This is a genomic window from Paraburkholderia sp. J41 (assembly GCF_905220235.1).
Classification (GTDB): domain Bacteria; phylum Pseudomonadota; class Gammaproteobacteria; order Burkholderiales; family Burkholderiaceae; genus Paraburkholderia.
The window spans coordinates 228,222-343,564 of the sequence record NZ_CAJMZE010000002.1 but is presented as its reverse complement, the minus strand read 5'-3'; the positions used below and the strand labels follow the sequence as shown (position 1 = coordinate 343,564).

The following is a 115,343-nucleotide window of genomic DNA, read 5'->3' as shown; positions in this document are numbered from 1 at the left end:
GCTTCGGCGTGACGCCGCGCGAGGACCGGCGCAACTGGATCGAGCGCCAGCAGCCGGACGCGCCCGGCCGTGGCTGAATACGCCGAACGACGTTTGCGCCGTGTTCGATGCGGCGCAGCATGCGCGCCCCACGGTCGTGCAAACTGCGCGCCAACCCCGCGCCGACCCCGCGCCGACCCCGCGCCGACCCCATCGCGCGGACGACAAAACGTGTCGCACCTGCGCAAGAAGTTTGCGGCGAGCTTGCCTACACTGCACAGGTTATCGGCGCGCACGCGACGCGCGCGCCGGCCCGACCACGCTGAAAGGAACCGCCATGAACGACACGACCGTGAGCCGCAAGACCTTCGACGAAGTCATGGTGCCGGTGTTCGCGCCCGCGCCGTTCGTGCCCGATCGAGGCGAAGGCTCGCGCGTCTGGGACACCGAAGGCCGCGATTACATCGACTTCGCGGGCGGTATCGCCGTCACGGCGCTCGGTCATGCGCATCCCGCGTTGCTGCGCGTGCTGCACGAGCAGGCGGCCAGGCTCTGGCACATCGGCAACGGCTACACCAACGCGCCGGTGCTGCGCCTCGCGAAGCAACTCGCGGCGCTCACGTTCGCCGATCGCGCGTTCTTCGCCAATTCGGGCGCCGAAGCCAACGAGGCCGCGCTCAAGCTCGCGCGCCGCGTCGCGTTCGACCGCCACGGCGCGCAAAAGGCCGAAATTGTTTCCTTCACGCAGTCGTTTCACGGCCGCACGTTCTTCACCGTGAGCGTGGGCGGCCAGCCCAAATATTCCGAAGGCTTCGGCCCGCGCCCCGAAGGCATCGTGCATCTGCCGTACAACGACATCGCGGCGGCAAGGCGGGCGATCGGCGCGCAAACCTGCGCCGTGATCGTCGAGCCGGTGCAGGGCGAGGGCGGCGTGATTCCGGCCGATCCGGCGTTCCTGCGCGCGCTGCGCGAAGCCTGCGACGCGCACGGCGCGCTGTTGATCTTCGACGAAGTGCAAACCGGCGTCGGCCGCACGGGCCACTTCTACGCGTATCAGGACACCGGCGTGACGCCCGACATCCTCACCACGGCCAAGGCGCTCGGCAACGGTTTCCCGATCGGCGCGATGCTCACGACCGAGGCCATCGCCGCGCACTTCTCCGTGGGCGTGCATGGCACGACCTACGGCGGCAACCCGCTGGGCGCGGCCATCGCGAGCAAGGTCGTCGAACTCGTGAGCGATCCCGCGCTGCTGGCCGGCGTGCGCGAGCGCGGCGAGAGGATTCGCGCGAAGCTCGCGCAGTTGAACGCGCGTTTCGACGTGATCGGCGAAGTGCGCGGCAAGGGCTTGCTGATCGGCGCGCAACTCAACGCGCGCCATGCGGGCCGCGCGAAGGACTTTCACACGGCGGCCGCGAATCGCGGCGTGATGATGCTGATCGCGGGCCCCGACGTGCTGCGCTTCGCGCCTTCGCTCATCATTCCCGAAGCCGATCTGGACGAAGGTTTCGCGCGGCTCGCGCAGGCATTCGAAGACGTATGCGGGCGCGCGCCCGGCGCGTCGCGCTAACCCAGACCCCCAGGACCGACGATGCTATTCGTTCGCCCCGCAAGGCTCGCCGACCTCGACGCGATCGCGCAAATGGCGCGCACCGCGCAGCCGGTGCTGCATTCGCTGCCGCACGACCGCGCGGCGCTCGAAGCGCGCATCGCGCTTTCGGAGGATTCGTTTCGCAGCGAGGTCGATTATCCCGGCGAGGAGTTCTATCTGTTCGTGCTGGAGGATACGGCGACGGGCAGGCTCGTCGGCACGTCCAGCCTCGTCGCGGCGGCCGGTTACGCGGAGCCGTTCTACGCGTTTCGCAACGACGCGCTGATCCACGCCTCGCGCGAGCTGCACGTCAATCGCAAGATCCACGCGCTCACCATGTCGCACGAACTCACGGGCAAGAGCCGGCTCGCGGGCTTCTACATCGAGCCCGCGCTGCGCGGCGAAGCGGCGGCGCATCTGATGTCGCGCGCGCGCATGATGTACGTCGCGATGAACCGGCGGCGCTTCACGCCCGAAGTGTTTTCGCTGCTGCTCGGCGTGACCGATCAGGCGGGCGTCTCGCCGTTCTGGGAAGCGGTGGGGCGCAAGTTTTTCGGGCGCGATTTCAAGGACATCGAAATGGCCTCGGGCGGGCGCAGCCGCACCTTCATCGCCGAAGTGATGCCCGCGTATCCGCTCTACGTGCCGCTCTTGCCCGAAGCGGCGCAACGCGTGCTGGGCGAGCCGGACCCGAGCGCGCTGCTGGCATATGAAATCCACCTCGAAGAAGGCTTCGAACCCGACCGTTACGTCGATATCTTCGATGCCGGCCCGGTGCTCACGGCGCAGGTCGACCGCACGGCTTCGGTGGCGGGCAACGAGACGCGCAAGGTGCGCACGGCCGCGCCGGCGAGCGGCGAGCCGGGAGTGGCGTATCTGATCGCGAGCCAGCGCGCGGGCGCGTTCCGCTGCGCGCTGGCCACGCTGCCTGAAATCGGCGCCGAAACCGGCGCTGAAGCCGCGCTCGATGCGGCGGTGTGCACGGCGCTGGGCGTGTCGGACGGCGACGCGGTGCGCTGCGCGCCGCTGTATCGCGCGAACCGGCAAGCCGAACCCCTGAACGACGCAGCCGGAGAAACGCCATGATCGTCGTACGCGTCGTGCAAACCGGCGATGTGGATGCGCTCGTTGCGCTCGCCGGGGAAACCGGCCCCGGCCTCACCACCTTCAAGCCCGACCGCGAGGCGCTCAAGGCGCGCGTCGCGCGTTCGCGCCGCACGCTCGACGGCCACGCCGCGCCGCGCGAAGCCGGCTATTTCTTCGTCATGGAAGACACGGCCACGGGCGACGTGGCGGGCGTATGCGGCATCGAAGCGCAAGTCGGCCTCGAACAGCCGTTCTACAACTATCGCGTGAGCACGGTCGTACACGCGAGCCAGGAACTCGGCATCTGGACGCGCATGCGCGCGCTCAACATCTCGCACGACCTCACGGGTTACGCCGAAGTCTGCTCGCTGTTTCTCTCGCCGCGCTATCGCACGGGCGGCATGGGCGGCTTGCTGTCGCGCTCGCGCTTCATGTTCATCGCGCAGTTTCGCGAGCGTTTCCCCGAACGCATCTGCGCCGAATTGCGCGGCCATTTCGACGCGCAAGGCAGCTCGCCGTTCTGGCGCGCGGTGGGCTCGCACTTCTATCAGATCGACTTCAACGCCGCCGATTACCTCAGCTCGCACGGCCGCAAGTCGTTTCTCGCGGAGCTGATGCCGCGCTATCCCGTCTACGTCGAATTGCTGCCCGAGGAGGCGCAGGCGTGCGTCGGCCTCACGCACGCCGACACGATTCCGGCGCGCCGCATGCTCGAAGCGGAAGGGCTGCGCTACGAGAATCACGTCGATATCTTCGACGCGGGGCCAGTGCTCGAATGCCACACGAGCGATTTGCGCACGGTGCGCGAGAGCGTGCTGGCGCCGGTCGAGATTGGCGAAGCGCGCGCCGCGGACGGCGTGCGCTCGCTCGTGTCGAACACGTCGCTCGGCGACTTTCGCGTGGGCTTCGCGCCTGGCGTCGTGCGCTACGGCGCGTTCGTGCTCGGCGCCGCGGAGGCGGCGGCGCTCGGCGTGACGGCGGGCGACCTGGTGCGCGTGCTCGGCCCCGCGCCGAGGCAGAAACCGTAATGAACCGGATGTAGGCGAAGCGGGCGCCCGGCGCTCGCTTCGGCTCGACACAGGCACAACCATGAACGAACTCTTTATCGACGGACAATGGAGCGCGGCTTCGGGCGCCGCGTTCGCCTCGCGCAATCCCGGCACGGGCGAAACCGTGTGGAGCGGCCACGCCGCCAGCCCGGCCGACGTCGATCGCGCCGTGGCGGCGGCGCGGCGCGCCTTCGTCGCGTGGTCGCAAACGCCGCTCGCGGCGCGCTGCGAAATCGTGCGCCGCTTCGCCGCGCTCGTGACCGGGCGCAAGGAAACGCTCGCGCAGGCGATCGGCCGCGAAACCGGCAAGCCGCTCTGGGAAGCGCGCACCGAAGCCGCGTCGATGGCCGCGAAGGTCGCCATTTCGATTGCGGCCTACGAAGAACGCACCGGCGAAAAGCGCACGCCGATGCCCGACGGCGTCGCGGTGCTGCGGCATCGCCCGCATGGCGTCGTGGCCGTGTTCGGGCCGTACAACTTTCCCGGCCACCTGCCCAACGGCCATATCGTGCCCGCGCTGATCGCGGGCAATGCCGTCGTGTTCAAGCCCTCGGAACTCGCGCCCGAGGTGGCGCGCGTGACCGTCGAGCTATGGCGCGAAGCGGGCCTGCCCGCGGGCGTGCTCAATCTCGTGCAAGGCGAGCGCGACACGGGCGTGGCGCTCGCGAATCACCGGCAGATCGACGGGCTCTTTTTCACGGGCAGCTCGGACACCGGCACGCTGCTGCATCGCCAGTTCGGCGGGCGGCCCGAGATCGTGCTCGCGCTGGAAATGGGCGGCAACAATCCGCTCGTGGTGGCCGAAGTCGCGGACCTCGACGCCGCCGTGCATCACGCAATCCAGTCGGCGTTTCTTTCGGCGGGGCAGCGCTGCACCTGCGCGCGCCGCATTCTCGTGCCGGCCGGCGATTTCGGCGAGCGCTTTCTCGCGCGTTTCGCCGAGGTCGCGGCGCGCATCGCCGTGGGCCAGTACGATGCCGATCCGCAGCCGTTCATGGGCGCGGTGATCTCGGCGCGCGCGGCGGCCAGGCTGGTGCGGGCGCAAGCGCAACTGCTCGAACGCGGCGCGCGCGCCTTGCTGCCGATGACCCAGCGCGACCCGGCGCTCGGCTTCGTGAGCCCGGCGATTCTCGACGTGACCGGCGTGGCCGACCTGCCCGACGAGGAATATTTCGGGCCGCTCGCGCAGGTGATCAGCTACGCCGGTTTCGACGACGCCGTGGCCCAGGCCAACAACACCGCCTATGGTCTCTCGGCCGGTTTGCTCGCCGACGACGAGGCGCTCTGGCAGCGCTTCGCGCGCGAGATTCGCGCGGGCATCGTGAACTGGAACCGCCCGACCAACGGCGCGTCGAGCGGCGCGCCGTTCGGCGGCACGGGGCGCTCGGGCAACCAGCGGCCAGGCGCGTACTACGCCGCCGATTACTGCGCCTACCCGATGGCTTCGGTGGAAAGCGCGCAATTGCAGATGCCGGCGAGCCTGTCGCCCGGCCTTCATTTCTGAGCTTGAGGAACGACGATGCAAACTCCTGTTTCGGCCCTGGAGGCGAACTTCGACGGACTCGTCGGCCCCACGCACAACTACGCCGGGCTGTCGTTCGGCAACGTCGCTTCGCAGAACAACGAGCGGTCGGTGGCGAATCCGCGCGCGGCCGCGCAGCAGGGCTTGCGCAAGATGAAGCGGCTCGCCGACCTCGGCTTTGCGCAAGGCGTGCTGCCGCCGCAGGAGCGGCCGTCGATCCGCTTGCTGCGCGAACTGGGTTTCGGCGGTAAGGATGCCGAAGCAATCGCGAAAGCCGCGAAAGACGCGCCCGAGCTGCTCGCGGCGGCGAGTTCGGCTTCGGCGATGTGGACCGCGAACGCGGCGACCGTGAGCCCTTCGGCGGACACGCCCGACCGGCGCGTGCATTTCTCGCCGGCCAATCTCACGAGCAAGCTGCATCGCGCGATCGAGCACGAAGCCACGCGCCGCACGCTCGCCACGATCTTTGCCGACCGCGAGCATTTCGCGGTGCATGAAGCGCTGCCCGGTACGCCCGCGCTCGGCGACGAGGGCGCGGCAAATCACACGCGTTTTTGCGCGCAGTACGGCGCGCGCGGCGTGGAGTTCTTCGTGTACGGGCGCAGCGAATACCGGCGCGGGCCGGAGCCCAAGCGCTTTCCCGCGCGCCAGACGTTCGAGGCGAGCCGCGCGATTGCGCAGCGTCACGGCTTGAGCGACGCGAGCGTGGTGTTCGCGCAGCAAAATCCCGAGGTGATCGACGCGGGCGTGTTCCATAACGACGTGATCGCCGTCGGCAATCGCAGCACGCTTTTTTGCCACGAGCGCGCGTTCGTCGCGCAATCGGCGGTCTACGACGAGTTGCGCGCGAAACTGGCCGCGCACGACGCGCCGTTTCACCTGATCGAGGTGCCCGAGTCGCGCGTGAGCGTGGCCGACGCGGTGAAGTCGTATCTCTTCAACAGCCAGTTGCTGAGCCGCGCGGACGGCACGCAGCTTCTCGTCGTGCCGCAGGAATGCCGCGAGAATCCGCAGGTGGCGGTTTATCTCGACGAGCTGGCCGAAAGCAGCGGCCCGATCGACGAGGTGCTCGTGTTCGATCTGCGCGAAAGCATGAAGAACGGCGGCGGCCCCGCGTGCCTGCGGTTGCGCGTGGCGCTCACCGAAGCGCAGCGCGCGGCCACGGCAAGCGGCGTGTGGATGAACGACGCGCTGTTCGCGCGGCTCGACGCATGGATTGCCGCGCATTATCGCGACCGCCTCGCGCCGCAGGACCTCGCCGATCCGAAGCTGCTCGACGAATCGCGCACGGCGCTCGACGAACTCACGCAAATTCTCGGCTTGGGCTCGCTTTATGACTTCCAGCGCTGAGATGCTCGACGACTTTCTGGCCTATACGCTCGCGGGCTCGCGCCCGGCCGCGCCCGAGGCCGCGCGCGGCGCGTGCGCGAACGGCGTGCGCTGGACCTGGCTCGACGAAGGCGTGCTGTCGCTCGACCCCGCGCGCGTGACGGAAGCGACGCCCGGCGTGCTGCTTTCGGCGGGCGTTCACGGCGACGAAACCGCGCCCGTCGAAATGCTGTCGCGGCTGATCGCGGACGTGGCCGCCGGGCGCGCGGCGCTCGCTTGCCGCGTGCTGGCGGTGCTGGGCAATATCGCGGCGATGCGCGCCGGCAAGCGTTATCTCGACGACGATCTCAATCGCCTGTTCGGCGGCGAGGCCGTACGGGCTTCGCGCGCCCAAAGCCGCGAGGCGCCGCGTGCGGCCGCGCTCGAAACGGCGGCCGAGCGCTTTTTCGCCGCCGGGCCCGCCGCGACCGCATCGCGCGCGGCGCCGCCCGCGCGCTGGCATCTCGACATGCACACGGCCATTCGCGCTTCGGCGTTCGAGCAATTCGCGCTGCTGCCTTACACGGCCGGCGCCGACGCCGGCAAGACCGCGCCCGCGCGCGCGATGTTCGACTGGCTCGCCGGAGCGCGCATCGCGGCCGTGCTGATCCACACGGAAACGGGCGTCACCTTTTCTTCGTTCACGGCCGCGCATTGCGGTGCGCTCGCCTGCACGCTCGAACTGGGCAAGGTGCGGCCTTTCGGCGAAAACGACCTCACGCGTTTCGCCGATACGGACGCCGCCGTGCGCCGCCTGATCGCGGGTAAGACGGGCGACGCTTTTGAGGCGGGGGAGACGTGCAAGGCGCCCGAGGTGGCCGGCAACGGCGCCGCCGCGCCGCCCAATTTCGCGCCGATGCCGCGCGTTTTCACCGTGATCGGCCAGATCACGAAGCAAAGCGACGCGCTCAAGCTCAACGTCGCCGCCGACGTGCCCAACTTCACGCCGTTCGCGCGCGGCACCGTGCTGGCCGAGGACGGTGCGTATCGCTACGTCGTGCAGCGCGACGAGGAGCGCATCGTGTTTCCCAATCCAGGCGTGAAGCCGGGTTTGCGAGCGGGCCTTCTTGTCGTCGATACCACGCGCGAGACGCTCGCCGCGTTGCGCTGAGTCTGGCGTTCGCTGCGGCCTCGCGGCGGGCCAATTTTCCGCTCACGGTACAATTGCGGCCCTCGCGGTTGCCGCGGCGCGCCGCCACGCGTGCGCGCGCACGAGCCGCGATCCGGGCGCAGCGATCCTGCGCCGGCGCGCTTCGCATCAGGTGAGTCGCGCCCAATCTGACTGGAACGGGACATTGATGAAGATGAAGTGGAACAAGCTGACGGCGCTCGCGTGCTGCGCGGCGGCCCTGGCGTGCAGCGCGCATGCGGCCGACCTCAAGGAAATCCGTTTTGGCGTGGAAGCGTCGTACGCGCCGTTCGAATCGAAAACGCCGGCGGGCGAGTTGCAAGGCTTCGATATCGACGTGGGCAACGCGGTGTGCGCGAAGCTCAAGGCGAAATGCGTGTGGGTCGAGAATTCGTTCGATGGCCTGATTCCGGCGTTGCAGGCACGCAAGTTCAACGCGATCAACTCGGACATGACGATCACGGACCAGCGCCGCCAGGCCATCGACTTCACCGACCCCATCTACGCGATCCCGAACCAGATGATCGCGAAGAAGGGCAGTGCGCTCCAACCCACGGCCGCGTCGCTCAAGGGCAAGCACGTGGGCGTGCTTCAGGGCACGATCCAGGAAAGTTACGCGAAGGCGAAGTGGGCGCCCGCGGGCGTGGATGTCGTGCCGTATCAGACGCAGGACCAGATTTACGCCGATCTCGTTTCAGGCCGTCTGGACGCCGCGTTCCAGGACGCCGAAGCCGCCTCCAAGGGTTTTCTCAACAAGCCGCAAGGCGCGGGCTTCGCGTTCGCGGGACCGCAGGTCGTCGACGCGAAGCTGTTGGGCGAAGGCGTGGGCTACGGCGTGCGCAAGGGCGACGCGTCGCTCAAGAGCGCCCTGAACGGCGCGCTCAAGGACTTGAAGGCGGACGGCACGATCGACCGCATCGCCGCGAAGTATTTCGACGTGAAGGTGGTGCTCAAGTAAGCGCGCCGCCGCAACCCGAGCCGTCGGACGAAGCCGGCCGGGCCTCACGCCCGGCCGGTCGTTTTTGCCGAAAAATACTTCGGTATCCGAAGCAATGGCCAGTTCTGACGCGTACGAAAATAGTGGCGCATTCGATTGTGAGCAAGCGAACGAATGGCGCGAGAAATCCGCGCAACGGGCGGCCATTTCCATGCATTCGTCATAGGCGTCGCGTACGCGCCAGGATAAAATCCGACAATAACGGGAGAGGCTGCGAGTGCTTGCGCAAACGGTTGCGACCCGCGAAAAGAAAGATACACGAGAAAAGACCAAGGGTGCCGGATCGAGTCCGGCGCCGCCTCGGGGGACCTCATGAGCACCAACGCCGTCGAACCAGAAGTCGCGGGCGAGGCCGCATCGTCCAGCCACACCAGCTTGCCCATCGACGTGTATTTTGCCCGCCAGCCGTTGCTGGACCGCGACGGTTTGCTCAGCGCGTTCGAAACGCTGCCGCGCGTGGTGGACCGGCGCGAAGCGGCCGCGATCGACGCCGAAGCGCAGGCGCGCGCGAAAGACCTTGCCACCGGCTTGCCGCCGCGGCCGGGCGCGTGCGCCACCGCGCTCGTGGCGGCATTCGCCGCGCCCGCCGTGCGCGCTTCGCTCGCCGGCCACGCGGGCTGGCTCGACGTGACGCGCGAGGTGCTTTTTCACGACGACCTGCTGCGCATTCCCGCCGACCGCGTGATCTTCGAGCTGCCCACCGATATCGGCGCCGACGCCGAACTCATCGCGCGGCTCGTCGCGCTGCATCGCAAGCGCTACCGGTTTGCGCTCGACAACGTCTCGAAGGCCGACGAATCGCTCGCGAAACTCCTGCCTTATGTCGAAGCCATCAAGATCGACGTGCGCGAAGTGTCGCCCGCCGTGCTGCCGAAGTTCGCGAGCGTCATGAAGGCGGCCGGCAAGATTCTGGTGGCAATGGGCATCGAAACGAAGGACGAATACGAGCGCGCGCTCGGCCTCGGCTTCGACCGCTTTCAGGGTTTCTTCTTCGCGAAGCCGAACGGCGGCGCGCGGCGGGCGAGCGCGCCGCGCCAGGCGCTGCTGAACCTGCTGCATCTGCTCGCCGCCGAGCCGACCGTCTCGCAGCTCGAAGCCGAACTCAAGCTCAATCCCGTGCTCGTCATGCACCTGATGCGGCTCGCGAACTCGGGCAGCATGAATATCGGCCGCAAGGTCACGACGCTGCGCGAGGCGATCAACGCGACGGGCACCAACCGCATCGCGCGCTGGACCCAATTGCTGCTTTATGCCGACGGCCGCAAGCTGGCCGCCGAGGACGATCCGCTGCTGCAACTCGTCGCCACGCGCGCGCGCTTCATGGAAATCGCCGTGGCGCAATTGACGCACGCGCATCTCGAAGACGAGGATGCGGCGTTTCTCGTCGGCGTGTTTTCGTTCGTCGATGCGGTGTTCGGCGGCTCGCTCGAAAGCACGCTCGAAGTGCTCACGCTCGCCAAGCCGGTGCGCACGGCCATCATCGAGCGCGAGGGCGTGCTCGGGCGTCTGCTCGATCTATCGGAAGCGTTCGAGCGCGCCGACTGGGCGGGCGTGGACGCGCTGTGCGCGCAACTCGCGCCGCTCGACGCGGCCACGGTGGCGGCCATGCATCTGAGCGCCGCCGAATGGGCGGGCATGTCCGATCGCAACGCCGAAGACAAAGGGCTCGAGCGGCTCGAGGACTGAGCAGGAAGCGAGAGATGGAAGCCGGAGCGCGAACCGGCGCGGCAGGACGTGCCGCACGCGGCGCGCCCCGCCATGGCAAGACGTCAGATCGCCCGTGCGGGTTGCGGCGCGTGCAGGAAAAAGCGGGCGAGCTGCTGCGCGAGGTCGTTGAGCGCGCCCATTTCCTTCTGCGAGATGCGGCGCGGTTCCTGGCTCAGGAGCCAGTCGCCGTACATGAGCGCCATGGGCGCTTCGCCGGGCGAGCCCACGGGCAGCAGCACGAAGGCGCGGGCGTCGTCGAAACTGGAGCGATACCAGCCGGGCAGGCGCGCCAGCATTTTCGCGTCGCGCGCGTTCTCGATGAAGATACCGACCTTGTTGGCAATGGCCAGGTGAAACACGTCGGGCTGGAACGCCGCCGAAAACGAGAGCTTGGGCAGCACGTCGCCCATGTGCGGGCCGAAACCGTGCCGCGCTTCGAACATGTTCTCGCCGTGCCGCACGAACACCACCGTGCGCGCGAAACCGAGGCCCGCGAGCACGGTTTCGGTGGCCAGCGTGAGCGCGGTGTTGAGCGGGCTGTCGGCGGGCAGGCCGCGCAGGTCTTCCACGCCCGCCGCGATGCGCGCCTCGGGATCGAGCGCCTCGCGCGCGATGGCGTCGGCGTTGGCGCGCAGTTCCACGATTTCCGCCATCACGCCGTCCTCGGCTTCCTCGCGCGCCAGCGCAAGGCTCATCTGCACGAGCACGTCGGGGTCGGTGGAGAGCGCGCGGCCGTAGTGCTGCGCGAGTTCCGCGATGTGCGTCTCGCGCATTTCCTCGCTCAAGCCCGGCGTGGTGAGCACGCGCGCGACGTCGGTCGAGTAGTTCGTGATGGCGCGCAGCCATTGCACGTTGCGCGGTCCGTTCGTGTCGGCGGGATCGTACTGGCGCATGCCTTCGCGTATGGCCACCGGCATGCGCCAGCGCGTGGCCGCTTCCATGCCGATTTCCTCGAACGTCACGCCCAGCACGTCGAGGCAGGCTTCGTCGTCGCTGGCGCCTTCCTCGATCTCGCGGCGAATCTGGTCCCACTCGGCTTCGAGATAGAACACGACGAGCAGCTTGCCGACCTGGCGCATCAGCGTGCAGACGACGGCTTCCTCGCCCGCGCGCAAATCGCCGCGCTCGGTGAGCTTGCGCGCGACCACGCCCGAGAGCATGGTGCGGTTGAGTTCGAGCTTGGCGTCGATGCGGCGCGGCGCGCTGTGATGAAAGTGATCGACGATCTTCAGGCCCACCACGAGATGCCCGACCGCGTCCATGCCGAGCACCATCAACGCGCGCGTGACCGTGGTGATGTTGCCGCCGAACGCCATGTACATGGCCGAGTTCGCGAGACGCAGCACCTTCTGCGTGAGCGCGAAGTCCGACAGCACGACCTTTACGAGCGCGCTGAAGTCATAGTCGTCGTTCGTCATCGCCGCGACCGTGGTGCGCAGCGCCTGGGACAGCAGCGGGAAATCCCCGCGCTCGTTCATGCGGGCCCACAAGCGGTCGAGCAGGACGGCCTTTACCATCTGAACCATGTCAATATCACGAAAGCCCTGCTGATAGCTGTGCCGGGCATCAGTGTACCTCGTGCAAGTGCAACGCGCGCGAGACGAAACGCTTTTGCAGTTCTTCGGACGGCAGCGCCTTGCAGACGAGCCAGCCTTGAATGTGGTCGCAGCCCATCTTCGTGAGCAGTTCGCGCTGCGCCTCCGTTTCCACGCCTTCGGCCACGAGTTCCAGCTCGAGCGTGCGCGCGAGGCCCACGACCGCGTTGACGATCGCCTGATCGTTGCGCGACGTGATCAGGTTCTCGACGAAACTGCGGTCGATCTTGAGCTTGGAGAGCGGGAAGCGCTGCAAATACGCGAGACTCGAATAGCCCGTGCCGAAGTCGTCCACGGCAAAGCGGATGCCGATCGACGTCAGCTCCTCGAGCAAGGTCGTCGCGTGTTGCGGATCGTGCATCAGCAGGCTTTCGGTGATTTCGAACACGAGCCGGTTCGGCGCGATGCCCGTGAGCTCGATGGCTTCTTCGACGCTTTCGCGAAAACGCGGATTGCGGAATTGCTGCGGCGACACGTTGACCGCGATGTACTGGAGCACGATGCCTTGCTCGTCCCATTGCGTCAACTGCATGCAAGCGGCCTTCAAAACCCAGTTGCCGAGATAATTAATCAGGCCCACCGATTCCGCAAGCGGAATAAATGTCGACGGCGGCACGAGGCCGTGCAGTGGATGTTGCCAGCGGATCAGCGCTTCCACGCCCACCACGCCGCCCGTGGCGCTGCTCGTGATGGGCTGGAAGTGCAGCGAGAACTCGCCGTTGCGCACGCCGTCGTACAGGTCCGATTCGAGCTTCAGGCGCAGGGCGTCGGTCGGGTCGTCGTCGGGGACGTGCAGCGTGAGCGTGTTGCCGCCCGTCGCCTTCGCCTGTTGCAATGCCTGGTCGGCGCGGCGGATCAGCGGCGCGATGTCGGTCGCGAGCGCGCCATTCTCGCTTTTCTCGCCGTTGGCTTCGGCGCTCTCGGCCTGCGCGGCGGAACGCTGGTCCGGGTGGAACGCGATGCCGATGCTCGCCGAAAGATGCACCGGCTGGTTGCGAAACGAATACGGTTGCAGGATGGACGTGAGCAGGCGGCGGCCGAGCGCTTCGGCGGCCGTGCGCACTTCGCCGGGCGGCGAATGCAGTTGCGGCGTGATGAGAATCGCGAATTCGTCGCTGCCGGTGCGCGCGATCATTTCGCCCTGCAACGCGAGGTGCGTGAGGCGGCGCGCGGTCTCGCGCAGCAGTTCGTCGCCGGCGTCGTAGCCGAGCGCGCGGTTCACGCGCTGATAGTCGTCGAGATCGAGCAGCAGCAGCGCGGCCGGCACGCCGAAGCGGTCGGCGTCGGCCTGCGCGCGTTCGAGCGCCGGCGCGAGCGCGGTCTGGTTCGGCAGGCCCGTGAGCGGATCGTGGTGAAGCGCATGCGTGAGCCGCGCTTCGGTGCCTTGCCAGGCGGAGACGTCGAAGCCGGCCACGGCGAAGCCTTCGGTCTCGCCATACCGCGTGCGCTGCACGCGCAGTTCGACGGCGAGCGGGTAGGTGAGCGCCTTGACGAGATCGACAGTGCCTTTTTCGGTCGCGCCCGAGAGTTCGGCGCGCGCGAACAGCGCTTCGAGACGCGCATGATGCTCGGGCGCGACGATGTCGCCGAGCGTCGCGCCGAGCAGGAATTCGCGGTGATAGCCGGCAAAGCGCAGGCTGGCGTCGGAAACGTAAAGAAAGCGCAGATGGCTGTCGACGTGAACGAGGAAGTCGACGGCGGAGGCGGTGCTTTCGAACGAGAGCGAGACGGCGTCGGCATATGACGCGGCGGCGGGTTCGGGCGTCGCGGCGTGCGTCGCGGCACAACGGGTGGATGCCGGATGCGTAGTTGCCGAATGCGTGGTCGCCGGAGGCATCGCTGCGTGCGCCGTCGCGGGTTGCGCAAGGGCAATCGCCGGGCCGGGCGAGGCCGGTGCGGGCGCGGACATGGCCGGGTCGCCGGGTTCGCCTTGGGGCTGGGCGAGCGCGCGTAGCCGGCCGATGACCGTGCGCAACCAGCCTTGGCGGGGCGCGGTGATCCTGTTTGCTTCCATGTGTGTCGCTGGCAACCCTTCGTTTGTCTTCGCGTGTGTCCTGCCTGCGCCGCGCCGCCCGTGACCCTCGGGCAGGCTCGGCGGCCGGCGTTTTATCTCCGGCTATGGACGCCCATCAGAGCAGGTTATCGACCTCTGGAGGGAAATCTTTAGTGCGGTGGCGAAAAAACAGCACCGGCGCAAAACGCGGCCGGACAAGCGGTGCGGCGGCGAGCAGATTCGGTTAAAGTTGCGCCGGTCGAGACGCCGTTTTTCCGCGCGTCGCCGGCCAGCCGATCCGTACGAAGTTCACCCGCCAGGTCCGTGTCGCCGCTTGCGCCTTTACGCCGGCGCCGCACGCGAGACGGTCCGGGCGTCCCTAACCTCGCGCCTTTTATGCCGTCAGCATCACAGCCCGGGTCGCCCGCCGGAGCGCCGCCCGGCTCACCGTCCACGCCCTCGTCCGGGCCTCAGTCCGTCGCGTCTTCGCGGCCCGCCGAAGGCGCGCCCGACGCCGCCGCGCAGCCGCAGGCCGCGCAACCGTTCGTCTATCTCGGCCGCCAGCCCATCATCGATCGCCACGGCGCGCTCAACGCCTACGAACTGCTGTTTCGCGGCGGCGCCCACAACCGCGCCGACATCGACGACGACAAGCTCGCCACGGCCCAGGTGATGACGCGCACGATCGGCCAGTTGGGCGTGCCGGCCGTGCTCGGGCGCCACTACGGTTATGTGAACATCAGCCGCGAGCTGCTGTTCGACGACATCGTGCATCTGCTGCCGCCCAGCCGCTTCGTGCTTGAAGTGCTCGAGCACGTGAAGTTCGACGCGGCCGTGCTCGAGCGCCTCGCGCAACTGCGCCGCGCGGGCTACCGCATCGCGTTCGACGACGTGAGCGCGCTCGACGAGAACCTGCTGCGCGCGCTGCCTTGCGCCGACATCGTCAAGGTCGATTTGATGCAGACGCCGCGCGCCGCGCTGCCCGAGCTGGTTCGGGCGCTGGCCGCGCACGGCAAGACGCTGATCGCCGAAAAAGTGGAAACCAGCGAGGACTTCGAGCTGGCGTCGTCGCTCGGCTTCGAACTGTTCCAGGGCTATTTCTTCGCGCGGCCGCAGGTGCTGCGCGCGCCGCGCGTGCGCGCTTCGCGTCTCGCGCTCGTGCGGCTGCTCGCGCTCGTCGCTCACGACGTGGGCACGGCCGAACTCGAACGCGAACTGCGCAGTCACCCCGGCGTCGTCGTGCAGTTGCTGCGCCTCGTCAATTCGAGCGCCTACGCGCCGGGGCGGCCCATTTCGTCGCTGCGCGAGGCGGTGCTCGCGGCGGGCACGCGCCAGATCGCGCGCTGGGCGCAACTGCTGCTCTACGCGAGCGGCCGCGACCTGCCGTGGGGCTCGGACCCGCTCGTGCAGCTCGCGGGCACGCGCTCGCACTTCATGGAACTCGCGGCGCGCAGCCTCAATCCGCATAACCCCGATTTCGCCGATGCCGCGTTCATGACCGGCATCTTCTCGCTCGTACACGTGTTGGTCGGCTCGACGCCCGCGCATACGCTCGACGGCCTCGGCCTCGCGCGCGAGATCAGCGCGGCGGTCGACGGCAATCGCGGCGAACTGGGCACGCTGCTGCGCATCGCGATGGCGGCCGAGCGCGGCGACCACGACGGCGCGCAACAGCTCGCGCACGAGGCGGGCGGCATTTTCGACGGACTCACGCCCATGGTGCTCGCCGAGTTGAACCTGTGGGCCGGCGCGTGGTTCACGGCCTATGCGGAAGGCTGAAAGCGGCGCTTGAGTGGGGTGCCTGGGTCGGGCGTCTGAGTCGGACGTCTGAGTCGGGCGCCGGCGGGACGGTGCGCCGATGCCGGGGCGCCGCCGATGCGGATCGCCGATGTGTGATTCAATAGCGCATGGTCGGGCGGCCCGCCACGAGGCGCGCGGGTCCGGCGATCCAACCCGAGGACATCCGAAATGAAACCGAGGTTCTTTGCGGCGGGCGCCGCGGCGGCCGTGGGCATCGCGTTCGCGGCCTTCACCCTGAGTGCGCAGGCGACGCTCAAGCCGGGCGACCCGGCCCCGGACTTCACGACCCAAGCGTCGCTGGGCGGCAAGACCTATACGTACTCGCTCGCTTCGCAGCTCAAGAAGGGCCCGGTGGTGGTCTACTTCTATCCGGCCGCGTTCACGCAGGGCTGCACGATCGAGGCGCACGAATTCGCCGATGCCGTCGACGAATACAAGAAGTACGGCGCCACCGTGATCGGCGTGTCGCACGACAACATCGACACGCTCGCGAAGTTTTCCGTGAGCGAATGCCGCAGCAAATTCCCGGTGGCCGCCGACGAAGATTCGAAGATCATCCAGTCGTACGACGCCTCCATGCCGATGCACGCGTCGATGGCCAATCGCGTTTCCTACGTGATCGCGCCGGACGGCAAGGTCATTTATGAATACACGAGCCTCTCGCCGGATCAGCATGTGCAGAACACCTTGCGCGCCGTGAAGGAATGGGCCGCGCAGCATCCGCAGCAGTAAATCGGCGCCGGCGAATTCGCGCCGCCGGATTTTCCCGGCGGCTTGCGCGCTCGCCGGACGCCCGGCCGCCCGGCCGTGACACCCGCTGCGCGCGGGCTTCGTTCTTTTCGCTCCCGCCGCTGAAGGCTCGACAAGCGCCACCGTCCCGCATGCCGATTCTCGTTCTTCTCCTTGCTTTCGCCGCGCTCGTGTATGGCGCGATCCGGGCGTTCGACGCCATCGCCGCGTGGTTCGGCACGGCCGTGGCCCTGGGCGCGGCCGTCGCGGCAATCGCGCTTCTCGTCGCGCTCGCGGCGTGGTGGTGGCGGCGCCGCCGCGAGGTGGCGCCGAACCTCGGCGGCCAAGGCGACTGGACTCATCGCGTCGCGGGCGAATGGGGCGAGGCGCGGCTCGCGGCGGGCAAGCGGCTCGTCGACATGACCGTGAACGGCGCGCACGGCGCCTACATCTTCGCGGATTTGCGCGGCGCGCGGGCCGACAGCGCGGGCGGCTGGCACGTCGCGTTGAGCGTGGCCGATGCGAAGCACCCGCAATGGCGTCTGCCGATGCCGAACGAGCGCGAAGCGAAACGCTGGGCGCGCATCTTCTCGCTCGCCGTCGCTCAACGTTTGTGACAGTCGCGGCGCGACGGCCACGCGCCGTGCTTGCGCGCGCACAAGCTTTGCGCGGACCCGGCGCGTAATTGCGTTTCGGGGCCGGAACCGGGCGCCGGAATCGCGTTGGGACGGTGGCATACTCGCGGCTCGATCTGCGGCTAAGTGCTTGTTTTTGCGATGGCCGCATCCATTTATCGTTTTATGCCCCGCCTATCCATGTCACGAAATTTTTGTCTCGCGCTCGTGCTCGCCGCCGCGAGCGCCGCGCTGCTCGGCGCCTGCGACCAGCAGAAGGTTGCCGATGCCGTGAACGCCATCAAGCCCGATTCGATGGCCTTCGGCGGCCTGAAAGTGGGCGAGTCGACCGTCGAGGACGTGCGCCGTCAGGCGGGCAAGCCCGAGATGGTCTGGGAGGACGACGACGGCGCGCAGCGTCTCGAATATCCGCGCGGCCCGAACGGCCTCACCACGTGGATGCTCGACTTCGACGCCGACGGCAAGCTTGTCGCCATGACGCAGGCGCTCACGGCGCAGAATATCGCGCAGGTGGTGCCCGGCATGGCGCAGGACGACGTGCGGCGCCTGCTCGGCAAGCCCGCCACGGTGGCGCGTTATGCGCTGAGCCACGAGGAAGTCTGGAGCTGGCATTGGGCCGAGGGCGGCGTGGCGGGCGACGGCATGTTCAACGCCCATTTTTCGCCGGAAGGGCTCGTGATCCGCACCTCGCGCTCCGACGCGCCGGGGCACGAGCAGCACTGAGGGGCGTGAACGCCCAGGGAGCATCGACATGAAGCGAATCGCATTGCTGTGGAACATCGTGAAGGGCGACGCGCGCGTGCTCTGGCGCGCGCTGCGCGCGCCCGAACGACCGGTGTGGCTCGTGCCCGCCACGGCGCTGGTCGCGCTCTATGCGCTCGATCCGTTCAATATCGCGATGCCGCTGGCCGGGATCGTCGACGACGGCATCATCGTGCCGCTGGTCATGCATCTGATGGTGCGCTGCCTGCCGGCGCATTTGCGCGAAGCGCCGCTTCGGCGCGCGTGAGATTCCGGCGCGCGGGCCGCTCATGGGAGCGCGCCATGAGCGGCCCGCGCGCGCATGAAAAAAACGGCTGAGCGCGTGGGCGCCTCAGCCGTTTTCGTTTGCCCTGACGCGAAACCTATTCCGCCGCCGGAGCCGGCGCGGCGCGCCCGCGCTTCGCGTCCCACCACACGCGCAGGCGGTCCATGTAGAGATACACGACCGGTGTCGTATAAAGCGTGAGCATCTGGCTCACGATCAGCCCGCCCACGATCGAAATGCCGAGCGGCGCGCGCAGCTCCGCGCCTTCGCCGCGCCCGAACGCGAGCGGCAGCGCGCCCAGCAGCGCCGCGCAGGTCGTCATCATGATCGGCCGGAAACGCAGCAGGCACGCCTGATAGATCGCGTCACGCGAACTGAGCCCCTCGCGCGAAGCCTGGATCGCGAAGTCCACCATCATGATCGCGTTCTTCTTCACGATGCCGATCAGCAGGATCACGCCGATCAGCGCGATGATGCTGAACTCGGTCTTGAACAGCAGCAGCGCGAGCAGCGCGCCCACGCCGGCCGAAGGCAGCGTCGAGAGAATCGTGAGCGGGTGGATGTAGCTCTCGTACAGAATGCCGAGCACGATGTACACCGCTGCGAGCGCCGCGAGAATCAGGATCGGCTGGTTGTCGAGCGATTGCTGGAACGCCTGTGCCGTGCCCTGGAAGCTGCCGTGGATGGTGGCCGGCATGCCGATCTCGCCCATCGTTTCGTAGATGGCGGCCGTGGCGTCGGAGAGCGACTTGCCGGGCGGCAGGTTGAACGAGATCGTCGAGGCGACGAACTGGCTCTGGTGGTTCACCGAAAGCGGCGTGGTGCCCGGACCGAACGACGCGATGGCGGACAGCGGCACCATGGTTTCCTTCGAGGTGGACACCGCCGCGCCCGACGACGCGCTCGACTTGCCGCTTGCCGCGATCGCGTTGTTCGCGAGGTTGCGCGCGGAGTCGGCGGCCAGCGTGGCCGCGCTCGACGCCGTGGTGGCCGCGGTGCCGCCCGTGGCGGCGCTGGCCGTGCCGGTGGCGGCGCTCGTGACCGTGCCCGCCGTGGCGTTGGTGCTTTGCGCGCCGCTCGCCGTGCCGCCCGAGGTGCTGACCCAGATCTGCTTGAGCATGTCGGGGCTTTGCCAATACTTCGGCGCGACTTCCATGACCACGTGATACTGGTTCAGCGGGTTGTAGATCGTCGAGACCTGGCGCTGGCCGAATGCGTCGTAAAGCGTGTTGTCGATCTGCGAGGGCGTGATGGAAAGGCGCGCGGCGGTGGCGCGGTCGATGGTGATCATCGACTCCAGACCGCCTTGCTGCTGGTCGGAGTTCACGTCGGCGAGCTCGGGGCGCGCCTGGAGCGCCTCGGTGAGTTTGGGCGCCCACTTGTAGAGATCGGCGGTGTTGTCGGCGAGCAGCGTGAACTGGTATTGCGCGTTCGACTGCCGGCCGCCCACGCGAATGTCCTGCACCGCTTGCAGGAAAGTGCGCGCGCCCGCGACGTTCGACAGCGGCCCGCGCAGTTGCGCGATCACCTGATCGGCGGAAAGCTTGCGCTCGCCCTTGGGCTTGAGCGAGACGAACATGAAGCCCGAGTTGGTCGCGCGGCCGCCCGAAAAGCCCGCCACCGAATCCACGGCCGGGTTCGCCTGGACGATGCGCATCATCTCCGAGAACTTCACCTTCATCGCCTGGAACGAGGTGGACTGGTCCGCCTGAATGCCGCCGATGAGCCGCCCCGTGTCCTGCTGCGGAAAAAAGCCCTTGGGCACGATCACGTAGAGCACGACGTTCAGGCCGATGGTGGCGATGAGGATCAGCAGGATCAGCAGCGGGCGCGCGAGCGCCCAGCCGAGCGTGCGTTCGTAGCCGTTCTGCATGCGCATGAAGCCGCGTTCGAGCCACTGCGCGAAGCGGCCTTCCTGCTTCTTCTCGTGCGCTTGCTCGAGCAGGCGCGAGCACATCATCGGCGTGAGCGTGAGCGAGACCACGAGCGAGACGGCGATGGCGAGCGAGAGCGTGAGCGCGAACTCGCGAAAGAGCCGCCCGACGATGCCGCCCATCAGCAGAATGGGCAGGAACACGGCCACGAGCGAAACGCTGATCGAGAGCACCGTGAAGCCCACTTCGCGCGCGCCGAGCAGCGACGCCTGCATGCGCGACATGCCGTTTTCGATATGGCGCGAGATGTTTTCGAGCACGACGATGGCGTCGTCCACCACGAAGCCGGTCGCGATGGTGAGCGCCATCAGCGAAAGATTGTCGAGCGAGAAGCCCATCAGATACATGGCCGCGAAGGTGCCGATGATGGAGATGGGCACGGCGACCGTGGGAATGAGCGTCGCGCGCCAGTTGCGCAGGAACAGGAACACGACCATGACGACGAGCGCCACCGCGATCATCAGCGTGCGCTCGGTGTCCTTGAGCGAGGCGCGGATCGTGACCGAGCGGTCGGAGGTGGGAATGATCTCGACGTTGGCGGGCAGCGACGCCTTCAGTTGCGGCAGCATCGCGATCACGCGGTCGACCGTTTCGATGATGTTCGCGCCGGGCTGGCGGTAGAGGATCACGAGCACCGAGCGCTTGCCGTTGGTGAGGCCGATGTTGCGCAGGTCCTCGACCGAATCGACCACTTCGCCGAGGTCGGACAGCTTCACGCCCGCGCTGTTGCGGTACGCGACCACGAGGTCCTTGTACTGCGCGGCCTTGCTCGCCTGGTCGTTGGTGTAGAGCTGGTAGCGCTGCGTGCCGAACGAGATGTCGCCCTTGGGGCTGTTTGCGTTGGCCGAGGCGAGCGCCGCGCGCACGTCCTCCAGGCCGATGCCGTAATGGAACAGCGCGTGCGGCTCCAGTTCGATGCGCACGGCGGGGTTGGCCGAGCCGTTGACGTCCACTTCGCCGACGCCGTCCACCTGCGAGAGCGACTGTTGCAGCACGGTGGCCGCCGAATCGTAGAGCTGGCCCGCCGTGAGCGTGGGCGAGGTGAGCGCGAGAATCAGAATGGGCGCGTCGGCGGGGTTGACCTTGTGGTAGGTCGGGTTCGAGCGCAGGCTCGTGGGCAGGTCGGCGCGCGCGGCGTTGATGGCGGCCTGGACGTCGCGCGCGGCGCCGTCGATGTCGCGGTTCAGGCCGAACTGCAAGGTGATGCGCGTGCTGCCCACCGAGCTTTGCGACGTCATTTCGGTGACGTCGGCGATCGAGCCCAGGTGGCGCTCCAGCGGGCTCGCCACGCTGGTCGCCACGGTTTCCGGGCTCGCGCCCGGCAGCGTGGCCTGCACCGAAATGGTCGGGAAATCCACCTGCGGCAACGGCGCCACCGGCAGCTTCGTGAAGGCGAAGAGACCGGCGAGCGCGATGCCGAGCGAAAGCAGCGTGGTCGCGACGGGGCGCGAGATGAACGGGCGCGAGAGATTCATCGCGTCAGTGCTCCGGGCCTGAGGTGGGCGCGGGCGCGGAAGGCGAACCCGGCGTGCCGCGCGAGCCGAAGCGCCTGCGCAGGCGCTGCGCGAGCGCGTCGAACGCGAGATAGATCACGGGCGTGGTGAAGAGCGTGAGCGCCTGGCTCACGATCAGGCCGCCCGCGATGGCGATGCCGAGCGGCCGGCGCAGCTCGCTGCCCGCGCCGCTGCCGAGAATGAGCGGCAGGGCGCCGAGCAGCGCCGCCATCGTCGTCATCATGATCGGCCGAAAGCGCAGCAGGCTCGCCTGATAGATCGCCTCGCGCGGCGGCTTGCCTTCGTTGCGCTCGGCGTCCAGCGCGAAGTCGATCATCATGATCGCGTTCTTCTTCACGATGCCGATCAACAGCACGATGCCGATGATGCCGATGATGTCGAGATCGTGGCCCGTGAGCATGAGCGCGAGCAGCGCGCCGATGCCGGCCGAAGGCAGCGTGGAGAGAATCGTGATCGGATGCACGAAGCTCTCGTAGAGCACGCCGAGCACGATGTACATCGTGACGATGGCCGCGAGGATCAGGAACAGCTCGTTCGAAAGCGACGCCTGGAACGCGAGCGCCGCGCCCTGGAAGCGCGTCTGGAACGAGCCCGGCAGGCCGACGTCCTTTTCCGCCTGCTGAATTGCCTTCACGGCCGCGCCGAGCGACGCGCCGGGCGCGAGGTTGAACGAAACGGTCGTGGCCGGGAATTGCGAAAGATGCGTGACGAGCAGCGGCGCGGGGCGTTCGTGGAACTTCGCGATGGCCGACAGCGGCACCTGGCCGCTGGTCGAGGTGGACGAGGGCAGATAGATCGAATTCAGCGCGTCGGTGTAGTGCTGGAGAACGGGGTCGGCTTCCAGGATCACGCGGTACTGGTTCGACTGCGTGAAGATCGTGGAAATGATGCGCTGGCCGAACGCGTCGTACAGCGCGTTGTCGACGGTGGCGGGCGTGATGCCGTAGCGCGAGGCGCTCGCGCGGTCGATTTCCACGTACACCGACTGCCCCTGATCCTGGAGATCCGTGGCCACGTCGGCGAGTTCGGGCAGTTGCTGGAGCCGCGCCACGAGCTTCGGCACCCAGGTCGTGAAGTCCTGGATGTTGGGCGTGGTGAGCATGAACTGGTACTGCGTGGGGCTCACCGTCGAGTCGATCGTCAGATCCTGCACGGGCTGCATGTAGAGCGTCGCGCCCGGAATGTGCGAGGTGCTGCGTTGCAGGTCGCGGATGATCTCGCTCGCCGTTTCGCTGCGGTCGTCGCGCGGTTTCAGGTTGATGAGCATTCGCCCGCTGTTGAGCGTGATGTTGCTGCCGTCCACGCCGATGAACGAGGTCAGGCTGTCGACGTCGCCGTTCTTGAGAATTTCCGCCGCGAGCGCCTGTTGCCTTTCCGCCATCGACTGATACGAGACCGACTGCGGCATTTGCGTGATCGCCTGGATCACGCCCGTGTCCTGCACCGGGAAGAAGCCCTTGGGCACGACCACGTAGAGAATGCCGGTGAGCACGAGCGTGACGAGAAACACCAGCATCGTGAGGCGCTGGCGCGCGAGCACCCATTCGAGCGCAACGCCGTAGCGCCCGATCACGTAGTCGAAGAACGCGTGTACGCGCGCCTCGAAGCGGCGCGTTTCGGTGGGCGGCGTGTGGCGCAGCATCTTCGCGCACATCATCGGCACGAGCGTGAGCGAAACGATCGCCGAAATGACGATGGTGACCGCGAGCGTGATGGCGAACTCGTGGAACAGGCGCCCGACCACGTCTCCCATGAAAAGCAGCGGAATCAGCACCGCGATGAGCGACACCGTGAGCGAGATGATCGTGAAGCCGATCTGCTTCGAGCCCTTCAACGCGGCTTCGAGCGGCGTGTCGCCTTCCTCCACGAAGCGCGCGATGTTCTCGATCATGACGATGGCGTCGTCCACCACGAAGCCGGTCGCGATGGTGAGCGCCATCAGCGAAAGATTGTCGAGCGAGAAGCCGCACAGATACATGACCGCGAGCGTGCCGATCAGCGAAAGCGGCACCGAAAGGCTCGGAATGATGGTCGCGTAGATATTGGCGAGGAACAGGTACATCACGAGCACGACCAGCACGACCGACATCAGCAGTTCGAACTGCACGTCGCGCACCGAGGCGCGGATCGTGGTGGTGCGGTCGGTGACGATCCGCACGTCGAGCGCGGAGGGCAGCGATTCCTGCAACTGCGGCAGCAGCGCCTTGATGCTGTTGACCACCTGGATCACGTTCGCGCCGGGCTGGCGCTGCACGTTCACGATGATCGCGGGCGTGCCGTCCACCCACGCGCCGAGTTTGGTGTTTTCCGCGCCCTGCACGATATTGGCCACGTCGGTGAGCATGACGGGGCGGCCGTTGCGATAGGCGATCACGGCGCTCTGGTACGCGCTGGCGTCGGTGAGCTGGTCGTTCGCGTTGATCGTGTAGGCGCGCGTGGGGCCGTCGAAGTTGCCCTTCGGCGTGTTGACGTTGAGGTTCGAGATGCTCGTGCGCAGGTCGTCGAGATTGAGGCCGTAGGCCGCGAGCGCGCGCGGATTCGCCTGAATGCGCACGGCAGGGCGCTGGCCGCCCGAAAGACTCACGAGACCCACGCCCGCGACCTGCGAAATCTTCTGCGCGAGACGCGTGTCGGCGAGATCCTGGATCTGCGTGAGCGGCAGCGTTTTCGAGGTGATGGCGAGCGTGAGGATCGGCGCGTCGGCGGGGTTGACCTTGGCGTAGATCGGCGGCGCGGGCAAGTCGGAGGGCAGCAGGTTGCCCGCCGCGTTGATGGCGGCCTGCACTTCCTGTTCGGCGATGTCGAGCGGCAGGTCGAGGCTGAACTGCAACGTGATGACCGAAGCGCCCGCGGAGCTTTGCGACGACATCTGGTTGAGCGACGGCATCTGCCCGAACTGGCGCTCGAGCGGCGCCGTAACCGACGACGTCATGACTTCCGGGCTCGCGCCCGGATAGAAGGTTTGCACCTGAATGGTCGGGTAATCGACTTCGGGCAGCGCCGAAAGCGGCAGGAAATGCAGCGAAACGAGGCCGACCAGCATGATCGCCGCCATGAGCAGCGCCGTGCCGACCGGCCGCAGGATAAAAGCGCGGGATGGATTCATGCTGGCTTACTGGCCTTCCGTCTGCGAAGCGTGACGGCGGCGGCCATGATGCGCGCCCGAGGCCGCCGAAGCGCCCGCGGCCCAGGCGCCCGAGCCGGCGTGCGCGCCGCTCGCGCCTTTGGCGCCTTTCGCGCGCTCGGCCGGAATCGTGATCTTCGCGCCTTCCTTGAGGCGGTCCGAACCGTCGATCACCACGCGCTCGCCCACGGCGAGGCCCGAGGCGATGCTGGTGCGCTCGGCGTCCACGGGGCCGGGTTTCACGAGCCGCACCGTCACGGTGTTGTCGGGTTTGACGACGTACACATAGGCGCCTTGCGAGCCGTTGAGCACCGCCGAAGTGGGCACGATCACGGCGTTGTGGATCGTGTCGACGAGCAGGCGCGCGTTCACGAACTGGTTCGGGAACAGCAGTTGGTTGGGGTTCTGGAAGCTCGCGCGCAGCTTGACCGTGCCCGTCGTGGTGTCGATCTGGTTGTCGACGGTTTGCAGGTAGCCGCTTTCGAGCACCGTGGTGTTGCTGCGGTCGTAAGCCGTGACCGACATTTTCGTGCCCGCGCGCAACTGCTTGAGGATCGCGGGCAGATTGTCCTCGGAGGTCGTGAAGATCACGCTGATCGGGTCGATCTGCGTGAGCACGACAATGCCGTTGGTGTCGCCGGAAGTCACGTAGTTGCCCGGATCGACCTGGCGCAGGCCCACGCGGCCCGACACCGGCGCCGTGATGCGCGCGTAATTGAGGTCGAGCTTGTAGGTGTCGATGTTGGCCTGATCGGACTTGACGGTGCCTTCGTACTGCTTGACGAGCGAGGCCTGCGTGTCGACCTGCTGGCTCGCGATGGAGTCTTGCGCGAGCAGTGTTTGATAGCGCTTCAGGTCGAGGCGCGCGGTGGCGAGCAGCGCCTGGTCGCGCGCGAGCTGGCCCTGGGCGTTGTCGAGCGAAATCTGGTAGGGGCGCGGGTCGACCTGCGCGAGCACGTCGCCTTTTTTCACCATCTGCCCTTCGGTGAAGTTGACGGCTTGCAGCACGCCCGAAAGCTGCGTGCGCACGGTGACGTTGGCGAGCGGCGTGACGGTGCCGAGCGCCGTGATGACGATGGGCATGTCGCCCGCGCTGGCCGTCGCCACGCTCACCGGCTGGGGCAGGTTCGCCATGCCGCCGGGACCGCCGCGATGCCGGCCGCCGCTTGCCGCCGGCGCGCCGTTGCCGCCCGCCGGCGCCTTGTTCCAGGGCTGCCAGCGCCACAGCACGATGGCCGCGATCAGCAGCACGACGCCGAACGCGATCAGCTTGCCGTTACGGCCGCGTTTGGGTGCGACGGGGGAAGCGGAAGACGGCGTGTCTCGGCGGGAGGAATCCGGGCGCTTTTCTTGTTGATCCATCGGTCAGGTCGGTAACGGGTTCTCGAAAGTCTCGGGTAAGCGACTTTTAGTGATATGAACGGCGCGGCCGATGCTACACGCGCCGCGCGCCGGCTTGATGTCAGCGGCGACGCCGCACCGGCGAGCGGCGGCGGACAACGGGCCGGCTCGGGCCGCGCCGCCGGTCTTACAACCGGCGCGCCGCGCGCCGGCGGGCGCACTGCGCAAACGCAGGGAATCAGCGGCGCGTGGCGCTGCCGGCCCATTATCAGCGTGCGTGGGCCGCCATCCTCGCGCACCGGCCTGCTCACCCGCGCGCTTGCGAACCGGCGCCGCGCCGGGCGGCAACGGCAAGCAAGATGCGAACCCGGCCCGCCGCCGCCTTGCGAAATTCGCGCGGGCCGCAAGCGAGGCGCAAGCGGGGCGCGGCTCACGCGTCGTCCGGCGGCTCTGGGCGATAGCCCGCACCGGTCGGCCTGCGCCGTCAAAAAGCATGATGCTACGTCGCCGCCTTCGTAACCGTCCAGCACCGTTTCTTTCGGGACGTTACGGCCGTTACAGGTGATGTCGGTGTTTTGTAAGAGACGGGGCCGGGGCGTGCCGGTCAAAGCCGCACGGAGCCGCCGATTTCCTCGACGATGCGCGCCACGCATTCGCGCAGCAGCGGCGCGACGTGCGCGATGAGCCATTCGCGCGGGCACTGTTGCGAGGCGCCGCCGCAGTTGATCGCATAGAGTTCGCCGTTGGGTCCGGCAAAGGCGGTGGCGATGGCGTTGAGTCCTTCGTACCATTCGCCGACCGCGAGCCCGTAGCCTTGGGCGGCGGTTTCGGCGATGGCGGCGTCGAGGCGGCTGCCGACGAAGCCCCAGTCGTTGCCCGCCGAAGCTTGCAGCGCCGCGGTGACTTCGGCGCGGGCGTCGGGGTCGAGCGAGGCGAGATAGGCGCGGCCCACGGCGGTGCGGCCCATGTCGATGCGCGAGCCGACTTCGAGGCGTGTGACGAGCACGGCGGTGCGCGGCCGGATCGCGTCGATCACGACCATATCCAGGCGGTCGCGCACGGTCAGGTGAACGGAAAGCGCGGTACGTTCGGCCAGACGAACCAGAAACGGGCGCGCGCGGCTGCGAATGTCGGAGTTGCGCAGGAAGCCGTTCGAGAGTTCGAGCACGGAAGACGTGAGCACGAAGCGCTCGCTGTCGGGCAGCCGGGCGAGAAAGCCGGTGCTGACGAGCGTGCCGGTGAGGCGGGAGAGCGTGGGCTTGGGAATGCCGGTGAGTTCGGTGAGTTCGCGGTTGCTGAGCGGCGCGTCCGCGGCGGCGATGCAGCGCAGCACGGCCAGGCCGCGCGCGAGCGCGGTGACTTCGTCGGTTGCACCGTCTTTGTCGCGGTGCGCTTCAGTGCGGTTGCGCGGGTCGGGGGCGGAAATCATGGGGACGATTTTTCCGAAACTGGATTTCAGATTTAAGGTCTTGGCCGTCTGCACCGTTATCAAGCACAGGCAGGCGGCGAAGCGCAGTTTTTATGCGTCCGATCAGTACCACATTCCATGCGCAACGGTGCGTATCGGCTGAAGATTGCATGCCTGCGCAATCGTTGACCGTTCGCGTAATTTGGCGAGATTTTGCTTGACTTAGTCAGCATCCAGGTAAAAAATGGAACCGAATTTCGGCAAGTCGCTGCGGCCTCGCTTAAGTCGCGAAAACATCGCAACCTGGCGGGGTTTTAATCCAACCGTTGCTATGCATATCGCATAATTCTGGTACCCGCGCGTAACCGAATACCGTCTCTCAGGTTCTAGCACGGCCCTCGGAATGGCTAGAACTTTTCAAAGCGCCACGCTAAAACGTGGCGCTTTTTTTTACCTGCGTTTTTTTACCTGCGATAGGGTTCGCCGCACTGCGGGCTACCGCACATACCGTGGCGAAAAACCATGGGCCGCCATCGCGCCAGCCCTCGTTCTTCCAGCATCGCCGTTTTTTTATCTTCGATCCCCAATTGTCGGGCGCTTCTTCGGCGTACGATCGACGAGACTCGTTCGAAGAGGTGGCACATGCTGTCCGAAGAAGAACTCGCGCTACTCGACGCGATCCGCGAAACCGGCAGTCTTTCGCGCGCCGCCGCGCGGTTGAACAAGGCGCCTTCGACGGTTTCGCATGCGGCTCGCCAGCTCGAGGCGCGCTTCGACGCGCTGCTGTTCGACCGCCGCCGCTATCGCCTGCAACTTACGCCCGCCGGGCATCTGCTCGCGCAGGAAGCGGGGCGTCTGATGCAGGACGTCGCGCGCATGACGCAGCGCGTGCGCCAGATCGCGAACGGCTGGGAAGACCGCCTGTGGATCGTCACCGACGAAATCATCGAATTCGAATTGTTGATGCCGTCGATCCGCGACTTCGACGCGCTCGGCGCCGGCGTGAAACTGCGCTTCACGCACGAAGTGCTGTCGGGAACCTGGGAGGCGCTGCGCGACGGCCGCGCCGATCTCATTATCGGCGCCACCAACGAGCCGCCCGCCATCGATGGCTTGCAGTGGTTCGAACTGGGCGTGATGGCGTGGACTTTCGCGGTTTCGCCGCGCCATGCGCTCGCGCGCGAGCCCGAGCCGTTGCCGCGCGAGCGCATTCTGGCCGAGCGCGGCGTGGCCGTGGCCGATTCGGCGCGCGGCTCGCCGGGCCGCGCGTACGGTTTGCTCGGCGGGCAGCGAGTGCTCTCGGTGCCGACGATGTGCGCGAAGATCGAAGCACAGCGTGCGGGGCTGGGCGTCGGCTGGCTGCCGAAGCGGCGCGTGGCGAAGCTCGTGGAGCGCGGCGAACTCGTGGAAAAGGCGACGGCGAGTCCGCGTGAGCCCAACGTGCTCTACGTCGCGTGGCGCGGCGAGCAGGCCGGGCGCGCGCTGCAATGGTGGATCGAGCGCCTGCGCGAACCGCGTCTTGCGCAAGCGCTCGTGGACGGCATCGCGCGCTAGCGTTGGGAAAAACGTTCGAAAAAATCGAACGTTTGCGCCAACGAAGTCGTACGGCAAAGTGCCCGGCGAGGACGAAGATGACGTCACGGTCGATGCAGACACGCATCGGCGACCATCCTCAGGAGAACGTCATGAATCGCTTCGCCAATCAAACTGTCCTCGTCACCGGCGGTAGCAGCGGCATCGGCCTCGCGGCCGCGCAAGCCTACGCGGCCGAAGGCGCACGCGTCATCGTCACGGGCCGCGACCCGGCGGGCCTCGAAGCCGCGCGCCAGTCGCTCGGCGAAGGCGCGCTCGCGTGGCGCAACGACGCCGGTTCCGTCGAGTCCGCGCGGGCGCTGGCCGCCGCCGTGCGCGACGCGGGCGTGAAGCTCGACGCCGTGTTCGTCAACGCGGGGGTGGCGAAGCTCGCGCCGTTCGAGCAGGTGGACGAAGCGCTTTGGGACCAGACCTTCGACATCAACGTGAAGGGCGCGTACTTCCAGATCCAGTCGCTCCTGCCCGTGCTCAACGACGGCGCGGCCATCGTGCTCAACGGCTCGATCAACGCGCATATCGGCATGCCGGCTTCGTCGGTGTATGCGGCCAGCAAGGCCGCGCTGATTTCCTTCGCGAAAACGCTGTCGGCCGAACTGCTGCCGCGCGCGATTCGCGTGAACGTGGTGAGCCCCGGGCCGGTCGCGACGCCGCTCTACGACAAGTTCGGCATGGACGCCGCGCAACGCGAGGCGACGGCCGCCGCGATCCGCGAACTCGTGCCGCTCAAGCGGTTTGCGACGCCGGAGGAAATCGCCTCGACGGTGCTGCATCTGAGCGCGAAGGAGTCGGCGTTCATCATCGGCACCGAAGTGATTGCCGCGGGCGGCATGGGCCAGCTTTGAGGCGAGGCCTGACGGCGACGGCGCTTTCGGGGCGATGACGTTTTTGGGGCGATGACGCTTCCGGGCAATGAGGCGCGACGGCCGCCGCGGCGGCAAGCGCGCCTCAAGCCGGCGTTAGCATCAGGCGACGGTTTCGCGCTCGGGCGTGGCCGAAATCTTGTGGATGGAGAGATCGGCGCCGTTGTATTCGTCCTCCTGGTCGATGCGCAGGCCCACGGTCATGCGCAACGCGCCGTACACGACGAAACCGCCGAGCGAGGCGACGACGATGCCCGCGAGCGTGCCGACGATCTGCGCGCCGAGCGACACGCCGCCGATGCCGCCCAGCCAGCGCGCGCCGAAAATGCCCGCCGCGATGCCGCCCCACGCGCCGCACAGGCCGTGCAGCGGCCACACGCCGAGCACGTCGTCGATGCGCCAGCGGTTCTGCACGCAGGTGAACATGTAGACGAACAGCACGCCCGCAACCGCGCCCGTGACCAGCGCGCCGAGCGGATGCATGATGTCCGAGCCCGCGCACACGGCCACGAGCCCCGCAAGCGGCCCGTTGTAGGTGAAGCCCGGGTCGTTGCGGCCCGCGAACCACGCGGCGAGCGTGCCGCCCACCATCGCCATCAGCGAATTCACGGCGACCAGACCGCTGATCTTGTCGACGGTCTGCGCGCTCATCACGTTGAAGCCGAACCAGCCCACGGCGAGCACCCACGCGCCCAGCGCGAGAAACGGAATGCTCGAAGGCGGATGCGCGGCGATGCGGCCGTCGCGCGTATAGCGCCCGTGGCGCGCGCCGAGCAGCAGCACCGCCGGCAGCGCGACCCAGCCGCCGAACGCATGCACGACCACCGAACCCGCGAAATCGTGAAACGGCACGCCGAACACGTGCGTCATCGCGTCTTCGAAATGCAGGCGATTGTTCCACACCATGCCTTCGAAAAACGGATAGATGAAGCCGACGATCACGAAGGTCGCGAAGAGTTGCGGATTGAATTTCGAACGCTCGGCAATGCCGCCCGAGACGATGGCCGGAATGGCCGCCGCGAAGGTCAGCAGGAAGAAGAAGCGCACGAGCTGGTAGCCGTTGTGCCGGGCGAGGATGTCGGCGTGCGAGAAGAACTGCACGCCGTAGGCGAGCGTGTAGCCGATGAAGAAGTAGGCGATCGTCGAAACGGAAAAGTCGACGAGAATCTTCACGAGCGCGTTGACCTGATTCTTCTTGCGCACGGTGCCGAGTTCGAGAAACGCGAACCCCGCGTGCATCGCGAGCACCATGGCGGCGCCCAGCAGCAGAAAGAGCGTGTCGGTGCCGGTCTTGAGAGTGTCCATCTGGCTTCCTGCGTAAGCCCAAGGCTGGGCGCTGAAAAGGTCGGCATTAGGAGCAAGAGTTGGGCCAGAAAGCGCCAAAGTGGTGAATATTGCGATTGGAAGGCGCGTCAGGTCGGTGCGTCAATGCACCGAAGCGGGTTTTCGATTATTTTGCTTGCGAATGTCCGGTGCGCGAGATTGGTGCGTACCTCATTCATCGGCACAAATTCGGGGCGTACGCGCAAAGATGGTGATGTAAAGCGCAAAATCTGGGCGATATATTCCAAATACCTTTCTGTCGATGATCTGTCCGTATGCGGAAAGTCGTTGCTATCGCGCTGAAGGTGTCGCGGAGTAACCTCGCTCCGCCAAGCGAGCGAAAACCGCTACCCACGCGGCGCGCAAACGCCGACATAATGGCCGGATCGCCACCTTCCGCGCGTTCGGCTTCCGAACCGCCATTCGATGCGCCTCACCACCAAAGGGCTTTTGCTGATCGCGATTCCGGCGTTGTTCGAACTGAGCCTGCTCGCGGCCATCGTCAAGGCGCAAGCCGACGCCGAAACCGCCGAGCGCGCCGGCCAGCACAGTCAGGCCGTGCTGGCGCAGGCGGCGCGCGTGCTCGAACCGGTGCTGGTCGAGTCGGTGCAGTTGCGCGGCGCAGTGGCCGCCGGCGACGCGCATTACGCGACGCCCGTGGCGATGTGGATGGACGTGGACCGCCGCATCGATCGGCTCGTGGAGCTGGTCTCGGACAACCCCGCGCAAGTCGAGCGCGCCGTGCAGATCCGCCAGGCCATCCAGAACTATCGGCAATGGTCGGACCGCGTGCAGGATCTGCTGCACTCGGCGCGCCGCGCCGATCTCATCGAGCGTTTTCGCACGCTCACGCGCGCCGACGTGCTCGATCGCGTGCGCGGTCAGATCACGTCGTTTCAGACCGAGGAGCGGCGACTGGACATGAGGCGCGTTGCCACGGCGGTCGCTGCGCGCGCGCAGCAGCAGTCGCTCGTGATGACCGCGGTGATCGGCTCGATCGTGCTGGTCGCGCTCGCCGTGGGCGTGTTCGCGCGCGGCGCGCGCTGGCGGCTCAACGCGCTCTCGGACAATGCGAACCGGCTGGCGGCGGGCGAACCGCTTGCGCCGCTCGCGGACGGCGGCGACGAAATCGCGCAGCTCGACTTCACGCTGCATCAGATCGGTCAGCGGCTGATCGAAGCCGAGCGGTTGCGGCTCGGTTTTCAGGCCGATCTCGCGCGGCGCGCGGACCAGCTTGCGCGCATCAACGAAAACCTGCGCCAGCAGACCCAGGAAAACGAGATGTTCATCCACGGCGTGTCGCACGATCTGCGCGCGCCGCTCGTCAACCTGCAAGGCTTTTCGCGCGAACTGAACCACGCGTGCAACGACCTGCGCGAGCGCGTGGCGGCGTCGGCGGCGCTGACACCGCAGGCGCGCGAACGCATCGAGCGCGTCATCAACGAGGACATCGGCGAGGCGCTGCGTTATTTGCAAAGCGCCGTGCTGCGCGCCTCGCACATCATCGACGCGCTGCTGCGGCTCGCGCGCGTGGGCCGCGTGGAGTACCGGCGTCAGCGCGTGGGCGTGCAGGAGATGGTGCAGCGCGTGGTCGAGTCGATGCACGGCTCGATCCGCACGCGCGGCGCGCAGGTGAGCGTGCGTGCGCTGCCCGACGTATGGGGCGACCCGACGGCGCTCGAGCAGGTGTTCGCGAATCTGATCGGCAATGCGTTGAATTATCTCGATCCGGTGCGCGAAGGGCGCGTCGAGATCGGTGCGGCGAGTGCGCCGCCGGGCGTGGAGTCGCTACAGATTTTCTATGTGAGCGACAACGGGCTGGGCATTCCCGAAGTCGGCTTGCCGCGTCTTTTTCAGGCGTTTCAACGCATGCACGGCGACGTGGCGCCCGGCGAAGGCATCGGCCTCGCGCTCGTGCGCCGCGTCGTGGAACGGCACGGCGGGCGCGTGTGGGTGGAATCGACGGAAGGCGAGGGCACGACGTTTTATCTTTCGTTGCCCGATGCGCTGGCTTGCGCGCCGCCCGCGCCCGGCGACGCCGATCAGTTGATCAGCGCGCTGGAGCGCGCGGATGCGAACGGCGCGAGCGGTGCGCTGTCTGCTGGCGGACGATCCGATGCGCCGCTCGTGGCTTCGGTGATGGTGCGCCCGCCTGCCGGCGCGTCGCGCGGCGGTGCGGCGACCTAGCAGCGGCGGTGCGCGTAGCGGGCGCGGATAAGGTAGCAGGCGCGGATAAGGCAGCGGGCGCGGCGTTCAGCAAGTGCCGAAAATGCGCCGTGCCCGAAACAGACGGCTGGCGCGAAACGACCAGACGAGGCCCACGACGGCCAGTGCGAGCGCGGCGCCCAGCGCAACGGGCGGGCGCAGCGCGAAACCGAACGGCCCGCCGGCCGGCTCCACGAAGCAGCGTTCCAGAGTGAGCAGCGCGGCCCAGAGCGCGATGGCGGCCTGCATGAGCAGGCGCGTGCCCTGAGCGCGGCGCGCGCGGTCCACGTAGCTTCGTGAGCGCCGTCTGCGGCCGTTGCACGAACAAAGAAAGACGATCGCCGAAAGGACGATAGCGAGGATCAGCACCCAGTCTGTCAGATTCATCTACGCGCACTCCGAAACAGTGCCGAAGATTCTGGCAAGCGTTTGTGCGCGATGAAATCAGACCAGTCCGAATCGGCGGACCGTGCGCGCTGCGCCGCGTTCCGGGCGGCGGCGCGTAAGCGATTGACGCGAAAGGCTCAGAACGTGCTCAAGGATCGATGCGCGTGCCGAGCAGCGCGAGAAATTGCCGCAGCCATTCGGGGTGCGCGGGCCACGCGGGCGCGGTGACGAACGGCGCATCGGTGACGGCGCCGTCGATCGCGATATCGGCGTATTCGCCACCCGCGAGCCGCACTTCGGGCGCGCACGCCGGGTAGGCGGAAATGCGCTTACCGCGAATGACCTCGGCGGCGGCGAGCAGTTGCGCGGCGTGGCAGATCGCGGCAATCGGCTTGTTCGCGCCCGCGAAGTGGCGCACGAGTTCGATGACCTTGGGATTCAGGCGCAGATACTCGGGCGCGCGGCCGCCCGCGATGGCGAGCGCGTCGTAGCCGGCGGCGTCGATCTCGTCGAAGGTGGCGTTGAGCGCGAACTGATGGCCGGGCTTTTCGGTATAGGTCTGGTCGCCCTCGAAGTCGTGGATGGCGGTCTTGATGCGCTCGCCGGCCTTCTTGCCCGGGCACACGGCGTCGACGCGATGGCCCACGGCCTGGAGCGCCTGGAACGGCACCATCGTTTCGTAGTCTTCGGCGAAGTCGCCGGTGAGAAAAAGGATCTTCTTGACGGCCATCGTGAGTCTCCGAAAAGGGAGTGGAACAGATCGCGTGCGAAAGCAGTCTACTCCATCATGCTGGATGACTTTACACACGCATGACGCAAGGTGCGCCTGTGAATCCGTCGTCTTTTAATCCACCGTTTTCGAGTCCGCTATTGGCGCTGCCCGACCCGATCGTTTGCGAGCGCTATGTGCCGCGGCGCGACGCCGCCGAACTGGCCGCGCTCTTTCGCGCGTCCATCGCCACGCTCGCGGTCTCGCGCTACGACGCGGCGCAACGCGCGGCGTGGGTTTCCAGCGCCGACGACCTGGCTTCTTTCGACGCGCGTCTGTCGCGCGGCGTGACGCTCGTCGCGCGCCGCGGCGGCGCGGCGGTCGCGTTCGCGCAGTTGGCGCCGGTCGATCATATCGAGATGCTGTACGTCGCGCCCGAGTGGTCGCGGCGCGGCGTGGGCGGCGCCTTGATCGCGCAACTGGAGCAGCTTGCGCGCGCATCGAAGGCGAGCGTGTTGAGCGTCGATGCAAGCGCGCTCGCGCGGCCCGTGTTCGAGCGTGCGGGTTTTTCGTTGATTGCGGCGCAAGCGGTTTTCCGCGACGGCGTATCATTGCCGCGTTTTCATCTGTGCAAGCCGCTCCGTGCGGCGAATCTTTCGGGATGACCATGTTTTCGAAGCAATCCAATCAATGGCTGGCCCTCGCGCCGCTCGTCGTTTGCGCGGCGGCGCTCGTGTCCGGCTGCGACAAGCAGAACGCGCCCGACGTCAGCAAGCAGTCCACCGAAGCCATGAAGCAGGCCACGCAGGACGCCGCGCAGCAGGCGGCGCAGCAAGCGAAGCAAACGCTCGACAAGGCGGCGAGCTACGTGAACCAGCAGGTCGATGCGGCGCAGCAGAAGCTCGACGCTTCGGCGTCGGCTTCGCAGGCGCAAGATCAAGCTCAAGCGGCAAGCGACGGCACGGCAGCGAGCGCGACGCCCAGCAACGCCGAGCTGGCGTCCAGCGCGCACGCGCAGTTGCGCGATGCGGCGGGCGCGGCGCAATCCATGCTCGGTCATGCGGCGGCGGCCACGGGGACGGGCTTGACCATCGCCGGGCACTCGCTGCAACGCTGGGCCAGCAGCGCAGCGTCGGCTTCGGCGCCGATGTCGGCCTCGGATGGCTCGCAATGAGCGTGGCGCGGTTCGGTTGACGCGGGCCGCTTCGCGCGCGAGCGCAATGCGCGCAATTCGCCTGATCGGATGATGTCGTGACGGCTGCTTTTTTCGATTCTCGCGGCGCGGCGGCATTTTTCGCGGGATCGCCTGAACGCGCGCGGCCAATTTGCGTTGGCCGTCCACGCTTGCCTTGTCCGCGTGTCTGCAAGCGATGCAATCCTCAAGTGCAACCGTCCTGGTGGCATCATCAAGCCGCTCCCGGCCGGAGGCTGCGCGGTCGCATTCGTCGGCGCTGGAGCGCGGTGCGGAAAGCCGCCCTAACGCACCCGGTTGACACACCGCATTGACAACTTGTTACGCATGCGCAGGACGCGTGCAGGCGGAGTGCGGCTACACTGATGCCTCCCGTTTCTCCCCCTTTTTGCCATGAATTCCAGCATCGGACGCGACGGCGCGGGCGCCGGTCCGTCGTGCGGATGCCGCGGTGCGGCGCAGCCCGCGCCGCGCCGCGCGATGGCGTTATGTCGGTGGTTTGCCGCGTGTCTTTCGTTGATTCTCGCGATGGGCGCGCCGTTCGCCGCGTTCGCGCAGAGCGCCTCGGCGCCCGCGCCTGCACCTGTGCCCGTGCCCATCCTGCCCGCGCTCAAGAGCGTCATCACCGGCGCGCCCGCGAGCGCTTCGGCGGCATCGGCTGCGCAGGCCGCTTCGGCGCCGTCGCCCGCGAGCCAGGCCGAATTCGCGCGCTCGCTCGACAGCGTGATCGCCACGCTCGACAACGAACGCCAGCGCACCGCGCTGCTCAATCAGCTCAAGAAGTTGCGTGACGTTTCGCAGAACGCCGCGCCCGCGCCGGCTTCGGGCGCGGCGGCGACTTCGGGCCTGCTCGGCGCGATCGCCTCGGGGCTGGCTTCGGTCGAAGCCGATGCGCGCCGCGGCCGCAGTCCGCTGCATTACTGGGCCGGGCGGTTCCGCTCGGCGGCCTACGAGCTTTACACGATCGCGGCGGGCGGCGAGGGCGAAACGCCCGGCCGCATCGTGTTCGACCTCTTTGCCATGCTGGTGGGCTGGGGCGCGTGCGCGGCCATCCTGCGCTGGCTCGAGCGGCGCCTGTTGCGGCGCTTCGAAGTGGCGGTGGGCTTGCGGCCCAATCCGCGCACGATCGAACTGCTGATCTTCGTCTCGCATCGCGCGGCGCCCTGGATCGTCGCGTTCGTCGGCGCGCTGGTCGTCGAGCGCGCGTTGCCGCAAGCGCTTGGGCGCACGCTTGGCGTGGTGATCGCCTACGCGATCGTCGCCGGCGCCCTGTTTTCGTCGATCTGTCTCATCATGTTTTCGCTGTTCGGCTCGGGGCACCGGCGCGCGGCGGTGCGCGAACTGATCGGGCAGTCGCGCCGCCTGCTGTTCGCCATCGGCGTGCTGGCCGCGCTCGGCGACGCCGCGCAGAACGTCGACGTCGCGCATCAGCTCGGCCCGAATCTCGCGGCGCTCGTGAGCACGTTCGCGAACATGTCCGCGGCCGTGCTCACCGGCTACTTCGCGATCGCGTTCCGGCGGCCCGTCGCGCATCTGATCCGCAATCGCAGCTACTCGCTGCGCCACGGCCACAAGGCGCTCACCGAGGTGCTCGACGTGCTGGCCTCGCTCTGGCAACTGCCGATGCTGCTGCTCGCGGCGGCGTCGATCGCGGCAACGGTGGGCGGCATCGGCGCGCGCGAAAACGTGTTGCAGATTTCGGTGGTCACGGCGCTGCTGCTCGTGCTCGCGTTCTTCCTTTCGGCGGTCGTGTTCCGCATCACGCGGCCCGACCCCACGCGCGTGCGGCGCCGCTCGCCGTATCTGCGCCGCCTGCTGCGCTTTGCGGGCACGCTGCTCGTGCTGTTCGTCTGGCTCGCGTATTTCGAGTTCTGCGCGCGCCTCTGGGACATTTCGCTCGCGGCGATCATCGAGGCGAGCGTGGCGGCGCGCGGCATCGCGCACGCGATCTTCGCGATCTTCGCCACTGTTTTTCTCGCGTGGCTCGTGTGGATCGTGGTCGATACGGCCATTCTCGAAGCGCTCAATCCGAGCGGCCCGCGCACCAAGGGCCGCGCGCCCAGCACGCGCGCGCGCACCATGCTGCCGCTCGTGCGCAACGCCGTGCTCGTGTCGATTCTCACCGTCGCGGGCATCGTCACGGCGGCCAATCTCGGCATCAACGTGACGCCGCTGCTCGCGGGCGCCGGCGTGATCGGCCTCGCGATCGGGTTCGGCGCGCAGTCGCTCGTAACCGACCTCATCACGGGGCTGTTCATCATCATCGAAGAGACGATTTCAGTGGGCGACTGGATCGATCTGGACAACGGCCACGCCGGCACCGTCGAGCATTTGTCGATACGCACGGTGCGGCTGCGCGACGGACAGGGCGCGATTCACGCAATTCCGTTTTCGCAGATCAAGATCGTGAAGAATCTCTCGCGCGATTTCGCGTTCGCGGTGTTCGAGGTGCGCGTGCCGTTCCACGTCGATCTCGACACGGTCACGCGCATGATTCGCGAAACCGGCGCCGAACTGGTTGCCGATTTTCGTTACCGGCGCGAGATTCTCGGGCCGGTGGAAGTGTGGGGCCTCGATCGTTTCGATCCGAACTGGATGGTCGTGAAAGGGCAGATCAAGACCCGGCCGCTTCAGCAGTGGAGCGTGGCGCGCGCGTTCAATGCGCGCCTGAAGCGTCATATGGACGAAGCGGGCATCGAGATTCCGGTGCCGCAGATGCGCGTGCATATGTCGGCGCCGCGCGGCGAGGGCGACGAAGCGCCGCACGCCGCGCACGAAGCGGACGAGCGGCACGAGCCGCGGGCATCACGCGAATCGCATGAATCGCACGAATTCGACGAGCGCGACGGTCGCGGCGAGGCGCTCGCTGCCACGCACGAGTACGAACCCGCGCCTGCGCCCGTGCGCGACGATCGGCAAACGCGGGCCGTCACGCGCGACGCCTCGCACGCGCCGCGTCCCGCGCCGCCGCCCACCGCCGGGCCCGAAGGCGCGCCGCCGCAGATTCCCACGGCGGGCGGCAAAACCTGAGCCGCGCACGACGCCTCAGACCGTCGCAAGCGATCTTGCGAGCGGCAGGATGTCGTTGACGCGGGTCGCGATGCCGTCCGCCGCCACGCCGTACACATGCAGCGAAATCGCGGGTTGGCCGCTGTCGTTCGAGAGCCGGTGGATGTTGGCGCGTCCGCGTCCACCGAAGGCCACGTCGCCGCTTGCGCGCCGCTGCGTGCGCACGGCGCGGGCGCCCTCGTGCGCGCTGTCCCATGCGTAGAGCGTTTCGTTGAGCGTGCCTTCGTGTACGGCGTAGCCGCACCAGGTGTGGTGCGCGTGAACCGGGCTCGCGTGCCCCGGCTGCCAGACCAGCGCGGCGACCGCGTAGTGGCCGCAAGGGCATGCCGCGAGCAGATGCCGGCGATAGCTTTGCGCGCCGCCCTCGCGGTGCGCGGCCTCGATGAGCGCCGGCTCGGCGATTGCGCGGGCCAGAGCGGCGCGCACGTCGCGTGCGAAGCTTGGGCAGCGCGACGGGTCGCCGGGTGTCGTGCAGGCTGTCAAGGCGGCGTCGACGGCGGCGCACAGGCGTGCGAGGACGCGCGCGTGGGCGCTGTCGCCGTGGCGGGAGCAGTAGTTGTCGCCGCCGTTGTCGCCGTGGTTGTCGCTGGCGTCGTGGCTGTCGTTACGGCTATCGGTTGTGGCGGCGCGCAGCAGCGCGGCTTCGGCAAGGGCGTTCATGATCGCGTTTCTCTCGTTCGGCAGACTAAAGTTATACCGCTTCGACGCAAGAAATCGCTTTCAAATTATTCTCTCAAAGTCCCTATCGTATAGAATAAATTTCTATGAATCGGGAGGGATGAAAATGGATCTCATCGACAGGAAGCTCGTCGAGTTGCTTCAGCAGGACGCCACCACGCCGGTCGCCGAACTCGCGCAGCGCGTGAACCTTTCGCAAACGCCGTGCTGGAAACGCGTCCAGCGCCTGAAGGAAACGGGGGTGATTCGCGCGCAGGTGGCGTTGTGCGATCCGCGCAAGCTGGGCGTCGGCACCACGGTGTTCGTCGCGGTGCGCACCAACGAGCACACGGAAGCCTGGGCGCAGAATTTCACGCGCGCCGTGCGCGAGATTCCCGAGATTGTCGAGGCTTACCGCATGAGCGGCGAGACCGATTACCTGCTGCGCATCGTCGTCACCGATATCGACGATTACGACCGCGTCTACAAGCAGTTGATCCGCAGCGTGCCGCTTTTCGACGTGAGTTCGAGCTTCGCCATGGAGCAGATCAAGTATTCGACGGCGCTCCCGGTGCGCAGCGGCGCATAAATGCGCCGACCGCGCGAAGCGGACCGAGGGCGCGCGGCGCAAGCCGTCTGCAAGGCGGGGCGGCGTAGAATGCGCGTTCCTCTCACCGTTCGCCTGCGGGCCGGGCACGACCGATGAACGAATCGCCCAGAAAAGCGCGCAGGAAAAATCCCGTCTTTGGCGTGGGCGTGTTGATCGTGGTCGTGGTGCTGGTCGTGATCGGCACCGTGCTGTTCAACGCACTGCGCAGCAAGCGCGAATACGACGAAACCGTGGGCGCGGCGCGCGCCGGTTCCACGTCCGCCACGGCCAGCGCGCCGGCTTCGCAGGCCGGCAGCGCCACGCAATAACGCGTTCCGCGCGCGGCGCCGCGCTTCATGCCTCCGGCAGCCGGATCAGGCTCGCGTCCTTGCGAATGAGCCACGACGCCGCAATCATCTGCTTGCACTGATGCGCGAGCAGTTTCAGTTCTTGCACGAGGTCGCTCGCGGTGCCGGTCGCGCGCTCGGCCTGCACGACCATGGCGTCGAGGTCGCGCGTGAGCTGCTTCGTGATGTCGGCCTGCTCGGCGGGAGCGGGCGTGCCCGCTTCGGCGGCCACCAGGTTCTCGCGCACGCAGGAAAGCGCGCGTTCGAGCGCGTCGAGATTCGGCGCGCTTTCGCCGGCTTGCTTCGTGCTGCGCAGTAGCGGCGCGGTGGCCGTGATCTGCGAAGCGAGCACGTGGCTGCGCACGAGCAGGTCGTTGAGTTCGGGCACGAACTTCTGCGCCGCCTTCGGTTCGAGCATCATGCGCTGGAACGCCTGGCCGAGGTTCGCGAACGCCACGTGTACGTTCTTGCGCGCGAGCCGATAGCGGAAGTCGCGCGCGAGCGACGGCACGGCGGCGCTCGCGCCCGCCGTGGCGGCGGCTTGCGCGGCGGCTTTCGAACCGACGGCCGCGACGCCGGGCGCGCTCGGCGCGACGTGCGGATGCTGCGAAGGCGCTGCCTGCGCCGCGGCGATTTCGCTCGCGACGCTCGCGGCGTCGGCGGAGGCGCTCGCCATCGTGGCCGGGGCGGCTGAGGCGGCCGGGGCGGCTGAGGCGGCCGGGACGTCGGAGTCCGGTGCCGCCGCCTCGGTGCGCGTATTGGCATGGGCAGGGGCGTGGGCTGGCGTGTTGACGGGGGCATCGGCGCGTGCATTCGCCGTGGCATGCGCGCTCACCCGCGCGCCGGCTTCGGTGAGCGTCGCGATGTCGGGCGGCGCGCCGGCTTCGGGGCGCGCGCCGCCGCCCGCGAACGCCGGCTGCGGCGCGTTCGTGCGGCCGCTCCACCACCAGCTGGCTTCCAGATAACCGCGCGTGGCCGCGATCATGTCGTGTACGAGCTTGCCCATCAGCCGGTATTCCCAGTACGGGAACAGATGGCTTGCGCCGATGGCGATCATGCAGCCGATCACGGTGTCGATGGCGCGCTCGCCGATGATGCGCATGCTGCCCGGCGCGAGCAGATGGAACATCAGCAGCACATAGGACGACGTGAACACCACGCTTGCCGTGTAGTTGAACAGCAGCAGGCTGTAGCTCATCACCATCGCCGCGAACATCGACACGAGCAGCACGAGCGGCTCTTTCACGAGCAGGATGAGCGCGATGCTCGCCACGCAGCCGATCAGCGTGCCGACGATACGCTGCGCGTTGCGCTGGCGCGTGAGCGAGTAGCCGGGCTTGAGAATGATGATGCTCGTCATCACGATCCAGTACGCGTTCGTGAGCGGCAGCAGGCGGCCGAGCCAGAAGCCCACGGCCACCGCGATCGTCACGCGCAGCGCGTGGCGAAAGCTCGGCGAGGCCATCGTGAGATTCGAGAAGATTTGCAGAAAGGGCACGCGGCGGCTCGTGACGAAACGCGTGAGGGCTTCGTCGATGCGCAGCTCGGTTTCCGTCGTCGGCATTTCGCTCGTGAGGCTGCGGCGCATGCGGTCGATCAGGCGCGTCGCGCTCCAGATGCGCCGGAACGACGCCGAAATCGCCGCATACGCTTCGGGATCGCTGGCGGCGAGATCGCGTTTGCGCAACTGTTCGAGTTCGTATTCGATCGCGCGCAGTTCGGCCTTCACGTTCACGCTCGCGCGCGGCGCTTCGTTTTGCAGCACGGCAAGGCCGATGTCCTCGAGATCGGCGGCGGCCTTGCGGATCAGGTCGCGATAGAACACGAGCAGGTCGGAGCCGCCGAACGTGTTGCGCACGAGCGGGTAATCGGTATGCGCGCCCACGAACAGCTCGTGCAGGTCGACCGTGTTGATGAAGAGGTTGAAGTGCATCGCGCGGCGCGCGTCCACGCGGCCGCTTTTCAGTTGCGGCAGATTGCGCAGCACGATATCGCGCGCGGCGTCCTGGCGCTCGACCGCCGCGATCTGTTTCGCGACGAGATTGCGGTAGCACTCGTCGAGATCGTTGTCGAGATCGAAGAACTGCGCGCGCGCGAGCAGGTAGTCGGCGCAGGCGAACACGCTTTCGGCGAGCGCCTGCTGCTCGATGCGATCGAGCATGAGCCGGCTCACGAGCGTGGACCACGCCGTGTACCAGAGGCCGCCCAGCAGAATCCACAACGCATTGACGAGCGCCTGATGCGGCGTGAAATGCTCCTCGAGCGTCATCACCATCATGAACAGCGTGGCGAAGCTGATTTGCGGCCAGCGATTGCCGTAGACGACGATCAGCGAGAGCACGAAGGTGAGCGGCACGACCGTCGCCCAGAGCGCGACCGGATTGACCGTGGCGAGCCCGGTCGCGTAAGCGGATAAAAACCCGATCACGCTGCACGCGAGCATTTCGTTGCGCTTGTACTTGAGCGGGCCTGGCATGTCGACGACGCACGCGCCGAGCGCGCCGGTGGCGATCGTGAAGCCCAGATCGCTCTTGTCCAGCACGAAGAGGCAGAGCACAGCCGGAAGCGAGATGCCGACTGCGATGCGCAGACCGCCGTAGAAGTACTGGCTATAGAGGAATTTCCTGATTTCTACCGAATAGCGCATCGACTGACGGGAGGTTCGAGAGCGGACCCAACGCCGCGGAATGTGGCGGTGAGTCTAACTGATTTCGGGCGCGATCTGACCGTACCGGCATTGCGGAGTTTCCCGTGCGCGCCGGCGCGGCGCGCGCCTCAATCCACGCTGAGCGTCGAAGCGTCGCCGAGCAGCCCGTGCGTGCCGTCGATGCGCCGCATGCGCGTGCGATACCAGAAGGTCCATGCCATCAGCGCGCCGAACACGCCGTAGCCGAGCAGGGGCGAGACGACGAGAAAGCGCTCGATCGGCCAGGTGGCGGCGAGATACGTGCGCAGCGCCGCATCGGCGACGAGACCCGTGCCCCAGACCAGCGTGAGCAACCGCATCGCCGCGCCGAAACTGCGGTTTTCGCTCCACAGTAGTTCGAGCCGTGCCACGCCTTCGCGCGTCTCGCGCGCGACCGTTGCGCGTGTCAGATAAAACACGATGGGCCGCCTGGCGAACAGCGAGCCGAGAAACACCACGCCGATCGCGCCCGAAGCGAGGCTTTCGCGCATCAGCAACGCGCGCGTGCCGCCGCCGAACGCCATGGCGAGCAGCGAGAGCACGATGCCGAGCAGGATGACGGCGGAAAGCGCGTCGATGCGCCGAAAGCGCACGAGTTCGACGATGCTCCACGCGAGCGGCGGAATGGCGGAGGCGATCAGGCCGCCGATCTCGCCCCAATGCGGTTGAGCGAGACGATAGGCGACCCAGGGCAGCAGCAGATTGACCGCCAGTTCGGCGACGAATGCTGGACGCAGCTTCATGGGATGCGAACTCCAACGAACGGGTTGTGAAAATTATGGTTCAAGCGCGGCGTCCCGGCAAACGGGCCGCGGGCGCGGCCGCATCGAAGCGCGGGAAATCGCATTTCGCGTGCCCGCGCAGTGTGAGAACAGGAAGCGGCATGCGATGCGCCGCGCGCGATGTGCGACACTCTGGCGTTGTTGCGTGGCCTGGCAGCCATTTTCTTTCATGCGGCTTTACGAGGTCGCTTCAGCCCGTTTTCTTCGCCGATATGACACACCGCGCGCCTATCGCTTTGCACGAAGTCGAACTCGTCGCCGTCCGCGCGCAAGGCGCGGGCGGGCAAAACGTCAACAAGGTGTCGAGCGCGATTCATCTGCGTTTCGACATTCGCGCGTCGTCGCTGCCCGAGGTGCTCAAGATGCGTCTGCTCGCGCTTTCGGACCGGCGCATCACGAGCGAAGGCGTCGTCGTCATCAAGGCGCAGGAATATCGCACCCAGGAGCAGAACCGCGTCGCGGCGCTTGCGCGGCTGGAGGAACTCGTCGATAGCGTGAGCGTGACGCGCAAGGCGCGCGTGGCGACGCGCCCCACGCGCGCTTCGCGATTGCGGCGGCTCGACACGAAGGCGCGCAACAGCGAGACGAAGGCGGGGCGCCGGCGCGTGACCGAATAGGGCGAGCCCGTTTCCGAATAAGGCGAGCCCGTTTCGCTGCGGGACGCGCATGGCATTGCGCCAGCTTCGCGGCGCCGGGTCAGTCCTCGGTGCGGCGGCGCGGCCGCTCGCGCGGGCCGTGCTCGGGCGGAAAGTCGGCGCAGAGGACGTGCGTGGCGCCGCCGAAGTCGAGCGCGATGGCGGCGGTGTAGCACAGTTCGCCGTCGTTGAGCGAGTAGTGCGGACCCATGACCGCGACGCGCCCGGGCGCCGCCAGTGCGCGGCGAAAGTATTCGCGGCGCGACCAGTTGCTGTCGGTGTCGGGATAAAACGGCGCGAGGCGCGCGGGCGGTCCGACTCCGGGCGCGGCGATCGACGGCGCGTGCTGCTCGCCTTGCTCGTTCGCGCCGAACACGCGCAAGGCGCGGGTGTCGCGAAAAATCGCCGCGGCCGCCGCTTCGAGCGTGCCGCCTTGCGTGAGCACGCGCGCGCCGCGCAACATCGCGTGCGAGAGCGAGCCGAAGTTGATCCGCTCGAGCACTTCGCTGCGCCGCCGATACTCGGCGAAGCGCCGCCACATCGTCTGCGCGAGCGCCGGGGCGTTCGCGCTCGCCACGCGCACCGAAGCGTCGGGTTCGCCGAACCAGAAACCTTGCACGAGGTCGACGTCGGCCTGCATCAGTTCCATCAGTTGCGCCTCGGTTTCGACGCCCTCGGCGAGCACCATCGTGCCCGCGTGATGCAGGATCGAGACGAGTTCGGCGATGAAGGCCACGTTGCTTTCGTCGGTGGCCGCGCGCGCGACGAGCGAGCGGTCGAGCTTGACGATATCGGGCCGGTAGCGCCAGACGCGGTCGAAATTGGAGAAGCCCGCGCCGAAGTCGTCGAGCGCGACGAGAAAATCGCGCGCGCCCGCGGGCGGACGTTCGTCGACGAACGAGCCGGGCTCGTCGCCGCCGCGCTGCTCCAGCACTTCGATCACGACGCGTTCGTGCGGAAAGTCGAAATGCCGGCACAGGCCGTCGATGGCGGCCTGCGCGGGATCGGCGGCGCGCGCGCTGCGCGGCAGCGTGTTCAGGAACAGCCAGCCGGTTTGCACGTTTTGCGCGACGAAATTCGCCAGATGCAGGCAGCGCGCGAGTTCGTCGAGTTGCTGCGCGTCCTCGCCCTGGGTGGCGGCGAACAAGGCGTCGGGCGCGACCGGTCTGCCCGCCGCATCGGTCACGCGCAACAGCGCCTCGTAGCCGACCACGCGCTGATGCGTGATCGACAGCACCGGCTGAAAAGCGCTTTCGAGCGTATGGCCGCGCCACGCTGCGCGAAAGCCGCCGTCGCGCGGCTCCAGCCGGTCGGGCAGGCTCGCGGGCGCCGTGGGCTCGGGATCGCTCTCGCTCTCGCTGGCCTTCGCGGTGGAATTCGGCATGGCTCGGTGCGCGGTGAAGGGGGTCTTCCAGTGTAGGCAACCCGGGTGCAAGCCGGGCGTGGCCGAGGCCACACAACGCGACGCCACGCCCCGACTCGACGACGCTCACGCACGCGATATACCCGCCGCGCGCCCTATCGTCGGCGAAAGAAGCGTGCGGGATGGCGGAAGCCGCTGCGTGGCGATGGTGGCGGCGAAGCCGGCCAGCTCGAAACTTGCGTTGCGCGCACGCCCGGCGTTCGCACGGCGCGGCGATACCGAGCGGCGCGAACCGCATCGCGATGCGAGCGAAGCGCGGCGCTTCGCGTTCATCAAGCGCCGGGAGCGCGAGGCGGCGCGGGCCGCGCGCGGTGAGCGCGTAACGCGGCTCACAAAGCGGATCGCGCCGAAACGCACGGAGCGCACGGAGTGAAAACGATCAAGTGAGATCGGCCGTTCGGCAACGGTCGGATGACGCAGCGGGCGCGGCGCGCGCCCGCCAGGTCAACAGCGCGGAAGGCGCCGTGCGGCGCTCAATGACGCGTGTCGGGTACGTCGAGGATCAGGATGATGGTCCAGTCGGCGTCGCCTTCGTGATGGTACTGGCGTTCCGCGACGATGAACGGCTGCTGCTTGCCGGCCGGCCCGAGAAACAGCACGTCGCCTTCCATCGGCAGGCATTCGATGGGCGGCAGCGCGAGATACGCGTCCTGATTGCCGCCGCGCGGCATCAGTTTTTCGATCTTGCGGGAAGCCGCTTCGGTCCATTCGATATCGAGCTGGATATTGCTCATGGGGATTCTCCGCGCGAGGCGCGCTCAAGGTGGGTACGCGACGCCGAGTCACTTCACTGCGTCATTTCGAGGTGCGCGACTTTAGCATACCGCGCCTGAGCCGCAGCAAGGCGTCCCGCGCGTCGCTCGCCGTAGCGGGTGGTTGATGCGGCGGCTAAACCGGCAGCTTCGGGCCAATAAAAAAAGCCGACGCCGGTGTGATCCGGCATCGGCTTTCCATGACGACGCGAGGCGGCGGTGCAGGGCGGCATGCCGCGCCCATTCTCGCCGCCTCGCGCGAGGCCCGCAAACTTATTGCGCGGCCTTCTTGTGATGGGGATGGCCCGACTTGTGATGCTTCATGGGCATTTCCTGCTGCGTCGACATGGACGCCTGCTGACGCTGCTGCAAGTCCTGCGCGCGTTGCTCGACGTCGGCGGCTTTCGCCGGATCGGTGCTCATGGTGACGCCGTTGTCCGACTGCGCGTAGGCCGCGCCCGTCAATGCGGAAAGTGAAATCAGGACTGCGAGGGACACTTTTTTCATCTCTACCTCCGAAGGAGCGGTTTATGGACCCAGCCTGTACCTGTCCAAGCAGGATGGACACGTCATTCTAACGATCAAATAGTCGCGCCAGATGACATCGCGTAAGGTGCGCGGCCGCCTGTTACACACCGTTACATCTGCTGTCGCGTATCTGTCACGCTAAAACCATCCAATCATTCGATAGACATAAAACTGAGCGATGCCGATCAACTCATGCAGCGCCGTCTCGGCCGCGACGAGATTGCGCCAGCGCGGCAGCAAGCCGCGCTTTACGTGGCGCACATTCGATACCGCGGGCAGCGGGGCCATCTCGAAGCGGTGAAAATCGAGCATGGCGCGCGGCATGTGATAGGCCGAGGTCACGAGCACGAGGGCTTCGTCGTGCCGGCGATGCACGAGCGCCGCCACGTTACGCGCGTTCTGCCAGGTGGTGAGGCTTTCGTTTTCGAGAACGAGCGCGTCGCGCGGCACGCCCGCGGCGAGCAGCCACGGCGCATAGGTGTCGGCTTCGGCGCGTTCATGGTGCTGCGGATTGCCGCCGCTCACGATCACGCGACACGCGCCGCCCGCCTGCGCGCATTGCGCATAAAGCCGGGAAGCGAGCGCGATGCGCGCGTAGACGTCGTCTTTCGGCACGAGCTTGCCGTCGACATAGTCGGTGCCGCCGCCGAGCATCACAATCGCCGTATGAGCGCTGAACGGCAAGGCGGGAAGTGCGGCCCGACCGCGATCGTACGGAGTGCGATAGATGGGCGGCTGGGCCAGGTCGAGCAGCGCGCCGCTCAGCCAGCCGGCCGCGAGCAGCCAGAACAAGGCCGCCGCGCCGCCTGCGACACGCCAGCGCGCGCTGCGCCACAGCACGCCCAGCGCAATAAATAGCGCAAACAAAACGATTAGAATCAATTTGAATGAGGTAACGTATTGTTTTCGGGAGAAAGCGCGTCCGACCGCCTTTGCGCCGCGAGCGTGGCGTTGCGGTGGCCGCGCGGGAAGCGGAGATTGCGCTTCTCACGGGGCCCGGATTTCACCTGCCGCTTCAGCGCCGCGCATTGCGAGCGCCGAACGTGCAGGCCCGCCGTGTTGGAGGCTTAGCGGCACATGCCTGTGCTGCGTCTGCGAGTGCGCAGGCGCAACAATAGCAGGTCTGCATTTTAAGAAAGAAGTGAGATGACCACGTATTCCAACGAAGCAGTACTCGAAGCGCTTCGGCGCGTGCAGTATCGTCAGGTGCCGTGGGCGCGCGTTCCGAAAGTGTTCCAGTATTTGCGCAATCTCGGCCTCATGGACATCGTGAGGCAGCGCACGGTCGCGCCCGCACCGGGTTTTCACGCGCCCGTGGACATTGCCGTGCTTACCGACCGCGGGCGTGCCGAATTCAACCGGCTCGCGCGCGAGGAGCGCGCCTTGCAGCAGTGGAGCACGCAGCGCATCGCCGATTATGTGGCCGAACCGGCCGCGCAAGCGGGTCTCGAGGCGAATTAGCCGTCACGCGCGCCGTTTCCGCAAAAAAAAGCCCGTATCGAAATACGGGCTTACCGGATTTACTGCTGCCACGCTGTGCTTGATGGCGAATAGATAGACCGCCGATATCGCGCAGTGGTTCCCCAAGGCAGGGTATGTGCCAGGCAGCGCGCCTGGCGGCATCGTTCGGTACGACTTAACAATGACGTTTCGGTCGATGTTTTGGTCACCTTATTTCGCACCTTCTTATTCAGCGCTTACCAAACGGACGGTCGAAGACGACCGGGACGGCGGCCCCCTCGCGGATTGATGGCCGCGTGTCAGCGGCGCTGTGTCGGTTCGGGGCGCGCAGGTGCGCTGCGTCGCGCATTGTCGGCGATATCGCCGCGCAGATCGCCGCGCGGCACGGGCGGATTTCCCGCGTCGGCGGACTGCGTGGCCGGCGGCCAGTCGCGGCCCGCGCGGGACATGGCTGTCGGGGACATCGACCAGCTCGGCACGCTTGCGTGCGGCGGTTGGGCCGCAGCGCTAAAGGAGACGAACGACGCCGTCGGCGCGAAAAAAAGAAGGGCTGACAGCGAAACCATGACGCCCCGAATGAGCAGATTCATGGATTTCATGGCGGCTTCCCGTCAATACCGAATATTGACGTTAATGGACATGGTTCTAAGCTAAGCGTCCGAACGAAAGCGCGCTGTAAATTTTCGTAAAGAGATGTATCGCCGCTGGCTAAAACACGTTGCGTGCGCACTTAAATGACGACCGGCATGCACCGGAATGGTCCGTCGAAAGCGGGCGGAAATACAAGGCGAGAACGAGGCGAATACCAGGCGAATACCAGGCGGGAGACGCGCACAGGCGCGGAAGACGCGCCGCGAAGGCCGCAGAGGCGGCGAGTTCGCCGCGAGGTGCGGCTTGGGCGGGTTGCCGCGCCGGGCGCGCACGGCGCCCGGCAGGCAGGGTCAGTCAGGATAGATTGCGAGACAGAACGAACGCTCAGGCCATCTTGACCGGCGCGCGCCACGATTCCGGGTTGGTCCAGAATGCGCCGCGCAGACGGTCGCGGCTCGGCGGCGCGGGCGGCTTGGTCGCCGTCGCGCCGATGCGGCCGCGCAGCGAAATTTCGCGCCCGTTCGAGCCCAGTCGCTTGACGATCTCGGCGAGCGTGCCGTCCGCCTGCCATTCGTCGAAACGGCGGCGGCAGGTCGGCGGCGACGGATAGCGGCCCGGCAGCTTGGACCAGCCTTCACCCGTCGAAAGCACCCAGAGCACCGCGTTGACCACAGCACGCGCTTCGACGCGAGGCCGTCCGCGCCGCTCGCTCCGTGCCGGTTCGGCACAGAACAAAGCCTCGACCAGCGCCCATTCGTTGTCTCTCAAATCGTCGAACAGCATCATGTTTCACCTCAGCGAAGCTATCTCCGGTGCGCTGCCCCGCGCTGCGCACTCTTCATGAACTCGTGGCCGGATGCCAAAGTCCAGGCGGGATCGGAAGGTCTAACCGGATTTCCTGCTTCCGGGGCGTCCACCGAACCTGTGCAGGCTGTAATGCGAGAACCATGCCAGCTTGCACGTCGTCGTCTTGAAGCCGCGTGGCGCCAAGCCCGCGCGGGAGATTGCCAGGGGCGTATAAGACTCGAAAACTGTTGTCGAGAAAATCGGGAGAATCACCAATCTTGTGCAAAGAGGCCCGCCAGCCGTGCGTTTGCGCCTTATTGCTGCATTGCGGCGAACAATTGCGCGGACGATTCACATTGCTGTAACACTTGAAATAGCGCATTCGGAAAGCCCCAAATCGCATAAAATTGCGCATGAAATTGATTGATTCATGAGGGATTCGGATGAATGTAACGCTGCGGCAGCTACGGGTGTTCATCGAAGTCGCGCGATTGCAGAGCTTCAGCCGCGCCGGCGACGAGATCGGACTCACGCAGTCGGCGGTAAGCCGCTGCGTGCGCGAACTGGAGACGGAAATCGGCGTAAAGCTCGTCGATCGCACGACGCGCGAGGTCCAACTCACCGACGTGGGCGCGAACCTGATCGCGAGCATTCCGCGGCTCATCAGCGATCTCGACGACGCGCTGCGCGAGATTCGCGAGATCGGCGAACAGCGGCGCGGGCGCGTCGTGGTGGCGGCGAGCCCGACCGTGGCGTGCCGCCTCATGCCCGAGGTCGTGGCGGCGAGCGGGCGGCAGTTTCCCTACATCACGCTCGGCCTGCGCGACGACGTGCAGAGCGACGTGGTGCGCAAGATCCGTCTCGGCGAAGTGGATTTCGGCGTCATCATCGGGCCCTTTGCTGCCGAGGATCTCGAAACGGAATGCCTGACCACCGATTCGTTTTGCGTGGTGACGCGCGACGATCATCCGCTGGCGGCGCGCGAGCAGGTGGAATGGAAGGCGCTCGATGGCGAACGGCTCGTGATGCTCGATCACGCGTCGGGCAGCCGGCCGCTCATCGACGCGGTGATGGCGGAGCAGGGCGTGCGCGCGCGGGTCGTGCAGGAGTTGGGCCATCCGGCGACGGTGTTCGGGCTCGTCGAGGCGGGCGTCGGCATCAGCGTGCTGCCCTGGCTCGCGCTGCCGGTGCCGGCGGGCGCGTCGCTGCTGGCGCGTCCGCTCGTGCCGCGCGCCGAGCGCACCGTCGAACTCGTGCGCCGGCGCGACCGCTCGCTTTCGCCGGCGGCGGAAGCCGTCTGGTCGCTGATCCGCCAGCTCGCCGGGCGGCCCGAGGCGGGGCGCTAGCGCGTTTGCGCGCGCTTACCCGCATTGGCCGGCGGCCCTTGCCCCGAGCGCGCCGGGCCGCGCGCCGCGCTTCACGGCTACAGCTTCACGGCCACAGCTTCACGGCTACACTTTGCGTTTTCCCACACTTTGCGCCGTCCGCGAAATTCGATGAACGATCTCGATCCGTCGTCCCCCGTTTCCGTGTCGTCCGAATGGCCGATAGAACCGCGCGGCGAAGCCGCAGCCGGCGCGCGTGCGGCCGTGCGCGCGCTGCGCGCCTCGCAGATCCGCGAAGTGGCCAACGCGGGCTTCGGCGTGCCCGACGTGCTGCCGTTCTGGTTCGGCGAGTCGGACCGGGTGACGCCGCCGTTCATTCGCGAGGCCGCCGCCGAGGCGCTCGGGCGCGGCGACACGTTCTACACGCACAACCTCGGCATCGCGCCGCTGCGCGAGTCGCTCGCACGCTACGTGAGCGAGTTGCACGGCGCGACGCCGATGGAACACATCGCGGTGACGAGCGCCGGCGTGAACGCGCTGATGCTGGCGGCGCAACTCGTGGTGGGCGCGGGCGACCGCGCGGTGGCGGTGACGCCGCTATGGCCCAATCTCGTCGAGATTCCGAAGATTCTGGGCGCGACGGTCGAAACGGTGGCGCTCGAATACGGCGAACGCGGCTGGGCGCTCGATCTCGACCGTCTGCTGGCGGCGCTCGTGCCGGGCACGAAACTGCTGATGATCAATTCGCCGAACAACCCGACCGGCTGGGTGATGACGCGCGACGAGCAGCGCGCGGTGCTCGCGCATTGCCGCCGCCACGGCATCTGGATCGTCGCCGACGAAGTGTACGAGCGCCTTTACTACGGTGCGGCGGGCGAGCGCAGCGCGCCTTCGTTCCTCGATCTGGCCGCGCGCGACGAACGCCTGATCTGCGTGAATTCGTTCTCGAAGGCGTGGCTCATGACGGGCTGGCGGCTCGGCTGGATGGTCGTGCCGCGCGCGCTCACCGACGATCTCGGCAAGCTGGTGGAGTACAACACGTCGTGCGCGCCGTCGTTCGTGCAGCAGGCGGGCATCGCGGCCGTGGAGCAGGGCGAGCCGTTCACGCGCGCGCTGGTCGCCGACCTGCGCGCGTCGCGCGACCATCTTGCGGCGGCGCTCGCGAAGCTGCCGGGCGTCGACGTCAAGGCGCCGCCCGGCGCCATGTATCTCTTTTTCCGGCTGCCGGGCGCGGCGCGCAGCCTCGACCTGTGCAAGGCGCTGGTGCGCGACGCGGGTCTGGGTCTCGCGCCGGGCAGCGCTTTCGGCGCCGAGGGCGAGGGCTTCGTGCGCTGGTGCTATGCGTGCGATCCGGCGCGGCTCGACGCGGGCGTGGCGCGGCTCGCGCGCTATCTCGAGGCAAACGGCGCGCGTTGAGGGCGTTTTGCCCCGCCGCGGTGCGGGCTGCGCCCGTTGAGGTGAAGCCCGGACATGCTGCTTTACGCACCCCGCGTTTTTGCGTAATATGGCGCTCAGTCACGCGAATCCCTACGGGATCTTTCGCTGCTCCGTCCGGCTGGGTCTGGCTCTTGCCTGCGCATGTGTTGTCTAGCGGCCCCCCGGTGCGTGCTCCCATCAATATGACCGATCAGAATCGGGCGAGCGCGTCTCCAGTTCCATATCGTCTTTCGTCTGTCTGATCCGGTTCCTTGAACCTGATTTACCTTAACTAGGTCTGACCTGGCTGCATGAATACCCTAGAGGCGAAGATCGTCCTCGAGACTGCATTGATCTGCACGCAGGAGCCGCTGAAGATCGGTGATCTGCGCAAGCTGTTTGCCGACGATATATCGGCCGATACGGTTCGCAACCTGCTCGAAGACCTGCGGCACGAGTGGTCGGGGCGCGGCGTCGAACTGGTCGGGCTGGCGTCCGGCTGGCGCTTCCAGAGCAAACCGGCAATGCGGACCTACCTCGACCGCCTGCACCCCGAAAAGCCGCCGCGTTATTCGCGCGCGGTGCTCGAAACGCTCGCCATCATCGCGTACCGGCAGCCGGTCACGCGCGGCGACATCGAGGAAATTCGCGGCGTCACGGTCAACACGCAGGTGGTCAAGCAGCTCGAGGACCGCAACTGGATCGAAGTGATCGGTCATCGGGACGTGCCGGGCCGCCCGGCGTTGTACGCGACCACGCGTCAATTTCTCGACGACCTGGGTCTGAAGTCGCTCGACGAATTGCCGCCGCTCGACGATCCGTCGAACCAGTTGGGCGAGCAGTTGCTGGCGCAGCACGCGATCGAATTCCCGGACAGCGACGCGGCGCAGTTCGCCGCGCAGGGCGAATCGAGCGAAGCGGTGGAATCGGCGGGACCGGTGGAATCGGTGGAATCGGCAGGAGCGGGCGAGGCCGACGATCCGCAGGCGCCGGATGCGGCACCCGACGCGGGCGTGACGCCGCAACTGGCCGAAGATGTCGCGTCGAGCGCGACGGCACCGGACGAAGCCGCGCAGGACGCGGATCTGGCGAACGACGTTGCGGGCGCGCGGGTTGCGAATACGGCCGATGCCGATCTTGACGCGGCGCTGCCTCAAGCCGTGGAAGCGCACGACGAAGCACCCCACGAGGACGCCGCGGCGCGGAGCCCTCACGCCGAAACGCACTCCGCCGCGCACGCGGTCGAGGCCGCCGGCGCAGAACACGAAGACCGCCGCGACGCGGCGCAGGACGACCCCGTCTCGACGACGGACGACGAAGCCGCCCCGCGCGGCATCTGACGCAACACGCACTTTTGACGCGCCCCGCAAGCGGGCGCGCAACCTGACATTTTGAGGTTGTTTTGACAGATATCCACGATACCGATTCGGCCGACGCGTCCGAATCCTCGCGCCGCCCGTCAGCCGCGCGCGACGACGAACCGCGCGTGTCGCAGGTCGAAGGCGGCGCGCCGGGCGGAGATTCCCAGGGCGGCGAAGGCGAAGATCGTCCGCGCCGCGGTTTGCGCCGCGGTCCGCGCAGCCTGATCGCGCGCCGCCGCGCGGGGGCGAAAGCGAAAGCCGAAGGCACGGACGGCGCGGACGCCCCGGCTGCGTCGGCGACCACGGAAATGCCGCCGGACGGCGTGATCGCCGCGCAGGTGCGCACGCCGCGCAAGGATGCCGGCGCGCGCAAGGGCCGCCGCCAGAATGCAGCGGAAGGCGAATCGCAGGCCGAGGGGCGCAGTGAGGCTCGCAGCGAGGGACGCAATGAAGCGCGTCGTGAGCCGCGCGGCGACCGTCAAGGCGAATCGACGGGCGAGCGTCGCGGCGCGCGTCAGCAGGGCGCGAGCAAGCGCCAGAAAAATCAGCCCGGCCAGCAAGGCCAGAATCGCGGCGATGCGCGTGGCGACGCGTCGGCCGCCGGCGGCGATTCGACGCAAGACGATCTGTTCCTTTATGTCACCTCGCCCGCGTTCGACGCCGATAACGGCACGGGTTCGGGCGTGCGCGCGCCGATGCTGCGCCGCGGCCGGCCGCAGCAGCCCAAGCGCGTGCTGAGCCCGGACGACGACGCGCCGAAGCTGCACAAGGTGCTCGCCGACGCGGGCATGGGCTCGCGCCGCGACATGGAGGAGCTCATCATCGCCGGACGCGTTTCGGTGAACGGCGAGCCGGCCCATATCGGCCAGCGCATCCTGCCGACCGACCAGGTGCGCATCAACGGCAAGCCGATCAAGCGCAAGCTGGCCAGCAAGCCGCCGCGCGTGCTGCTCTATCACAAGCCGACCGGCGAGATCGTGAGCCACGCCGACCCGGAAGGCCGCGCGTCGGTGTTCGACCGGCTGCCGAGCATGAAGACGGCGAAATGGCTCGCGGTCGGCCGTCTCGACTTCAACACCGAAGGTCTGCTCATGCTGACCACTTCGGGCGATCTCGCGAACCGTTTCATGCACCCGCGCTACAGCGTGGAGCGCGAATACGCGGTGCGCGTCGTCGGCGAGCTGACTGAGGGCAATCGCCAGAAGCTGCTCAAGGGCATCGAGCTGGACGACGGTCCCGCGAACTTCCTGCGTATCCGTGACGGCGGCGGCGAAGGCACGAATCACTGGTATCACGTCGCGCTCGCCGAAGGGCGCAACCGCGAAGTGCGCCGTATGTTCGAGGCGGTCGGCCTGATGGTGAGCCGCCTGATCCGCACGCGCCACGGCCCGATCGCGCTGCCGAAGGGCCTCAAGCGCGGCCGCTGGGAAGAACTGGAGGACAACCAGGTGCGCAGCCTCATGGCGGCGGTCGGCCTGAAGGCGCCGGCCGAAGAGAAGGGCGGTCGCGGCGGCAAGGAGCAGGAGCGCCGTCAGCCGGACCCGATGCAAACGTCGATGGGCTTCATCAACCGCGAGCCGGTGCTCAGCTCGCACGGCGCGATGGGGCAGCCGCGCCAGGGCGGCCGTCGCGGTGCGGCGACGGGTTTCGGCGCGGGCAGCGGCGCGGGCAGCGGCGCGGGCGGCTTCGGTTCGGGCTTCGGCGGCGGCCGTGGCGGCAATCGCCCGACGAATCGTCCGGCCGGCGGCCGCGATGTCGACGGCAATCGCGCACCGGCCGCGGGCAAGCGCCCCGGCGGCGGCGCCAACGCCAACGCGAACGGCAACCGGCGCGGTCCGGGCGGCAAGAACACGGGCGGCAACGCCGGCGGCAATCGCGCGGGCGGCGGCAATGCCGGTGGCAACCGCAGCGGCGGTCAGCGCGGCGCGCCGCGCAACCGCACGCGCGGCCACTGAGCCGGCGGCGCAACGACGCAACGCTTCGCCACGGATAAGCGGCGTCTGGCGGCCTCGCGAAGAGGCCGCCAGACGCCGTTTTCTTTCGCGCGCTTTTTCCGGCGCGGGTCGATTGGCGAATGCGCGCGGAGAAAATTTGCGCGAATCGCCGCGAAAAAGCTTGAATTCCAGCCCGGAGCGTCATAAATGCGCGAACGGGCGCACAAGGCCGCAAGGCCGTGCCCGCGCGGGCCTTGATTTGCGTTAATGTCCAAAAAAGGCTAGAATCTCGGAGTCGCTGGGCGTGCGGCTTTTACGCGCCCCAGATGCGACCACCCGGTGAGAATGGGCAAGATGGGCGTCTAGCCCATTTTTTTTTGGTTCGGCCACTTGTCGTTGCCACTTGCTGCTGCCATTGGCCGCTCGTGAGCTTGTCGGCGGTTGCCAGCGCGCAATCCGCGTCGAACCGGTTTTTCACCGCAAGTGGTGCGTCATCGTGGGGCCGAGTGCAAGGTATTGGCAGGGTGAAAGCGCGCGCGCTCACCTGGCGCGCGGCCCGCGAAACCCATGGAATGGGGAGTTGCCGGCCCGCTGCGTAAATTTTGGAGTGGGCATTGTGCAACTGACGGAACTGATTGAAACCACGGTCACCGGGCTCGGTTACGAGCTGGTCGACCTCGAGCGCACCGGGCGCGGCATGCTGACCATCTTCATCGATCAGCCTGCGGGGATCGCAATCGAGGACTGCGAGAAGGTCACGCGTCAGCTGCAGCACGTTCTGACGGTCGAGAACATCGACTACGAGCGGCTCGAAGTCTCGTCGCCCGGCCTCGACCGTCCGCTGAAGAAACTGGCGGACTTCGAACGCTTCGCAGGCTGCGAGGCGGTCATCACGTTGAAAAAGCCATTGGACGGACGGAAATCGTACCGGGGTATCGTGCATGCTCCCGAAGGCGAAACCATCGGTCTGGAATTCGAAGGGAAGACGGGGCCCGCGATGCTCGATTTCACGCTCGCGGACATCGATAAAGCACGTCTTATCCCCAAAGTTGACTTTAGGAGCCGCAAACAATGAGTCGCGAAGTGTTGATGCTGGTGGACGCGCTGGCACGCGAGAAAAATGTCGACAAGGACGTGGTGTTCGCCGCCCTTGAAGCGGCGCTTGCATCGGCGTCCAAGAAACTCTTCGACGAGGATGCGGACATTCGCGTGCATATCGACCGCGAAAGTGGCGAACACGAAACGTTCCGCCGCTGGCGCGTGGTGCCGGACGAAGCGGGCCTCCAGGAGCCGGACCAGGAAATCCTGCTGTTCGAGGCGCGCGAGCAGGACCCGCAAGCGCAGATCGACAGCTTCATCGAGCAGCCGGTGCCTTCGGTCGAGTTCGGCCGTATCGGCGCGCAGGCCGCCAAGCAGGTCATCCTGCAAAAGGTGCGCGACGCCGAACGCGAGCAGATCCTCAACGACTTCCTCGAGCGCGGCGAAAGCATCATGACCGGCACGGTCAAGCGCATGGACAAGGGTAATTTCATCGTCGAGTCGGGCCGTGTCGAAGCGCTCCTGCGCCGCGACCAGTTGATTCCGAAGGAAAACCTGCGCGTGGGCGACCGCGTGCGCGCCTGGATCGCCAAGGTCGACCGCACCGCGCGCGGCCCGCAGATCGAACTCTCGCGCACGGCGCCCGAGTTCCTGATGAAGCTGTTCGAGATGGAAGTGCCGGAAATCGAGCAGGGTCTGCTCGAAATCAAGGCAGCGGCGCGCGATCCGGGCGTGCGCGCCAAGATCGGCGTGATCGCCTACGACAAGCGCATCGACCCGATCGGCACCTGCGTCGGCATTCGCGGCTCGCGCGTGCAGGCCGTGCGCAACGAACTCGGTGGCGAGAACGTCGACATCGTGCTATGGTCGGAAGATCCCGCCCAGTTCGTGATCGGCGCGCTCGCGCCGGCTGCCGTCCAGTCGATCGTCGTCGACGAAGAAAAGCATTCGATGGACGTGGTGGTCGACGAAAGCGAGCTCGCAGTCGCGATCGGCCGCAGCGGTCAGAACGTTCGCCTCGCCGGCGAACTGACCGGCTGGCAGATCAACATCATGACGCCGGACGAATCCGCGCAGAAGCAGAATCAGGAGCGCACCGTGCTGCGCGACCTGTTCATGGCGCGTCTCGACGTGGACGAAGAAGTCGCCGACATCCTGATCGACGAAGGCTTCACGAGCCTCGAAGAGATCGCCTACGTGCCGCTCAACGAAATGCTGGAAATCGAGGCGTTCGACGAGGACACCGTGCACGAGCTGCGCAACCGCGCGCGCGACGCGCTGCTCACGCAGGCGATCGCGAACGAGGAAAAGGTGGAAAGCGCCGCGCTTGACCTCAAGAGTCTCGACGGCATCGACCCGGACCTGCTCGCGAAACTGGCGCAGCACGAGGTGCATACCCGCGACGAGCTTGCCGAGCTGGCCGTGGACGAGCTGGTCGAAATGACGGGAATGGAAGAGGACGCCGCCAAGGCGTTGATCATGAAGGCACGTGAGCACTGGTTCGAATAAGCCTTTCGAGGCGCGAATCGGGGCGCGACGAGCAGGAAGCGACCATGACCCACTGAACTGATCGCGGCGGGGCCGGGCAGAAAGCCTGGCACCCACGGCCGCATGAACCGATGTCAACCGCAAGGAATCGGTCCTTGCATTAAGAGGAATGAATGGCGAGTAACAACGTAGCCCAATTTGCCGCGGAACTGAAAATGCCTGCAGGCGTGCTGCTCGAGCAGTTGCAGGCGGCGGGCGTCACCAAAGCGAGCGAAGCCGACTCCTTGTCCGAAACGGACAAGGCGCGTCTGCTCGACCACTTGCGCAAGTCTCACGGCTCGACGGATGCAGACAAGCGCAAGATCACGCTGACGAAACGGCATACGTCGGAAATCAAGCAGTCCGATGCGACGGGCAAAGCTCGCACCATTCAGGTCGAGGTGCGCAAGAAGCGCACTTTCGTCCGCCGCGACGAAAATGCCGACGAGGCACAGGCACCGGATCATGCAGTCGACGCAGCCGCGGCCGCCGAAGAGGCGGAATTGCAGCGTCGCGAGGAAGAAGCGCGCCGTGAGGCGGAGCTGCTCGAGCGTCAGGCTCTGGAGCTGAAGGAGCGTCAGGAGCGCCTAGCGCGCGAGGAATCCGAGCGCCGCGCGCGCGAAGAGGCTGCCGAAGCCGAGCGCCGCCGCGCCGAGGAAGAAGTCGCCAAAAAGAAGGCGGCGGCGGACACCGCCGCTCGCGAGCTGGCCGCGCAGGCCGTGGCCGCGCAGCGCAACGCCGAAGCGGAAGCGAAAGAAGTGAAGCAACAGCAGGACCAGCAGGACGAACAGCGCGCCGCCGCCGAGCGCGCCGCGCAGCGCGAAGCAGCCCAGAAGGCCGAAGCCGCCGCGCGCGAAGCCGCCGAAAAGGCACAGAAGGAACAAGACGAAATCGCGCGCCGCCGTGCGGCTGCCGAGGCCGAAGCACGCGCGATTCGCGAAATGATGAACACGCCGCGCAAGGCGCAGGTGAAGGCGCCCGAGCCGCCCAAGCCGGCCGAAGCGCCGAAGCCCGCGGAAGCGAAGGGCACGCTGCACAAGCCCGCGCGCCCGGAAGGCGCACCCGCGCGTCCCGCTGCCGGCGGCGCCGGCGCGGCCGCGAAGAAGCCCGCCACGGCGGCGGCGCCCTCGGCGCCGGGCGCCGGTGCGGGCGCGGGCGACCGCAACAAGAAGCCGGGCGCAGGCAAGGGCGGCTGGCAGGACGACGCGTCCAAGCGTCGCGGCATCAAAACGCGCGGCGATTCGTCGGGCGGCGTGGACCGCGGCTGGCGCGGCGGGCCGAAGGGCCGTGGCCGCCATCAGGACGCTTCGACGTTCCAGGCGCCGACCGAGCCGATCGTGCGTGAAGTTCACGTGCCGGAAACCATCACGGTGGCCGACCTCGCGCACAAGATGTCCGTGAAGGCGTCGGAAGTCATCAAGGTGATGATGAAGATGGGCCAGATGGTCACCATCAACCAGATGCTCGACCAGGAAACGGCGATGATCATCGTCGAGGAACTCGGCCACCGTGCGGTTGCCGCGAAGCTCGACGACCCGGAAGCGCTGCTGGTCGAAGGTCAGGCCACGGTGACGGACGCCGAGCAACTGCCGCGTCCGCCGGTCGTCACGGTCATGGGTCACGTCGACCACGGCAAGACGTCGCTGCTCGACTACATCCGCCGCGCCAAGGTCGCAGCGGGCGAAGCGGGCGGCATCACGCAGCACATCGGCGCTTATCACGTCGAAACGCCGCGCGGCGTCATCACGTTCCTCGACACGCCGGGTCACGAGGCCTTCACGGCCATGCGTGCCCGCGGCGCGAAGGCTACCGACATCGTCATTCTGGTGGTGGCGGCCGACGACGGCGTGATGCCGCAGACGAAGGAAGCCATCTCGCACGCGAAGGCGGCGGGTGTGCCGCTCGTCGTGGCGATCAACAAGATCGACAAGCCGGATGCGAATCCCGAGCGAGTCAAGCAGGAACTGGTCGCGGAAGGCGTCGTGCCGGAAGAATACGGCGGCGACTCGCCGTTCGTGCCGGTGTCGGCGAAAACCGGCGCGGGTATCGACGACCTGCTCGAAAACGTGCTGCTGCAAGCCGAAGTGCTGGAACTGAAGGCGCCGGTGGAAGCGCCGGCCAAGGGCCTCGTGATCGAAGCGAAGCTCGACAAGGGCAAGGGTCCGGTGGCAACGATCCTCGTCCAGTCGGGCACGCTCAATCGCGGCGACGTCGTGCTGGCAGGCAGCGCCTACGGCCGCGTGCGCGCGATGCTCGACGAAACCGGCAAGCCGACCAAGGAAGCCGGCCCGTCGATCCCGGTCGAAATCCAGGGTCTTTCGGAAGTGCCGGGCGCGGGCGAGGAAGTCATCGTGCTGCCGGACGAGCGCAAGGCGCGTGAAATCGCCATGTTCCGTCAAGGCAAGTTCCGCGACGTGAAGCTCGCGAAGCAGCAGGCCGCGAAGCTCGAAAACATGCTCGAGCAAATGGGCGAAGGCGAAGTGCAAAACCTGCCGCTCATCGTCAAGGCCGACGTGCAGGGCTCGCAGGAAGCGCTGGTTCACGCGCTCCTCAAGCTCTCGACGAGCGAAGTGCGCGTGCAGATCGTGCATGCCGCCGTGGGTGGCATCAGCGAAAGCGACGTCAACCTGGCAACGGCTTCGAAGGCGGTCATCATCGGCTTCAACACGCGTGCCGATGCACTCGCGCGCAAGCTGGCCGAGACCAACGGCGTGGACATCCGCTACTACAACATCATCTATGACGCTGTGGATGAGGTGAAGGCGGCGATGTCGGGCATGCTGGCGCCGGAAAAGCGCGAAGTCATCACGGGCATGGTCGAAGTGCGCCAGGTCTTCAAGGTGCCGAAGGTGGGCACGGTGGCCGGCTGTATGGTCACGGACGGTATCGTCAAGCGGTCGTCGTCGGTGCGCGTGCTGCGCAACAACGTCGTCATCCATACGGGCGAGCTGGATTCGCTCAAGCGCTTCAAGGACGACGTCAAGGAAGTCAAGCAAGGCTTCGAGTGCGGTATGTCGATCAAGAACTTCAACGACATCGTCGAAGGCGATCAGTTCGAAGTGTTCGAGATCACCGAAGTCGCGCGTACGCTGTAAGTTTCCAGCGCATACGCAGGACGGGCGGGGCGGGCGCTGGCCAGCCCCGCCCGTTTGTTTTTATGCGGCCGCTTTCGTTCGTGGCGATGATCGCCCCGGCGAGGCGTGCCGCCCTGAATGCCGCCGCAACAGGTGGAACCATCATGCCGAAAAAACGTTCTTCTCCGAATCGCAACGTGCAGATTGCCGATCAGATCCAGCGCGATCTCTCCGAGCTGATGCGCGAAGTGAAGGACCCGCGCGTGGGTCTCGTGACGATCCAGAGCGTCGAGCTCACGCCCGACTACGCCCACGCGAAGGTCTATTTCACGACGCTCACGGGCGACCCCCAGGCCACGCAGGAAGCGCTCAATCACGCCGCGGGCCATCTGCACAACCAGCTTTTCAAGCGCCTGCACATTCATACGGTGCCGACGCTGCATTTCCACTACGACGTATCGGTCGAAAAGGGCGTGGCGATGTCGCGTCTGATCGACGAGGCCAACGCCTCGCGCGCGAAAGACGACTGACACCGCTCGCATGACCGATTCCTCACGCAATTCCCAGGGCGCGCGGCCGAAGATCCCGCGCCGCCTGCTCGACGGTGTGCTGCTGCTGGACAAGCCGCTCGGCCTTTCCAGCAACGACGCGCTGATTCGCGCCAAGCGCCTTTATCGCGCGAAAAAGGCGGGTCATACGGGCACGCTCGATCCGCTCGCGACCGGTTTGCTGCCGCTGTGTTTCGGCGAGGCGACCAAGTTCTCGCAGGATTTGCTCGACGCGGACAAGACCTACGAGGCGACGATGCGCCTCGGCATTCGCACGGCAACGGGCGACGCCGAAGGCGAAGCCGTCGAGACGCGCGCGGTGACGTGCGACGAAGCCGCGGTGCGCGAAGTCATGACGCGCTTTGTCGGCGACATCGTGCAGGTGCCGCCGATGTATTCGGCGCTCAAGCGCGACGGCAAGCCGCTCTACGAATACGCGCGCGCGGGCCGGACGGTCGAGCGCGAAGGGCGCGCCGTGAGGATTCTCGCGCTGGAATGGATCGACGCCGCGTTGCCCGACGTGACGTTTCGCGTGACGTGCAGCAAGGGCACGTATGTGCGCACGCTCGCGGAAGATATCGGCGAGGCGCTCGGCTGCGGTGCGCATCTCGTGATGCTGCGGCGCACGGGCGTGGGCGCGCTCACGCTCGAACACGCGGTGACGCTCGACACGTTGAACGGCGCCGACGAGCCCGCGCGCGACGCCTGGCTGCAACCCGTCGACGCGCTGCTTTCGACGTTTCCCGCCGTGACGCTCGATGCCGAAGCCGCGCGCCGCTTCGCGCACGGCCAGCGCTTGCCGCTCAACGCGCTCGCTCTCGATCGTTCGGCGTGCGAAGCGGCCGAGCGCGTGCGCGTCTACGATGCGGCGGGGCGCTTGCTAGGTGTCGCGAAAGCAGCGAGCGGCGTGCTCGCGCCCGAACGGCTCGTGGTGAGCGCACAGGGCTGAAGGCCGCGGCATTCCACGCGCGCTCGGTGCGGGGTCGATGCACACCGCGGCGCGCGTGATTCGAATCGACATAAAAAAATGGCACGCCGGTGACGAACCGGACGTGCCATTTTTCATGGCGCGGCGCGCGCCGTATCAGTGTGCCGCCGAGGCGGCCGCGCCTGCATCGGCGCTGCCCGCGCGCTCCGGACGCGTGATCCAGATCAGCGCGATCAGCACGATGAAGATCGCCGACGAGATGAAGAACAGGTCGTTCACGCCGAGCTGCGCGGCCTGCTGCGAGAGCATGCGGTCGAACAGGCCGTGCGCCTGCGCGGGATCGAGGCCGGCGGCGTTCTGCATCTGCTGGATCGACTGGTTGAACACCGGGTTGGTCGGCGTGGCCACTTCGGTCAGGCGCGCGTGGTGATACGTCGTGCGGTGATCCCACGCCGTTTCGAAGATCGACGTGCCGATGCCGCCGCACATGATCCGCACGAAATTCGACAGGCCCGACGCCGCCGGAATGCGGTGCCCCGGCAAGCCGGAAAGCGTGATCGACACGAGCGGAATGAAGAGGCCCGCCATGCCGATGCCCTGGATCAGCGTGGGCAGCGTGAGCGACCAGGTATCCACGCCGGTGGTGTAGCGCGAGCGCATCCAGAAGCACAGCGCGAACACCACGAACGCCATGGTGGCGATATAGCGCGGGTCGGTGCGCGGCAGGATCTTGCCGGTGATCGGCGAGAGCAGGACCGCGAAGAAGCCGACGGGCGCCATCACCAGCCCGGCGTCCGTGGCCGTATAGCCGATGTCGGTTTGCAGCCACAGCGGCAGCAGCACGAGATTGCCGAAATACAGCCCGTAGCCGATCGAAAGCGCGATCGTGCCGCCCGTGAAATTGCGCCGCGCGAACAGCGAAAGGTCGACGACGGGGTGTGCGGCGGTCAGTTCCCAGACCACGAAGAACGCGAACGCGATGATGGCCGTGAGCGCGAGCACGACGATCGTGGTGGACGAAAACCAGTCGAGGTCCTTGCCCTTGTCGAGCATGACCTGGAGCGAGCCGACCCAGACGATCAGGAGTGCCAGGCCCACGCCGTCGATCGGCGCCTTGCGCACGGCCGAGTCGCGGTTGCGGAAGATCGCCCACGTGGCGCCGGCCGCGATGATGCCGACCGGAATGTTCACGTAGAAGATCCACGGCCACGAGATGTTGTCGGAGATCCAGCCGCCGAGAATCGGCCCCGCGACCGGTGCGATCAGCGTGGTCATCGACCACATCGAAAGCGCCATGGGCGCCTTCGCGCGCGGGTAGCTCGCGAGCAGCAGCGTTTGTGAAAGCGGGATCATCGGGCCGGCCACGGCGCCTTGCAGCACGCGCGAGGCGAGCAGGAAGGGCAGCGTGGGCGCGAGGCCGCACATCCACGACGAGATCACGAACAGGATGATCGACGCCATGAAAAGGCGCACCTGGCCGATGCGCTCGGTGAGCCAGCCGGTGAGCGGCACGGAGATCGCGTTCGCCACGGCGAACGAGGTGATGACCCACGTGCCCTGGTCCGACGACACGCCGAGGTCGCCCGAGATCGACGGGATCGAGACGTTCGCGATGGACGTGTCGAGCACGTTCATGAACACCGCGAGCGACACCGCAATGGTGCCGATCACGAGTTGCGCGCCCTGTAGCGGTGGATGGACGACGGGTTGTTGTGCTGCTGCCATTTGCCGTGCCTGACTTACCTTTTATGTGCCGGGTGTTGCGTCGCTCGCGCCTGCGTGCGCGGCATCAGCTCTTGGCGCCGGTCCGGGCCGGCGAGACCTGCGCCGCGTTGCTTGCCGCGCGGTTCGTATTCGGGCCCGCGTTTTCGGCGATGATGCGCGCGATTTCGGCGTTGGCTTCGTCGCCGTACTTTGCGAATACGTCGGTCTGATAGACGGTGTTCTGCGCGTTGCCGAGCTGGCTGCCGCCGTCGTCCTTGATGTTCACGTCGACCTGCATCGACAGGCCGATGCGCAGCGGATGCTGTTGCAGTTCGTTCGGATCGAGCGAGATACGCACCGGCAGACGCTGCACTACCTTGATCCAGTTGCCCGTGGCATTCTGCGCGGGCAGAAGCGAGAACGCCGAACCCGTACCGGCCGAGAAGCCGATGACCTTGCCGTGATACGTCACCGCCGAGCCGTACACGTCGGCCGTCATTTCCACCGGCTGGCCGATGCGCATGTGCTTCAGTTGCACTTCCTTGAAGTTCGCGTCGACCCACACGGCATTCAGCGGCACCACCGACATGAGCGGCGTGCCCGGCGAGACGCGCTGGCCGACCTGCACCGAACGCTTCGCCACGTAACCGGTGACCGGCGCGGGCAGCGTGTTGCGCGCGTTGGCGAGATACGCGTCGCGCACCTTGGCGGCGGCGGCTTCGACGTTCGGATGATTCGCGATCGTCGTGTTGGCCGTGAGCGCGCGGTTCGCGGCGAGTTGCTGCTGGGCGGCGTCGAGCGCGGCTTCGGCGCTTCGCACCGTGTCGCGGGCGTGCGAGATTTCTTCCTGCGAGACGGCGCCCGTCTGCGCGACCTGCACGCGGCGGCGCAGATCGTCCTGCGCGCGCGAGAGGTCGGCCTGACGCACGGCCACCTGCGCCTGGTACTGGCTGTCGTCGGCGAACAGGCCGCGCACCTGGCGCACCGTCTGCGCGAGGTTCGCTTCGGCCTGCTCCAGCGCGACGCGCGCGTCCGCCGGGTCGAGCAGCACGAGCGGGTCGCCGATATTGACGGTTTGCGTGTCGTCGGCTTTCACGGCGATCACGGTGCCCGTGACCTGCGGCGTGATCTGCACGACGTTGCCGTTCACGTAGGCGTCGTCGGTGCCTTCGGTGAAGCGCGCGACGAGGAAGTAGTAGAGGCCGTAAGCGATGGCTGCAATCACGATCACGAGGACGAGCAGCGTCATCATGCGCTTGCGCTTGCCGCTGTTCGCGTTCGGCTGCGGATTGGCGGCCGGCTGCTGGGGGGTGCTCATGGAAGGATCTCCGGGTTCTTGCGTGTTTGGCGGTGCTTTATTAATGGCTTAGTTCGATGCGGCTTGCGCGGTCCTGGCGTCCTTCACATAGGCGCCGCGCCACGGCGCGCCGTTCACGTCGCTCTGGCCTTGCGGGGCGTTCGGCGCCGCGCCCGCGCCATCGGCGCCTTGCGCGGCTTCGCTGCCGACCTGCGCCGGCGGCGCGAGGCCCGCGCCTTGCGCGTCGAAACCGCCGCCGAGCGCCTTGATCAGCGCCATCTGCTGATCGGTGCGCTGCGACTTGAGGTTCGTCACCGTCTGTTCGGCGGCGAGGCGGTTCTGGTCGGCGCTGAGCACCTGAAGCTGCGGCGAAAGCCCCGCCCGGTAGCGGATCACGGCGAGCTGATACGCCTTCGCCGAAGCGTCGAGCGCGTTCTGCGCATCGACCATCTGCCTGTCGGACGAGCGGATCGCGGAGACCTGCGTGGCCACGTCCTGGAACGCGCCGATCAGCGTCTGGTTGTACGACGCGACGTCGCCTTCGAAATCGGCATAGCGGCCTTTGAGCTGCGCGCGCAACGCCCCCGCGTCGAAGATCGGCAGATGCACGGCCGGCCCGATGTTCATCTGGCGGCTCGTGAAATTGAGGAATTTGCCCCAGCCGAACGCATCGAAACCGATCCCGGCCGCGAGGTTCACGTCGGGATAGAACTCGGCCTTCGCTTCCTTCACGTCGTGCATCGAAGCCTCGACCTGCCAGCGCGCGGCGACGATATCGGGGCGGCGCGCGACGAGATCGGCGGGCAGATTGTCGGGCAGCGCCACCTTGGCGTTCGGGTTGATCACCGGATTCGCGATCTGCAAGCCGCGGTCCGGTCCCTTGCCGAGCAGCGCGCCCAACTGATAGCGCACGCTTTCGATCTGGCCGTCGATCTGCGAGAGATTCGCCTGGCTCGTCGCGATATTGCCGTTGGCGGTCTGGCGCTCGACGTTGGTGTCGAGACCGGCCACCACGCGGCCGTTCGTGATGGTGCCGATCGTCTGGCGATTCTGGATTTCGCGCGCGGCGATGTCGCGCAGCGCGTAGAGCTGCGCGAGCTGGTTGTAGGTGCGCGCGACCGAGGCGGCGAGCGTGATGCGCGCCTGCTGCATGTCGGCTTCGGCGGCGCGCTGCTGCGAGACCGCCTGCGCGAGACGCTGGCGATTCTTGCCCCAGAGGTCGAGATCCCACGAGGCGCTCGCGAGCACGTTGTTCTCGCTATACCAGCTGCCGCCGTACGGGGGCGGGAACAAGCCGTTCGCGGAGTACAGCTCGCGCGTCCACGAATAGCTGGCGTTGACCTTCGGCGCGAGCGCCGACTTCGAGGTTTCGATATACGACGACGCGCGGGCGATGCGCGCCTGCGCCTGCGCGATGGTCGGATTGCCGTCGAGCGCCTCGTCGATCAGCTTCGGCAGTTGCGGGTCGCCGAACTGCGCGGCCCAGTCGAGCGTGGGCCACTGGCCGCCTTGCGAGGGCACGCTTTGCGAAGTTTCGAATTGCTGCGGCTGCGCGATGGTCTTGTCGCTATGAATGCCGACGTAGTTCGCGCAACCCGACAGGGCAAGCGCCGCGACCGCGGCCGCCAACGCCGCCCGGCCGGACAGCGCCCGCGCCGCCGGCGCGAACTCGGTTTGGGATGTCATTGCTCGTCTCGTTGCTTGAGAAGGTGATGTGATGCTGGACGATGCAGCTATTTTTCTGTCCGACAAATTCAAATTTGCTTGCCCCGTCACGAATTGGCCGGCGGATTCTGGCTCGCGTTTTGCACAGCTTCGCAGCTATTGGCGAGAACCCGCCGCAACATGTTCTTCAGAAAGCCCACTTCCTCGGGCGAGAGGCCGTTGCACATCTGTTCCGTGACGTTCTGGAAGATCCCCGGCATGCGCGCCGCGATGCCCGAGCCTTCCGGCGTGAGCGCGAGGCGCACCGCGCGGCGGTCCTCGGAACTGCGCACGCGTTCGAGCAGCCCGCGCTTTTCCAGCCGGTCCACGAGCCGCGTGACGGCGCTCGCGTCGATGCCGTATTCGCGCGCCAGTTCCGCGGCGAGCAGGCACTTGCCGCTGCCCACCATGAAAAGCACGCTGGCTTGCTGGCTCGTCACGCCCAGTTCCGCGACCGTGCGCTGGGTAATCATGTTCGACAGCGTCGATTTCACCCGGGAAATCAGGTAGCCGACGCTTTCGCCGAAGTCGTAGTCGAGCACTTCGGGAGGCAGCGAGGGAGTCGGATCCGTCATGATTCAGCTGCGACTGCAATGGTTGACCAGGCAGGGAGTATAGGGTGCGGTAGTTGCCGCGACAAGGGTTTTATTCTGCCTTTGCCGAGAAACCTTTGCAGCGTAGGGTCTTAATTCATATCGAATAAGCATGAGAAAATCCGCGGCGACAGGCGCGTCGGCGCGGTGTTTTCTGACAATTCGGATGCGGGGACGGGACGGCGTCCCTCGTGCGACGCGGCGTTATCGACGGGAAGCCGGTCCTCAAAGCGGGCTGCCAGCGCGCTGCCAATGCAAGGCCATTTAGTTCCAGTGCGCGCGTCGAACGGCTTGCGCAGGATCATTTCACTTGCGCGTGCTATAATTTCAGGTTCCCAAAAGTGCGTCATCGAAGCCCGCCCGCGTGACGCGTCCGAAATGGACCGAAACGCCCGTCCGGCGGCGCACTCAACTGTACCCAGGTTCCTATGTCCCGCGCCCTTCGCAACATCGCCATCATCGCCCACGTCGACCACGGCAAGACCACGCTCGTCGACCAACTGCTGCGCCAGTCCGGCACGTTCCGCGACAACCAGCAGATCGCCGAACGCGTCATGGATTCGAACGACATCGAAAAAGAGCGCGGGATCACGATTCTCTCGAAGAACTGCGCGGTCGAGTACGAAGGCACGCACATCAATATCGTCGACACCCCGGGCCACGCCGACTTCGGCGGCGAAGTGGAGCGCGTGCTCTCGATGGTCGACTCGGTGCTGCTGCTCGTCGACGCCGTGGAAGGCCCGATGCCGCAAACGCGCTTCGTCACGAAGAAGGCGCTCGCGCTCGGCCTGAAGCCGATCGTGGTCGTCAACAAGATCGACCGCCCGGGCGCGCGCATCGACTGGGTGATCAACCAGACCTTCGACCTGTTCGACAAGCTCGGCGCGACCGAAGACCAGCTCGACTTCCCGGTGGTGTACGCCTCGGGCCTGAACGGCTACGCCTCGCTTTCGCCGGACGCGCGCGAAGGCGACATGCGCCCGCTGTTCGATGCCGTGCTCGAACACGTGCCCGTGCGCGACGCCGACCCGGAAGGTTCGCTGCAACTGCAAATCACCTCGCTCGACTATTCGGCGTATGTGGGCCGTATCGGCGTGGGCCGCATCAAGCGCGGCCGCATCAAGCCGGGCCAGCCGGTGGCGCTGCGCTTCGGCCCCGAAGGTCAGGTCATGAACCGCAAGATCAACCAGGTGCTGGCATTCAGCGGCCTGGAGCGCGTGCAGGTCGAATCGGCCGAAGCCGGCGACATCGTGCTGATCAACGGTATCGAAGACATCGGTATCGGCGCGACCATCTGCGCGGTGGACAACCCCGAAGCGCTGCCGATGATCACGGTGGACGAGCCCACGCTCACGATGAACTTCCTCGTGAACTCCTCGCCGCTCGCCGGCAAGGAAGGCAAGTTCGTGACGAGCCGCCAGATTCGCGACCGTCTCACGAAGGAGCTGAACCACAACGTCGCGCTGCGGGTGAAGGACACCGGCGACGAAACCACGTTCGAAGTGTCGGGCCGCGGCGAGCTGCACCTGACCATCCTGATCGAAAACATGCGCCGCGAAGGCTACGAGCTGGCCGTGTCGCGTCCGCGCGTGGTGCTGCACGAAGTCGACGGCGTGAAGCAGGAGCCGTACGAATTGCTGACCGTGGACGTCGAGGACGGCCACCAGGGCGGCGTGATGGAAGAACTGGGCCGCCGCAAGGGCGAAATGCTCGACATGGCGTCGGACGGCCGCGGCCGCACGCGTCTCGAATACCGCATTCCGGCGCGCGGCCTGATCGGCTTCCAGGGCGAATTCATGACGCTCACGCGCGGCACCGGCCTGATGAGCCACGTGTTCGACGCTTACGGCCCGGTCAAGGAAGGCTCGCTCGGCGAGCGCCGCAACGGCGTGCTGATCTCGCAGGACGACGGCGCGGCCGTCGCCTATGCGCTGTGGAAGCTGCAAGATCGCGGCCGCATGTTCGTGAAGCCGGGCGACGCGCTGTACGAAGGCATGATCATCGGCATTCACAGCCGCGACAACGACCTCGTCGTGAACCCGATCAAGGGCAAGCAGCTCACCAACGTGCGCGCCTCGGGCACCGACGAAGCCGTGCGTCTGGTTCCGCCGATCCAGATGTCGCTCGAATACGCCGTGGAATTCATCGACGACGACGAACTCGTGGAAGTCACGCCGCAGTCGATCCGCCTGCGCAAGCGTCATCTGAAAGAGCACGAGCGCCGCCGCGCGAGCCGCGAAGCGGGCGCCGAGTAATTTGGCTTTTGCTCTTTTTTGCGCGTTGCAATGCAAACAGGCAATCAGGAAAGCCGCCGCTCCATGGGCGGCTTTTTTGCGTCCGGCGGGGATTGCATCGCAGTGCGGGAAGAGAGTGTTGCGAACGCCGCAAAGGCCCGATTTGAAAGGCTTTCATGCGATGTTCGGTCACATTGCGTCCTATGGGGACTTGCGCATATGCGCTATACTCCGCGGATGCATGATTTAGGTCCTTCCAAGCAGACTTGATTCGCAATCCGCTAAACGGTCAGGCCGTGGCGCGGAAGGTTGAGTAACCCGCTATTTCTCGCGAAGCGCGAAGAAAGGTGAGCGTAAATGTCGGAAACAATGAAGCAATTCCAGCTGAACTCGTATCTGTTCGGCGGCAATGCTCCGTATGTCGAAGAGCTATACGAAGCATATCTTGACAACCCCGCGTCGGTCCCGGACACCTGGCGCGAATACTTCGACGCACTGCAAAACGTGCCGTCGTCGAGCGGCACGGCCGACAACGACATCGCCCACGGGCCGATCGTCGAGTCGTTCGCCCAGCGCGCCAAGGCCAATGCCTTCGTGCCGAAGGGCGGCGGCGAGGATCTCGCCACGGCACGCAAGCAGGTCTACGTTCAGTCCCTGATTGGCGCCTACCGCTTTCTCGGCTCGCAATGGGCCAACCTCGATCCGCTGAAGCGTCGCGAGCGTCCGGCCATCCCCGAACTCGAACCTGGTTTCTACGACTTCACCGAAGCCGACATGGACCAGACGTTCAGCGCCACGAACCTCTATTTCGGTTTCGAGCGCGCCACGCTGCGCGAGATCGTCAAGGCGCTGCGCGACACGTATTGCGGCACGCTCGGCGCCGAATACATGTACATCAGCGATCCGGAACAGAAGCGCTGGTGGAAGGAGCGTCTCGAGTCGATCCGCTCGACGCCCAACTTCTCGAACGACAAGAAGAAGCACATCCTTCAGCGCCTGACGGCAGCCGAAGGCCTCGAGCGCTTCCTGCACACCAAGTACGTCGGCCAGAAGCGCTTCTCGCTCGAAGGCGGCGAAAGCTTCATCGCGGCCATGGACGAAGTCGTTCGTCACGGCGGCGCAAAGGGCGTGCAGGAAATCGTCATCGGCATGGCCCACCGCGGCCGCCTGAACGTGCTGGTCAATACGCTCGGCAAGATGCCGGCGGACCTTTTCGCCGAATTCGAAGGCAAGCACGTCGACGACCTGCCGGCAGGCGACGTGAAGTATCACAAGGGCTTCTCGTCGGACGTCGCCACCGAAGGCGGCCCGGTCCACCTGTCGCTCGCGTTCAACCCGTCGCATCTCGAAATCGTCAACCCGGTCGTCGAAGGGTCGGCCAAGGCCCGTATGGACCGCCGCGGCGACGAGCAAGGTCTCCAGGTTCTGCCGGTGCAGATCCACGGCGACGCGGCCTTCGCGGGCCAGGGCGTCGTGATGGAAACGCTGAACCTCGCGCAAACGCGCGGTTACGGCACGCACGGCACGCTGCATATCGTCATCAACAACCAGATCGGCTTCACGACGTCGGACCCGCGCGATGCGCGCTCGACGCTGTATTGCACGGACGTGGTCAAGATGATCGAAGCGCCGGTGCTGCACGTGAACGGCGACGACCCCGAAGCGGTCGTGCTGGCCGTTCAGCTCGCGGTCGAATTCCGCATGCAGTTCCACAAGGATGTCGTCGTCGACATCATCTGCTTCCGCAAGCTCGGCCACAACGAGCAGGACACGCCGGCGGTCACGCAGCCGCTGATGTACAAGACCATTGCGAAGCACCCCGGCACGCGCGCGCTGTACGCTGAAAAGCTCGTGCAGCAGGGCGTGATCACGGCGGAAGACGGCGACAACTACGTGAAGGCGTACCGCGCCGCGATGGACGAAGGCCACCACACGGTCGACCCGGTGCTCTCGAACTACAAGAGCAAGTACGCGGTGGACTGGGTGCCGTTCCTGAACCGCAAATGGACCGACGCCGCCGATACGGCCGTGCCGCTCGCGGAACTCAAGCGCCTCGCCGAACGCATCACCACGATCCCCGAGAACTTCAAGGTTCACCCGCTCGTCGAGCGCGTCATCAACGACCGCCGCGCGATGGGCAAGGGCGAAGCGAAGCTCGACTGGGGCATGGGCGAGCATCTCGCGTACGCTTCGCTGGTCGCTTCGGGCTACGCCGTGCGTCTGACCGGCCAGGACTCGGGCCGCGGCACGTTCACGCACCGTCACGCCGTTCTGCACGATCAGAACCGCGAACGCTGGAACGACGGCACGTACATTCCGTTGCAGAACATCGGCGAGAACCAGGCGCAGTTCACGGTGATCGACTCGGTGCTGTCGGAAGAAGCGGTGCTGGGCTTCGAGTACGGCTATTCGACCGCCGAGCCGAACACGCTCGTCGCGTGGGAAGGCCAGTTCGGCGACTTCGTGAACGGCGCGCAAGTCGTGATCGACCAGTTCATCTCGTCGGGCGAAGTGAAGTGGGGCCGCGTTTCGGGTCTCACGATGCTCCTGCCGCACGGCTACGAAGGTCAGGGCCCGGAGCACTCGTCGGCGCGCATCGAACGTTTCCTGCAACTGTGCGCGGAGCACAACATGCAGGTCGTTCAGCCGACCACGCCGGCGCAGATCTTCCATCTGCTGCGCCGCCAGATGATCCGCCTGTTCCGCAAGCCGCTCATCGTCTTCACGCCGAAGTCGCTGCTGCGTCACAAGGAAGCCGTGTCGGATCTGTCGGAACTCGCGAAGGGTTCGTTCCAGCCGGTGCTCGGCGAAGTGGACGAAACCATCGACGCGAAGAAGGTCAAGCGCGTGGTGGCCTGCTCGGGCCGCGTGTACTTCGACCTCGTCGCGCATCGCCGCGAGACCAAGGCGAACGACGTTGCGATCGTGCGTATCGAACAGCTCTATCCGTTCGCGCACAAGCAGTTCGAAGCGGAGCTGAAGAAGTACGACAACGCGACCGAAGTGGTCTGGGTGCAGGACGAGCCGCAGAATCAAGGCCCGTGGTTCTACATCGAGCACCATCTGCGTGAAGGCATGAAGGAAGGCCAGAAGCTCGCGTACAGCGGCCGTCCGGCTTCGGCTTCGCCGGCAGTCGGCTACTACGCGAAGCACTACGAGCAGCAGAAGGCGCTGATCGAAGGTGCGTTCGGCCGCCTGAAGGGCGCGCAGGTCGCCAAGTAAGCACAACGAGCAAATCGAACCGGGAAAGCGCGCCCCCTATTGCGCGCGCTTTCCCGCGCTCACGTGCGCGACCCGGTTCGTCATAGATACGTATTCAGGAAAATCACATGGCTATTGTTGAAGTCAAGGTCCCCCAGCTTTCGGAGTCGGTTTCGGAAGCCACGATGCTCCAGTGGAAGAAGAAGCCGGGCGAAGCCGTCGCGGTTGACGAAATCCTCATCGAACTGGAAACGGACAAGGTGGTCCTCGAAGTGCCCGCGCCGGCCGCTGGCGTGCTCGCCGAGATCGTGGCGAACGACGGCGACACCGTCGTGGCCGATCAAGTGATCGCGAAGATCGACACGGAAGCCAAGGCTGGCGCCGCCGCGGCTCCGGCCGCCGCCGCTGCCCCGGCTGCCGCGCCCGCAGCCGCTCCGGCCGCTGCCCCGGCCGCTGCCGCTGCCGCTGCCGCGTCGACGTCGAGCAGCAACGTTGCCTCGCCCGCCGCCACCAAGCTGATGGCCGAAAAGGGCCTGTCGGGCGGCGACGTCGCCGGCACGGGCCGCGACGGCCGCATCACGAAGCAGGACGTGCTGGGCGCGGGCGCGCCCAAGGCCGCTCCGGCCGCCGCGCCGGCTGGCAAGCCTGCCGCCGCCAAGCCGTCGCTGCCGCAAGTCAGCGCGCCGGCATCGGCCGCGAACTGGCTCAACGACCGTCCGGAACAGCGCGTGCCGATGTCGCGCCTGCGCGCGCGTATCGCCGAGCGTCTGCTCGAGTCGCAGCAAACCAACGCCATTCTCACGACGTTCAACGAAGTGAACATGGCGCCGGTCATGGACCTGCGCAACAAATACAAGGACAAGTTCGAGAAGGAACACGGCGTGAAGCTCGGCTTCATGTCGTTCTTCGTGAAGGCCGCGGTCCACGCCCTCAAGAAGTTCCCGCTCGTGAACGCGTCGATCGACGGCAACGACATCGTCTACCACGGCTACTTCGACATCGGTATCGCGGTCGGTTCGCCGCGCGGCCTGGTGGTGCCCATCCTGCGTAACGCAGACCAGATGAGCCTCGCCGACATCGAGAAGAAGATCGCCGAATTCGGCCAGAAGGCCAAGGACGGCAAGCTTTCGATCGAGGAAATGACGGGCGGCACGTTCTCGATCTCCAACGGCGGCGTGTTCGGCTCGATGCTTTCGACGCCGATCATCAACCCGCCGCAGTCGGCGATCCTCGGCGTTCACGCGACCAAGGAACGCGCCGTGGTGGAGAACGGCCAGATCGTGATCCGTCCGATGAACTACCTCGCGATGTCCTACGACCACCGCATCATCGACGGCCGCGAAGCCGTGCTGTCGCTGGTCGCGATGAAGGACGCGCTGGAAGATCCGGCCCGCCTGCTGCTCGACCTGTAATCGCCCGTGCGCGACGGCGCGCGTGGCTTGAAAGCACGCCCGCCGTCGCGATATAGGCAATGACGCCTGGCAGTATGTCAGGCAGCCAGTCTCTCGCATTTGCGCAGTACTGAAGCCACGCGCGCCGCGAAGCGCGGCCGCGTCGCTTAGCCATCAAAAGGATAGTCATGTCCAAAGAATTCGACGTCGTCGTGATCGGCGCCGGCCCCGGCGGCTATATCGCGGCAATCCGCGCCGCCCAGCTCGGCAAGTCGGTTGCCTGTATCGAAAAGTGGAAGAACCCGGCCGGCGCGCTCAAGCTCGGCGGCACCTGCCTGAACGTGGGCTGCATTCCGTCGAAGGCGCTGCTCGCTTCGTCGGAAGAGTTCGAGAATGCCTCGCATCATCTGGCCGACCACGGCATCAGCGTGGGCGACGTCAAGATCGACGTCGCGAAGATGCTCGCCCGCAAGGAGAGCATCGTCGAGAAGATGACGAAGGGAATCGAATTCCTGTTCCGCAAGAACAAGATCACGTGGCTCAAGGGTCACGGCAAGTTCACCGGCAAGAACGAAGCCGGCGTGCAGATCGAAGTCTCGGGCGAAGGCGAAACGGAAACCGTCACGGCGAAGAACGTCATCATCGCGACGGGTTCGAAGGCGCGCCACCTGCCGGGCATTCCGGTCGACAACAAGATTGTCGCCGACAACGAAGGCGCGCTCTCGTTCGACACGGTGCCGAAGAAGCTGGCCGTGATCGGCGCCGGCGTGATCGGCCTGGAACTGGGTTCGGTGTGGCGCCGCCTCGGCGCGGACGTGACCGTGCTCGAAGCGCTGCCGGAATTCCTCGGCGCGGCCGACCAGGCGCTCGCGAAGGAAGCCGCCAAGCTTTTCAAGAAGCAGGGTCTCGACATTCACGTGGGCGTGAAGGTCGGCGAAGTGAAGGCCACGGACAAGAGCGTCGCGATCAACTACACGGACAAGGACGGCAACGCGCAAGTGCTCGAAGCCGACCGCCTGATCGTGTCGGTCGGCCGCGTGCCGAACACCGACAACCTCGGTCTCGAAGCGATCGGCCTGAAGGCCAACGAGCGCGGTTTCATCGACGTGAACGAGCATTGCGCGACGAGCGTGCCGAACGTCTATGCGATCGGCGACGTGGTGCGCGGCCCGATGCTCGCGCACAAGGCCGAGGACGAAGGCGTGCTGGTGGCCGAGATCATCGACGGCCAGAAGCCGCATATCGACTACAACTGCATTCCGTGGGTGATCTACACCGAGCCGGAAATCGCATGGGTCGGCAAGACGGAGCAGGCGCTCAAGGCCGAAGGCCGCGAGATCAAGACCGGCCAGTTCCCGATGATGGCCAACGGCCGCGCGCTCGGCATCAACAAGGCCGACGGCTTCGTGAAGATGATCGCCGACGCCAGGACCGACGAACTGCTCGGCGTACACATCATCTCGGCGAACGCATCGGACCTGATCGCGGAAGCCGTGGTGGCGATGGAATTCAAGGCGGCCGCCGAAGACATCGGCCGCATCTGCCATCCGCACCCGTCGCTCTCCGAAGTCATGCGCGAAGCCGCGCTCGCAACCGACAAGCGCGCGCTGAACATGTAAGCGCGCGCGGGCAGGGCGCAGGACCGTTGCGGTTTGCGCCCGGCTCCGCTTGACTTGGCATCACCGAGAGGCGGTTGGGTTCGATCCCACCCGCCTTTCTTTTTTTCGCTCGCATCGACCGCCCGGCGGCCCACGAAATGAACGTCACCGAATACTACGAAAAAGAACTGCAGAATCGCGGATACAAGCCCGATGCGGCGCAGCGCGTCGCGATCGAGCGGCTGCAACGGTGCTACGACGAATGGGTCGAATACAAGTCGCGCCGCTCGAACGCGTTCTGGAAGCTCATCAACCGGCCCGAATTGCCGCGCGGCGTGTACATGTGGGGCGGCGTGGGGCGCGGCAAGAGTTTTCTGATGGACAGCTTCTACGCGGTCGTGCCGGTGCAGCGCAAAACGCGTTTGCACTTCCACGAATTCATGCGCGAGGTGCATCGCGAACTCGAAGAATTGAAAGGGCAGGCCGATCCGCTCGACGAACTCGCGCGCCGCATCGCGAAGCGCTACCGCCTGATCTGCTTCGACGAATTCCACGTTTCGGACATCGCCGACGCGATGATCCTGTACCGGCTGCTGGACGGCCTCTTCAAGAACGGCGTGCAGTTCGTGATGACGTCGAATTACGATCCCGATCTGCTGTATCCCGACGGCTTGCACCGCGACCGCATGCTGCCCGCCATCGAGCTCATCAAGAGCAAGCTCGACGTGCTGAACGTGGACGCCGGCATCGACTATCGTCAGCGCACGCTGGCCCAGGTCGAGGTCTATCACACGCCGCTCGGCGCGGCGGCCGACAAGGCGCTGCGCCACTCGTTCGCGCAACTCGCCGCCGTGCCCGACGAAAGCCCGATCCTGCATATCGAAAAGCGCGAGCTGAAGGCGCTGCGCAAGGCCGACGGCGTGGTCTGGTTCGATTTCGCGACGCTGTGCGGCGGCCCGCGCTCGCAAAACGACTATCTCGAACTGGCGAGCCGCTTTCACGCCGTGGTTCTCTCCGACGTGCCGCAGATGACGCCGCGCATGCAGTCGGAAGCGCGCCGCTTCACCTGGCTCATCGACGTGTTCTACGACCACAAGGTCAAGCTGCTGATGTCGGCCGCGGTGCCGCCCGAGCAGCTTTATGTCGAAGGACCGATGGCCAGCGAGTTCACGCGCACGGTGTCGCGCATCGTCGAAATGCAGTCGAAGGAGTATCTCGAAACGCCGCGCCGGATCGTCGATACGGCGCTGACCTGAGCCTCGCCGGGCGCCGCCGGTTATCGTAAAAATGTGGCGCATTGCCTTTTTCAAGATTCGGAGTCGTCTGATATGGGCGGCCGGGGCAAGGGGATATCGTTTGTCAGCACACGCTCTGATAAAGGAAAACCCCATGACTCCTCATCGCGATATTACCGACGAAGAATGGCAGCGCGTGATGCTGCTGCTGCCCGAATTGCGTCCTCGTTCCGAATTGCGCGGCCGGCCGCTCGCCAATACGCGTTCGGTGCTCAACGGCGTGCTGTGGGTCATGTATAGCGGCGCGACGTGGTCGGCCATGCCGCGCCGCTACCCGTCGTACCAAACCTGCCACCGCCGTTTCAAGACCTGGCACGACAACGGCGTGCTCAAGCGCATCATGGCCGAGCTGTTCGGCGAAGAAGGCGTGTCGCTGTGCGACACCATCGAAGCGCGCATGCGCAAGCACGCTACGCGTGCGGAAAAGGCCGCGCGCCGTCAGGACGCCCCGCGCAGCGTGCCGCGCAATTCGCCGTTCGTGCCGCAAACCACGACGCCCAGCGCCGCACAGCCGTTTAACTATCCGGTGTTCCGTCACACGGCCTGAACCGGCTAGGGTGCTTGCCGGTGGGTTGCCCCATACGGTGAACGCCGGCATCAAGCTCGTATCGGCTTGACGCAGTGGTCGTAAAAGCATCGGCGTAAAAAAACCGCCGGCCGAAGCGTATCGCTCGCTTCGGCCGGCTATCGCTTCCGCGTACTACTCTGGTGCTGCCTCCAGTACTGCCTCTCAGGTTCGCGCTTTTATCCCGCTTATATCCTTCGGTCTGCAAAACGTTCCGGCGCCAGTGCCGGGATTTACTGCTGGCGTACCCACGTCTGCGAGCGGCCGAGCAAGGCAATGCCCAGATAGCCGCGCACTTCGAGCTTCTGGCCGCCGTCTTCCAGGTGCATCTTGCAGCGGTACACCTTGCCGTTTTCCGGGTCGAGAATGTGCCCGTCGTCCCAGCCGTCGCCGGTCTTTTTCATGCCGTCGATGATCGTCATGCCGAGTATCAACTGATCCTTGCGCGAATCCGTGCAAGCCGTGCAGCGCCGGTCGGGCTGATCGTTGGCGCCAAGCCCCTTGATGACCTTGCCGTCCAGATTGCCGCTGCCGTCGTCGCTGATTTTCACGAGCGCCTTGGGCTGGCCCGTATGATCGTCGACCGTTTGCCACACGCCTACTGGCGAATCCGTTTGCGCGTGCGCCGCAACCGTGCCCGCGAGCAGCACGCTCGCGAGCGCCGCGCGGCACGCGGCCCGGCTCAGGAAACCGTTCATGTCGTCCTCCACTGATGTTGTTTGTGATGGCGATGCAGCCCATGCGATGCGACGCGCGTCGTGGCGCGCGGCGTCGCACGGTCAGGGCAGGATACTGGAAAGCACCGCGCGCGTTTGAGAGGAGGGCCTCTAGTCGGGCGAACGAGCGAGCGCGGGCACGTCAATTGAGCTGATACGAGAATGTGGCGTTCACGCGCGGGCTGCGCGACGGACTTTCGACGGGCGCATCGGCGAGCGCTTTCGCGACCGAGAGATCGAGGCTGTAGTACTTGCCGTCCGAAATCCGCAAGCCGATCGACGCCGAGGACAGGCGCGAAGGCGAGGGCGTGCCCGCATGGAGGTACACGCGCGCCATGTCGAACGAAACGTAAGGCGTGAGCGTTTGCAGCCACGCATGACCGAGCGCGAACGGATGATTGAGTTCGATCGACGCGCCCCAGCCCGAATCGCCCGACGCCTCGCCGGGCTGATAGCCGTTTGCAAAGCGCTGCGCGCCGAAGGCGATCTGCTCCGAAGTCGGCAGCGAGACTGCGCTGAACTGGCCCGTCACGGCAAACGCCGTGCCGAAGCCGAGCGGCCAGTCGTTGGTCTGCGAGAACGACGCGTTGGTGCGCACGAAATTCAGCGAGACCGGATTCGCGAGCGTCAGTCCCGCGATATTCGTATCCGCGCCTTTCGACGCGCCGAGAATATTGAATGCCTTGGCGATCGCAACGCTCGCCTTGCGCACCTGGCCCGGCTTGACTTCGGCGTAATCGGCCTGTAACTGCAAGACGCGCACCTGCGATGTCTCGCCATACTGAAGCCCGTTGATGGTGTTGCGGTAGCGGTCCTCGTCGTGCGCCGCGTATGCGCTCACGGTGCCCACCACGCTGCGCGTGTTGCTGAGCAGCAGCGGGTACGAAAGCGCGCCCGTGATCTTGTCGCTGATGACGGTGCGCTCGACGTACGAGGGCAGCCCCGGGTTGTCGACGGGATTGCCGCGATAGTGCGTGGCGTCGACCTTGGCCGTAAGCCCGTCGCTCGCGATCGGCACTGCCGCGTGCGCCGCCAGATACGTGATGTTGTCGCGGCCCTTCGGCAGCAACGCCGAAAAGCTCAGTTGCTCGCCGAACGGCGTGAGGCCGTTCTCGGTGAGCGTGAGCAGGCCCTGCACGCCCGGATGATTGAAGTCGATGCCGGTGCTCACGTCGAATGCCTTGTGCTGCGCGTCGAGTTCGAGCGTGGTCGCGCCGTCGGTGCTCGTGGGCGGCGGCACGTTCGCCGATACTTTCAGCCCCGGCAGCAGCCCCAGCACGTTGATATCGCGCTGGAACGTGGCCGTGCGCAGCGGCCGGTCCGCGACGATGTGCGCGGCGATCGCGCGTATCTTGTCCTCGAGCGCGCCGGGCTTGCCCGTGATCTTCACGTTCGACACATAGCCTTCGACGACCGTGATGCGCACGACGCCATCGGCGAAATCCTGCGCGGGCACGAACGCGAACGACAGCGCGTAACCGCGTTCCTGATACAGCCTGGTCACGCCGTTCGCGGTCTCGATCAGCTCGCCGATGGTGATGTCGCGATGCGCGAGCGGCGCGAAGCGTTTCGCCACCTCGTCGAACGGAATCGACTTCACGCCTTCCACCTTGAACGTCGACGGCGTGATGTGCGTGGCGAGCAGTTGCTGAAGCTGCGGCGCCTGCGGTTGCACCTGCACGCTCACGCTCGGCGCTTTTTGCGGCGCATTGATCTGCGGCAGCGCGTCGAGCGGATTGCCGCCCAGCGGATTGCCGCCCACCGTGTTGCTGCCTGTTACCGGCCGGTTCTGCGCGAAAGCCGTCCCCGTCAATTCCGCGCTCACGACAATCCCCGTCGCAGCGAGCGCGACCCAACCTGCATATCGGCGTTTCATCGTACTGCCCTCGGACTCTTGGGCGATGCGCGCCAGCGCTCTCTCATGCGCCGGCGCGACCACCTCTTTTGCCGCCTTTCCGGCGGTCTGTGGGCTCCCTGATTGCCCGTCGTTTCAATGCTGCGTACTGCGAACGATCTACCGCTACGCCGTCGCGCGGGCGCCGAACCTGGCCGTCGCGATGCGCGACTCTCGCGCTTTGCTGCCTTCTGCCTTTTGCCTTCTGCTTGCTGCGTGCTTCCCTGCCTGCGGATGCCGCCTGTTTGCGCGCTGCCGCCGCACCAGGGTTACTTGCGCAACAGGCCGCTTAGCAGTCCTCCCGAGGTGGTCGTGTTTCCGGTCGCGCCCGAGGTTGCGCTCGAAGTTGCGCCCAGCGCGCCCGTCACCGAGCCGACCAGACCCGTGACCGGTTGCAGAAGGCCCGTCGCGCCGCTCGTGAGCGGCGTGGCCGAAGCCGTCGTGGTGGCGGCGCCGTTCGCGGCGAGGGATGCGGCCGGCGTCGGTTTGCCGATCGCAACGGTACCCGAAAGCAGCACGCCGACCACCGGTACGCCCGTGAGCGTGCCGCCGGACGATGCGCCCGAGCCGCCCGTCACCGCGCCGAGCCCGAGACCTGGAAGCGCGGACGTGAGCGGCGCGAGCGGGCTGGCCGAGCCGCTCGGCGGACCGTTCGCGACCGCGACGTTGTTGCTGCCGACGAGACTCGTGATCAAGCCGGCAATGGGCGCGGCGCCGTTCGGACCGTTCGGGTTCACGAGTCCGCCCGCGTTCGTCACCGTGTTGCCGAGCGCACCCGCGAGCGTGCCGACGTCGGCGCCGAGCGGGGCCAGCGCCGTCGTCGCGCCGCCAAGGCCGCTCGTGCCCGGCACCGAGACCGGCAGCAGCGAGGCGAGGCCGCCGGGCGCGCTGGCCGTGCCGCCGCCCGCCGCCGTGGCGACTTGCGCGCCCGCCGACTTCAATGCGCCGCCGACTTGCGAAAGCAGTCCGGAAACCGGCGTGCCCAAGCCCGTCGCGGTGCCCACTTGCTGCGTGAGCAGCCCGGCGGACGTGACGATCGGCGTGATCGCGCTGCTTACGGGCTGCGTGATCTGCTGCACGGGTGCCGAGGCGAGCGCGTTGCCCAGCGTCTGGCCGCCCGCGTCGACGGCTTGGGCGGTCTGGCCGAGCAGCGAGGCGACCGGCGTCGTGACCGGCGACAAAGCCGAAAGCTGGCCGGTGCCGAGGCCGCCCACCGTGGTCGACAATCCGCCGACGACGCCGCTCGTCGCGCTCACGACGTTGCCCAGCCCGGCCACCGTCGTGCCGACCGGATTCGCCGTGGTGCCGGTCTGGCCGAGGCCGCTTGCGACCGCGTTCGAGAGCGCGCCGACGACGCCGCCCGTGCTCGACACCGTGGCGCCGAGTCCCTTCGTGACCTGGCCGTCGACGCCCGGCAGCGAAGCCGAGCCGATCGCGTTGCCGAGGTCGGTCGCGGCTTTCGCCACCGTGCCGACGACGCCCGTCGTGCCCGTCGCGGTCGTGCTGCCGGTGCCGCCGGTGCTGCCGTTGCCGCCGCCGTTGTCGCCCGTGGTCGCGGTGCCGCCGCCATCGCCGCCCGTCGTACCCGTGGTGCCGCTGGTGCCGGTGCTGCCGCCCATCGAGGCCGTCGGCGGCGTGTAGCTGCTGCCGCCGCAGGCGGCGAGGGTGCAGGCGACGGCGCCCGCGAGCGCCGTGAAGCGCAGTCCGCGCATGAGCGCGCCCGATCGGTCCTGAATCGCCGTGCTGGATTGGCTGGACATGGTTAGGTCTCCTCGAGATGGGATCGCAGGGTTATTTCTTCAGGCCGCCCAGCAGGCCGCCGACGAGCGAGGTGACGCCCGCGAGCGGACCCGCCGCGCCGCTGCCGGCGCCGCCGCTCGACGAGACGAGGGCGATGCCGGGCGTGGCCGTGCCGCCCGGATTCGACGCGCTGCCGCCGGGCGCCGAGGTCTTGCCGGCCGTGACAGTTGCGCCCGCACCGACCGAAGCGCCGATGCCGCCCGCGCCGCCCGGGCCGCTCACGCCGCCCACGGCGTTGGCCGCGCCGTTGACCACGCTCGCGACGAGCCCTGTGACGGGGGCGAGCGGCCCGGTGCTGCCCCCGGTTGCGGCGGTGAGCGCGCTGGTCGCCGAGGTGAGGGCGGTGGTGACGGGCGCGAGCGGGCTCTTGCCGCTCGCCGTGCCGGTCGTGCCGGTCGTGCCCGCGCTCAGGCCGAGGCCGGCGACGAGTCCGACACCGCCCGGCGTGCCGGTGGCGCCGGTGCTGCCCGTTATGCCGCCGAGAATGCCGGTGACCGGTGCAAGCGGATTCGCGCCGCCGGCGTTGCCGCCCGTCAGCAGGTTGCCGGCGGTGGCGACGGTCGTGCCCGTATCGCTGACGAGGTTGCCCACGCCCGACGTGACCGGGTTGTTGCCGCCGCTTTGCGCGACGAGTGCGCCGCCTTTCTGGAGGCCGCCGCCGAGCGTCTGGAGCAGACCCGCCACAGGCGTGCCGACGCCGGTTGTGTTGCCGATCGTTTGCGTGGTGGCTGCGAGCGTCGACGTGATCGGCGTGATGGCCGTGCTCAGTTGCTGCGTGACTTGCTGAACCGGGCCGGTGGAAAGCGCGGTGGTGAGCGAATTGCCCGCGTTGGATACCGCGCCGCCGACCGTGCCGACGGTCGAGCCGAGCGGCGAAGTGAGCGCGGCGAGCGGCGCGAGCGGGCCGCTGCCGAGGCTCGTCACGAGCTGGCCGGTGCTGGTCACCGCCTTGCCCGCGTCGCTCACGACGCCGCCCGTGCTCGACAGCGTGGTGCCGACCGGGTCGCTGCTGGCGCCCAGTTGGCCGAGGCCTTGCGAGACGCCGGTGCCGAGCGTGGAGACCGCCGCGCCGAGGTTTTGCACGATGCCGCCGGCGGCTTGCGTCGTCTGCGTGCTCACACCGGGCAGCGACTGACCCGCGACCACGCTGCCGATGCCGGAAACCGCCGCGCCCGCGTCGTTCACCACGGTTCCCGCCGCGTGGGCGACCTGGCCGACCGCGTTCGCCGCGACGGTCGAGCCGCCGCCGTTGCCCGAGCCGTTGCCGTTGCCGCTGCCGTTGCCGCCGCCGTTGCCGTTATCGCCGGTGGTCGTTCCGCTTCCCGTGCCAGTGCCGCTGCCGCTGCCCGTACCCGTGCCCGTGCCGTCGCCGGTGGAGCCGGTGGTCGTGCCGCCGCTGCCGCCCGAACCGGTGTCGCCCGAGGCGCCGCTGCCCGAACCCGTGGTGCCGCCGCTCGTTTGCAGCGCGCCGCCGCTGCCCGTGCCGCTGCTGAGCGATCCCGAGCCGCCGCAAGCGCTCAGGGCGAGCGCGGTGGCGACGCCGGCGGTGATCAGCGTGAGTCGTGTTACGTCCTTGAATTGCGGATGCTTCATGATGCCCTCGTCTCGTATGCGTGTTATGTGTTGTGGTCGACCTGCGCATGCCTATCTGCAACAGATGTGCCAATTCGAAACGAGGAGGGTGGCCGCGAGCGGCCCGAATCGCGGCAACAGTGCGCCGCCCAAGCGTTAGCAAGCGTTTCGCAGTGCCGTTCATCAAACGGTGCCCGACGCGAATTCGCGAGCGTTGCATCGCGAGGTGCGTGACGTCACGTAACGCGATGCGCGTGACGTTACGCCGGCTCGCGTAACGACCATCATGCGCAATGAATCGCGACGAAGCCGCGCCGCTGAAAAGCGTGCGAGGACAACGAAAAATCATGGTTTGCCCGGATAAACTGCGAGAGCGAGATGCCGATAATTCACGTACAGATGCGGCGATTGCGTAAAAAGTTTGTTACGCTATCGACCACACACCAATGAGCCGGGCGTATGCATCGCGAGGGGATCGCATACGACTCGGCCAGTTCGTAGGCGGGCTGTCATGGCAGCTCCCGCGCGGATGGACCGGATACGTTAGCGATCGTGCGTGCAGCATGGGCGCATGAAGAGAGCCGGCGTAGATCAGCGTTAATGCGAAATAAGAGAGAGAGGGCCGTAAAATGAAAAAGATTTTCCTTCACTTCGTGAAGTCGGAAGACGGTGTCACCGCACTCGAATACGGGCTTATTGCGGGCGTCATCGCACTCGCCATCGGGTCGACGGTGGTCACGTTGGGTAGCAATCTCACCAACGTGTTTTCAAGTATTTCCAGCACCGTTTCGCAGACCATTCCTGCGAAGGCGGCAACTCCAGCCAATTAATAACGATTAAGCGGCTTCCCGCTTCATTCGCCATTTAGGATCGCGAAGCAATCCGTCACCGACGCCGGCCGCGCAAACGGCCCGCGCGGGGAGCGCTCGCGCCTGACGCGATGACTACCTACCTTCTTGGCTGCCTCGCGTTCGCCGCGTGGGCGGCGGCCGTTGCCGTGTGCGACGTCCGTTCGCGTCGCGTGCCCAACGCGCTCGTGCTGGCGGGCTTCGTCGCCGCGCTGGCCGCGGCGTGCGCACGCGCGGGCCCGTTGCACATCGACACCGGTGCGGCGCTGCTTGCGGCCGCGCTGGGCTTCGTCGCGCTGCTGCCGTTTTATCTGCTGCGCGTGATGGGCGCCGCCGACGTGAAGGTGTTCGCCGTGCTCGGCGCCTGGTGCGGAAAGGAGGCGCTGGTCGCGCTGTGGCTCGTGGCCAGCATCGCCGCGCTCGTGCATGTGCTGGCCCTGCTGATCGCGACGCACGCGCGACGCCCGCGTAGCGGCGACGGCCGGCGCGCGCGCGTGATCACCGTGGGTGCGCGGCGCGCCACGCCGTACGCAACCTGCCTCACCGCGCCGGCGCTCGCATGGCTCATATTGCAACTTGTCGCCGGAGGCATGCGGTGAACGGCCGATCCAACCGAACGCGCCGGCAGCGGCAACGCGGCAACGCGGCGATCGAATTCGCCCTTGTGTTTCCGATCTTCTTCCTGATTCTTTACGCGATCGTCACGTACAGCATGGTGTTTCTGGTCCAGCAAAGTTTGACCGCCGCGGCGGGCGAGGGCGCGCGCGCCGCGCTTGCCTACAGCAGCGGCACCGACGCCACGGCCGCGCTCGGCGCGCGCGCCGCGCAGGCATGCCAGCGTGCGCTTGCCGTGGTGAACTGGCTGCCCGGCGCGGCCGCCACGGCGCCTGGCAGTCCTACGAGTTGCACGCATGAAGTGAACATGGCGCCCGCCGGTTGCACCGACAACCCGAACATGGACTGCATTCAGGTCACGCTGACCTACGCGTACGGCATGAAGCCGCTCGTCCCCGATCTGCCTTTGCTCGATCTCGTGATTCCCGCGTCGCTGACCGGCCAGGCCACGGTGCAGATCGACCCGGAGAATCTGTTGTGACACGCATGAACGTTTCTTCTCCCGCCATGATGCCGATGGCGTATTGCGCAAAGGATTGCCGATGGCCAACCTGACGAAGGTATTCGCAGGACTCCTGATCGCCGCGGCGCTCGTGCTTGGCGTGCTCGCGTGGATGCTCGCGCGCCGCGAGCCGCCCGCGCCCGCCGTGGCGCAACCGGTGGCGGGCGCGACCCAGGCGCTCACGCCCGTCGTCGTCGCGGTCCGCACGCTCACGGCAGGCGAGCCGATTCCCGCCGACGCGCTGCGCGTCAAGCCGCTGCCCATTCGTCCGCCGGGCTCGTTCAGCGACGCGGGCCTGATCGTCGGGCGCGTGCCGCTCGCGAGCGTCGCCGCCGACACGCCCGTGCTCGATTCGCAACTCACTTCGAGTCTTGCCGCGAGCCTCGCGCCGGGCGAGCGCGCGGTGGCCGTGCGCGTCGACGAAACCAATGCCGTGGGCAACCAGTTGCGGCCCGGCAATTTCGTCGACGTGTTCTTCACGCTGCGCCGTGACGGCGCGGGCGCGGTGGCGGGCGGCGAGATCGCGCGCACGCAAACCCGCTTGCTGGTTTCGAAGGCACGCGTGCTGATATTCGGCAATCCTGACGATGACGGCAAGACGCGCACGGCGCAGCGCACGAGCAGCTTCGGCACGCAAAATCCCGCGCCGCGCACGGCCGTGCTCGCGGTGCCGCTCGCCGACATCGACACGCTCACGCTCGCGCAAAGCCAGGGGCAGTTGCTGCTCGCGCTGCGCAATCCGACCGATCCCGACGCGCTCGATGCGTCGGCGTTCGGACCGCCGCCCGGCGTGCTGAAAGTGGTCGCGCGCGGCGGGGCGCAACCATCCGCCTCGACCCAGGCGGCCGCGGGCGTCGCGCTGGAGCAGCTCGCGGGCGGCAATGCGCATGCGCCGGTGCAGCGCGTCGCGAACGCGTCGGCGGGCGCGTCGCGCGGCAACGCGGGCGGCAGCCTGGAAGTGATACGGGGCGGCCGGGCCGAGCGCGTGGCGTGGTGATCCCTCCGGCGGCGTGCGGCGCGCCGCCCCGCAAGCGCCGCAACGTGGGATTCGATCGGGCAATGACATAACAGCAAGCATGCAAAACAACATGACGATAACGAGGATGGCGGCCTGCGCCGTCGCCGCGGCGATATGCGCGGGCGTGCCGGGAACCGCCGCCGTGCGCGGCGCGTGGGCCGCGCCGCCGGTGCAGAAAGCGCCAACGGGGATTAGCGATGCGGCGGCCATGCCGTCCACCATCGACATCACGGTGGGCGAGCAGCGCACGCTGCCCGTACCCGGTTCGCTCGCGCGCGTGGCGGTGGGCGACCCCGGCGTGGCCGACGTGCTGGTGGTGCGCGGCGACCGGCGCGGCGGCCTGCTGCTCGTCGGCAAGGGCGCGGGCACGACCAGCGTGATGCTGTGGGAAGGCGCCGGCGAGCCGCGCACGCTCACCGTCAACGTGACGACGCCCGCCGCGCGCGCCTTGCTGGGAAGCGACACGCCGGGCGTCAAGGTGCTCGGCGATACCGCGCTCGTGACCGGCAGCACGCCGACGATGGAACGCCATCAGCGCGCCGTCGCGGCCGCGCGCGGCTCGCTCGGCGCGGGCGGCAAGAACGCGAACGGCGCCGCCGTGCTCGACACCTCGACGATCGCCACGCGTTCCGTGGTGCAGGTGGACGTGCGCGTGGTGGAGTTCAGCCGCTCGGTGCTCAAGCAGATCGGTTTCAACTTCTTTCGCCAGAACAACGGTTTTTCGTTCGGCTCGTTCGGGCCCACGTCGCTCGCGCCGGGCGCGAACAACACGGCGGCTTCGACGGCGCTCAACGGCATCACGCCGATTTCCTCGGCGTTCAACCTGGTGTTCTCGTCGGTGTCGCACGGCTTGTTCGCCGATCTGAGCCTCATGGAATCCAACAATCTCGCGCGCGTGCTTGCGGAGCCCACGCTGGTCGCGCTCTCGGGGCAAAGCGCGAGCTTTCTCGCGGGCGGCGAGATTCCCGTGCCGGTGCCCGAAGGGCTCGGCACCACGTCGATCGAATACAAGCCGTACGGCATCGGCCTGTCGCTCACGCCGACGGTGCTCTCGCCGCAGCGCATCGCGCTGAAGGTCGCGCCCGAGGCGAGCCAGCTCGACTTCGCCAACGCGGTGACGATCAGCGGCGTTTCGGTGCCCGGCATCACGACGCGCCGCGCCGAAACGACCGTCGAACTGGGCGACGGCGAAAGCTTCGTGATCGGCGGCCTGATCGACCGCGAGACCGCCGCGAACGTCAGCAAGGTGCCGCTGCTCGGCGACCTGCCCGTGATCGGCGCGTTCTTCAAGCAGATGAACTATCAGCAGAACGACCGCGAGCTCGTGATCATCGTCACGCCGCATCTGGTTTCGCCGCTTGCGAAGGACGCGAAGCTGCCGTCCACGCCCGGCGAGCAGTCCGAGCAGCGCAACGCGCCCGTGTGGCGTTCGTTGCTGGGCGGCGCGGCGTCGGGCGACGCGGTGCCGGGGTTTTCGCAGTGAGCGCGCGCACGGCCATGCGGGCGACATCAGCGCAGCAGAAGGGGAGGCAGGATGAACGCGAGAACGCACACGCCGCCGCAAGCGACGGCCATGCCCGCTGAGCGCGCCGCCGCGCCCGCCGCGGGCGCCGATTCGTTCGTGTTCGCCTCGGCGAGCGAGGCCAACGCGCGCTGGCTCGCGCGCGCGCTCGCGCCGGCGGGGCAGGTGGAAACGGTGGGCCTCGAAGCGCCGCTGGCCGCGCAGCGCATCGCCGCGAACATCGCCCAGCAGATGCCGCCGCTCTTGCTCGTCGATTTTTCGCAAGGGCGCGCGGCCGCCGCGAGCGCCGTGGCCGCCGCGGCGCACACGAGCTTCGCGGGCTTGCAGGTGATTGCCGTGGGCACGCTGGCCGAACCGGAAAGCGCGCTCGCGGCCTTGCGCGCGGGCGTGCGCGATTTCGTCGATACCGCGGGCGACGCCGCCGACGCGCTGCGCATCGTGCGCCAGGTGCTCGACAACCGCATCGAGCCGGTGAGCCGCTACGGCGGCCTGACCGTGCTGCTCGGCGCACGCGCGGGCGTGGGCGTGACGACGCTCGCGGTGCATCTGGGCGCGCTGCTCGCGCGCAAGGGCGCGGCCGGCAAGCGTCAGACGGCGCTGCTCGATCTCGGTCTGCCCGCGGGCGATGGCGCGCTCATGCTCAACACGCCCGAAGGCTTCGGCTTCGTCGAGGCCGTGCGCAACCTGCGCCGCTTCGACCAGACCTTCGTGCATACCGCGCTCGGGCGCCACGCGAGCGGGCTTGCGCTCACCACGCTGCCCGCCGATCTCGGGGCGCTGCGCGAAGTCTCGTATCAGGGTGCGGTGGCGCTGCTCGCGCGGCTGCGCGCTTTTTTCGACCAGCAGATCGCCGATCTTGGCGGCTTCACGAACGCCGAATTCGTCGCGCAGATCGTGCAGTCCGCCGACGAAGCGTGGCTCGTGTGCGACCAGAACGTGGCGTCCATCGTGGCGGCGGCGCGTCAGATCGAGGCGTTGCGCGAAGGCGGCGTGGATCTCGCGAACCTGCGGCTCGTGCTCAACCAGCACGAAGCCGGGCTCGATCCCGCGCCCGCGCAAATCGCCGCGCGCCTCGGCGTCGAACTCGCGGCCGTGCTGCCCGCGCGCCGCGTCGCGCTGTGCCAAGCCGTGAACCGCGCCGAACTGCTGATCGACACCGCGCCGCGCGACCCGTACGTGCGCGCGCTCGAAACGCTGGTTGCGCGGCTCGAAGGCGCGCACGCGGACACGCGCGCGCCGGACGACGCCCGAGGGCCGAAGGGTCCGCGCGGGCTCGACGCGCTCAAGCGCTTTTTCCCACCTTCATCGAAGCGTTCGTAGATCATGGCCGATAACATCGAGTTTGCCGACGACGCGCCGCTGTTCGCGCATAGCCAGCAATTCCAGGACATCAAGAACGCGGCGCACGAACATCTGCTCACGCGCATCGAGGAACTGGGCGCCGAATTCGGCCGCTGGTCGCGCCACGCGATCAACCAGTTCGTCGATCTGGAGATGGACAGTTTCGTGCGGCTGCGCCACATCCCGATCAACGAGCGCGAGGTGCGCGCGATCGCCGAGGCGCTCACCAAGGAACTCGCGGGCTTCGGGCCGATCGAGGATCTGCTCGGCGACCCGGCGGTGGAGGACATTCTCATCAACGGCTATAGCGACGTGTACGTGTCGCGCCACGGCATTCTCGCGAAGATTCCCGTGCGCTTCTCCGACAACGGGCACCTGCTGCGCATCGTGCGCCGCATTCTCGCGCCGATCGGCCGTCGTCTCGACGAATCGAATCCGATGGTCGACGCGCGCCTGCCCGACGGCGGCCGCATCAACGTGGTGATCGAGCCGCTTTCGCTCGCGGGCCCGATCGTCTCGATCCGCAAGTTCCGCAAGGACCCGCTGCGCCCCGACGACCTGATCGGCAACGGCACGTTCGGCGCGGAGATCGGCGCGCTGTTCGAGGCGGCCGTGCAGGCGCGCTGCAATATTCTCGTTTCGGGCGGCACGAGTTCGGGCAAGACGTCGCTCCTCAACGCGCTCGCGTTCCATATTCCCGAAGTGGAGCGCGTGGTGACGATCGAGGACACGGCGGAACTGTCGCTCAATCATCCGCACGTGGTGCGGCTCGAAAGCCGTCCGGGCGGCTTCGACGGTTCCGGCGTGGTGACGATTCGCGATCTGTTGCGCAATACGCTGCGCATGCGGCCCGACCGCATCATCGTGGGCGAAGTGCGCGGCGGCGAAGTGCTCGAAATGCTCCAGGCGATGAACACGGGCCACGACGGCTCGATGGCGACGGTGCATGCGAGTTCGCCGCGCGAGTGTTTGTACCGGCTCGAAATGCTCGCGGGCTTCGCGGGGTTTCAGGGCACCGAAAACAGCTTGCGCCGCCAGATCGCCAATGCCGTCGATTTCATCGTGCAGATCGGGCGGTTGTCCAACGGCCGTCGCCGGATCATTTCGGTGACCGAAGTGACCGGGCTCTCGGACAACATCATCGCGACGCAGGAACTCTATCGCTACGAGCCGGTGACGACGCCCGAAGGCGAGGAACTGGACCGCTGGGAATCGCTCGGCATTCATCCGCATTCGCCGAAGCTCGCGCGGTTTCGCCAGGCGCTGGCCGGGTCGATGAACGCCTCGGCGAACTTCGGCTTTCGCGGCGGGCGTGACGGAGGGTTCAATGTCTAGCGTGATCGCGCTGTTCGCGGCGTTCGCGTTGCTGCTGGCGGCCGCGGGGCTGCTGCTGTGGCGGCGCGCGCAGTTGCGGGTGGCGCGCGAGCGCGTGACGCGCGTCGTCGATCAGCGCGTGGCGGCGGGCGCGGGCGCCGTGGCGGCGCAACCGTCGGCCGCGATGGCGGCGGCGTTGCGCGGCGGCGCGGCCATGCCGGCTCCGGGGCGCGGGCCGGCCGGATCGGCGTCGATGGGGGCTACGGGCGCGGCATTTTCCTCGCCGATGTCGACATCGACAGCATCGGCATCGGCAAACCGCGCCGCCGGCCGCTTGCGCGCGCGCCTCACGCTCGCCGTGCAGCACGCGATGAGCCGCGCCGGCATCGCGGACGCGCGCAAGCCCGCGCTCGTGATCGGCCTGTTCGCGTGCGTGGCGGCGCTTTGGGCCTGGCGCTTCGGCGGCGCGCCGGCGGTGCTGGTCGTGCTCGCGGCGCTCGCCTGCGCCGTCGCGTTCGCGCTTTCGTTGCGCGCGCAACGACGCCGCGCGCGGCTCGTCGTGCAACTGCCTTCGTTTCTCGACGGCATCGTGCGGCTCATCGTGCTCGGCAACAGCGTGCCCGCCGCGTTTCAGGCCGCGCTGCTCACGACCGAGGCGCCGCTGCGCGAATGCCTCGATCACGTTTCGCACATGCTGCGCTCGGGCGTGGAAATCGACCGCGCGCTGCATCAGGTGTCGCTCGTGTACCGCGCGCGCGAACTCGAACTCGTGGGCGCCGTGCTGCGGCTTTCGGTGCGCTACGGCGGCCGCGCGGACGTGATGCTCGAACGCATGGCCACGTTCATGCGCGACCTCGAGCAGGCGCAGCGCGAACTGTCGGCGATGTCGGCGGAAACGCGGCTTTCCGCCTGGGTGCTCGCGCTGCTGCCGTTTTTGATCGGCGGCTTTCTCATCGTGGCGAATCCCGCTTATTTCGCGTCGATGTGGAACGACCGGTCGGGCCGCGAACTCGTCTGGGCCGCGCTCGGCTTGCAGGCGACGGGCGCGTTGCTGCTGTACCGGCTCACGCGCTTGCGAGGCGTGCTGTGAGCCCCGCGCAACTCGGCGCGCTCGCGCTCGTATTGGCCGCGCTCGGCGTTGCGCTGTTCGCCGCGCTCGCGTGCCTGCGTCTTGCGGCGGCGCGGCGCACCACGCGCACGCTCGAGGACGCGTTGCTGGCGCAGGCCGCCGCGAGCGACGCGCGCGCGGCGGCCATGCGCGCGGTCATGGCTTGCGCGGCGCCGGCTTCGGCTGGATCGGCTTCGGTTGGATCGGCGGCCGGCGGTGCGGACTCGCCCGCGCGCGCATCCGGGGCACCCAGGGCGCCGGGCGCGCCGGGTGTGCTCGAGCGCCTCGCGCGCGTGGGCGCGCGCTGGCTCGAAACGCCGTTCGGCAAGCTGGCCGTGGCCGAGGAGGACCGGCGACTGCTCGACCGCTGCGGATACACGGACGCGCGCTCGCGCAGCCTCTTTCTGGTCGCGCGGCTCGTCACGGCGATCCTGTTTGCCGCCGCGCTCGCGGGGTTCGTGAATGCGCGTGCGAGCCAGCATCCGCTGGTATGGACAGGCGCGGGGCTCCTCGCCGGTTTTCTCGCGCCGAAGCTGTTGCTGCGTCGGCGCGCGGCCGCGCGCCTCGACGACGTTGCCGACGAATTGCCGATGCTCGTCGATTTGCTGCGGCTGCTGCAAGGCGTCGGCTTGTCGCTCGATCAAAGCGTGCAGGTGCTGCTTAACGAATTCCGCAACGTCCTGCCCGTGCTCGGCCAGGAACTGGAGATCGCGCAACGCCAGTTCGTGGCGGGGCGCACGCGCGAGCAGTCGCTGCAACGCATGGCGACGATCTACGAGAACGAGGACCTGCGCGCCGTGATCCGCCTGCTCGTGCAGGTCGACCGGCACGGCGGCGCGGTGCAGGAGCCGCTGCGGCAATTCGGCGACCGCTTGCGCGAACTGCGGCGCGCGACGCTGCGCGAGCGCGTGGGCCGCGTGACGGTCAAGATGACGGGTGTGATGGTGCTGACGCTGCTGCCCGCGCTGCTGATCGCCACCGCGGGGCCAGGCATCATCGCCGTGATGCATTCGCTTTCCTCGATTCCCATACGACACTGAATCTGGCACTGAACCCGGCATTGAACTTGGCACTGAACCCGGCACTGAACCTGGCTACGACGATGCATTCACGACATCTCCCCGACACTCGACCTCGCGCGCGCGGCCTTGCGCCCGCGCTCACGAACGCGGTGCTGCTTGCCGCGTTTGCCGCGCTGTTGCCGCTGGGCGCTTGCGCGACCAGGAACGGCTACGGCGTCGGCGAGCAGGCGCAGGCCGAGCAGCAGATGCGCGCCGCCGCGCAGGAACCCGCGCCCGACACGCCCGGCATGTATCTCGGGCTGATCGAGCGCATGCAAGGCGAGGGGCTTTATTACGCGTCGCTCGCGCATATCGACGCCTACGAGCGCCAGTACGGCGCGAGCCCGCAATCGATCCTGCTGCGCGCCGACGCGTTGCGCGCGACCGGACAGAGCGCCGCGAGCGCGGCGGCTTACGCGCAACTCGCGGGCACGCCGCTCGAAGGGCGCGGCCATCGCGGGCTCGGGCTGCTCGCGGGCGGCGCGGGCGATTTCCGCAAAGCGGCGCAGGAACTCGCGGCGGCGTCCGCGCTCGCGCCCACCGACGCGGCCACGCTCTCCGATCTCGGCTACGCACTGCTGCGCGACGGCGAGGTGCCCGCCGCGCGCGTGCCGCTTCTGAAGGCGATCGAACTCGACGCGCATAACCCGCGCATCGTGGCGAACGTCGCGCTGTATCTCGTCGCGAGCGGCGACGCGGGCGGCGCGCGCAGTCTGATGACGCAACAGAATTTGCCCGCCGAAACGCGCGCGGCCGTCGAACGCGACGCGCGCAAGATCGCGCAGGCAAGGCGCACGCGCGAGGTGTCGGAGTTGCCGCCGCCGGAGGCGCCCGCGTTGCCGCATGCATCGGCGAAAGTCGTCGATGCGAACGGGATCGGCGGCTGGAGCGGCGTGGGGCAAGGGCGTCTCGTCGCGCGCCTGACGCAGTGACGCGAAAAAAAACCGACATGCAGAAGGGGAACGACGTGAGGGGAACGACATGAAACCGCAGATGCGCGATATTGCGCGCCGCATGAATCGCGCACGCTGGCATGCGCCGCTTGCCGCAGCGCTTGCCGCCATGGGCGCCGCGCTGTTCGCGGGCGCCGCCTGCGCGCAACAGGAAGCCCAACAGAGCGCGCAGCAGAACGTCCAACAGAGCGCGCAGCAGAGCGCCCAGCAGAACGCCCAACAGAGCGCGCAGCAGAACGCCCAACAGAACGCCCAACAGAACGCCCAACAGAACGCCCAACAGAACGCCAGGCAGGAAGCTCCGCGCGAACCCGCTGCGACGGCGAGCGAAGTCGGCCATTCGGCGCGCGCGTGGCTCGCGCTCCAACGCAGCAACGCGCAGGCGGCGCCCGCCCAGCCCATGCTCGGCGCCGAAGCGGGTTACGCCTACGACCGTTACCTCAACTCGTTCAAGACGCCGATTCCGACGAGCTTCGGCTCGTCGGTGCAATCGGGCGCGGCGGGCTCGGGCAGCGGCGCGGGCGGCGGCGCGGGCAGCGCGCAAACCGGCGGCGCCTACTGAGATGAGCGGGCCGGCACGCACCCTGTTCCCGCACTCGCGTCGCGGCTCGCGGGCTTCCTTGCGCCGGCGCGCGCAAGGCTCCATCGCCGTGATGGCGACGCTCGCCATCGTGCTCGCGGTGGCGGCGCTGGGCGTGCTCGATCTGGCGAATCTCTACAGCGCGCGGCGCTCGCTTCAGAATGTCGCCGATCTCGCGGCGCTCGCGGCCGCGCAGCAGATGGACGATAGCTGCGCGCAGCCCACGGCAACGGCCACGGCCAACGCGGCGACCAACGGTTTCGTCGCGCAGGCGGGCACGCGCTCGCTCTCGGTCGTCTGCGGGCGCTGGGACCAGAGCGGCCAGCAAGCGGCCAATCCTCCGGCCATGAGCTTCACGCCGAACGGCGCGACGCCCTGGAACGGCGTGGCCGTGATGGCGACGAACACGGTGCCGTACTTCTTCGCCGGACCCGCGCGCACGATCAGCGCAAGCGCGACGGCGCAAGCCACGGTGGTCGGCGCGTTCTCGCTCGCCACCACGCTCGTGCAGGCGAATCTGCTCAACGGGCTGCTCAGCTCGCTGCTCGGCACCTCGGTCAAGCTCGATCTGGTGTCGTGGAACGGCATCGCCAACGCCAACATCAAGGTTGCCGATCTCGCGGCCGTCGCCACCGACGCCGGCACCGTCGACGGCCTGCTCGACGCGCAGGCCAACGTGAGCCGCATCGCCACACTCGTCGCGAGCGCGGTGCAGAACGACGGCGCGCTCACGGCCGACGTGCAGGCTGCCGTCGCGGGCCTGAACCTCGCCGCCACGGCGGCGGCGAAGCAAGACACGAAGATCGCGCTCGCGAGCCGGACGGGCGCGCCCGCGCTGCTGTCGCTCGGGCTCGCGAACGCGCAGTCGGCGGCCAACGCGACCGTGAACGCCTTGCAGATGCTGATCGTCGCGGCCGAGATCGCGCAGGCGGGCAAGCCGCCGGTGAGCGTGCAGCTCGATCTGACGCAATGGCCGGCGCTGAGCAGCGTGCTTTCGGCGGGGGTGTCGCTGGGCGTGAACGTGCTGTCGCCGCCGACGATCGCGGTGGGCGAGGCCGGCCCCAATCCGCCGAATCCGCCGCCTTGGCGCACCGAGGCGCATAACGCGCAGATTGTCGTGCAGCTCACGCTCGATCTCGGCAAGACGTCGCTGGTCGGTCTGGTGGGCGACGTGCAGTTGCCGCTCTACGTGGAAGTGGCGCAGGCCACGGCCGGGCTCGATTCGGCGCAATGCGCGCCGACGCGTGAGGACAGCCGCATGGCGATCACCGTGCAGCCCGGCATCGCCAATCTGTGCGTGGGTACGCCGGGCACGCCGGCCACCCTCACGGAAGGACAGTGCAGCGGTTCGGCCGCGCCGATCCTCAGCGTGGTCGGCAGCACGCTGGCCGTGAACGGTTCGCTGTCGTTGCCGCTCGTGAGCCCGCAAACGGCCCATCTGACCTTCGACGGCAACGGCGCCGCGCTCGACGGCAATTCGGCCAATACCAACGCGATCGGCGGCGCGCTCGCCAACGGCCTCGCTTCCGCGGTCAATCAGCTTTCGCAGGGCACGTTGCAGGTGACGCTGTTCGGGCAGCCCGTGTCGCTCGCGAAGCCGCTCAATCTGCTCGGCCTCGGCTCGCTGCTCGGCTTGCTCGGGATCGGCAAAACGGTCAACGATCTGGTAAGCGGCGTGCTCAACACCGTTCTCACCGCGCTGTCCGGCACGGTGCTCAACGCGCTCGACACGCTGGTGATCGAGCCGTTGCTGCAACTGCTCGGCGTGCAGGCGGGCGTGGCCGACGTCAGCGCGTTTGCGCTGACGTGCGGCGTCGCGCAACTCGTTCAATAGCACTAACCGAAAGTCACACGATGCGAACCACTACCCCCATCGAGGAACTCGACCTCTACGTTTGGGAAGGCAAGGCCGATATTGTCGAGCGCATCGCGCGCTGCATGGCGAGTCTCGATGTGGAGGTGATCCGCGCCGACGACACCGCCGTCTCCGCGCAGCGCATGGCGGCGCGCGCGTCGATCGCCGTGGTGAGCGTGAGCGCCATCGACGCGGGCGCGCTCGTGCTGCGCGAATGGCAGGCCACTCACGGCATGCCCGTGATCTGGGTGGGCGCGGCGCCGCGCGACAACGATCCGGCCATGTATCCGGCCGAATATTCGTACATCCTGCCGCTCGACTTCACGTGCGCCGAATTGCGCGGGCTCGTGACGAAGCTCGTGCTCCAGTTGCGCGCGCATTCCGCGCAGACCGCGGCCGCCGACGCGCTCGTGGCCGAATCGGAGCCCATGCGCGCGCTCATGCGCGAGATCGAAACCTTCGCCGACTGCGACACGAGCGTGCTCGTGCACGGCGAAACCGGCACGGGCAAGGAGCGCATCGCGGAGCTTCTGCATCGCAAGCACAGCCGCTACGGCGCGGGGCCGTTCGTCGCCGTGAACTGCGGCGCGATTCCCGACGGGCTGTTCGAGTCGCTCTTTTTCGGCCACGCGAAGGGCTCGTTCACGGGCGCCGCGCTCGCGCACAAGGGCTACTTCGAGCAGGCCGACGGCGGCACGCTCTTTCTCGACGAAATCGGCGATCTGCCGCTCTATCAGCAGGTCAAGCTGCTGCGCGTGCTGGAGGACGGCACGGTCACGCGCATCGGCTCCGCGACGCCGATGAAGGTCGATTTCCGGCTCGTGGCCGCGACCAACCGGCAATTGCCGCAGCTCGTGAAGGAGGGCGGTTTCCGCGCCGATCTCTACTACCGGCTCGCCGTGATCGAGCTGATCGTGCCGTCGCTCGAGGAGCGCGGCGCCGTCGACAAGATCGCGCTGTTCAAGGCGTTCGTTTCGACCGTGGTGGGCACGGAACGACTCGCGGCGCTGCCAGAACTGCCATACTGGCTTGCCGACTCGGTGGCGGCGATGCGCTTTCCCGGCAACGTGCGCGAGCTGCGCAACCTGGCCGAGCGCATCGGCGTGACGGTGCGGCAAACCGGCAGTTGGGACGCGACGCGCCTGCGCCGCTTGCTGGCGGGCGCGCTGGGCGCGCAGGCGAGCACGGGCGCCGATGCGCTCGCGCCCGTCGTCGACCGCAGCAAATGGGACATGGCCGAGCGCAGCCGCCTGCTCGCGGCGCTCGACCAGAACGGCTGGCGGCGCAAGGACACGGCGCAATTTCTGGGTATCAGCCGCAAGGTGCTATGGGAAAAAATCCGCAAATATCAAATTTTCGACGAGGAGCCCGAAACGCGCGAAACTGAGTAATAATTGTGCCGATTTGTAAAAATTAGAACGGTTCAAGCAGAAACTATGAACGACAACTGGAGAGTTCGGCGGATCGCCCTGGCGGTCCTGGTGTCGGTGGGGGGAATGGGCACGGGCTGCGCACAGACCTCGGCGACACAAATGCAACCTGCTGTGCCGGTCGCCGCGAGCGCCGCGCCATCGCCCGACAGCGCGGGCGCCGCCGCGGTGCAGGAGACCCAGGCCGGGGCGGCGCAGCCGTTGCCGGGCAGTCAGTCGGCAACGGCGCTCACGCCCGACGAGGCGAAGCAGAACGCCGCCGGCAACGTGGCGGAGCTGCAACGCATGATTCGCGGCTCGGAGCTGAACGAGCTGCGCACGACCTACAACGGCACCTACGGCGCGAGCCTGCTGTTCTACGGCAAGGAAATGACGTACTACGTGGCGCTGTTCCAGAACAAGACGTTCTGGCGCGTGATCAAGACGGTCGACGAAACGCGCGCCGAGGCGATCTATCGCGGTTTCGCGGCGAAATCGGCGCAGCTCGCGGAAGTGGAGATTCGCCGCACGCGTCTGGAAGCGCAGAAGGCGTACACGAATCATCTGATCGAGATCACGCAGGACCGCGCGAACCGGCTCCAGGCCGATCTCACGGTGGCGCGCCAGCAGCAGGCCGTGGTGGCGAACCAGCAGAAGCAGACGAGCGAGCAGGCCAACGCGCTGCAAGCGGAAAAGACGGCGGCGCAGGATCAATTGCGCGCGGTGCAGCGCCAGGTGACCGAACTGCAACGCCAGGTGGAAGGCGGGTTGCCCACACGCTGATTGAAGCGGGCGCTTCAATACGAAAGGCGGAACGTCGAAGGGCGTTCCGCCTTTTTTTCATGCCGATGCCGATGCCGATGTTGATGCCGATGCCGGAGCGAGCGGCGTGCGCTTCAACGCTTGCCGTGGCGATGCGTTTCGCCGTGCTTGCGCGTTTCGTCGGCGGGCGCGGGCGGAGGGGGCGACGGGTCGATGGAAATCGGATCGCTGGCCGGAAAGGTCTCTTCGAGCGCTTCGTCGAGCGGATCTTGCTGCGGCGTTTGCGAAGGGTTCGGCTTGGATGCGCTCATGGCAGTCTCCCGTTGCGTAAGTGACTCGTCCGTCAGAATAACGCAAAGACCGGAACGCTGATGGCGAAGCGCGAAGCGGATTTCCCGATCCAGCGGAACGTGTGCCGCGCGTGAGGCAAACGGGCGCGCAACAGCGCGCCCGTGCGGGAAGCCGGCTGCGAACGCGAGCCGGCGTTGGGAGGCAGCCGGCGTTTAGTGGTTGCCCGAGCCGTCGTTGCCGTTGCCGTTGCCGCCGTTGTTCACGGCGCCGTACAAACGGCGGCGGCGCGTGACCACCACTGGGCCGTCCGAGGAGGACGAGGGCGACGAAGGCCGCTCGCCGCGCTCGGGACGCTCGCCCGAGGGCGACGACCACGCGTCGCGCGGTTCGCGCGGCTCTCTGGACTCGCGCGGGCCGTGGCCGCCATGCGTGCCGTGAGCGCCGTGCGGCCCGCGGCTCGTGTGCTCGCCGTGCGAACCGCGGCTGCCGCCGCCGGGGCGCGGACCGGGACGCGTGCCCGTGTCGAGCTGAATGGTGGAAATGGCGCGCTTGTAAATGCCTTGCAGGCCGACGGGCGTGCGCAGCATCACCAGGTACTGATCGAACGACTCGATGCATCCGGTCAGGCGAATGCCGTTGACCAGATAAATCTCGACGCGCTTTCTTTCCTTTCGCGCGGCGTTCATGAAGTCGTTTTGCGGGTGCGATTCTGCGGAAGGCATGGACTAGATTTGGCCAGGCGGCGCAATGCCGCAATCAGTTGGAAACGTTTGCTCGCCGCGATTCTACCCTGTGCGGTCGAACCGCGCGTGCAGCGGGAGCAGCTTGATATCGAACTATACCGGGTCGCGACCACGGTCGCAGGTTCGCAGAAGTAACACATCGTTGCGCGCTTCGTCGATGGCCGCCGCGAGCGGCGCGGCCGGGCGAGGCACTTCGACGTCGCTCCGACGTCGCTCCGATGTTGCGCGGATGTCGTTCGGTTGGCTTCGACGAAACAGTTTGCCGCTGCTTTGGCGCGCTACGCCACCGGTTAAATCCGCCGATCAACGCCACCTGGCGCCATGAAAAAAACGCGTCAATTCACGCCGCCCTCGCTAACGTGACAGATCGACGCACGCGCGTTGCCTCGGCATTGCTTTACAGCGTAGCGCATGACGGCGCGCCGTGCTCGGTTCAATTGCACCTCGGCGCCTTTGGCCTGCATTTTTCTTGAGGCGCTTAAGGTCTTATCGGCGATTTTCCCTGTTTGCGCGCGGCGTTCCGTGCGCCCGCGCACAAGCGGCGCCGCTCGCTCGTGCGAGTTTGCATACGTACGCGAGGGTCTTCGTCTGCGCAAAAGCGCTGCCCGCAGGCAATGATGCGCGCTGCTGCGTTATCGCGCGAAAAGCGCGCCACGCACACGGCAACGCCGCGCACCTCGACAACGGGCGCCGACGTGGCCTGCGCCGTGCGGCGCAGCGGTATCCGGCGGAAGCGGCCGCGTCGGACGAAACTCGTCTTCGACGCATGCGGCGCGCTCGGCGGCAAAGCCGGGCAGCGGCGATGCCGGATCAAAAACGGTAATCGGGATTGCTCGCGTCGAAGGTGAACGCGTCGAACGTTTTCGGTTCGATGTGCTCGATCACCACGTCCTCGATCAGGCGGCCCGCGCCGTCGTACGACTGCACGGTGCGAAACCACGGATGCCGCAAATCGAGCCCGAGCGTTTCGCGGCTGGCGGGCAGGCCGCTCGCGTCGGCGGGCGCGTCCCAGGTGAGCGCGACCACGCGCACGCCGTCGCGCGTTTGAACGGCGACCTGCGACGGCTTCGCGGCGCCCGAGTCGGCAAGGCGCGGAAAGTCGGCGAGAAACTGGCGCGCGATCGATTCGGTGCCGAGATCTGTCAGCCGATGATGCGATTGCGAACGTGCGAACGCGCCGTCGAGCCGCGTCCACATCGACACCACGCCGAACACGCCGCCCGCGTGGCCGTACATCGCGTCGCCGCGCCGCGCCGCATCGTAGAGCACTTCCTGGCCCGCGTGCGCGCCGTCGGGCAGCCAGCGCGCGTAGAGCCGCAGCGGGTCGTGCGCGAGCCGCACGAGCACGTGATCGGGCGTTTTCGGCCAGCGTCCGCCGATGCGTTCGCGATGCCGCATCGTGAATTCGCACGCGTCGTAGCCGTTCGGCCCGGCCGCGATGTAGCGCACGAGCGCGCGCGGATCGAGCGAGGCGAAGAGGGCGACGAGCTTCGTGTCTTCGAGTTGCGCGAGCGTGTCGTCGCGCGCGGCGCGCTGGAGCCAGCGCACCTGATCGTCGACGGCGAGCGCGCCGACGGCGGTCGATGGCACGGTGGCGGCTTCTTGTTGCGCGATGCCGGCCGCCATCGTCGCCGTCGCCATCGTCGCCGTCGCCGTCGCCGTTTCTGGCGTCACGGCCAAAATCGTAAGGATGACGAAAAGAATCCAGCATCGCGCGCCCGGCGCGACCGGACGCGAAAGCCAGCAAACCCACGGGGGGCGAAACATCATCGGCAAGTTCTCCCGCGTGCGCCGGCGGTTGCGAAACGTCCGCGCGCGAGCCCTAAGGCTTTCGCGCGCCGACCTCTCGTCAACGTTTCACGAGGGCGTTTTCTTCCCTGCGCCGGCGAGCGTTGCGCCGGTTTTGGCGATTTCCTCGTCGCGCAGCTCGCGGCGCAGGATCTTGCCGATGTTGGTCTGCGGCAGCGTGGCGCGAAACTCCACGAGGCGCGGCACCTTGTAGCCGGTGAGATGTTCGCGGCAAAACGCGATCACGGCTTGCTCGGTGAGCGCCGGATCGCGCTTCACCACGAACACTTTCACGCGCTCGCCCTGGCGTTCGTCGGGCACGCCCACGGCCGCCGCCTCGCGCACGCCGGGATGCATCGTCAGCACGTCCTCGATTTCGTTCGGGTAGACGTTGAAGCCCGAGACCAGAATCATGTCCTTCTTGCGGTCGATCAGGCGAATGAAGCCGCGCGCGTCCATCACGCCGATGTCGCCGGTCGCGAACCAGCCGCCCTCGACGAACGCCTTCGCGGTTTCGTCGGGGCGGTTCCAGTAGCCGCGCATCACCTGCGGGCCTTGCACGCAAATTTCGCCCGTTTCGCCGATGCCGGCCCACGTGCCGTCGTCGCGGCGCAGGCGCACCTGGGTGGAGGGCGCGGGCAGGCCGATCGAGCCCGCGAATTCCGCGAGATGCGCGAGATCGACGGGATTCATCGCGACGATCGGCGAGCATTCGGTGAGGCCGTAGCCTTCCACGATGGGTTTGCCCGTCACGGCGCGAAAGCGTTCGGCCACGGCGTGCTGGGTCGCCATGCCGCCGGCCATCGCGAGCTTGAGGCCGGAGAAGTCGCGCGCGCGAAAGGCCTCGTTGTCGAGCAGGGCCGCGTAGAGCGTGTTCACCGCGCTGATGCAACTGAAGGTTTCGTGGCGCAGGATTTTCATCACGCGCTTCATGTCGCGCGGATTCGCGATGAGAATGTTGCGTCCGCCGAGCGCCATGAAGATGAACGCGTTGAGGGTGAGCGAATAGATGTGATAGAGCGGCAGCGGCGTGAGCACCGTTTCGGCGCGCGCGGGGACGTTGTCGTTGTTGTTGCCGTTCGCGTTATCGTCGTCGCCGTCGAACTGCGTGCCGACCCACGCCTTTGCCTGCAACACGTTCGCAAGCACGTTGCCGTGCGTGAGCATCGCGCCTTTCGCGACGCCGGTGGTGCCGCCCGTGTACTGGAGAAAGGCGAGATCGTCGGCTTGCGTGGTCACGGGCGCACGCGGTTCGCGCGCGCCGCGTTCGAGCGCATCGGCGAGCCGCACCGCTTGCGGCAACGCGTAAGGCGGCACCATCTTCTTCACATGGCGCAGCATGAAGTTGATGAAGCGGCCCTTGAGATTCAGCCCTTCGCCGAGCAGGTCGCCGAGCGCCGTCACCACGACGTGCTCCACGCGCGTTCCCGGCAGCGCTTTTTGCAGCGTGGCCGCGAAATTCTCGAACACGACGATGGCGCGCGCGCCGCTGTCTTTCAACTGATGCGCGAGTTCGCGCGCGGTGTAGAGCGGATTCACGTTGACGACCACGGCGCCCGCCTTGAGCGCGCCGAACAGCGCAACGGGATATTGAAGCGTGTTGGGCAGCATGATCGCCACGCGCTCGCCGGGCGCGACGCCCACGTTCTGGAGCCACGACGCGAACGCCGTGGCCTTGCGCGCGAGCGTGCCGTAGGTCATTGGCGAGCCGGCGCTCACGTAGGCGACGCGCTCGCGAAAGCGCGTGGTGCAATCGTCGAAGAAACGCGCGAGCGAGGTGTGGACGTCGAGGTCGATTTCGTGCGGCACGCCCGGCGGATACGAGGCGTACCAGATGCCGTCGGTGTTGGGCGCGGCGAGGTGCCCGGTAGCGGCCCCGGTAGCGGCCCCGGTAGCGGCGTGCGGCGCCGGCGCGGCGGCCGGACGGGGAAGCGGCGTATCGCTCATGCGGGTGCTCCGGGCAGGGCATGATCGACATCATGCCGCGTCGCGCGCGGCGCGGGCAACAGGTGTTACCCGCAAAGGCGCGCGCGGCCTGCGCGAGTGGCCCGCGCGAGCGACACCTCCCGGCGCGAAAAACGAAAAAGGCCGTGCGGGCGAACCCGGCACGGCCTTCGGTCGACGTCTCAGACTGGCGCGATCGTCTCGATCGAGACGATCGGGACGATCAAGCGAAAGCGGGCGTCAAGTGTTCGTCACCGCCTTCGCGGACTGCGTCATGTCGATGCCGCGGCGCTCGCGGCTGAACAGGATCAGCACGGCGATCACGACGGCCACGGTGCCGGCGACGATCGCCATGGCCATGCCGTAGTTGTTGTCGTGTGTTTCGGCGAGCGACGCCTGCATCGTCGCATTGACCGACGCGAACAGATTGCCGAGCTGGTAGACGAGGCCGGGGAAGGTTGCGCGAATTTCGTCGGGCGAGATTTCGTTGAGATGGACGGGAATCACGCCCCACGCGCCTTGCACCGAAATCTGCATGAGGAACGCGCCCAGCGCCAGCAGCATCGGGCCTTGCGAGAACGCCCACAGCGGCAGCACCGGCAGCGCGATCAGCGCGGCGATGAAAATGGCGCGGCGGCGGCCGATCTTCTCCGAAACCGAGCCGAAGAACAGACCGCCGACGATCGCGCCGATATTCAGCACGATCGTGATGAGCGACACCGTATGCGGGTCGAAGTGATGTTGTTCGCGCAGGAAGGTCGGGTAGAGATCCTGGGTGCCGTGCGAGAAGAAGTTGAACGCCGTCATGAGCACGATCGCATAGATCGAGAGGGCGAGATTGTGCTTGAGCGTGGCAAGCAGGCTCGGGCGCTGGCGCTTTTCCATTTCCTTCCAGGCCGGCGATTCGGGCACGTGCGCGCGCACGTAGAGCACCAGCAGCGCGGGCAGCACGCCGACGAAGAACATGCCGCGCCAGCCGATGTACTGGTACAGCACGCCGAACACGATCGAGGCGAGCAGATAACCGCTCGGATAACCCGCTTGCAGCAGGCCGGAGACGACGCCGCGCGCCTTGGGCGGAATGGTTTCCATCGTGAGCGCGGAGCCCACGCCCCATTCGCCACCCATTGCGATGCCGAACAGCGCGCGCAGCGTGATGAAGGTCGTGAGGTTCGGCGAGAAGCCCGAAAGCAATTCCAGCAGCGAATAGCACGCGATGTTGACCATCAGCGTGGGACGGCGGCCGTATTTGTCGGCGAGACGGCCGAATATCAGCGCGCCGAGCGGACGCATGGCGAGCGTCAGCGTAATGGCGAATGCCACGGCGGGAATTTTCGTGTTGAATTCGGTGGCAATGTCTTTCAGAACGAAAACCGTCAGAAAGAAATCGAATGCGTCCAGCGTCCACCCCAAATACGCCGCGATCGTGACGTTTTTCTGTTCTCGCGTCCAGCTCATGTTGTTGGTTCTCCTTGGATTCCGGCGCAATGCCCTGTCTCCCGGCATTGCTTCGTGTGGCTTGGTCGGACCCCCGCTGCGGGCCTGTCGCGAGTGTACGCCCGGCATTAAACATTTGCATGAATGTCCGGCGCAAACCCGTATTAATCCCTGGAGAATGGCGCTTTAAATGAAAGCTAAATGTCTTGATCGTAATTTAAATGTAATTTAACGACGCGGTGCCGAATGAAAGAATGACGGTTGCTCGAATGATTTAACGGCTGCAAACATCGGCATGGCGAACGGCCCTTTAAATCCGTCATTGCCGCCGCCTCCGCTCGCCGCGTGAAGCCGCGTGAAGCCGCTCGAACAGCACGCTTAAAAACGTGCGGCGCCGATGTTCCGCATTAACGCGCCGACAGCCACCCCATCGCGCGGGAAATGACGTCGTGCCATTCGCCCATGGCCGCCTGGCGCAGCACGGTCACGTTAGCCATCCACGGCGAGCCCGTGCCGCTGTGCGCCTCGCTGCCCCAACGCCATTCGCCGGTGGGATTCGAGAGGACGACGGTCGGCTTGCCCGCCATCGCGCTGAGATTGGCGGCGACGGCATCGACGCTGAGCACGGCGTCGAGCTGTTCGAGGCACGCGGCGGTATCGGCAAAGCTGCCGATGCCGGGGCCATAGTGGGAAAGCGCGCCGCGCGGCGTGCCGTGGCGCGACTCGGCCGCCGGATGATGCAGGCTCACGAATTCGATGTCGCGGGTGAGCGCGGCGTGGGTCGTGAGGCGCTCGATTTCGGCGAGCGGCACGCTGCGCAAATCGGCCCAGCAACGCTCCTTGCAGCCCTGGGCGGGGTCGTGGCGCTGCGCGCAGTCCCAGAACAGGCCGACGAGCCGTTTGCCGGGGTGACGGGCGCGCAGCGCTTGCGCCCATTGCGCGGCGCGCTCGCGCGCCTCTTCGGGAGCGCGCAGATAGGCAGGGAAATAAGGCGCGGGCCGGGGCGCAGCCGTGGCGGCGAGCAGCGGCAGATGCAGCAGCGTGGCCTGAAGCGTGGGCGCGAAAGCGCGCGCGGCTTCGAGCGCCGGCGGCGGCAGTTCGGTGGCGATCGCCAGCGGGCGGCCGGTCGCCACCACATGGCATTCGGGCCACGACGCTTGCAGCAGGCTGTGAATCGCGCCGTCGCAGGTGATCATGATCGCGGCGCCCGCGTCGAGCCACTGGCGCACGCCTGCGTACAGCAAAAGCTGATCGCCGTAGCCCATTTGATGCGTGACGAGCACGCGTTCGCCGCGCAAGTCGCGCTGGCCGCTCCACATCGGCGCTTCGGCGTAGCGGAAGCTGCCGCTGTCGCCGCGATTGCGCCAAAGCCAGTGCGTGAAGCCGGCCGTGTCGCCGGTGCTGAGCAGCGCTTCTGCGAGCCATTTACGCGCTTTCTGGATGTCGCGCGTGTCGGACTCGCCCGCGTTGCGCACCACGTCGCTCAGGCACGCGATCGCTTCCGAAATATCGCCGCTCAAATAGAGGTCGCGGCCCAGCCGCACCTCGCAGTAAAACGGCGACCAGGCGAGCGAGCGGTGCGCGCGCCAAGTCGCGGCGGCTTCCGCGTGCCGGCCCAGCAGACGCAGCGCGTGGGCGCGCGCGTAGATCAGGCCGGCGTGGCGGGGATCGAGCGCGAGACCTTTGTCGGCCCACGGCAGCATGTGCTCGTTGCGGCGCACCTGGATCAGCGCGTTGCAGAGATCGACGATCGGCCCAATGCGGTCGGGCGCTTGTGCGTGAGCCCGGAAGGCGGCGACGAGTTGTTGTTCAGCGGAGTTGGACATAAGACCTGGGCGAAGCCGCGCGAAAGAATACGAAAATTCTTACAGCCGCTTCGCCTCAAGAGAATCGGAATATTCTGAGATGCGCTCGCGCAATGCACGGTGCATTTTATTGAACGACCGTGCTTTTCCGTATTGTCCTCATCCGACGGTGCCGCTAGAATCGTTTGTCGGCGCGGAAATTTCGTATTGTGAAATCACGCGATCGAGCGGATAGCCAACCAAGGAGACGAGAGCATGCGGGTCAGGGAATTGTTCGATCTGGACGGGCAGGTGGCGCTCATCACGGGCGGCTCGCGCGGGCTGGGTTTGCAGATGGCGCAGGCGCTCGGCGAGATGGGCTGCCGCGTAGCGATCACGGCGCGCAAGGCCGACGAACTCGCGCAGGCGGCGAGCCGGTTGCAGGCGCTCGGCATCGAGGCCACCACGTTCGTGAGCGATCTGCAAAACCCCGCCGCCGTCGCGCCGCTGGTCGACGCAACGCTGGCGGCGTGCGGCCATATCGACATTCTCGTGAACAACGCGGGCGCGACATGGGGCGCGCCCGCCGAAGACTATCCCGACGAGGCGTGGCACAAGGTCATGAACCTCAACGTGAATGCGCCGTTTTTCCTCGCGCGCGAAGTGGGCAAACGCAGCATGATCGCGCGGCGCCACGGCAAGATCATCAATGTCGCTTCGATTGCGGGCCTCAAGGGCGCGCTCGGGCCGATGCAGGCCATCGCCTACAACACCTCGAAGGCGGCGGCCATCAATTTCACGCGCGCGCTCGCGGCCGAGTGGGGCAAGTACGACATCAACGTGAACGCGATCTGCCCCGGCTTCTTCCCCTCGAAGATGTCGGCGGGTTTGCTCGACCAGCTTGGGCAGACCGTGATCGACCATACGCCGCTGCATCGTCTCGGCGACGACGACGACCTCAAGGGCGCGGTGGTGTTTCTCGCGAGCCGCGCGTCGCGCCATATGACGGGGCAATATCTGGCCGTCGACGGCGGCGCCAGCATCGTTTGAGCGAAGCGAGATGCGAGTGCCAAGCCATCGCGCGCGGTGAAGGCGCGATGAAAGTTCCCGAGCCAAGAAACGAGAGGCCGCCATGCCGACGTCCATCCCTACGCAGTCCGAAGCATTGCCGTTGACGGCGCCGGCGTCGTCGCCTGCGCCGTTGCCTGCGTTGTTGCCTTCGTTGTTGCCCCCGTCGTCAACGCAGTCTGCGCATTGGCCCGCGCATCTCGCGCACCACTTGAGCATTCCGCAGACCCACCTCTTCTACAACGCGGAAGTCTCCGCCGCGCGCTATCCCGACAAGCCTTTTCTCGTGTTCTACGGCACGCCGGTCACGTTCGCGCGATTCAAGGACGAAGCCGAACGCGTGGCCGGCTATCTGCAACAGCAATGCGGCGTGAAGGCCGGCGACCGCGTGCTGCTCTACATGCAGAACAGTCCGCAGTGGATCATCGCGTACTACGGCATTCTGCGCGCCAATGCCGTGGTCGTGCCCGTCAATCCGATGAATCTCACCGAAGAACTCGCGCATTACGTGGAAGACAGCGGCGCGGCGACGGCCTTCGTCGCGCAGGATCTCCATGCGCGCATCGCGCCGCTCGTGCGTGCGAATGGCGAGCGAAATAGTGAGCGAAACGGCGAGCGAAATTGTGAGCAAAACGGCGAACCGAACGCGTTGCGGCACGTGATCGTCGCTACGTACAGCGACTATCTCGAACGCGAGCCGTTCCCGCCGCCGCCCGATTTCGTGAGCGCGCCGCGCAGCGTGAACGGTCCCGGCGTCGCGCACTGGGCCGACGTTCTCGCCGCGCGCAACGCGCCCGGCGCGCTCACCGCGGGCCCCGACGATCTTTGCGTGATGCCGTACACCTCGGGCACCACGGGCAAGCCGAAGGGCTGCATGCATACGCATCGCAGCGTGATGTGTACCGCTGTGGGCGGGTGCAACTGGTTCGGCAGCAATCAGGACGCCGTGCAGTTGTCGGTGCTGCCGCTCTTTCACGTCACGGGCATGCAGGGCGGCATGAACAGTCCGCTCTACAACGGCTCGACCGTCGTGCTGTTGCCGCGTTGGGACCGCGATGCGGCCGCGCGCGTCATCGAGCGTTACCGCATCAACGGCTGGCAGGCAATCTCGACCATGGTCGTCGACTTTCTCTCGAATCCGCGCGTGGGCGAATACGATCTATCGAGCCTCAAATGGATGCGCGGCGGCGGCGCGACCATGCCCGACGCGGTGGTGAAGAAGCTCAAGGATTTGACGGGACTCGATTTCGTGGAAGGCTACGGCATGTCGGAGACGATGGCGGCCACGCATATCAATCCGCCGCAGCGCCCGAAGCCGCAATGCCTCGGCATTCCCGTGTTCGACGTCGATGCCCGCATAATCGATCCCATCACGCTCGACGAAGTGGCGCCGGGCGATCCTGGCGAACTCATCCTGCACGCGCCGCAGGTAATGCGGGGCTACTGGCGCAATCCCGAAGCCACGCGCGAGGCGTTCATCGAACGCGACGGCAAGCGTTTTTTGCGCACCGGCGACCTCGTGCGCCGCGACGAAGACGGCTATTACTTCATGACCGACCGCCTCAAGCGCATGATCAATGCGTCCGGTTTCAAGGTCTGGCCCGCCGAAGTCGAAGCGCTCATGTACCGGCATCCGGCGATCAAGGAAGTGTGCATCATCGGTGCCGAGGACGCGCGGCGCGGCGAAACGGTGAAAGCCGTGGTCGTGCTCGATCCCGCGCATGTGGGCAGTGTGAACGAGGACGAAATCGTCGCGTGGGCGCACGCGAACATGGCGGCGTACAAGGCGCCGCGCGTCGTGCAGTTCGTCGAAACGTTGCCGAAGTCGGGCAGCGGCAAGATCCTCTGGCGCAAGCTCCAGGAGGACGAAGCCGACGCGCGCGGCAACGCCTGAATCGAGCCGGAACCCGCGCCGGAATCAGCGCCCGAATTCACTCACCAGGGTTTCGATATCGAATCCGTCTGGATCGCGCCCATAACGCGGCGATCCAGACGGATTTCGTCTTTATGCGCCCGCGAGCGCGGGCAATCCGGCTTCGTGCCAGCCTTGGCTCAGCGCCGGCGCGAACGCCGCGCGCTGGCTGGCCGGCGCGCCTGGCCACTCGCCGGGCGCTTGCGCATTCTTGCGCGCAAGAATCGCCTCGCACAAAAACTCCATGCTGTAAGCCTTCAACAGATGCGCATGATGCGTTTCGATGAACGCGGCCACGCGTGCGCGCTCGCCGGCAATGGGCGCGAGCGTGTGCAGCGTATGTGCGTCCCAGCGAAAGCGCAGGCCCAGCTCGGCGAACGCATTGTTGAATGCGCAGAGTTGCGCGTCGAGCTGTGCGTCGTGCGCGGCGATCGGATGGCTCATGGCAGTCTCCTGTCAATCGCAACCTGCGCCTGACGTGCCGGGTGCGATTCCAGATCAAGGTGAATGGGAGTGGCGTGAAGACAGCGTAGAAGGGCCGATGGATAAACGATAGTTAAAGTTTTTTTCGATAAACATAAGTCGAAACTTATGTTTATGGTTCCTCGCGCCGCTTGAGCGTAAACCCGGCATGGCGCTTTGTTGAACACTGATATATTGTATTTGAAATAAGAAATTTTCTAGCGCAGCGCCGGCTAAACAGAACGTTGGAGACAAACGACCGATGTCCGCCGAAAGACAGGAAGTTGCGGGGATCATCCCCGTCACGTTGACGCTCGAGCCGATCAACGCTACCGCCTCGCTGCGCGATCAGGCTTATGCGCGGCTCAAGCAGGCCATTGCGGAGACCGACATCTATCGTTCGCGAGACGAAATTCGTCTTGATGAGAAGGAACTGACGGAGAAGCTGGGCGTGAGCCGCACGCCGGTGCGCGAAGCGATGACGCTGCTCGAACAGGAAGGTTTTCTGCGGACGGTGCCGCGGCGCGGCGTGTACATCCTGCGCAAGACGCGCAAGGAGATCGTGGAGATGATCTATATGTGGGCGGCGCTCGAAAGCATCGCCGCGCGTCTCGCCACGCAACGCGCCTCCGACGAAGACATCGCCAATTTGCGCCGCATGTTCGCGACCTTCGACGACGCCACGCCTTCGGAGCACATCGAGGAGTATTCGGAGGCGAACATCATGTTTCACCAGTCGCTCGTGGAATTGTCGAAGTCGCCCATCATCGTCGACACCATCAAGAACATCTTCATGCATGTGCGCGCGATCCGGCGCATGACGATCGCGCAGAGCGACCGTGCCTCGCGCTCGATCGTCGATCACATGCGCATTATCGAAGCGCTCGAAGCGCGTGACACCGAGCGCGTCGAGCAACTCGTGCGGCAGCACTCGATCGAGCTTGCATTGTTCGTGGAAGCGAACTGCGACTTCCTCGATTGAAGCGGCCGCCGCATGAGCCGCAGGCATTCATAGCGTTTTCGTCTGGATCGAAAACAAGACGAAAGAAATATTACGGAGTCCGTATCAAAAGCGGTTAAAGAAGCGGTTAAGACGTGTCCGTAGCCGGGAAAAAACGTCTTGACTAATATTGTGTGTGGAATATTGTATATCACGAGTTGCGAATGCAGCATCCGAACTCACAAACGCCCCGCCAAAGAGGAGACGTCATGGCAGAAGCAGGCATCAACGAGGCGCAGCAAGACGCGCCGCAAGCGCAGCAAACGACCGACGGTTTTCACCTCGTCATCGACGCGCTGAAACTCAACGATATCGACACGATCTTCGGCCTGGTCGGTATTCCCATCACCGACCTCGCGCGGCTCGCACAGGCGGAAGGCATGCGTTTCATCGGCTTTCGTCATGAGCAGAACGCGGGTAACGCCGCGGCGGTCGCGGGCTACATGACGAAGAAGCCCGGCATCTGCCTGACGGTTTCCGCGCCCGGTTTCCTGAACGGCCTCACGGCGCTCGCGAACGCGACCACGAACTGCTTCCCGATGATTCTCATCAGCGGTTCGAGCGAGCGCGAAATCGTCGATCTCCAGCAGGGCGACTACGAAGAGATGGACCAGCTCAACGCGGCCAGGCCCTACGCGAAGGCCGCGTATCGCGTGCTGCATGCGGAGGACATCGGCATCGGCGTGGCGCGCGCGATTCGCGCCGCCGTGTCGGGCCGCCCGGGCGGCGTTTATCTCGACTTGCCCGCGGCGCTCCTCGCGCAGACCCTCGACGCCGTGAAGGGCCAGCAGTCGCTCGTGAAGGTGGTGGACGCCGCACCGCGCCAGCTTCCCGCGCCCGATTCGGTTCAGCGCGCGCTCGAAGTGATTCGGAATGCGAAGCGTCCGCTGATTCTGCTGGGCAAGGGCGCTGCCTACGCGCAAGCCGATGCGCAGATTCGCGAGCTGATCGAAAAGACCGGCGTGCCGTATCTGCCGATGTCGATGGCGAAGGGCTTGCTGCCCGACACGCACGAGCAGTCGGCTTCCGCTGCGCGTTCGTTCGTGCTCGCCGAAGCCGACGCCGTGGTGCTGATCGGCGCGCGCCTGAACTGGCTGCTCTCGCACGGCAAGGGCAAGACGTGGGGCGCGGCGGCCGGCCCGAAGAAGTTCGTGCAGATCGACATCGCGCCGACGGAAATCGACAGCAACGTTGCGATCGAAGCGCCCGTGATCGGCGATATCGGTTCGTGCGTGGAGGCGCTCGTCGCCGGCATCGGCGCGGATTTCCCGAAGCCTTCGGCCGAATGGCTCGCGGCCATCGCCGAGCGCAAGAACAAGAACCTCGAAAAAATGGCGGCGACGCTCGCGAAGAATCCGTCGCCGATGAATTTCCACAGCGCGCTGCGCGCGATTCGCGACGTGCTCAAGACGCGCCCCGACATCAACGTGGTCAACGAGGGCGCGAACACGCTCGACTACGCACGCAGCATCATCGACATGTATCAGCCGCGCAAGCGCTTCGACTCGGGCACGTGGGGGATCATGGGGATCGGCATGGGCTTCGCGATCGGCGCGGCGGTCACGAGCGGCACGCAGGTCGTGGCGATCGAGGGCGATAGCGCGTTCGGCTTCTCGGGCATGGAACTGGAAACGATCTGCCGTTACGACCTGCCGGTTTGCACGATCGTGTTCAACAACAACGGCGTGTATCGCGGCACCGACGTGAACCCGACCGGCGGCGCCGACGTCGCGCCCACGGTGTTCGTCAAGGGCGCGCGCTACGACAAGATGATCGAGGCGTTCGGCGGCATCGGCCACAACGTCAGCACACCTGAAGAATTGACGAAGGCGCTGCTCGAAGCGATCGCGTCGGGCAAGCCCACGCTCATCAACGCCGTCATCGACGAATCGGCGGGCACGGAAAGCGGCCGCCTCACGAACCTGAATCCGCAAAGCGCGGCCATGAAGAAATAAGTCCTACTGACCGGATAGACCAAGGAGATACGAGAATGAGCAAACCCCTCGAAGGCATCAAGATCATCGACTTCACGCACGTCCAGGCAGGCCCCGCGTGCACGCAGATGCTCGCGTGGTTCGGCGCCGACGTGATCAAGGTCGAGCGCCCCGGCGCCGGCGACGTCACGCGCTCGCAACTGCGCGACATTCCCGAAGTCGACGCGCTGTACTTCACGATGCTCAACAGCAACAAGCGCTCGCTCACGCTCGACACGAAGAAGCCCGAAGGCAAGGAAGTGCTGGAAAAGCTGATTCGCGAATCGGACGTGATGGTCGAGAACTTCGGCCCCGGCGCGCTCGATCGCATGGGCTTCACGTGGGAATACATCAAGGAGCTGAACCCCAAGATGATCGTTGCTTCGGTGAAGGGCTTCAGCGAAGGCCATCACTACGACGACCTCAAGGTGTACGAGAACGTCGCGCAGTGCGCGGGCGGCGCCGCCTCGACCACGGGCTTCTGGGACGGCCCGCCGACGGTGAGCGCGGCCGCGCTCGGCGACAGCAACACGGGCATGCATCTCGCGATCGGCATTCTCACGGCGCTGATCGGCCGCGACAAGACGGGCAAGGGCCAGAAGGTGGCCGTGTCGATGCAGGACAGCGTGATCAACCTCTGCCGCGTGAAATTGCGCGACCAGCAACGTCTCGACCGCGTGGGCTATCTGGAAGAGTACCCGCAGTATCCGCACGGCACGTTCAGCGACGTCGTGCCGCGCGGCGGCAATGCGGGCGGCGGCGGCCAGCCGGGCTGGGTGCTCAAGTGCAAGGGCTGGGAAACCGATCCGAACGCGTACATCTATTTCACGGTGCAGGGCCACGCCTGGGAGCCGATCTGCCGCGCGCTCGGCAAGCCGGAGTGGATCAACGACCCGAACTACATGACGGCGCAGGCGCGTCAGCCGCACATCTTCGAAATCTTCGACACGATCGAGCAGTGGCTTTCGGACAAGACCAAGTTCGAAGCGATCGACATCCTGCGCAAGTTCGACATTCCGTGCGCGCCGGTGCTCAGCATGAAGGAAATCGCGGACGATCCTTCGCTGCGCGCGAGCGGCACCATCGTCGAAGTGCCGCACAAGGAACGCGGCTCGTATCTCACGGTGGGCAGCCCGATCAAGTTCTCGGATCTGAAGCCGGAAATCACGGGGTCGCCGTTGCTCGGCGAGCATACGGACGAGGTGCTGGCCGACCTGGGCTATACGCCGCAGCAG

92 protein-coding genes and 1 pseudogene (2 of these 93 cut by a window edge) are annotated in these 115,343 nt (G+C 66.9%); 59 read left to right on the top strand and 34 right to left on the bottom strand.

The window, feature by feature from the left end:
- The 9 genes from U5805_RS03485 to U5805_RS03445 form a co-directional block, all read left to right on the top strand.
- Window positions 1-77, top strand: the end of a protein-coding gene (locus U5805_RS03485; protein WP_322102035.1) for a GlxA family transcriptional regulator. 958 nt of this gene lie to the left of the window's left edge; the window shows 77 of its 1,035 coding nt (coding positions 959-1,035); the start codon falls outside the window, past its left edge; it ends in the stop codon at window positions 75-77.
- A gap of 239 nt (window positions 78-316) precedes the next feature.
- Window positions 317-1,549, top strand: coding sequence for an aspartate aminotransferase family protein (locus U5805_RS03480; protein ID WP_322102034.1), 1,233 nt, complete (start codon window positions 317-319; stop codon window positions 1,547-1,549).
- A 21-nt stretch (window positions 1,550-1,570) separates the two neighbouring features.
- The gene (gene aruF / locus U5805_RS03475) at window positions 1,571-2,656 is read left to right on the top strand and encodes an arginine/ornithine succinyltransferase subunit alpha (RefSeq protein WP_322102033.1); all 1,086 of its coding nucleotides are present in this window, start codon (window positions 1,571-1,573) and stop codon (window positions 2,654-2,656) included.
- Window positions 2,653-3,684, top strand: coding sequence for an arginine N-succinyltransferase (astA, locus tag U5805_RS03470; RefSeq protein WP_322102032.1), 1,032 nt, complete (start codon window positions 2,653-2,655; stop codon window positions 3,682-3,684). Before aruF ends, astA begins: the two co-directional genes overlap by 4 nt.
- Before the next feature lie 61 nt (window positions 3,685-3,745).
- Window positions 3,746-5,209 carry a succinylglutamate-semialdehyde dehydrogenase gene (gene astD, locus U5805_RS03465; RefSeq protein WP_322102031.1) on the top strand — a complete coding sequence of 488 codons (1,464 nt, stop codon included), beginning with the start codon at window positions 3,746-3,748 and terminating at the stop codon, window positions 5,207-5,209.
- A 15-nt stretch (window positions 5,210-5,224) separates the two neighbouring features.
- A complete protein-coding gene (astB, locus tag U5805_RS03460) occupies window positions 5,225-6,577 on the top strand; it encodes an N-succinylarginine dihydrolase (RefSeq protein WP_322102030.1) in 1,353 nt (450 codons plus the stop codon).
- Entirely contained in the window at window positions 6,561-7,706 is a 1,146-nt protein-coding gene (gene astE / locus U5805_RS03455; protein ID WP_322102029.1) for a succinylglutamate desuccinylase, read from the top strand. The genes astB and astE overlap by 17 nt, the downstream gene beginning before the upstream one ends.
- A 187-nt stretch (window positions 7,707-7,893) precedes the next feature.
- Entirely contained in the window at window positions 7,894-8,682 is a 789-nt protein-coding gene (locus U5805_RS03450; protein WP_322102093.1) for an ABC transporter substrate-binding protein, read from the top strand.
- 351 nt (window positions 8,683-9,033) lie between these two features.
- The gene (locus tag U5805_RS03445) at window positions 9,034-10,407 is read left to right on the top strand and encodes an EAL and HDOD domain-containing protein (RefSeq protein WP_322102028.1); all 1,374 of its coding nucleotides are present in this window, start codon (window positions 9,034-9,036) and stop codon (window positions 10,405-10,407) included.
- An 83-nt stretch (window positions 10,408-10,490) separates the two neighbouring features.
- Here U5805_RS03445 and U5805_RS03440 read toward each other — a convergent pair whose 3' ends face one another.
- Together U5805_RS03440 and U5805_RS03435 are read right to left on the bottom strand one after the other, a co-directional pair.
- A complete protein-coding gene (locus tag U5805_RS03440) occupies window positions 10,491-11,945 on the bottom strand; it encodes an HDOD domain-containing protein (protein WP_322102092.1) in 1,455 nt (484 codons plus the stop codon).
- Between the two features lie 49 nt (window positions 11,946-11,994).
- Window positions 11,995-14,037: a putative bifunctional diguanylate cyclase/phosphodiesterase gene (locus tag U5805_RS03435; RefSeq protein WP_322102027.1), complete on the bottom strand. Its 2,043-nt coding sequence runs from the start codon at window positions 14,035-14,037 to the stop codon at window positions 11,995-11,997.
- Window positions 14,038-14,412: 375 nt separating this feature from the next.
- On the opposite strand from U5805_RS03435, the gene U5805_RS03430 reads away from it, so the two are divergent.
- The 5 genes from U5805_RS03430 (at window position 14,413) to U5805_RS03410 (ending at window position 18,189) form a co-directional block, all read left to right on the top strand.
- The gene (locus U5805_RS03430) at window positions 14,413-15,795 is read left to right on the top strand and encodes an EAL and HDOD domain-containing protein (protein WP_322102026.1); all 1,383 of its coding nucleotides are present in this window, start codon (window positions 14,413-14,415) and stop codon (window positions 15,793-15,795) included.
- A 189-nt stretch (window positions 15,796-15,984) separates the two neighbouring features.
- Window positions 15,985-16,548, top strand: a complete 564-nt coding sequence (locus U5805_RS03425) for a peroxiredoxin (protein ID WP_322102025.1) — start codon at window positions 15,985-15,987, stop codon at window positions 16,546-16,548.
- Window positions 16,549-16,697: 149 nt separating this feature from the next.
- Window positions 16,698-17,162 carry a hypothetical protein gene (locus U5805_RS03420; RefSeq protein ID WP_322102024.1) on the top strand — a complete coding sequence of 155 codons (465 nt, stop codon included), beginning with the start codon at window positions 16,698-16,700 and terminating at the stop codon, window positions 17,160-17,162.
- 198 nt (window positions 17,163-17,360) lie between these two features.
- The gene (locus tag U5805_RS03415) at window positions 17,361-17,903 is read left to right on the top strand and encodes a hypothetical protein (RefSeq protein WP_322102023.1); all 543 of its coding nucleotides are present in this window, start codon (window positions 17,361-17,363) and stop codon (window positions 17,901-17,903) included.
- A gap of 28 nt (window positions 17,904-17,931) precedes the next feature.
- Window positions 17,932-18,189 (top strand): hypothetical protein, encoded by a 258-nt coding sequence (locus U5805_RS03410; protein WP_322102022.1) that lies wholly within the window; start codon window positions 17,932-17,934, stop codon window positions 18,187-18,189.
- Window positions 18,190-18,304: 115 nt separating this feature from the next.
- Here the strand turns inward: U5805_RS03410 and U5805_RS03405 are convergent, their stop codons facing one another.
- From U5805_RS03405 to U5805_RS03390, 4 genes are all read right to left on the bottom strand, one after another.
- Window positions 18,305-21,616 carry an efflux RND transporter permease subunit gene (locus U5805_RS03405; RefSeq protein ID WP_322102021.1) on the bottom strand — a complete coding sequence of 1,104 codons (3,312 nt, stop codon included), beginning with the start codon at window positions 21,614-21,616 and terminating at the stop codon, window positions 18,305-18,307.
- Between the two features lie 4 nt (window positions 21,617-21,620).
- Entirely contained in the window at window positions 21,621-24,761 is a 3,141-nt protein-coding gene (locus U5805_RS03400) for an MdtB/MuxB family multidrug efflux RND transporter permease subunit (RefSeq protein ID WP_322102020.1), read from the bottom strand.
- A 6-nt stretch (window positions 24,762-24,767) separates the two neighbouring features.
- Window positions 24,768-26,141, bottom strand: coding sequence for an MdtA/MuxA family multidrug efflux RND transporter periplasmic adaptor subunit (locus U5805_RS03395; protein WP_322102019.1), 1,374 nt, complete (start codon window positions 26,139-26,141; stop codon window positions 24,768-24,770).
- A gap of 583 nt (window positions 26,142-26,724) precedes the next feature.
- Window positions 26,725-27,549: an IclR family transcriptional regulator gene (locus tag U5805_RS03390; protein WP_322102018.1), complete on the bottom strand. Its 825-nt coding sequence runs from the start codon at window positions 27,547-27,549 to the stop codon at window positions 26,725-26,727.
- Window positions 27,550-28,170: 621 nt separating this feature from the next.
- Between U5805_RS03390 and U5805_RS03385 the strand changes: the two genes are divergently transcribed.
- On the top strand, window positions 28,171-29,082 hold the full coding sequence (locus U5805_RS03385) for a LysR family transcriptional regulator (protein ID WP_322102017.1): 912 nt from the start codon (window positions 28,171-28,173) through the stop codon (window positions 29,080-29,082).
- Window positions 29,083-29,213: 131 nt separating this feature from the next.
- Complete coding sequence (locus U5805_RS03380; RefSeq protein WP_322102016.1) at window positions 29,214-29,963, top strand: SDR family oxidoreductase; 750 nt, start codon at window positions 29,214-29,216, stop codon at window positions 29,961-29,963.
- A 120-nt stretch (window positions 29,964-30,083) separates the two neighbouring features.
- Here U5805_RS03380 and U5805_RS03375 read toward each other — a convergent pair whose 3' ends face one another.
- Complete coding sequence (locus tag U5805_RS03375) at window positions 30,084-31,286, bottom strand: ammonium transporter (protein ID WP_322102015.1); 1,203 nt, start codon at window positions 31,284-31,286, stop codon at window positions 30,084-30,086.
- A gap of 444 nt (window positions 31,287-31,730) precedes the next feature.
- Between U5805_RS03375 and U5805_RS03370 the strand changes: the two genes are divergently transcribed.
- Window positions 31,731-33,491: a sensor histidine kinase gene (locus U5805_RS03370; protein ID WP_322102014.1), complete on the top strand. Its 1,761-nt coding sequence runs from the start codon at window positions 31,731-31,733 to the stop codon at window positions 33,489-33,491.
- A 66-nt stretch (window positions 33,492-33,557) separates the two neighbouring features.
- On the opposite strand, the gene U5805_RS03365 is transcribed toward U5805_RS03370, so the two are convergent.
- Together U5805_RS03365 and U5805_RS03360 are read right to left on the bottom strand one after the other, a co-directional pair.
- A complete protein-coding gene (locus tag U5805_RS03365) occupies window positions 33,558-33,896 on the bottom strand; it encodes a hypothetical protein (protein WP_322102013.1) in 339 nt (112 codons plus the stop codon).
- A 148-nt stretch (window positions 33,897-34,044) separates the two neighbouring features.
- Window positions 34,045-34,626, bottom strand: coding sequence for a DJ-1/PfpI family protein (locus U5805_RS03360; protein WP_322102012.1), 582 nt, complete (start codon window positions 34,624-34,626; stop codon window positions 34,045-34,047).
- Between the two features lie 140 nt (window positions 34,627-34,766).
- Here U5805_RS03360 and U5805_RS03355 point away from each other — a divergent pair, with 140 nt between their 5' ends.
- The 3 genes from U5805_RS03355 (at window position 34,767) to U5805_RS03345 (ending at window position 38,827) form a co-directional block, all read left to right on the top strand.
- Entirely contained in the window at window positions 34,767-35,270 is a 504-nt protein-coding gene (locus U5805_RS03355) for a GNAT family N-acetyltransferase (RefSeq protein WP_322102011.1), read from the top strand.
- A gap of 2 nt (window positions 35,271-35,272) precedes the next feature.
- Window positions 35,273-35,779 (top strand): hypothetical protein, encoded by a 507-nt coding sequence (locus U5805_RS03350; protein WP_322102010.1) that lies wholly within the window; start codon window positions 35,273-35,275, stop codon window positions 35,777-35,779.
- A 411-nt stretch (window positions 35,780-36,190) separates the two neighbouring features.
- The gene (locus tag U5805_RS03345) at window positions 36,191-38,827 is read left to right on the top strand and encodes a mechanosensitive ion channel family protein (protein WP_415914527.1); all 2,637 of its coding nucleotides are present in this window, start codon (window positions 36,191-36,193) and stop codon (window positions 38,825-38,827) included.
- A gap of 15 nt (window positions 38,828-38,842) precedes the next feature.
- Here U5805_RS03345 and U5805_RS03340 read toward each other — a convergent pair whose 3' ends face one another.
- A complete protein-coding gene (locus U5805_RS03340; RefSeq protein ID WP_322102009.1) occupies window positions 38,843-39,526 on the bottom strand; it encodes a cysteine dioxygenase family protein in 684 nt (227 codons plus the stop codon).
- Between the two features lie 118 nt (window positions 39,527-39,644).
- Here U5805_RS03340 and U5805_RS03335 point away from each other — a divergent pair, with 118 nt between their 5' ends.
- Both U5805_RS03335 and U5805_RS03330 read left to right on the top strand, forming a co-directional pair.
- Window positions 39,645-40,112: an Lrp/AsnC family transcriptional regulator gene (locus U5805_RS03335; protein WP_322102008.1), complete on the top strand. Its 468-nt coding sequence runs from the start codon at window positions 39,645-39,647 to the stop codon at window positions 40,110-40,112.
- Between the two features lie 113 nt (window positions 40,113-40,225).
- Window positions 40,226-40,441: a hypothetical protein gene (locus U5805_RS03330; RefSeq protein WP_322102007.1), complete on the top strand. Its 216-nt coding sequence runs from the start codon at window positions 40,226-40,228 to the stop codon at window positions 40,439-40,441.
- A gap of 25 nt (window positions 40,442-40,466) precedes the next feature.
- Here the strand turns inward: U5805_RS03330 and U5805_RS03325 are convergent, their stop codons facing one another.
- Window positions 40,467-43,106 carry an FUSC family protein gene (locus U5805_RS03325; RefSeq protein ID WP_322102006.1) on the bottom strand — a complete coding sequence of 880 codons (2,640 nt, stop codon included), beginning with the start codon at window positions 43,104-43,106 and terminating at the stop codon, window positions 40,467-40,469.
- A 128-nt stretch (window positions 43,107-43,234) separates the two neighbouring features.
- Window positions 43,235-43,888, bottom strand: coding sequence for a VC0807 family protein (locus U5805_RS03320; RefSeq protein WP_322102005.1), 654 nt, complete (start codon window positions 43,886-43,888; stop codon window positions 43,235-43,237).
- Between the two features lie 251 nt (window positions 43,889-44,139).
- On the opposite strand from U5805_RS03320, the gene arfB reads away from it, so the two are divergent.
- Window positions 44,140-44,544 carry an alternative ribosome rescue aminoacyl-tRNA hydrolase ArfB gene (gene arfB / locus U5805_RS03315; RefSeq protein WP_322102004.1) on the top strand — a complete coding sequence of 135 codons (405 nt, stop codon included), beginning with the start codon at window positions 44,140-44,142 and terminating at the stop codon, window positions 44,542-44,544.
- Between the two features lie 79 nt (window positions 44,545-44,623).
- Here arfB and U5805_RS03310 read toward each other — a convergent pair whose 3' ends face one another.
- Window positions 44,624-45,946, bottom strand: coding sequence for an EAL domain-containing protein (locus U5805_RS03310; protein ID WP_322102003.1), 1,323 nt, complete (start codon window positions 45,944-45,946; stop codon window positions 44,624-44,626).
- Here U5805_RS03310 and U5805_RS03305 point away from each other — a divergent pair.
- Window positions 45,933-46,358 carry a hypothetical protein gene (locus tag U5805_RS03305; RefSeq protein ID WP_322102002.1) on the top strand — a complete coding sequence of 142 codons (426 nt, stop codon included), beginning with the start codon at window positions 45,933-45,935 and terminating at the stop codon, window positions 46,356-46,358. The genes U5805_RS03310 and U5805_RS03305 overlap by 14 nt on opposite strands.
- A 100-nt stretch (window positions 46,359-46,458) precedes the next feature.
- Here the strand turns inward: U5805_RS03305 and U5805_RS03300 are convergent, their stop codons facing one another.
- From U5805_RS03300 to U5805_RS03285, 4 genes are all read right to left on the bottom strand, one after another.
- Complete coding sequence (locus U5805_RS03300) at window positions 46,459-46,719, bottom strand: DNA-binding protein (RefSeq protein WP_322102001.1); 261 nt, start codon at window positions 46,717-46,719, stop codon at window positions 46,459-46,461.
- 53 nt (window positions 46,720-46,772) lie between these two features.
- Entirely contained in the window at window positions 46,773-46,928 is a 156-nt protein-coding gene (locus tag U5805_RS03295) for a hypothetical protein (RefSeq protein WP_322102000.1), read from the bottom strand.
- 82 nt (window positions 46,929-47,010) lie between these two features.
- Entirely contained in the window at window positions 47,011-47,244 is a 234-nt protein-coding gene (locus tag U5805_RS03290) for a hypothetical protein (protein ID WP_322101999.1), read from the bottom strand.
- A 159-nt stretch (window positions 47,245-47,403) separates the two neighbouring features.
- Window positions 47,404-48,132 (bottom strand): YdcF family protein, encoded by a 729-nt coding sequence (locus tag U5805_RS03285; RefSeq protein WP_415914526.1) that lies wholly within the window; start codon window positions 48,130-48,132, stop codon window positions 47,404-47,406.
- 279 nt (window positions 48,133-48,411) lie between these two features.
- On the opposite strand from U5805_RS03285, the gene U5805_RS03280 reads away from it, so the two are divergent.
- The gene (locus U5805_RS03280) at window positions 48,412-48,726 is read left to right on the top strand and encodes a hypothetical protein (protein ID WP_322101998.1); all 315 of its coding nucleotides are present in this window, start codon (window positions 48,412-48,414) and stop codon (window positions 48,724-48,726) included.
- A gap of 299 nt (window positions 48,727-49,025) precedes the next feature.
- Here the strand turns inward: U5805_RS03280 and U5805_RS03275 are convergent, their stop codons facing one another.
- Both U5805_RS03275 and U5805_RS03270 read right to left on the bottom strand, forming a co-directional pair.
- A complete protein-coding gene (locus U5805_RS03275; RefSeq protein WP_322101997.1) occupies window positions 49,026-49,316 on the bottom strand; it encodes a hypothetical protein in 291 nt (96 codons plus the stop codon).
- Between the two features lie 388 nt (window positions 49,317-49,704).
- Window positions 49,705-50,100: pseudogene (locus U5805_RS03270) on the bottom strand (transposase); the annotation flags it as partial.
- Window positions 50,101-50,546: 446 nt separating this feature from the next.
- On the opposite strand from U5805_RS03270, the gene U5805_RS03265 reads away from it, so the two are divergent.
- From U5805_RS03265 to truB, 9 genes are all read left to right on the top strand, one after another.
- A complete protein-coding gene (locus U5805_RS03265; RefSeq protein ID WP_322101996.1) occupies window positions 50,547-51,449 on the top strand; it encodes a LysR family transcriptional regulator in 903 nt (300 codons plus the stop codon).
- 150 nt (window positions 51,450-51,599) lie between these two features.
- Window positions 51,600-52,844 carry a pyridoxal phosphate-dependent aminotransferase gene (locus U5805_RS03260; protein ID WP_322101995.1) on the top strand — a complete coding sequence of 415 codons (1,245 nt, stop codon included), beginning with the start codon at window positions 51,600-51,602 and terminating at the stop codon, window positions 52,842-52,844.
- A 311-nt stretch (window positions 52,845-53,155) separates the two neighbouring features.
- Window positions 53,156-54,184 (top strand): SMC-Scp complex subunit ScpB, encoded by a 1,029-nt coding sequence (gene scpB / locus U5805_RS03255; protein WP_322101994.1) that lies wholly within the window; start codon window positions 53,156-53,158, stop codon window positions 54,182-54,184.
- A 62-nt stretch (window positions 54,185-54,246) separates the two neighbouring features.
- Window positions 54,247-56,160, top strand: a complete 1,914-nt coding sequence (gene rluB, locus U5805_RS03250) for a 23S rRNA pseudouridine(2605) synthase RluB (protein WP_322101993.1) — start codon at window positions 54,247-54,249, stop codon at window positions 56,158-56,160.
- 595 nt (window positions 56,161-56,755) lie between these two features.
- Entirely contained in the window at window positions 56,756-57,214 is a 459-nt protein-coding gene (rimP, locus tag U5805_RS03245; RefSeq protein WP_322102089.1) for a ribosome maturation factor RimP, read from the top strand.
- Window positions 57,211-58,686, top strand: a complete 1,476-nt coding sequence (nusA, locus tag U5805_RS03240; RefSeq protein WP_322101992.1) for a transcription termination factor NusA — start codon at window positions 57,211-57,213, stop codon at window positions 58,684-58,686. Before rimP ends, nusA begins: the two co-directional genes overlap by 4 nt.
- A gap of 152 nt (window positions 58,687-58,838) precedes the next feature.
- Window positions 58,839-61,799: a translation initiation factor IF-2 gene (gene infB, locus U5805_RS03235; protein ID WP_322101991.1), complete on the top strand. Its 2,961-nt coding sequence runs from the start codon at window positions 58,839-58,841 to the stop codon at window positions 61,797-61,799.
- Window positions 61,800-61,942: 143 nt separating this feature from the next.
- Window positions 61,943-62,308, top strand: a complete 366-nt coding sequence (rbfA, locus tag U5805_RS03230) for a 30S ribosome-binding factor RbfA (protein ID WP_322101990.1) — start codon at window positions 61,943-61,945, stop codon at window positions 62,306-62,308.
- 10 nt (window positions 62,309-62,318) lie between these two features.
- Window positions 62,319-63,275 (top strand): tRNA pseudouridine(55) synthase TruB, encoded by a 957-nt coding sequence (truB, locus tag U5805_RS03225; RefSeq protein WP_322101989.1) that lies wholly within the window; start codon window positions 62,319-62,321, stop codon window positions 63,273-63,275.
- A 135-nt stretch (window positions 63,276-63,410) separates the two neighbouring features.
- Here truB and U5805_RS03220 read toward each other — a convergent pair whose 3' ends face one another.
- The 4 genes from U5805_RS03220 to U5805_RS03205 form a co-directional block, all read right to left on the bottom strand.
- Window positions 63,411-64,979 carry a DHA2 family efflux MFS transporter permease subunit gene (locus U5805_RS03220; protein WP_322101988.1) on the bottom strand — a complete coding sequence of 523 codons (1,569 nt, stop codon included), beginning with the start codon at window positions 64,977-64,979 and terminating at the stop codon, window positions 63,411-63,413.
- A gap of 64 nt (window positions 64,980-65,043) precedes the next feature.
- The gene (locus U5805_RS03215; RefSeq protein ID WP_322101987.1) at window positions 65,044-66,276 is read right to left on the bottom strand and encodes an EmrA/EmrK family multidrug efflux transporter periplasmic adaptor subunit; all 1,233 of its coding nucleotides are present in this window, start codon (window positions 66,274-66,276) and stop codon (window positions 65,044-65,046) included.
- 48 nt (window positions 66,277-66,324) lie between these two features.
- Window positions 66,325-67,941, bottom strand: a complete 1,617-nt coding sequence (locus U5805_RS03210; RefSeq protein WP_322101986.1) for an efflux transporter outer membrane subunit — start codon at window positions 67,939-67,941, stop codon at window positions 66,325-66,327.
- 86 nt (window positions 67,942-68,027) lie between these two features.
- A complete protein-coding gene (locus tag U5805_RS03205; RefSeq protein ID WP_322101985.1) occupies window positions 68,028-68,534 on the bottom strand; it encodes a MarR family winged helix-turn-helix transcriptional regulator in 507 nt (168 codons plus the stop codon).
- Window positions 68,535-68,980: 446 nt separating this feature from the next.
- On the opposite strand from U5805_RS03205, the gene typA reads away from it, so the two are divergent.
- From typA to U5805_RS03175, 6 genes are all read left to right on the top strand, one after another.
- On the top strand, window positions 68,981-70,807 hold the full coding sequence (gene typA, locus U5805_RS03200; RefSeq protein ID WP_322101984.1) for a translational GTPase TypA: 1,827 nt from the start codon (window positions 68,981-68,983) through the stop codon (window positions 70,805-70,807).
- Between the two features lie 336 nt (window positions 70,808-71,143).
- Window positions 71,144-74,008, top strand: coding sequence for a 2-oxoglutarate dehydrogenase E1 component (locus U5805_RS03195; protein ID WP_322101983.1), 2,865 nt, complete (start codon window positions 71,144-71,146; stop codon window positions 74,006-74,008).
- Between the two features lie 107 nt (window positions 74,009-74,115).
- Window positions 74,116-75,399, top strand: coding sequence for a 2-oxoglutarate dehydrogenase complex dihydrolipoyllysine-residue succinyltransferase (gene odhB, locus U5805_RS03190; RefSeq protein ID WP_322101982.1), 1,284 nt, complete (start codon window positions 74,116-74,118; stop codon window positions 75,397-75,399).
- A 167-nt stretch (window positions 75,400-75,566) separates the two neighbouring features.
- Complete coding sequence (lpdA, locus tag U5805_RS03185) at window positions 75,567-76,997, top strand: dihydrolipoyl dehydrogenase (protein WP_322101981.1); 1,431 nt, start codon at window positions 75,567-75,569, stop codon at window positions 76,995-76,997.
- 137 nt (window positions 76,998-77,134) lie between these two features.
- The gene (zapE, locus tag U5805_RS03180) at window positions 77,135-78,232 is read left to right on the top strand and encodes a cell division protein ZapE (RefSeq protein ID WP_322101980.1); all 1,098 of its coding nucleotides are present in this window, start codon (window positions 77,135-77,137) and stop codon (window positions 78,230-78,232) included.
- Between the two features lie 133 nt (window positions 78,233-78,365).
- Complete coding sequence (locus tag U5805_RS03175) at window positions 78,366-78,818, top strand: transposase (RefSeq protein ID WP_322101979.1); 453 nt, start codon at window positions 78,366-78,368, stop codon at window positions 78,816-78,818.
- Window positions 78,819-79,069: 251 nt separating this feature from the next.
- On the opposite strand, the gene U5805_RS03170 is transcribed toward U5805_RS03175, so the two are convergent.
- The 4 genes from U5805_RS03170 to U5805_RS03155 form a co-directional block, all read right to left on the bottom strand.
- The gene (locus tag U5805_RS03170) at window positions 79,070-79,534 is read right to left on the bottom strand and encodes a DUF2147 domain-containing protein (protein WP_322101978.1); all 465 of its coding nucleotides are present in this window, start codon (window positions 79,532-79,534) and stop codon (window positions 79,070-79,072) included.
- A 160-nt stretch (window positions 79,535-79,694) separates the two neighbouring features.
- Complete coding sequence (locus U5805_RS03165) at window positions 79,695-81,428, bottom strand: ShlB/FhaC/HecB family hemolysin secretion/activation protein (RefSeq protein WP_322101977.1); 1,734 nt, start codon at window positions 81,426-81,428, stop codon at window positions 79,695-79,697.
- Window positions 81,429-81,715: 287 nt separating this feature from the next.
- The gene (locus tag U5805_RS03160; RefSeq protein ID WP_415914525.1) at window positions 81,716-83,206 is read right to left on the bottom strand and encodes a collagen-like triple helix repeat-containing protein; all 1,491 of its coding nucleotides are present in this window, start codon (window positions 83,204-83,206) and stop codon (window positions 81,716-81,718) included.
- A 31-nt stretch (window positions 83,207-83,237) separates the two neighbouring features.
- Window positions 83,238-84,839, bottom strand: a complete 1,602-nt coding sequence (locus U5805_RS03155) for a collagen-like triple helix repeat-containing protein (protein ID WP_322101976.1) — start codon at window positions 84,837-84,839, stop codon at window positions 83,238-83,240.
- A gap of 608 nt (window positions 84,840-85,447) precedes the next feature.
- Here U5805_RS03155 and U5805_RS03150 point away from each other — a divergent pair.
- The 14 genes from U5805_RS03150 (at window position 85,448) to U5805_RS03085 (ending at window position 99,727) form a co-directional block, all read left to right on the top strand.
- Complete coding sequence (locus tag U5805_RS03150; protein ID WP_322101975.1) at window positions 85,448-85,648, top strand: Flp family type IVb pilin; 201 nt, start codon at window positions 85,448-85,450, stop codon at window positions 85,646-85,648.
- 110 nt (window positions 85,649-85,758) lie between these two features.
- Window positions 85,759-86,265 (top strand): prepilin peptidase, encoded by a 507-nt coding sequence (locus tag U5805_RS03145; RefSeq protein WP_322101974.1) that lies wholly within the window; start codon window positions 85,759-85,761, stop codon window positions 86,263-86,265.
- Window positions 86,262-86,762, top strand: a complete 501-nt coding sequence (locus tag U5805_RS03140; RefSeq protein WP_322101973.1) for a TadE family protein — start codon at window positions 86,262-86,264, stop codon at window positions 86,760-86,762. Before U5805_RS03145 ends, U5805_RS03140 begins: the two co-directional genes overlap by 4 nt.
- 61 nt (window positions 86,763-86,823) lie before the next feature.
- On the top strand, window positions 86,824-87,780 hold the full coding sequence (cpaB, locus tag U5805_RS03135) for a Flp pilus assembly protein CpaB (RefSeq protein WP_322101972.1): 957 nt from the start codon (window positions 86,824-86,826) through the stop codon (window positions 87,778-87,780).
- 91 nt (window positions 87,781-87,871) lie between these two features.
- Window positions 87,872-89,284, top strand: coding sequence for a type II and III secretion system protein family protein (locus U5805_RS03130; protein WP_415914524.1), 1,413 nt, complete (start codon window positions 87,872-87,874; stop codon window positions 89,282-89,284).
- A 51-nt stretch (window positions 89,285-89,335) separates the two neighbouring features.
- Window positions 89,336-90,643 (top strand): fimbrial protein, encoded by a 1,308-nt coding sequence (locus U5805_RS03125; RefSeq protein WP_415914523.1) that lies wholly within the window; start codon window positions 89,336-89,338, stop codon window positions 90,641-90,643.
- A 3-nt stretch (window positions 90,644-90,646) separates the two neighbouring features.
- A complete protein-coding gene (locus U5805_RS03120) occupies window positions 90,647-91,999 on the top strand; it encodes a CpaF family protein (protein ID WP_322101971.1) in 1,353 nt (450 codons plus the stop codon).
- Window positions 91,992-93,068 (top strand): type II secretion system F family protein, encoded by a 1,077-nt coding sequence (locus U5805_RS03115; protein WP_322101970.1) that lies wholly within the window; start codon window positions 91,992-91,994, stop codon window positions 93,066-93,068. The genes U5805_RS03120 and U5805_RS03115 overlap by 8 nt, the downstream gene beginning before the upstream one ends.
- 32 nt (window positions 93,069-93,100) lie before the next feature.
- Complete coding sequence (locus tag U5805_RS03110) at window positions 93,101-94,126, top strand: type II secretion system F family protein (RefSeq protein WP_415914530.1); 1,026 nt, start codon at window positions 93,101-93,103, stop codon at window positions 94,124-94,126.
- A 62-nt stretch (window positions 94,127-94,188) separates the two neighbouring features.
- On the top strand, window positions 94,189-95,079 hold the full coding sequence (locus tag U5805_RS03105; protein ID WP_322101968.1) for a pilus assembly protein: 891 nt from the start codon (window positions 94,189-94,191) through the stop codon (window positions 95,077-95,079).
- Between the two features lie 49 nt (window positions 95,080-95,128).
- Entirely contained in the window at window positions 95,129-95,662 is a 534-nt protein-coding gene (locus U5805_RS03100) for a DUF3613 domain-containing protein (protein ID WP_322101967.1), read from the top strand.
- A gap of 1 nt (window position 95,663) precedes the next feature.
- Complete coding sequence (locus U5805_RS03095; protein ID WP_322101966.1) at window positions 95,664-97,514, top strand: TadG family pilus assembly protein; 1,851 nt, start codon at window positions 95,664-95,666, stop codon at window positions 97,512-97,514.
- A gap of 20 nt (window positions 97,515-97,534) precedes the next feature.
- Entirely contained in the window at window positions 97,535-98,926 is a 1,392-nt protein-coding gene (locus U5805_RS03090) for a sigma-54 dependent transcriptional regulator (RefSeq protein WP_322101965.1), read from the top strand.
- A gap of 45 nt (window positions 98,927-98,971) precedes the next feature.
- Entirely contained in the window at window positions 98,972-99,727 is a 756-nt protein-coding gene (locus U5805_RS03085; RefSeq protein ID WP_322101964.1) for a DUF2968 domain-containing protein, read from the top strand.
- A 113-nt stretch (window positions 99,728-99,840) separates the two neighbouring features.
- On the opposite strand, the gene U5805_RS03080 is transcribed toward U5805_RS03085, so the two are convergent.
- The 6 genes from U5805_RS03080 to U5805_RS03055 all read right to left on the bottom strand — a co-directional run bounded on the left by U5805_RS03080 (window position 99,841) and on the right by U5805_RS03055 (window position 107,735).
- Window positions 99,841-100,017: a hypothetical protein gene (locus U5805_RS03080; RefSeq protein ID WP_322101963.1), complete on the bottom strand. Its 177-nt coding sequence runs from the start codon at window positions 100,015-100,017 to the stop codon at window positions 99,841-99,843.
- A 192-nt stretch (window positions 100,018-100,209) separates the two neighbouring features.
- Complete coding sequence (gene hfq, locus U5805_RS03075) at window positions 100,210-100,719, bottom strand: RNA chaperone Hfq (RefSeq protein WP_322101962.1); 510 nt, start codon at window positions 100,717-100,719, stop codon at window positions 100,210-100,212.
- 831 nt (window positions 100,720-101,550) lie between these two features.
- The gene (locus tag U5805_RS03070) at window positions 101,551-102,414 is read right to left on the bottom strand and encodes a DUF1571 domain-containing protein (protein ID WP_322101961.1); all 864 of its coding nucleotides are present in this window, start codon (window positions 102,412-102,414) and stop codon (window positions 101,551-101,553) included.
- Between the two features lie 183 nt (window positions 102,415-102,597).
- The gene (locus U5805_RS03065; RefSeq protein ID WP_322101960.1) at window positions 102,598-104,475 is read right to left on the bottom strand and encodes an AMP-binding protein; all 1,878 of its coding nucleotides are present in this window, start codon (window positions 104,473-104,475) and stop codon (window positions 102,598-102,600) included.
- Window positions 104,476-104,712: 237 nt separating this feature from the next.
- Complete coding sequence (locus U5805_RS03060; protein ID WP_322101959.1) at window positions 104,713-105,930, bottom strand: MFS transporter; 1,218 nt, start codon at window positions 105,928-105,930, stop codon at window positions 104,713-104,715.
- A gap of 386 nt (window positions 105,931-106,316) precedes the next feature.
- Window positions 106,317-107,735: a hypothetical protein gene (locus tag U5805_RS03055; RefSeq protein ID WP_322101958.1), complete on the bottom strand. Its 1,419-nt coding sequence runs from the start codon at window positions 107,733-107,735 to the stop codon at window positions 106,317-106,319.
- Window positions 107,736-107,969: 234 nt separating this feature from the next.
- Here U5805_RS03055 and U5805_RS03050 point away from each other — a divergent pair, with 234 nt between their 5' ends.
- Window positions 107,970-108,743: an SDR family oxidoreductase gene (locus U5805_RS03050; protein ID WP_322101957.1), complete on the top strand. Its 774-nt coding sequence runs from the start codon at window positions 107,970-107,972 to the stop codon at window positions 108,741-108,743.
- Between the two features lie 82 nt (window positions 108,744-108,825).
- Window positions 108,826-110,655 carry a long-chain fatty acid--CoA ligase gene (locus U5805_RS03045; protein ID WP_322101956.1) on the top strand — a complete coding sequence of 610 codons (1,830 nt, stop codon included), beginning with the start codon at window positions 108,826-108,828 and terminating at the stop codon, window positions 110,653-110,655.
- 111 nt (window positions 110,656-110,766) lie between these two features.
- On the opposite strand, the gene U5805_RS03040 is transcribed toward U5805_RS03045, so the two are convergent.
- Complete coding sequence (locus U5805_RS03040; RefSeq protein WP_322101955.1) at window positions 110,767-111,117, bottom strand: hypothetical protein; 351 nt, start codon at window positions 111,115-111,117, stop codon at window positions 110,767-110,769.
- Between the two features lie 280 nt (window positions 111,118-111,397).
- Between U5805_RS03040 and U5805_RS03035 the strand changes: the two genes are divergently transcribed.
- From U5805_RS03035 to frc, 3 genes are all read left to right on the top strand, one after another.
- Window positions 111,398-112,117 carry a GntR family transcriptional regulator gene (locus U5805_RS03035; RefSeq protein WP_322101954.1) on the top strand — a complete coding sequence of 240 codons (720 nt, stop codon included), beginning with the start codon at window positions 111,398-111,400 and terminating at the stop codon, window positions 112,115-112,117.
- Between the two features lie 227 nt (window positions 112,118-112,344).
- Window positions 112,345-114,090, top strand: coding sequence for an oxalyl-CoA decarboxylase (gene oxc / locus U5805_RS03030; protein ID WP_322101953.1), 1,746 nt, complete (start codon window positions 112,345-112,347; stop codon window positions 114,088-114,090).
- A gap of 35 nt (window positions 114,091-114,125) precedes the next feature.
- Window positions 114,126-115,343: the 5' portion of a formyl-CoA transferase gene (frc, locus tag U5805_RS03025; protein WP_322101952.1), read on the top strand. 33 nt of this gene lie beyond the right edge of the window; only the first 1,218 of its 1,251 coding nucleotides appear in the window; the start codon lies at window positions 114,126-114,128; its stop codon lies beyond the right edge, outside the window.

Coding starts and splice junctions, on each gene's coding strand:
- U5805_RS03220 (WP_322101988.1), bottom strand. CDS start 64,979: ATGGCAGCAGCACAACAACCCGTCGTCCATCCACCGCTACAGGGCGCG.
- U5805_RS03085 (WP_322101964.1), top strand. CDS start 98,972: ATGAACGACAACTGGAGAGTTCGGCGGATCGCCCTGGCGGTCCTGGTG.
- U5805_RS03105 (WP_322101968.1), top strand. CDS start 94,189: ATGCATTCACGACATCTCCCCGACACTCGACCTCGCGCGCGCGGCCTT.
- U5805_RS03440 (WP_322102092.1), bottom strand. CDS start 11,945: ATGGTAAAGGCCGTCCTGCTCGACCGCTTGTGGGCCCGCATGAACGAG.
- cpaB (WP_322101972.1), top strand. CDS start 86,824: ATGGCCAACCTGACGAAGGTATTCGCAGGACTCCTGATCGCCGCGGCG.
- U5805_RS03360 (WP_322102012.1), bottom strand. CDS start 34,626: ATGGCCGTCAAGAAGATCCTTTTTCTCACCGGCGACTTCGCCGAAGAC.
- U5805_RS03335 (WP_322102008.1), top strand. CDS start 39,645: ATGAAAATGGATCTCATCGACAGGAAGCTCGTCGAGTTGCTTCAGCAG.
- U5805_RS03115 (WP_322101970.1), top strand. CDS start 91,992: ATGTCTAGCGTGATCGCGCTGTTCGCGGCGTTCGCGTTGCTGCTGGCG.
- U5805_RS03145 (WP_322101974.1), top strand. CDS start 85,759: ATGACTACCTACCTTCTTGGCTGCCTCGCGTTCGCCGCGTGGGCGGCG.
- aruF (WP_322102033.1), top strand. CDS start 1,571: ATGCTATTCGTTCGCCCCGCAAGGCTCGCCGACCTCGACGCGATCGCG.
- astB (WP_322102030.1), top strand. CDS start 5,225: ATGCAAACTCCTGTTTCGGCCCTGGAGGCGAACTTCGACGGACTCGTC.
- U5805_RS03050 (WP_322101957.1), top strand. CDS start 107,970: ATGCGGGTCAGGGAATTGTTCGATCTGGACGGGCAGGTGGCGCTCATC.
- U5805_RS03095 (WP_322101966.1), top strand. CDS start 95,664: ATGAGCGGGCCGGCACGCACCCTGTTCCCGCACTCGCGTCGCGGCTCG.
- U5805_RS03160 (WP_415914525.1), bottom strand. CDS start 83,206: ATGTCCAGCCAATCCAGCACGGCGATTCAGGACCGATCGGGCGCGCTC.
- U5805_RS03310 (WP_322102003.1), bottom strand. CDS start 45,946: ATGCCGAATTCCACCGCGAAGGCCAGCGAGAGCGAGAGCGATCCCGAG.
- U5805_RS03080 (WP_322101963.1), bottom strand. CDS start 100,017: ATGAGCGCATCCAAGCCGAACCCTTCGCAAACGCCGCAGCAAGATCCG.
- U5805_RS03065 (WP_322101960.1), bottom strand. CDS start 104,475: ATGAGCGATACGCCGCTTCCCCGTCCGGCCGCCGCGCCGGCGCCGCAC.
- U5805_RS03045 (WP_322101956.1), top strand. CDS start 108,826: ATGCCGACGTCCATCCCTACGCAGTCCGAAGCATTGCCGTTGACGGCG.
- U5805_RS03340 (WP_322102009.1), bottom strand. CDS start 39,526: ATGAACGCCCTTGCCGAAGCCGCGCTGCTGCGCGCCGCCACAACCGAT.
- U5805_RS03395 (WP_322102019.1), bottom strand. CDS start 26,141: ATGGATCAACAAGAAAAGCGCCCGGATTCCTCCCGCCGAGACACGCCG.
- U5805_RS03320 (WP_322102005.1), bottom strand. CDS start 43,888: ATGAAGCTGCGTCCAGCATTCGTCGCCGAACTGGCGGTCAATCTGCTG.
- truB (WP_322101989.1), top strand. CDS start 62,319: ATGACCGATTCCTCACGCAATTCCCAGGGCGCGCGGCCGAAGATCCCG.
- U5805_RS03150 (WP_322101975.1), top strand. CDS start 85,448: ATGAAAAAGATTTTCCTTCACTTCGTGAAGTCGGAAGACGGTGTCACC.
- U5805_RS03130 (WP_415914524.1), top strand. CDS start 87,872: ATGACGATAACGAGGATGGCGGCCTGCGCCGTCGCCGCGGCGATATGC.
- U5805_RS03120 (WP_322101971.1), top strand. CDS start 90,647: ATGGCCGATAACATCGAGTTTGCCGACGACGCGCCGCTGTTCGCGCAT.
- U5805_RS03175 (WP_322101979.1), top strand. CDS start 78,366: ATGACTCCTCATCGCGATATTACCGACGAAGAATGGCAGCGCGTGATG.
- lpdA (WP_322101981.1), top strand. CDS start 75,567: ATGTCCAAAGAATTCGACGTCGTCGTGATCGGCGCCGGCCCCGGCGGC.
- U5805_RS03090 (WP_322101965.1), top strand. CDS start 97,535: ATGCGAACCACTACCCCCATCGAGGAACTCGACCTCTACGTTTGGGAA.
- U5805_RS03325 (WP_322102006.1), bottom strand. CDS start 43,106: ATGCGCTATTCGGTAGAAATCAGGAAATTCCTCTATAGCCAGTACTTC.
- U5805_RS03300 (WP_322102001.1), bottom strand. CDS start 46,719: ATGAGCAATATCCAGCTCGATATCGAATGGACCGAAGCGGCTTCCCGC.
- U5805_RS03385 (WP_322102017.1), top strand. CDS start 28,171: ATGCTGTCCGAAGAAGAACTCGCGCTACTCGACGCGATCCGCGAAACC.
- scpB (WP_322101994.1), top strand. CDS start 53,156: ATGAATACCCTAGAGGCGAAGATCGTCCTCGAGACTGCATTGATCTGC.
- U5805_RS03125 (WP_415914523.1), top strand. CDS start 89,336: ATGAACGCGAGAACGCACACGCCGCCGCAAGCGACGGCCATGCCCGCT.
- U5805_RS03450 (WP_322102093.1), top strand. CDS start 7,894: ATGAAGATGAAGTGGAACAAGCTGACGGCGCTCGCGTGCTGCGCGGCG.
- U5805_RS03375 (WP_322102015.1), bottom strand. CDS start 31,286: ATGGACACTCTCAAGACCGGCACCGACACGCTCTTTCTGCTGCTGGGC.
- U5805_RS03280 (WP_322101998.1), top strand. CDS start 48,412: ATGACCACGTATTCCAACGAAGCAGTACTCGAAGCGCTTCGGCGCGTG.
- typA (WP_322101984.1), top strand. CDS start 68,981: ATGTCCCGCGCCCTTCGCAACATCGCCATCATCGCCCACGTCGACCAC.
- U5805_RS03410 (WP_322102022.1), top strand. CDS start 17,932: ATGAAGCGAATCGCATTGCTGTGGAACATCGTGAAGGGCGACGCGCGC.
- U5805_RS03260 (WP_322101995.1), top strand. CDS start 51,600: ATGAACGATCTCGATCCGTCGTCCCCCGTTTCCGTGTCGTCCGAATGG.
- U5805_RS03420 (WP_322102024.1), top strand. CDS start 16,698: ATGCCGATTCTCGTTCTTCTCCTTGCTTTCGCCGCGCTCGTGTATGGC.
- nusA (WP_322101992.1), top strand. CDS start 57,211: ATGAGTCGCGAAGTGTTGATGCTGGTGGACGCGCTGGCACGCGAGAAA.
- U5805_RS03370 (WP_322102014.1), top strand. CDS start 31,731: ATGCGCCTCACCACCAAAGGGCTTTTGCTGATCGCGATTCCGGCGTTG.
- astD (WP_322102031.1), top strand. CDS start 3,746: ATGAACGAACTCTTTATCGACGGACAATGGAGCGCGGCTTCGGGCGCC.
- U5805_RS03380 (WP_322102016.1), top strand. CDS start 29,214: ATGAATCGCTTCGCCAATCAAACTGTCCTCGTCACCGGCGGTAGCAGC.
- U5805_RS03345 (WP_415914527.1), top strand. CDS start 36,191: ATGAATTCCAGCATCGGACGCGACGGCGCGGGCGCCGGTCCGTCGTGC.
- U5805_RS03400 (WP_322102020.1), bottom strand. CDS start 24,761: ATGAATCCATCCCGCGCTTTTATCCTGCGGCCGGTCGGCACGGCGCTG.
- infB (WP_322101991.1), top strand. CDS start 58,839: ATGGCGAGTAACAACGTAGCCCAATTTGCCGCGGAACTGAAAATGCCT.
- U5805_RS03055 (WP_322101958.1), bottom strand. CDS start 107,735: ATGTCCAACTCCGCTGAACAACAACTCGTCGCCGCCTTCCGGGCTCAC.
- oxc (WP_322101953.1), top strand. CDS start 112,345: ATGGCAGAAGCAGGCATCAACGAGGCGCAGCAAGACGCGCCGCAAGCG.
- U5805_RS03480 (WP_322102034.1), top strand. CDS start 317: ATGAACGACACGACCGTGAGCCGCAAGACCTTCGACGAAGTCATGGTG.
- U5805_RS03415 (WP_322102023.1), top strand. CDS start 17,361: ATGTCACGAAATTTTTGTCTCGCGCTCGTGCTCGCCGCCGCGAGCGCC.
- rbfA (WP_322101990.1), top strand. CDS start 61,943: ATGCCGAAAAAACGTTCTTCTCCGAATCGCAACGTGCAGATTGCCGAT.
- U5805_RS03215 (WP_322101987.1), bottom strand. CDS start 66,276: ATGAGCACCCCCCAGCAGCCGGCCGCCAATCCGCAGCCGAACGCGAAC.
- U5805_RS03330 (WP_322102007.1), top strand. CDS start 40,226: ATGAACGAATCGCCCAGAAAAGCGCGCAGGAAAAATCCCGTCTTTGGC.
- astA (WP_322102032.1), top strand. CDS start 2,653: ATGATCGTCGTACGCGTCGTGCAAACCGGCGATGTGGATGCGCTCGTT.
- U5805_RS03290 (WP_322101999.1), bottom strand. CDS start 47,244: ATGAAAAAAGTGTCCCTCGCAGTCCTGATTTCACTTTCCGCATTGACG.
- hfq (WP_322101962.1), bottom strand. CDS start 100,719: ATGCCTTCCGCAGAATCGCACCCGCAAAACGACTTCATGAACGCCGCG.
- U5805_RS03205 (WP_322101985.1), bottom strand. CDS start 68,534: ATGACGGATCCGACTCCCTCGCTGCCTCCCGAAGTGCTCGACTACGAC.
- U5805_RS03035 (WP_322101954.1), top strand. CDS start 111,398: ATGTCCGCCGAAAGACAGGAAGTTGCGGGGATCATCCCCGTCACGTTG.
- U5805_RS03060 (WP_322101959.1), bottom strand. CDS start 105,930: ATGAGCTGGACGCGAGAACAGAAAAACGTCACGATCGCGGCGTATTTG.
- odhB (WP_322101982.1), top strand. CDS start 74,116: ATGGCTATTGTTGAAGTCAAGGTCCCCCAGCTTTCGGAGTCGGTTTCG.
- arfB (WP_322102004.1), top strand. CDS start 44,140: ATGACACACCGCGCGCCTATCGCTTTGCACGAAGTCGAACTCGTCGCC.
- U5805_RS03350 (WP_322102010.1), top strand. CDS start 35,273: ATGTTTTCGAAGCAATCCAATCAATGGCTGGCCCTCGCGCCGCTCGTC.
- U5805_RS03170 (WP_322101978.1), bottom strand. CDS start 79,534: ATGAACGGTTTCCTGAGCCGGGCCGCGTGCCGCGCGGCGCTCGCGAGC.
- zapE (WP_322101980.1), top strand. CDS start 77,135: ATGAACGTCACCGAATACTACGAAAAAGAACTGCAGAATCGCGGATAC.
- U5805_RS03390 (WP_322102018.1), bottom strand. CDS start 27,549: ATGATTTCCGCCCCCGACCCGCGCAACCGCACTGAAGCGCACCGCGAC.
- U5805_RS03425 (WP_322102025.1), top strand. CDS start 15,985: ATGAAACCGAGGTTCTTTGCGGCGGGCGCCGCGGCGGCCGTGGGCATC.
- U5805_RS03155 (WP_322101976.1), bottom strand. CDS start 84,839: ATGAAGCATCCGCAATTCAAGGACGTAACACGACTCACGCTGATCACC.
- U5805_RS03435 (WP_322102027.1), bottom strand. CDS start 14,037: ATGGAAGCAAACAGGATCACCGCGCCCCGCCAAGGCTGGTTGCGCACG.
- U5805_RS03100 (WP_322101967.1), top strand. CDS start 95,129: ATGAAACCGCAGATGCGCGATATTGCGCGCCGCATGAATCGCGCACGC.
- U5805_RS03210 (WP_322101986.1), bottom strand. CDS start 67,941: ATGACATCCCAAACCGAGTTCGCGCCGGCGGCGCGGGCGCTGTCCGGC.
- U5805_RS03430 (WP_322102026.1), top strand. CDS start 14,413: ATGCCGTCAGCATCACAGCCCGGGTCGCCCGCCGGAGCGCCGCCCGGC.
- U5805_RS03040 (WP_322101955.1), bottom strand. CDS start 111,117: ATGAGCCATCCGATCGCCGCGCACGACGCACAGCTCGACGCGCAACTC.
- U5805_RS03445 (WP_322102028.1), top strand. CDS start 9,034: ATGAGCACCAACGCCGTCGAACCAGAAGTCGCGGGCGAGGCCGCATCG.
- U5805_RS03165 (WP_322101977.1), bottom strand. CDS start 81,428: ATGAAACGCCGATATGCAGGTTGGGTCGCGCTCGCTGCGACGGGGATT.
- U5805_RS03275 (WP_322101997.1), bottom strand. CDS start 49,316: ATGAATCTGCTCATTCGGGGCGTCATGGTTTCGCTGTCAGCCCTTCTT.
- U5805_RS03405 (WP_322102021.1), bottom strand. CDS start 21,616: ATGAATCTCTCGCGCCCGTTCATCTCGCGCCCCGTCGCGACCACGCTG.
- U5805_RS03195 (WP_322101983.1), top strand. CDS start 71,144: ATGTCGGAAACAATGAAGCAATTCCAGCTGAACTCGTATCTGTTCGGC.
- U5805_RS03365 (WP_322102013.1), bottom strand. CDS start 33,896: ATGAATCTGACAGACTGGGTGCTGATCCTCGCTATCGTCCTTTCGGCG.
- U5805_RS03295 (WP_322102000.1), bottom strand. CDS start 46,928: ATGCCGGATCACACCGGCGTCGGCTTTTTTTATTGGCCCGAAGCTGCC.
- U5805_RS03265 (WP_322101996.1), top strand. CDS start 50,547: ATGAATGTAACGCTGCGGCAGCTACGGGTGTTCATCGAAGTCGCGCGA.
- astE (WP_322102029.1), top strand. CDS start 6,561: ATGACTTCCAGCGCTGAGATGCTCGACGACTTTCTGGCCTATACGCTC.